The sequence below is a fragment of the Lutimonas saemankumensis genome (assembly GCF_020171465.1).
Lineage (GTDB): Bacteria > Bacteroidota > Bacteroidia > Flavobacteriales > Flavobacteriaceae > Lutimonas > Lutimonas saemankumensis.
This window is the reverse complement of sequence record NZ_JAIUZR010000004.1, coordinates 692058-807400: the sequence shown is the minus strand read 5'-3', so window position 1 is coordinate 807400 and position 115343 is coordinate 692058. Positions and strand designations below refer to the sequence as shown.

111 protein-coding genes (1 of these 111 only partly in view) are annotated in these 115343 nt (G+C 37.2%); 62 read left to right on the top strand and 49 right to left on the bottom strand.

The window, feature by feature from the left end:
* The 4 genes from mutS to LCM02_RS11370 form a co-directional block, all read left to right on the top strand.
* Positions 1 to 497, top strand: the end of a protein-coding gene (gene mutS, locus LCM02_RS11385) for a DNA mismatch repair protein MutS (RefSeq protein ID WP_224930229.1). 2077 nt of this gene lie to the left of the window's left edge; the window shows 497 of its 2574 coding nt (coding positions 2078-2574); its start codon lies off the left edge, out of view; it ends in the stop codon at positions 495 to 497.
* Positions 498 to 550: 53 nt separating this feature from the next.
* Complete coding sequence (locus tag LCM02_RS11380; protein ID WP_224929778.1) at positions 551 to 2287, top strand: alpha/beta hydrolase-fold protein; 1737 nt, start codon at positions 551 to 553, stop codon at positions 2285 to 2287.
* Between the two features lie 89 nt (positions 2288 to 2376).
* Positions 2377 to 2661, top strand: a complete 285-nt coding sequence (locus LCM02_RS11375) for a Sec-independent protein translocase subunit TatA/TatB (protein WP_224929774.1) — start codon at positions 2377 to 2379, stop codon at positions 2659 to 2661.
* A gap of 6 nt (positions 2662 to 2667) precedes the next feature.
* Entirely contained in the window at positions 2668 to 3249 is a 582-nt protein-coding gene (locus LCM02_RS11370) for a phosphatase PAP2 family protein (protein ID WP_224929771.1), read from the top strand.
* Here the strand turns inward: LCM02_RS11370 and LCM02_RS11365 are convergent.
* The gene (locus LCM02_RS11365) at positions 3236 to 4204 is read right to left on the bottom strand and encodes a LuxE/PaaK family acyltransferase (protein ID WP_224929768.1); all 969 of its coding nucleotides are present in this window, start codon (positions 4202 to 4204) and stop codon (positions 3236 to 3238) included. The two genes, LCM02_RS11370 and LCM02_RS11365, sit on opposite strands and share 14 nt — an antisense overlap.
* Before the next feature lie 102 nt (positions 4205 to 4306).
* On the opposite strand from LCM02_RS11365, the gene LCM02_RS11360 reads away from it, so the two are divergent.
* The 5 genes from LCM02_RS11360 (at position 4307) to LCM02_RS11340 (ending at position 9373) form a co-directional block, all read left to right on the top strand.
* Complete coding sequence (locus LCM02_RS11360) at positions 4307 to 4765, top strand: hypothetical protein (protein WP_224929765.1); 459 nt, start codon at positions 4307 to 4309, stop codon at positions 4763 to 4765.
* Positions 4734 to 5276, top strand: coding sequence for an RNA polymerase sigma factor (locus tag LCM02_RS11355; protein WP_224929762.1), 543 nt, complete (start codon positions 4734 to 4736; stop codon positions 5274 to 5276). Before LCM02_RS11360 ends, LCM02_RS11355 begins: the two co-directional genes overlap by 32 nt.
* 16 nt (positions 5277 to 5292) lie before the next feature.
* Positions 5293 to 6540, top strand: coding sequence for an outer membrane beta-barrel protein (locus tag LCM02_RS11350; protein ID WP_224929759.1), 1248 nt, complete (start codon positions 5293 to 5295; stop codon positions 6538 to 6540).
* A gap of 180 nt (positions 6541 to 6720) precedes the next feature.
* Positions 6721 to 8274, top strand: coding sequence for an L-piperidine-6-carboxylate dehydrogenase (amaB, locus tag LCM02_RS11345; RefSeq protein WP_224929756.1), 1554 nt, complete (start codon positions 6721 to 6723; stop codon positions 8272 to 8274).
* A 670-nt stretch (positions 8275 to 8944) separates the two neighbouring features.
* Complete coding sequence (locus tag LCM02_RS11340; protein WP_224929753.1) at positions 8945 to 9373, top strand: DUF6646 family protein; 429 nt, start codon at positions 8945 to 8947, stop codon at positions 9371 to 9373.
* Positions 9374 to 9439: 66 nt separating this feature from the next.
* On the opposite strand, the gene LCM02_RS11335 is transcribed toward LCM02_RS11340, so the two are convergent.
* From LCM02_RS11335 to LCM02_RS11325, 3 genes are read right to left on the bottom strand one after another with little or no spacing between them, the layout of a single operon-like run.
* Positions 9440 to 9913, bottom strand: coding sequence for a hypothetical protein (locus LCM02_RS11335; protein ID WP_224929750.1), 474 nt, complete (start codon positions 9911 to 9913; stop codon positions 9440 to 9442).
* Positions 9914 to 9934: 21 nt separating this feature from the next.
* On the bottom strand, positions 9935 to 11827 hold the full coding sequence (locus LCM02_RS11330; protein ID WP_224929746.1) for an amidophosphoribosyltransferase: 1893 nt from the start codon (positions 11825 to 11827) through the stop codon (positions 9935 to 9937).
* A gap of 9 nt (positions 11828 to 11836) precedes the next feature.
* Entirely contained in the window at positions 11837 to 12766 is a 930-nt protein-coding gene (locus LCM02_RS11325) for a PfkB family carbohydrate kinase (protein ID WP_224929743.1), read from the bottom strand.
* Between the two features lie 42 nt (positions 12767 to 12808).
* Between LCM02_RS11325 and LCM02_RS11320 the strand changes: the two genes are divergently transcribed.
* From LCM02_RS11320 to LCM02_RS11300, 5 genes are all read left to right on the top strand, one after another.
* Positions 12809 to 13228 (top strand): SufE family protein, encoded by a 420-nt coding sequence (locus LCM02_RS11320; RefSeq protein ID WP_224929740.1) that lies wholly within the window; start codon positions 12809 to 12811, stop codon positions 13226 to 13228.
* 75 nt (positions 13229 to 13303) lie between these two features.
* Positions 13304 to 13624, top strand: a complete 321-nt coding sequence (locus LCM02_RS11315; RefSeq protein ID WP_224929736.1) for a DUF59 domain-containing protein — start codon at positions 13304 to 13306, stop codon at positions 13622 to 13624.
* A 34-nt stretch (positions 13625 to 13658) separates the two neighbouring features.
* On the top strand, positions 13659 to 14168 hold the full coding sequence (locus LCM02_RS11310) for a DUF2480 family protein (RefSeq protein ID WP_224929732.1): 510 nt from the start codon (positions 13659 to 13661) through the stop codon (positions 14166 to 14168).
* Positions 14169 to 14229: 61 nt separating this feature from the next.
* Complete coding sequence (locus LCM02_RS11305) at positions 14230 to 15153, top strand: DUF3078 domain-containing protein (RefSeq protein ID WP_224929729.1); 924 nt, start codon at positions 14230 to 14232, stop codon at positions 15151 to 15153.
* 100 nt (positions 15154 to 15253) lie between these two features.
* Positions 15254 to 16336 carry a CNNM domain-containing protein gene (locus LCM02_RS11300; RefSeq protein WP_224929726.1) on the top strand — a complete coding sequence of 361 codons (1083 nt, stop codon included), beginning with the start codon at positions 15254 to 15256 and terminating at the stop codon, positions 16334 to 16336.
* On the opposite strand, the gene hflX is transcribed toward LCM02_RS11300, so the two are convergent.
* Complete coding sequence (hflX, locus tag LCM02_RS11295) at positions 16333 to 17556, bottom strand: GTPase HflX (protein ID WP_224929722.1); 1224 nt, start codon at positions 17554 to 17556, stop codon at positions 16333 to 16335. The genes LCM02_RS11300 and hflX overlap by 4 nt on opposite strands.
* A gap of 74 nt (positions 17557 to 17630) precedes the next feature.
* On the opposite strand from hflX, the gene LCM02_RS11290 reads away from it, so the two are divergent.
* Complete coding sequence (locus LCM02_RS11290) at positions 17631 to 18557, top strand: endonuclease/exonuclease/phosphatase family protein (protein ID WP_224929720.1); 927 nt, start codon at positions 17631 to 17633, stop codon at positions 18555 to 18557.
* 27 nt (positions 18558 to 18584) lie between these two features.
* Here the strand turns inward: LCM02_RS11290 and LCM02_RS11285 are convergent, their stop codons facing one another.
* Both LCM02_RS11285 and LCM02_RS11280 read right to left on the bottom strand, forming a co-directional pair.
* Positions 18585 to 19967 (bottom strand): DUF5689 domain-containing protein, encoded by a 1383-nt coding sequence (locus LCM02_RS11285; RefSeq protein WP_224929717.1) that lies wholly within the window; start codon positions 19965 to 19967, stop codon positions 18585 to 18587.
* Positions 19964 to 22516: a TonB-dependent receptor gene (locus LCM02_RS11280; protein WP_224929714.1), complete on the bottom strand. Its 2553-nt coding sequence runs from the start codon at positions 22514 to 22516 to the stop codon at positions 19964 to 19966. Before LCM02_RS11280 ends, LCM02_RS11285 begins: the two co-directional genes overlap by 4 nt.
* Before the next feature lie 148 nt (positions 22517 to 22664).
* Between LCM02_RS11280 and LCM02_RS11275 the strand changes: the two genes are divergently transcribed.
* Positions 22665 to 23687 (top strand): endonuclease/exonuclease/phosphatase family protein, encoded by a 1023-nt coding sequence (locus LCM02_RS11275; protein ID WP_224929710.1) that lies wholly within the window; start codon positions 22665 to 22667, stop codon positions 23685 to 23687.
* A gap of 18 nt (positions 23688 to 23705) precedes the next feature.
* On the opposite strand, the gene LCM02_RS11270 is transcribed toward LCM02_RS11275, so the two are convergent.
* The gene (locus tag LCM02_RS11270; protein ID WP_224929706.1) at positions 23706 to 24041 is read right to left on the bottom strand and encodes a toxin-antitoxin system YwqK family antitoxin; all 336 of its coding nucleotides are present in this window, start codon (positions 24039 to 24041) and stop codon (positions 23706 to 23708) included.
* 125 nt (positions 24042 to 24166) lie between these two features.
* Between LCM02_RS11270 and LCM02_RS11265 the strand changes: the two genes are divergently transcribed.
* From LCM02_RS11265 to LCM02_RS11255, 3 genes are all read left to right on the top strand, one after another.
* Positions 24167 to 24958: a DUF695 domain-containing protein gene (locus tag LCM02_RS11265; RefSeq protein ID WP_224929703.1), complete on the top strand. Its 792-nt coding sequence runs from the start codon at positions 24167 to 24169 to the stop codon at positions 24956 to 24958.
* Positions 24955 to 25863, top strand: coding sequence for a homocysteine S-methyltransferase (gene mmuM / locus LCM02_RS11260; protein ID WP_224929699.1), 909 nt, complete (start codon positions 24955 to 24957; stop codon positions 25861 to 25863). The genes LCM02_RS11265 and mmuM overlap by 4 nt, the downstream gene beginning before the upstream one ends.
* 189 nt (positions 25864 to 26052) lie before the next feature.
* Complete coding sequence (locus LCM02_RS11255) at positions 26053 to 27249, top strand: porin family protein (protein WP_224929696.1); 1197 nt, start codon at positions 26053 to 26055, stop codon at positions 27247 to 27249.
* Positions 27250 to 27275: 26 nt separating this feature from the next.
* On the opposite strand, the gene radA is transcribed toward LCM02_RS11255, so the two are convergent.
* From radA to kbl, 4 genes are read right to left on the bottom strand one after another with little or no spacing between them, the layout of a single operon-like run.
* Positions 27276 to 28631 (bottom strand): DNA repair protein RadA, encoded by a 1356-nt coding sequence (radA, locus tag LCM02_RS11250; RefSeq protein WP_224929693.1) that lies wholly within the window; start codon positions 28629 to 28631, stop codon positions 27276 to 27278.
* 17 nt (positions 28632 to 28648) lie between these two features.
* Complete coding sequence (locus LCM02_RS11245; RefSeq protein ID WP_224929690.1) at positions 28649 to 29401, bottom strand: UDP-2,3-diacylglucosamine diphosphatase; 753 nt, start codon at positions 29399 to 29401, stop codon at positions 28649 to 28651.
* A 32-nt stretch (positions 29402 to 29433) separates the two neighbouring features.
* The gene (locus LCM02_RS11240; RefSeq protein WP_224929688.1) at positions 29434 to 29886 is read right to left on the bottom strand and encodes a 6-pyruvoyl trahydropterin synthase family protein; all 453 of its coding nucleotides are present in this window, start codon (positions 29884 to 29886) and stop codon (positions 29434 to 29436) included.
* Between the two features lie 31 nt (positions 29887 to 29917).
* Positions 29918 to 31111: a glycine C-acetyltransferase gene (gene kbl / locus LCM02_RS11235; RefSeq protein ID WP_224929685.1), complete on the bottom strand. Its 1194-nt coding sequence runs from the start codon at positions 31109 to 31111 to the stop codon at positions 29918 to 29920.
* Between the two features lie 145 nt (positions 31112 to 31256).
* Between kbl and LCM02_RS11230 the strand changes: the two genes are divergently transcribed.
* Entirely contained in the window at positions 31257 to 31613 is a 357-nt protein-coding gene (locus tag LCM02_RS11230) for a hypothetical protein (RefSeq protein ID WP_224929682.1), read from the top strand.
* On the opposite strand, the gene dprA is transcribed toward LCM02_RS11230, so the two are convergent.
* Positions 31610 to 32722 carry a DNA-processing protein DprA gene (dprA, locus tag LCM02_RS11225; protein WP_224929678.1) on the bottom strand — a complete coding sequence of 371 codons (1113 nt, stop codon included), beginning with the start codon at positions 32720 to 32722 and terminating at the stop codon, positions 31610 to 31612. The two genes, LCM02_RS11230 and dprA, sit on opposite strands and share 4 nt — an antisense overlap.
* A 114-nt stretch (positions 32723 to 32836) precedes the next feature.
* On the opposite strand from dprA, the gene LCM02_RS11220 reads away from it, so the two are divergent.
* Positions 32837 to 33760, top strand: coding sequence for an HU domain-containing protein (locus LCM02_RS11220; protein ID WP_224929675.1), 924 nt, complete (start codon positions 32837 to 32839; stop codon positions 33758 to 33760).
* Between the two features lie 52 nt (positions 33761 to 33812).
* On the top strand, positions 33813 to 34322 hold the full coding sequence (locus tag LCM02_RS11215) for an acyl-CoA thioesterase (RefSeq protein WP_224929672.1): 510 nt from the start codon (positions 33813 to 33815) through the stop codon (positions 34320 to 34322).
* Between the two features lie 55 nt (positions 34323 to 34377).
* Here the strand turns inward: LCM02_RS11215 and LCM02_RS11210 are convergent, their stop codons facing one another.
* Genes LCM02_RS11210 through LCM02_RS11185 form a run of 6 tightly spaced genes read right to left on the bottom strand, consistent with a single transcriptional unit; the run spans position 34378 to position 41260 of the window.
* The gene (locus LCM02_RS11210) at positions 34378 to 35229 is read right to left on the bottom strand and encodes a fructosamine kinase family protein (protein WP_224929669.1); all 852 of its coding nucleotides are present in this window, start codon (positions 35227 to 35229) and stop codon (positions 34378 to 34380) included.
* Positions 35230 to 35244: 15 nt separating this feature from the next.
* Entirely contained in the window at positions 35245 to 36513 is a 1269-nt protein-coding gene (locus LCM02_RS11205; protein WP_224929666.1) for a murein hydrolase activator EnvC family protein, read from the bottom strand.
* Positions 36510 to 37277, bottom strand: a complete 768-nt coding sequence (locus tag LCM02_RS11200; RefSeq protein WP_224929663.1) for a DUF4292 domain-containing protein — start codon at positions 37275 to 37277, stop codon at positions 36510 to 36512. The genes LCM02_RS11205 and LCM02_RS11200 overlap by 4 nt, the downstream gene beginning before the upstream one ends.
* 7 nt (positions 37278 to 37284) lie before the next feature.
* Positions 37285 to 38262 (bottom strand): tetratricopeptide repeat protein, encoded by a 978-nt coding sequence (locus LCM02_RS11195; RefSeq protein ID WP_224929660.1) that lies wholly within the window; start codon positions 38260 to 38262, stop codon positions 37285 to 37287.
* Positions 38263 to 38265: 3 nt separating this feature from the next.
* Positions 38266 to 39273, bottom strand: coding sequence for a sugar phosphate nucleotidyltransferase (locus LCM02_RS11190; protein ID WP_224929657.1), 1008 nt, complete (start codon positions 39271 to 39273; stop codon positions 38266 to 38268).
* A 55-nt stretch (positions 39274 to 39328) separates the two neighbouring features.
* Complete coding sequence (locus LCM02_RS11185; protein WP_317197458.1) at positions 39329 to 41260, bottom strand: ComEC/Rec2 family competence protein; 1932 nt, start codon at positions 41258 to 41260, stop codon at positions 39329 to 39331.
* 164 nt (positions 41261 to 41424) lie between these two features.
* On the opposite strand from LCM02_RS11185, the gene LCM02_RS11180 reads away from it, so the two are divergent.
* Together LCM02_RS11180 and LCM02_RS11175 are read left to right on the top strand one after the other, a co-directional pair.
* A complete protein-coding gene (locus tag LCM02_RS11180) occupies positions 41425 to 42762 on the top strand; it encodes an MATE family efflux transporter (RefSeq protein WP_224929654.1) in 1338 nt (445 codons plus the stop codon).
* 63 nt (positions 42763 to 42825) lie between these two features.
* Complete coding sequence (locus tag LCM02_RS11175; protein WP_224929651.1) at positions 42826 to 43719, top strand: hypothetical protein; 894 nt, start codon at positions 42826 to 42828, stop codon at positions 43717 to 43719.
* A 67-nt stretch (positions 43720 to 43786) separates the two neighbouring features.
* On the opposite strand, the gene lpxB is transcribed toward LCM02_RS11175, so the two are convergent.
* The 3 genes from lpxB to surE are packed head-to-tail and all read right to left on the bottom strand — an operon-like array spanning position 43787 to position 45970.
* A complete protein-coding gene (gene lpxB / locus LCM02_RS11170) occupies positions 43787 to 44896 on the bottom strand; it encodes a lipid-A-disaccharide synthase (RefSeq protein WP_224929648.1) in 1110 nt (369 codons plus the stop codon).
* A 25-nt stretch (positions 44897 to 44921) separates the two neighbouring features.
* Entirely contained in the window at positions 44922 to 45200 is a 279-nt protein-coding gene (locus LCM02_RS11165) for a hypothetical protein (protein WP_224929645.1), read from the bottom strand.
* Complete coding sequence (surE, locus tag LCM02_RS11160; protein WP_224929641.1) at positions 45200 to 45970, bottom strand: 5'/3'-nucleotidase SurE; 771 nt, start codon at positions 45968 to 45970, stop codon at positions 45200 to 45202. The genes LCM02_RS11165 and surE overlap by 1 nt, the downstream gene beginning before the upstream one ends.
* A 237-nt stretch (positions 45971 to 46207) precedes the next feature.
* Here surE and LCM02_RS11155 point away from each other — a divergent pair, with 237 nt between their 5' ends.
* The 9 genes from LCM02_RS11155 to LCM02_RS11115 all read left to right on the top strand — a co-directional run bounded on the left by LCM02_RS11155 (position 46208) and on the right by LCM02_RS11115 (position 59835).
* Positions 46208 to 48385 carry a carboxy terminal-processing peptidase gene (locus LCM02_RS11155; RefSeq protein WP_224929639.1) on the top strand — a complete coding sequence of 726 codons (2178 nt, stop codon included), beginning with the start codon at positions 46208 to 46210 and terminating at the stop codon, positions 48383 to 48385.
* 111 nt (positions 48386 to 48496) lie between these two features.
* Entirely contained in the window at positions 48497 to 49837 is a 1341-nt protein-coding gene (tilS, locus tag LCM02_RS11150) for a tRNA lysidine(34) synthetase TilS (RefSeq protein ID WP_224929636.1), read from the top strand.
* Positions 49834 to 51882 carry a protein-disulfide reductase DsbD family protein gene (locus LCM02_RS11145; RefSeq protein ID WP_262902508.1) on the top strand — a complete coding sequence of 683 codons (2049 nt, stop codon included), beginning with the start codon at positions 49834 to 49836 and terminating at the stop codon, positions 51880 to 51882. The genes tilS and LCM02_RS11145 overlap by 4 nt, the downstream gene beginning before the upstream one ends.
* Positions 51883 to 51977: 95 nt before the next feature.
* On the top strand, positions 51978 to 52736 hold the full coding sequence (locus tag LCM02_RS11140; RefSeq protein WP_224929633.1) for a DUF3108 domain-containing protein: 759 nt from the start codon (positions 51978 to 51980) through the stop codon (positions 52734 to 52736).
* A gap of 117 nt (positions 52737 to 52853) precedes the next feature.
* A complete protein-coding gene (locus LCM02_RS11135) occupies positions 52854 to 54080 on the top strand; it encodes a M23 family metallopeptidase (RefSeq protein WP_224930221.1) in 1227 nt (408 codons plus the stop codon).
* A 22-nt stretch (positions 54081 to 54102) separates the two neighbouring features.
* Positions 54103 to 55671 carry a glucose-6-phosphate isomerase gene (gene pgi / locus LCM02_RS11130; RefSeq protein ID WP_224929630.1) on the top strand — a complete coding sequence of 523 codons (1569 nt, stop codon included), beginning with the start codon at positions 54103 to 54105 and terminating at the stop codon, positions 55669 to 55671.
* A 97-nt stretch (positions 55672 to 55768) separates the two neighbouring features.
* Entirely contained in the window at positions 55769 to 58501 is a 2733-nt protein-coding gene (locus LCM02_RS11125) for a TonB-dependent receptor (protein WP_224929627.1), read from the top strand.
* Positions 58502 to 58600: 99 nt separating this feature from the next.
* On the top strand, positions 58601 to 59035 hold the full coding sequence (locus tag LCM02_RS11120; RefSeq protein ID WP_224929625.1) for a hypothetical protein: 435 nt from the start codon (positions 58601 to 58603) through the stop codon (positions 59033 to 59035).
* A gap of 38 nt (positions 59036 to 59073) precedes the next feature.
* Complete coding sequence (locus tag LCM02_RS11115) at positions 59074 to 59835, top strand: lysophospholipid acyltransferase family protein (RefSeq protein WP_224929621.1); 762 nt, start codon at positions 59074 to 59076, stop codon at positions 59833 to 59835.
* A gap of 6 nt (positions 59836 to 59841) precedes the next feature.
* Here the strand turns inward: LCM02_RS11115 and LCM02_RS11110 are convergent, their stop codons facing one another.
* From LCM02_RS11110 to LCM02_RS11090, 5 genes are all read right to left on the bottom strand, one after another.
* Complete coding sequence (locus LCM02_RS11110) at positions 59842 to 60654, bottom strand: amidohydrolase (protein WP_224929618.1); 813 nt, start codon at positions 60652 to 60654, stop codon at positions 59842 to 59844.
* A gap of 29 nt (positions 60655 to 60683) precedes the next feature.
* On the bottom strand, positions 60684 to 61841 hold the full coding sequence (locus LCM02_RS11105; protein ID WP_224929615.1) for a methionine aminotransferase: 1158 nt from the start codon (positions 61839 to 61841) through the stop codon (positions 60684 to 60686).
* A gap of 126 nt (positions 61842 to 61967) precedes the next feature.
* The gene (locus LCM02_RS11100; protein WP_224930218.1) at positions 61968 to 62717 is read right to left on the bottom strand and encodes a succinate dehydrogenase/fumarate reductase iron-sulfur subunit; all 750 of its coding nucleotides are present in this window, start codon (positions 62715 to 62717) and stop codon (positions 61968 to 61970) included.
* Positions 62718 to 64721, bottom strand: a complete 2004-nt coding sequence (locus LCM02_RS11095; RefSeq protein ID WP_224929612.1) for a fumarate reductase/succinate dehydrogenase flavoprotein subunit — start codon at positions 64719 to 64721, stop codon at positions 62718 to 62720.
* Between the two features lie 11 nt (positions 64722 to 64732).
* On the bottom strand, positions 64733 to 65392 hold the full coding sequence (locus LCM02_RS11090) for a succinate dehydrogenase cytochrome b subunit (protein ID WP_224929609.1): 660 nt from the start codon (positions 65390 to 65392) through the stop codon (positions 64733 to 64735).
* 124 nt (positions 65393 to 65516) lie between these two features.
* Between LCM02_RS11090 and LCM02_RS11085 the strand changes: the two genes are divergently transcribed.
* The 4 genes from LCM02_RS11085 (at position 65517) to LCM02_RS11070 (ending at position 68563) form a co-directional block, all read left to right on the top strand.
* Positions 65517 to 66086 (top strand): sigma-70 family RNA polymerase sigma factor, encoded by a 570-nt coding sequence (locus tag LCM02_RS11085; RefSeq protein WP_224929606.1) that lies wholly within the window; start codon positions 65517 to 65519, stop codon positions 66084 to 66086.
* Between the two features lie 10 nt (positions 66087 to 66096).
* Complete coding sequence (locus tag LCM02_RS11080; RefSeq protein ID WP_224929603.1) at positions 66097 to 66357, top strand: anti-sigma factor family protein; 261 nt, start codon at positions 66097 to 66099, stop codon at positions 66355 to 66357.
* A 118-nt stretch (positions 66358 to 66475) separates the two neighbouring features.
* Complete coding sequence (gene cls, locus LCM02_RS11075; protein ID WP_224929600.1) at positions 66476 to 67912, top strand: cardiolipin synthase; 1437 nt, start codon at positions 66476 to 66478, stop codon at positions 67910 to 67912.
* A gap of 9 nt (positions 67913 to 67921) precedes the next feature.
* A complete protein-coding gene (locus tag LCM02_RS11070) occupies positions 67922 to 68563 on the top strand; it encodes an O-methyltransferase (protein WP_224929597.1) in 642 nt (213 codons plus the stop codon).
* Position 68564: 1 nt separating this feature from the next.
* Here LCM02_RS11070 and LCM02_RS11065 read toward each other — a convergent pair whose 3' ends face one another.
* The 4 genes from LCM02_RS11065 to LCM02_RS11050 form a co-directional block, all read right to left on the bottom strand.
* Positions 68565 to 69020 carry a hypothetical protein gene (locus LCM02_RS11065; protein WP_224929594.1) on the bottom strand — a complete coding sequence of 152 codons (456 nt, stop codon included), beginning with the start codon at positions 69018 to 69020 and terminating at the stop codon, positions 68565 to 68567.
* Between the two features lie 118 nt (positions 69021 to 69138).
* Positions 69139 to 70284, bottom strand: coding sequence for an NAD-dependent epimerase/dehydratase family protein (locus tag LCM02_RS11060; protein WP_224929591.1), 1146 nt, complete (start codon positions 70282 to 70284; stop codon positions 69139 to 69141).
* A 3-nt stretch (positions 70285 to 70287) separates the two neighbouring features.
* Complete coding sequence (locus LCM02_RS11055; RefSeq protein ID WP_224929586.1) at positions 70288 to 71964, bottom strand: glycoside hydrolase family 43 protein; 1677 nt, start codon at positions 71962 to 71964, stop codon at positions 70288 to 70290.
* A 13-nt stretch (positions 71965 to 71977) separates the two neighbouring features.
* Complete coding sequence (locus LCM02_RS11050; RefSeq protein WP_224929583.1) at positions 71978 to 72445, bottom strand: DUF6265 family protein; 468 nt, start codon at positions 72443 to 72445, stop codon at positions 71978 to 71980.
* A gap of 134 nt (positions 72446 to 72579) precedes the next feature.
* On the opposite strand from LCM02_RS11050, the gene LCM02_RS11045 reads away from it, so the two are divergent.
* From LCM02_RS11045 to LCM02_RS11015, 7 genes are all read left to right on the top strand, one after another.
* On the top strand, positions 72580 to 73218 hold the full coding sequence (locus LCM02_RS11045; protein WP_224929580.1) for an HlyD family efflux transporter periplasmic adaptor subunit: 639 nt from the start codon (positions 72580 to 72582) through the stop codon (positions 73216 to 73218).
* Positions 73215 to 75368 (top strand): peptidase domain-containing ABC transporter, encoded by a 2154-nt coding sequence (locus tag LCM02_RS11040; protein ID WP_224929577.1) that lies wholly within the window; start codon positions 73215 to 73217, stop codon positions 75366 to 75368. Before LCM02_RS11045 ends, LCM02_RS11040 begins: the two co-directional genes overlap by 4 nt.
* 41 nt (positions 75369 to 75409) lie before the next feature.
* Positions 75410 to 75775, top strand: coding sequence for a DNA-binding protein (locus LCM02_RS11035; protein ID WP_224929574.1), 366 nt, complete (start codon positions 75410 to 75412; stop codon positions 75773 to 75775).
* Positions 75776 to 75846: 71 nt separating this feature from the next.
* On the top strand, positions 75847 to 76023 hold the full coding sequence (locus LCM02_RS11030) for a hypothetical protein (RefSeq protein WP_224929571.1): 177 nt from the start codon (positions 75847 to 75849) through the stop codon (positions 76021 to 76023).
* A 5-nt stretch (positions 76024 to 76028) separates the two neighbouring features.
* Complete coding sequence (locus LCM02_RS11025) at positions 76029 to 76196, top strand: hypothetical protein (protein ID WP_224929569.1); 168 nt, start codon at positions 76029 to 76031, stop codon at positions 76194 to 76196.
* Positions 76193 to 76426 (top strand): hypothetical protein, encoded by a 234-nt coding sequence (locus tag LCM02_RS11020; RefSeq protein ID WP_224929565.1) that lies wholly within the window; start codon positions 76193 to 76195, stop codon positions 76424 to 76426. Before LCM02_RS11025 ends, LCM02_RS11020 begins: the two co-directional genes overlap by 4 nt.
* Positions 76427 to 76429: 3 nt before the next feature.
* Positions 76430 to 76606: a hypothetical protein gene (locus LCM02_RS11015; RefSeq protein WP_224929562.1), complete on the top strand. Its 177-nt coding sequence runs from the start codon at positions 76430 to 76432 to the stop codon at positions 76604 to 76606.
* A 90-nt stretch (positions 76607 to 76696) separates the two neighbouring features.
* Here LCM02_RS11015 and LCM02_RS11010 read toward each other — a convergent pair whose 3' ends face one another.
* The 3 genes from LCM02_RS11010 to tyrS form a co-directional block, all read right to left on the bottom strand.
* On the bottom strand, positions 76697 to 77611 hold the full coding sequence (locus LCM02_RS11010; RefSeq protein ID WP_224929559.1) for a hypothetical protein: 915 nt from the start codon (positions 77609 to 77611) through the stop codon (positions 76697 to 76699).
* Positions 77612 to 77620: 9 nt separating this feature from the next.
* A complete protein-coding gene (locus tag LCM02_RS11005; RefSeq protein WP_224929556.1) occupies positions 77621 to 79069 on the bottom strand; it encodes an MBOAT family O-acyltransferase in 1449 nt (482 codons plus the stop codon).
* Between the two features lie 80 nt (positions 79070 to 79149).
* Positions 79150 to 80445 carry a tyrosine--tRNA ligase gene (gene tyrS, locus LCM02_RS11000; protein ID WP_224929552.1) on the bottom strand — a complete coding sequence of 432 codons (1296 nt, stop codon included), beginning with the start codon at positions 80443 to 80445 and terminating at the stop codon, positions 79150 to 79152.
* A 123-nt stretch (positions 80446 to 80568) separates the two neighbouring features.
* Between tyrS and LCM02_RS10995 the strand changes: the two genes are divergently transcribed.
* Positions 80569 to 81582 carry an NAD-dependent epimerase/dehydratase family protein gene (locus LCM02_RS10995; RefSeq protein WP_224929549.1) on the top strand — a complete coding sequence of 338 codons (1014 nt, stop codon included), beginning with the start codon at positions 80569 to 80571 and terminating at the stop codon, positions 81580 to 81582.
* Positions 81583 to 81588: 6 nt separating this feature from the next.
* Here the strand turns inward: LCM02_RS10995 and LCM02_RS10990 are convergent, their stop codons facing one another.
* The 3 genes from LCM02_RS10990 to LCM02_RS10980 are packed head-to-tail and all read right to left on the bottom strand — an operon-like array spanning position 81589 to position 84089.
* Positions 81589 to 82011 carry a DUF4296 domain-containing protein gene (locus tag LCM02_RS10990; RefSeq protein ID WP_224929546.1) on the bottom strand — a complete coding sequence of 141 codons (423 nt, stop codon included), beginning with the start codon at positions 82009 to 82011 and terminating at the stop codon, positions 81589 to 81591.
* Positions 82008 to 83354, bottom strand: coding sequence for a dihydroorotase (locus tag LCM02_RS10985; protein WP_224929541.1), 1347 nt, complete (start codon positions 83352 to 83354; stop codon positions 82008 to 82010). Before LCM02_RS10985 ends, LCM02_RS10990 begins: the two co-directional genes overlap by 4 nt.
* Positions 83355 to 84089 (bottom strand): polyprenol monophosphomannose synthase, encoded by a 735-nt coding sequence (locus LCM02_RS10980; protein ID WP_224929538.1) that lies wholly within the window; start codon positions 84087 to 84089, stop codon positions 83355 to 83357. It lies immediately after the preceding gene.
* A gap of 66 nt (positions 84090 to 84155) precedes the next feature.
* On the opposite strand from LCM02_RS10980, the gene LCM02_RS10975 reads away from it, so the two are divergent.
* From LCM02_RS10975 to LCM02_RS10965, 3 genes are read left to right on the top strand one after another with little or no spacing between them, the layout of a single operon-like run.
* Entirely contained in the window at positions 84156 to 85832 is a 1677-nt protein-coding gene (locus LCM02_RS10975) for an ArnT family glycosyltransferase (protein WP_224929535.1), read from the top strand.
* A 9-nt stretch (positions 85833 to 85841) separates the two neighbouring features.
* Positions 85842 to 86504 carry a DUF4271 domain-containing protein gene (locus LCM02_RS10970; RefSeq protein ID WP_224929531.1) on the top strand — a complete coding sequence of 221 codons (663 nt, stop codon included), beginning with the start codon at positions 85842 to 85844 and terminating at the stop codon, positions 86502 to 86504.
* A gap of 11 nt (positions 86505 to 86515) precedes the next feature.
* Positions 86516 to 87259 (top strand): uroporphyrinogen-III synthase, encoded by a 744-nt coding sequence (locus LCM02_RS10965; protein WP_224929528.1) that lies wholly within the window; start codon positions 86516 to 86518, stop codon positions 87257 to 87259.
* Between the two features lie 65 nt (positions 87260 to 87324).
* Here LCM02_RS10965 and recA read toward each other — a convergent pair whose 3' ends face one another.
* Complete coding sequence (recA, locus tag LCM02_RS10960) at positions 87325 to 88329, bottom strand: recombinase RecA (protein WP_224929525.1); 1005 nt, start codon at positions 88327 to 88329, stop codon at positions 87325 to 87327.
* A 304-nt stretch (positions 88330 to 88633) separates the two neighbouring features.
* Here recA and LCM02_RS10955 point away from each other — a divergent pair, with 304 nt between their 5' ends.
* Positions 88634 to 89470: a hypothetical protein gene (locus LCM02_RS10955; RefSeq protein WP_224929522.1), complete on the top strand. Its 837-nt coding sequence runs from the start codon at positions 88634 to 88636 to the stop codon at positions 89468 to 89470.
* A 13-nt stretch (positions 89471 to 89483) separates the two neighbouring features.
* Here the strand turns inward: LCM02_RS10955 and LCM02_RS10950 are convergent, their stop codons facing one another.
* A complete protein-coding gene (locus tag LCM02_RS10950) occupies positions 89484 to 90425 on the bottom strand; it encodes a helix-turn-helix domain-containing protein (RefSeq protein WP_224929519.1) in 942 nt (313 codons plus the stop codon).
* Between the two features lie 175 nt (positions 90426 to 90600).
* Here LCM02_RS10950 and gntH point away from each other — a divergent pair, with 175 nt between their 5' ends.
* A complete protein-coding gene (gntH, locus tag LCM02_RS10945; RefSeq protein WP_224929516.1) occupies positions 90601 to 92058 on the top strand; it encodes a guanitoxin biosynthesis MBL fold metallo-hydrolase GntH in 1458 nt (485 codons plus the stop codon).
* Between the two features lie 6 nt (positions 92059 to 92064).
* Here gntH and LCM02_RS10940 read toward each other — a convergent pair whose 3' ends face one another.
* The 4 genes from LCM02_RS10940 to LCM02_RS10925 all read right to left on the bottom strand — a co-directional run bounded on the left by LCM02_RS10940 (position 92065) and on the right by LCM02_RS10925 (position 95548).
* Positions 92065 to 92508 carry a GNAT family N-acetyltransferase gene (locus LCM02_RS10940; RefSeq protein WP_224929513.1) on the bottom strand — a complete coding sequence of 148 codons (444 nt, stop codon included), beginning with the start codon at positions 92506 to 92508 and terminating at the stop codon, positions 92065 to 92067.
* Between the two features lie 9 nt (positions 92509 to 92517).
* A complete protein-coding gene (locus tag LCM02_RS10935; RefSeq protein WP_224929510.1) occupies positions 92518 to 93426 on the bottom strand; it encodes a cation diffusion facilitator family transporter in 909 nt (302 codons plus the stop codon).
* A gap of 6 nt (positions 93427 to 93432) precedes the next feature.
* A complete protein-coding gene (gene rpiB, locus LCM02_RS10930) occupies positions 93433 to 93870 on the bottom strand; it encodes a ribose 5-phosphate isomerase B (protein ID WP_224929507.1) in 438 nt (145 codons plus the stop codon).
* A 754-nt stretch (positions 93871 to 94624) separates the two neighbouring features.
* A complete protein-coding gene (locus LCM02_RS10925; RefSeq protein ID WP_224929503.1) occupies positions 94625 to 95548 on the bottom strand; it encodes a diacylglycerol/lipid kinase family protein in 924 nt (307 codons plus the stop codon).
* Positions 95549 to 95640: 92 nt separating this feature from the next.
* Between LCM02_RS10925 and rnr the strand changes: the two genes are divergently transcribed.
* The 3 genes from rnr (at position 95641) to tatA (ending at position 98795) form a co-directional block, all read left to right on the top strand.
* The gene (gene rnr, locus LCM02_RS10920; protein WP_224929500.1) at positions 95641 to 97785 is read left to right on the top strand and encodes a ribonuclease R; all 2145 of its coding nucleotides are present in this window, start codon (positions 95641 to 95643) and stop codon (positions 97783 to 97785) included.
* A 97-nt stretch (positions 97786 to 97882) separates the two neighbouring features.
* Positions 97883 to 98551, top strand: coding sequence for a head GIN domain-containing protein (locus LCM02_RS10915; RefSeq protein ID WP_224929497.1), 669 nt, complete (start codon positions 97883 to 97885; stop codon positions 98549 to 98551).
* A 52-nt stretch (positions 98552 to 98603) separates the two neighbouring features.
* Entirely contained in the window at positions 98604 to 98795 is a 192-nt protein-coding gene (gene tatA / locus LCM02_RS10910; protein ID WP_224929494.1) for a twin-arginine translocase TatA/TatE family subunit, read from the top strand.
* 62 nt (positions 98796 to 98857) lie between these two features.
* On the opposite strand, the gene LCM02_RS10905 is transcribed toward tatA, so the two are convergent.
* A complete protein-coding gene (locus tag LCM02_RS10905; RefSeq protein WP_394369939.1) occupies positions 98858 to 99760 on the bottom strand; it encodes an SPFH domain-containing protein in 903 nt (300 codons plus the stop codon).
* A gap of 116 nt (positions 99761 to 99876) precedes the next feature.
* Here LCM02_RS10905 and LCM02_RS10900 point away from each other — a divergent pair, with 116 nt between their 5' ends.
* On the top strand, positions 99877 to 100251 hold the full coding sequence (locus LCM02_RS10900; protein ID WP_224929488.1) for a 6-phosphogluconate dehydrogenase: 375 nt from the start codon (positions 99877 to 99879) through the stop codon (positions 100249 to 100251).
* 4 nt (positions 100252 to 100255) lie between these two features.
* The gene (locus LCM02_RS10895) at positions 100256 to 100804 is read left to right on the top strand and encodes an acyl-CoA thioesterase (protein WP_224929485.1); all 549 of its coding nucleotides are present in this window, start codon (positions 100256 to 100258) and stop codon (positions 100802 to 100804) included.
* Positions 100805 to 100807: 3 nt separating this feature from the next.
* On the opposite strand, the gene gltX is transcribed toward LCM02_RS10895, so the two are convergent.
* Complete coding sequence (gltX, locus tag LCM02_RS10890) at positions 100808 to 102340, bottom strand: glutamate--tRNA ligase (protein ID WP_224929482.1); 1533 nt, start codon at positions 102338 to 102340, stop codon at positions 100808 to 100810.
* Between the two features lie 142 nt (positions 102341 to 102482).
* Between gltX and LCM02_RS10885 the strand changes: the two genes are divergently transcribed.
* Complete coding sequence (locus LCM02_RS10885) at positions 102483 to 103181, top strand: SGNH/GDSL hydrolase family protein (protein WP_224929478.1); 699 nt, start codon at positions 102483 to 102485, stop codon at positions 103179 to 103181.
* Between the two features lie 44 nt (positions 103182 to 103225).
* Here the strand turns inward: LCM02_RS10885 and LCM02_RS10880 are convergent, their stop codons facing one another.
* The 3 genes from LCM02_RS10880 to LCM02_RS10870 all read right to left on the bottom strand — a co-directional run bounded on the left by LCM02_RS10880 (position 103226) and on the right by LCM02_RS10870 (position 104855).
* Positions 103226 to 103948: a hypothetical protein gene (locus tag LCM02_RS10880; RefSeq protein WP_224929475.1), complete on the bottom strand. Its 723-nt coding sequence runs from the start codon at positions 103946 to 103948 to the stop codon at positions 103226 to 103228.
* A gap of 65 nt (positions 103949 to 104013) precedes the next feature.
* Entirely contained in the window at positions 104014 to 104223 is a 210-nt protein-coding gene (locus LCM02_RS10875) for a helix-turn-helix domain-containing protein (RefSeq protein ID WP_224929472.1), read from the bottom strand.
* Positions 104224 to 104225: 2 nt separating this feature from the next.
* Positions 104226 to 104855: a DUF2975 domain-containing protein gene (locus LCM02_RS10870; RefSeq protein ID WP_224929470.1), complete on the bottom strand. Its 630-nt coding sequence runs from the start codon at positions 104853 to 104855 to the stop codon at positions 104226 to 104228.
* 158 nt (positions 104856 to 105013) lie between these two features.
* Here LCM02_RS10870 and LCM02_RS10865 point away from each other — a divergent pair, with 158 nt between their 5' ends.
* Together LCM02_RS10865 and LCM02_RS10860 are read left to right on the top strand one after the other, a co-directional pair.
* Positions 105014 to 106162, top strand: a complete 1149-nt coding sequence (locus LCM02_RS10865) for a BamA/TamA family outer membrane protein (protein ID WP_224929467.1) — start codon at positions 105014 to 105016, stop codon at positions 106160 to 106162.
* A gap of 11 nt (positions 106163 to 106173) precedes the next feature.
* Positions 106174 to 107622: an outer membrane protein transport protein gene (locus tag LCM02_RS10860; RefSeq protein WP_224929464.1), complete on the top strand. Its 1449-nt coding sequence runs from the start codon at positions 106174 to 106176 to the stop codon at positions 107620 to 107622.
* On the opposite strand, the gene LCM02_RS10855 is transcribed toward LCM02_RS10860, so the two are convergent.
* Entirely contained in the window at positions 107619 to 108533 is a 915-nt protein-coding gene (locus tag LCM02_RS10855; protein WP_224929461.1) for a cation transporter, read from the bottom strand. The two genes, LCM02_RS10860 and LCM02_RS10855, sit on opposite strands and share 4 nt — an antisense overlap.
* A 63-nt stretch (positions 108534 to 108596) precedes the next feature.
* Here LCM02_RS10855 and LCM02_RS10850 point away from each other — a divergent pair, with 63 nt between their 5' ends.
* The 4 genes from LCM02_RS10850 to LCM02_RS10835 are packed head-to-tail and all read left to right on the top strand — an operon-like array spanning position 108597 to position 115127.
* Positions 108597 to 111878 (top strand): DUF4175 family protein, encoded by a 3282-nt coding sequence (locus tag LCM02_RS10850; protein ID WP_224929456.1) that lies wholly within the window; start codon positions 108597 to 108599, stop codon positions 111876 to 111878.
* Positions 111878 to 112291: an rRNA maturation RNase YbeY gene (ybeY, locus tag LCM02_RS10845; protein ID WP_224929453.1), complete on the top strand. Its 414-nt coding sequence runs from the start codon at positions 111878 to 111880 to the stop codon at positions 112289 to 112291. Before LCM02_RS10850 ends, ybeY begins: the two co-directional genes overlap by 1 nt.
* A 35-nt stretch (positions 112292 to 112326) precedes the next feature.
* Positions 112327 to 114201 carry a tRNA uridine-5-carboxymethylaminomethyl(34) synthesis enzyme MnmG gene (gene mnmG, locus LCM02_RS10840; RefSeq protein ID WP_224929450.1) on the top strand — a complete coding sequence of 625 codons (1875 nt, stop codon included), beginning with the start codon at positions 112327 to 112329 and terminating at the stop codon, positions 114199 to 114201.
* 26 nt (positions 114202 to 114227) lie between these two features.
* Positions 114228 to 115127, top strand: a complete 900-nt coding sequence (locus tag LCM02_RS10835; RefSeq protein ID WP_224929447.1) for a class I SAM-dependent methyltransferase — start codon at positions 114228 to 114230, stop codon at positions 115125 to 115127.
* The last annotated feature ends 216 nt before the right edge of the window (positions 115128 to 115343 follow it).

Genomic DNA, 115343 nt, shown 5'->3' with positions numbered 1-115343 from the left:
GTACTTATGACGGAATTTCAATTGCATGGGCCATAGCAGAATATCTGCATGAGCACCCAACAAGGGCCAAAACCCTGTTTGCGACCCATTACCATGAACTCAATGATATGAGTGAGACTTTTGTCAGAATCAAAAATTACAACGTATCTGTTAAAGAGTTAAAAGATAAGGTTATATTTATTCGTAAACTGATTCCGGGAGGCAGTAAACACAGCTTCGGGATTCATGTGGCTAAATTGGCAGGAATGCCAAGCCCCGTGCTTCACCGTGCGAACAAAATGCTCGCACATCTGGAAAAAAGCCACGCCTCGGAAGAAATACAGGAAAAGCTGAAGAGTGCCTCTGAAAAAGAGGTTCAGTTAAGTTTTATCAATCTTGACGACCCTTTACTCGAGGAAATTAAAGATGAAATCTTAAGCACCAATATAGACACCCTGACCCCAATAGAAGCGTTGATGAAGCTCAATGAGATCAAAAGAATGCTCACTAAAAAATAAGTACCATCCGGGGGTAAAAAATAATACTTAACTTCATGTCAAAATTAATGTACATGAAACCTTACCTTTTCCTCTTTTCCCTTTTTTTATTTATCGCGTCCTCATGCAAGCAGAAATCAAAAGAAAATAAAGCAGAAATAAGCATTGAAATTAGTACCTCAAAAGATCAGACTCCGAAAGATGGTCGTTTGCTTTTGATTTTTGCAAAGAACAATGATAAAGAACCGAGATTCCAAATCAATGGAGGACTTAACACGCAAGTGATTTTTGGAATGAATATTGAAAATCACAATCCTGGCGATAAGATCTATTTTGACACCGAATCTATGGGTTTTCCGGTTGAATCCATAAGCGATCTCCAGGAAGGTGAATACTATGTTCAGGCCCTTTTTCATGTATACGAAACTTTTGACCTTTCAACGGGACATACAGTAAAACTGCCCATGGATAACGGGGAAGGACAGCAATGGAATCGTTCACCCGGAAACCTCTACAGTAAACCGGTAAAGCTTTTGGTTGGGCAAAATGGTTTAGCTGATTTTGAACTGAAACTCGATCAGGTCATCCCCGAAATTGAGGAGCCCAAGGATACAGAGTGGGTAAAACACATTAAAATCAAATCTGAAAAGCTGTCCGCATTTTGGGGTCGGGATATATATCTCGGTGCTCACATCCTACTCCCAAAAAATTTTGATAAACACCCGGAGGCCCGCTATCCTTTGATGATATTTCATGGTCACTTCCCTTCGGATTTTGGAGGATTCAGAACCACCCCGCCGGATAAGGACCTTGAGCCGGATTATTCCGAACGGTTTAATGTTAAAGGGTACAACCGCATTCAACAACAAGAAGCCTATGAATTTTATCAACGCTGGAACGGCCCTGATTTTCCAAGATTTCTTATCATCGAGATTCAACACCCTACTCCCTATTACGATGATTCCTATGCGGTAAATTCTGCCAGTCAAGGCCCATATGGAGATGCTATCACTTATGAGCTCATTCCGTATATTGAAAAAGAATTCAGAGGCATCGGCAAGGGATGGTCAAGGTTTTTATACGGAGGTTCCACCGGTGGATGGGAAGCGCTTGCGGTACAGGTTAAATATCCAGATGAATACAATGGTTGTTTTGCCGCATGCCCCGACCCGATTGATTTTACAAGCTATTGTCTCACCAATATCTATGAGGATCAAAACGCCTACTATTACGAAAGTGATTTTAAGAAACTTGAAGTCCCCTCAAGGAGAGATTTTCTTGGCCAGATCTCTTCAACAGTAAAACAAGACAATCATCTGGAACTGGTTCTCGGTGATAAATCCAGGTCGGGCCAGCAATTTGATATTTGGGAGGCAACCTATTCACCTCAAGGTCAAGACGGATATCCCCAAAGGATCTGGGATAAATATACCGGAGAAATCGATCACGAAGTAGCCAATTATTGGAAGGAAAACTATGACCTCAGATATATTTTAGAAAGAGACTGGGACAAGCTTGGAGAAAAGTTGAGAGGAAAAATCCATATCTATTGCGGAGACATGGATAATTACTACCTGAATAATGCGGTCTATTCCATGGAGGCATTTTTAGAAAATACTACAGATCCTTATTATGAAGGTGAGGTTGATTACGGCGACAGGGCAGAACATTGCTGGAACGGGGATCAGGAAAACCCTAATCATATCTCGAGACTGCGATACAACTCGATGTACGTCCCTAAGATCATGAAGCGTATAGCAGAATCGGCTCCTGCGGGTGCGGACCTGTCAAGCTGGAGGTATAAGGAATGATGTCCTTGAGAAATAAAAAAGACACCTGCCTTCGAAAGGATGAAATGCATTGACTAATTATATTATCTTTGTAGGGTAATTTTACGAATATGTTTTTATTTATTAGCGGAGCTGAGATTTTTATTATCCTGGTCATAGTGGTGATGCTTTTTGGAGCGGACAAGTTGCCAGAGCTTGCAAGAGGTCTGGGGAAAGGAATGCAGCAACTCAAAAATGCCACTAATGAGGTAAAAAAAGAAATCTCTGAAGGAGCAAAAAAGCAGGGAATAGACACGGATCTTACCAAAGATATTCAAAAAGACATTAAGAATATTAAGAATAAGGTTCAGGACAATATAGATGACCTTACCGGTCCGATAAAACGAAACTTTTAAGTTAATTTGAGTCTTCTAGATAAAATTATTCATTACGATAAAGAACTCTTAATCTTTATCAATACGATGGGTTCTGAAAACTGGGATGGTTTCTGGTTGCTTATTACCAATCAACTAAGCTGGATTCCCCTTTACCTGTTGTTTTTTTATTTGATTTTCAAATCCTTGGGTTGGAAGAAAGGGGTCGCCATGATTCTGCTCACGGCTTTAATGGTTACCTTTTCGGATCAATTTACAGTGTTTCTGAAAAATTATTTTGAGCGTCTCAGACCTAACAGAGACCCTTCAATAAATGAAATTATAAGAATTGTTAAAAATAATTCCAGTTATAGTTTTGTGTCGGGTCACGCCACAACTTCAACTGCGGTAACGCTTTTGATGCATTTGACCCTGAAGAAATATTACAAATACACCATCTTCTTCTTCATTTGGCCTCTGTTATTCAGTTACAGCAGAATGTATCTTGGGGTTCACTTTCCGGCAGACGTTTTAACTGGAGCAATTTTAGGTATTTTCATTGGTTACTCCTTCTATAAAATGAGCCTGTATCTATTCAACAGAATGGATAAAAGGCTCAAACAACCATAAGGTTACAGCCTCGAATATCAGAGTGATCAAATCGACCTAAAATTTCAAACTGATCAGGACCGATTTTACGACCCAGATCCTGGGTGGCAATAAAAGAAATGGAGTTTATATTTGCCAGGTCCACAATATTTATCCCCCCTGTGCTTCCCTCACCGAGTAAGGTCATCGGATCCTCTGTATCTCTTATTAAAATTTTCATCCAGGGAGGCGTTTTAAAAAGTCCGTTCCCTTTTGAATAGGCTTGGGAAAGCAATTCAGTCATTCCGTATTCCGAGTGAATTTTATCTACTCCAAATCCCCTGCAAAGGATTTGATGAAGTTCATTTCTTACAATTTCTTTGCGTCTGCCCTTCATCCCCCCTGTTTCCATAATAATCGTATTTTTCAATTTAAACTGACGGATCTCGATTAAATCAAGTAAGGCATGGGTCACACCAATCAATATGACTTTCTCTCCTCTCTTGTCCAAATTGATCAACAGTTGACTTAACTCTTCCATTTGATCCAGGTAGAAGCCGCTGTAGCTGGATTTACTGCTATTGATAAGTTGATTCACCATATAGATCAAAGAGGAGCCCTTTCTTTCCAGATAACCTGGTAAAAGAGCAAGAATTGTATACTTTTCAGGTTTACCATAGAAAAGGCCGAAGCCTTTCAAAAAACTTTGCTCATAAAGACCCAGATCGGTAATCAGGTGCCTGCTCGTAACTGACCCGGTAGTTCCGCTGCTTGTAAATACTTCCTGCACCGTTTCCTTTGCACTCAAAAGATCGTACAATTTGAAGAATTCTACTGGTAAAAAAGGTATATCCTCAACTTTTGACACGGAAAATGGGTCAATCCTGAGGAGTTCGATAAACTTTTTATATACAATATTGTTTTGAGCCTGATATCGAAAAATGCTCAGGGCTTTCTTTCTAAAATCCTGTTCATCGTGAATATCAAAAATGTCCATTATGGGATGTATTGTTTTTTGACAAAAGTACCCCTTTTTTACGCAACCATATATCAATTGGGTATCTTTAAAAAGACAAACTATTGCTTTTTTTGTTAAAATATGGACCTAAAAAAGATTTTTTTTGTAATTTTTGCCGTTATAACCATGGCATCCTGTTCCGATGATGACAGTTATGAATATCATTATGAATTGCTTCCGGTTGAGGATGCGCAGGTGCCTGAGGTATTTGAATACGGAAAGATCTATGACCTAACGGTTACGTATCTTCTTCCTGATGATTGTTATGTCAACAATGACATACTTTACGAGTATGAAAATACTTCTCGAAACATAGCAGTGGTTTCGCTGGTTATAGAAAGTAATGACTGTGAAGACCTTGAATTGGAACAAGAGTTGACCTTTAGGGTACATGCCCTTCAGAAAAACCCTTATATTTTCAATTTTTGGCAAGGCGACGATGAAAATGGAGAGCCCATTTATCTGACGGTAGAAGTACCAGTAATTAATATAAGCAATGTAAGTGCCAATGAGTTTGAAGAGACTCATACAGAAATGTAAAAATGGAGATATAATCTCCCAGTCAGAGATTTATCACCTCTTTGCTGGGAAGCTTTTTGTAATATGTCTGAAATATTCAAAGACACAACAGGAAGCTGAGGACAATTTGCAGGAAGCGTTCATTACGATATTTAAAAAAATTGACCAGTTCAAATTTAAAGGTTCATTTGAAGGCTGGATGAAAAGGATCGTTATCAACACGGCCCTTCAGACCTACCGTCAAAAAAACATTATGAACCTGGTTGAAGAAAATTATCCTGAGGAGGTTGAAGTTGAAATTGACGAAAACAATATTTCTCTGGATTTTTTATTAAAAATAATTCAGGAATTGCCAGAGCGATACAGAATGGTTTTTAACCTTTATGTTCTCGACGGTTTTTCCCACAAGGAAATCGCCTCCATGCTGAATATTGCTGTGGGCACGTCGAAATCAAACTTGTCTAGGGCAAGGCTGATCCTGAAGGAAAAAATTGAATTGAGCCAACAGCAAAAAAATGCAGGTCTGATTTGATTGACCAAACTTGAAAATGTTAGAAAGAAAAAACATAGACAGAGTTTTTCAAGAGAACTTGAAGGATTTGGAAATTTATCCAAATAAGAGGGTTTGGTCTGGTATTGAGGGTCGTCTGAATAATCGCAAGAGACGTTCTGTTGCTTTGTGGAAAAAACTAAGTGCCGCAGCGATTTTATCGGGTATAATTCTTACTGCGGGTTTATTCTATCAAAATAATTCGATATCAGTTGACAACCAGGTTGTAGAAGTTGATGGTACAAGTGTTGATAATTCAGCAACTCCTGAACTGAATCCCGCAATAATCATTAATGACGATACTGAATTGGCGGCAGAAATGAGGCCAAAAGAGAATAAAATCAAGGTTACGGAGAAACCAATTTTTGTTAAACAACCAAATAATAAGGTCATTGTAACTGATAATGAAATCGCGACAATCTATTCGAGTATTGAGGATAAATACATTGTTGACAAAGAGGATTTCCTTCAGGAACTGAAGGGTGGCGAATCGATTACGGCTCGTATGGAGGCAATTCCGGAGAAGAAACAAAAGGAAAAAATTGATAAAAAATGGTCGGTCGGACCTACGGTAGCACCTGTTTTTTATAATTCACTTCAGGATGGATCTCCGCTTAATGAAGCCCTTTCAAATAACTCAAGGTCTTCTGACAATGCGCTTTCTGTTGGTGTAAAAATCAATTATCAGTTAACGAACAAATTTTTTATTCAATCCGGGGTAAACAAAGTTGAGCTTGCTTACAATACAAAGGATGTAAACGCTTTAATTTCTTCTTCTAAAAATGCCGTTAACAATATTAATACAGATAAATACGGAGTCATTCTAACCCCTTCTAGAAATGGTCAGGTCCCGAATTCAGGCAACGAGCTTTTCAAATCAAGTTTGAACGGGGATGTTAATCAGTCCATTGAATATTATGAATTGCCTATTGAAATGAAGTATAACCTCTATGATAAAAGGCTTGGCTTAAATCTGGTAGGTGGTTTTAGTACGCTTATTTTATCTAACAATTCTGTCTCAATTGTGAATCAGAACAGTGTTGTTGATCTTGGCAATGCAAATAATTTGAATGACCTTAATTTTAGCGGAAATGTTGGTGTAGACCTCGATTACAAATTAAGTAAGAGTTGGTTTTTAAATGTGGCTCCGATGTTTAAATACCAGTTTAATACCTACTCAGGAAATTCAGGTAATTTCAGACCCTATTACTTTGGTCTTTATTCGGGCTTGAATTACAAATTCTAATAATCAGAACTTCCTGATCTGACACCTTTTTTATCAATTTTGAGAATATCTCAATTTTGATTGGCAAATTTTCAAAGTTTTTTCATTATTCCGTAATTCTTACACTAAATCCTATTAATTTTACAATCCCGCTCCTATTTTGAGCATGAAGTAAGAACTAACAATAAAAAAATTAAATATATGGGCTTAGTCGCAACCGATTTCGGAATTAAAGAAGCTTTGGATAAACTTGGTATTAAAGAGGTAAATGCCGGAAGTTCAACAGGATCAGATTTCTTTGCATCAGGAGAAATGCTGGATTCTTATTCTCCGGTTGATGGTAAACTCATCGCTTCCGTTCAATCGAGCACACAGAAAGATTATGAAAAGGTAATCCAAACAGCCTCTGAGGCTTTCAAATCATGGAGAAAAATTCCTGCTCCTCAACGAGGAGAGATCGTAAGACAATTTGGAGAAAAATTAAGAGAGCTCAAAGAACCTTTGGGTAAGCTTGTCTCATATGAAATGGGAAAAAGCTTTCAGGAAGGGCTTGGAGAGGTGCAGGAAATGATAGATATCTGTGATTTTGCTGTGGGCCTCTCAAGACAATTGCACGGCCTTACTATGCATAGCGAGAGACCCGGACACAGAATGTATGAGCAATATCACTCTCTCGGGATTGTTGGCATTATTTCAGCATTTAACTTTCCTGTAGCAGTTTGGGCCTGGAATACTGCACTGGCATGGATCTGTGGAGATGTCTGTGTTTGGAAACCATCAGAAAAAACGCCCCTTTGCGGAATTGCTTGTCAGCAGATAGCAGCAAGCGTCTTCCGGGAAAATAACCTGCCAGAAGGAATATCCTGTTTAATCAATGGAGACTACACGGTTGGTGAAATGATGACTACGGATGGAAGAGTACCATTGGTATCGGCAACAGGTTCAATCAGGATGGGTAAGATTGTCGCGCAAAAAGTAGCCGCCAGGCTCGGTAAATCGTTGTTGGAACTGGGTGGAAATAATGCAATTATTGTGACTCCCGACGCGGATATTAAAATGACAGTTATTGGCGCTGTTTTTGGCGCTGTCGGGACCGCGGGGCAGCGATGTACCTCTACAAGAAGACTTATTATACACGAAAGTATTTATGATAAAGTAAAAGACGCTTTAGTCTCGGCATATAGCCAGCTTAGAATAGGAAATCCCCTGGATCAAAACAACCATGTGGGCCCATTAATCGATAAAGACGCTGTAAGGATGTACGAAGAGGCATTGGACAAAGTGGTTCAGGAAGGTGGTAAACTGCTGCTTGAAGGCGGAAAATTATCCGGAGAAGGATTTGAAAGCGGATGCTACGTTAAACCAGCTATCGCCGAAGCTAGCAACAATTTTGAAATCGTACAGCACGAAACTTTTGCTCCTATTTTGTACTTATTAAAATATTCAGGTGATATTCAAAATGCCATCGATCTTCAGAATGGAGTGGTTCAGGGCCTTAGTTCTGCCATAATGACCAATAATTTAAGAGAAGCAGAGCAATTTTTGTCGGTTTCAGGTTCTGACTGTGGAATCGCCAATGTCAACATTGGTACATCAGGAGCCGAGATCGGAGGAGCTTTTGGAGGTGAAAAGGAAACCGGAGGAGGAAGAGAATCCGGATCGGATGCCTGGAAGATATATATGAGGCGTCAAACGAACACGATTAATTACACTACTGAACTGCCCCTGGCACAGGGAATCAAATTTGATCTGTAATATTTATAAAAAAAAATCGCCCCGATCTCTCGGGGCGACATTTGGTTGAAATAAATCAACCAAAATCAACTAACCAAACCTTATTTTAAATATTTTTATACGTTTTGCCTCTTTTAAACTTAAACGTCAACTTTTCTTTATTGTTGTTCCCATTCAAAACATTAACATTTTTAACAAGAACGAGGGGATTTTTTCATTCTAACTTCATCCTCAACTTTGAACCTGCAAAATAAACGTATCTTTTGTAAATTTTTCATAATCTATTGTTAAAGTTTCCTTTCATCATTACATAGATTACTTTGTTCATATCCCTTTAACGATAAATCAATTTCCGTGCCAACTTATATCTTATAACACTTTTAGGTGTTAAGAAATTCCTAAATTATTAGAGTTGGACAAGACTCCGTAAATACTCATAATTAATTGTTTTTCATATATTTAACTAAATAAATTTAACGTTCTCATCCCCTTTCACTGGAATTTAGCAACAATTTTGATCGATACTGGTTCTTTTTATTAGCAGAATTCAACCTGAAAAAATGGCATGCTTTTAAGAGGGTTTCACGTTCTTCAAAATAAGCGTAAAACGCGAAATTTTAAATGCTTAATTGCATACTAAAACTATGATCTTATACGTTATAATTGAAGTATTATATTTTTAAAATTTGCTATGAAAAATATATTCTTCACCTTGGGTTTCGTTTTGTTTTCATTTACAGGATTTTCACAGTCGTATGAAGGTAAATCGGACAGTAAAATAAGTATTGGTTATGAGGCTTATGGCTTCGGAAATGGTATAAAAGCTGCCTACGACTATGGACTGAGTGATATGTTCTCCATAGGTGGTGGTGGAACCGTCTATTTTAGCGGAGATGAAAATGATTATCTTTTATTTGTAAGAAGTCAATTGCACCTTGGTATTGCTTTGGATCTTCCACGAAAATTTGATCTGTATCCCGGGCTTCAAATTGGGTATCTGTCCAGTGAAAAAATTGGGGTTGCCGGTTATCTGGGATTGAGGTATTTTGTTTCTAAGAAAGTAGGTATTTATGCTGAAATTGGAAATACAGGCTCAATTGGACTGAGCATTAATGTATAACAACATTCAACAGGTATAGACCACCTTTTTTAATTATATCTGTTTCAACAATTTGATATTTGGGTCCTAAGGTTTATACACCTGATCGAGTTTTACAATGTCCGAAATTTTATAAAAGCCTTCAAGCCCGTTTACGGTGTAGAGCAGTATGGCCTCATCATCTTTCAAATCAAAGGGAATTTTCTTCTTTGGAATACTGGGTTGATTGCCATATTCATCAGCCGGATCCTTAGAAAGAATCAATTCTCTATTTCTGAATTCAGAGGAAGTTCCCTCTACCACAAAAATATTGTCTCTAAATTGAGGAACAACATCATATTCATTATTCTGAAAATAAAGTTTTGAAAAAGATACATTTAAAGATTTTACACGACCTTCAACACGTATAGTGGTCCCTTTAGTACCCTGTTTCCCACTGATCCATTGAAAATAGGATTTTTCGTTGATCTCAAAAGGTGCTGAGGTTTCCACACTTTGTGATTTACATCCCAGCAGGCCAGCTGAAATCACAATAGTTATCAAAAAAGTCAGTTTCTTCATCTCTCTAATTTCTTCAGATTTCTAATATGCCCTCTCTTTTTTTCCTTCGTAGAAGTTCATAAAGGCCTTGTTAACTACCTTCATACCTCCGGGAGTCGGAAAATCGCCGGTAAAATACCAATCACCCTTGTCATTTGGGCACGCCCTGTGAAGATTTTCAATCGACTGAAATATGATTTTCACTTCAGCATTAATATTTTCTGTTTTTAAGAGGTCAGCAATTTTATCTGAAATTTGTTCCGGAGTAAATAATGAATAGATCTCCTTAACATGATTCTTGGGATATTCCTCGGTTAAACTGGCTTTACATTTTTCATAGACCTCATCAATCAAATGATATTTTCCATGTTCCTTAAGGAGTTCCAACGTAGCCCTAAATGCTATAAATTCGTCAATCCTGGCCATATCGATACCGTAACAATCCGGGTACCTGATCTGAGGAGCGGATGAGACAACGATGATCTTTTTCGGATTTAACCGATCGAGGATTTTGATAATACTTTTCTTCAGGGTAGTACCCCTGACTATACTATCGTCTATAATCACAAGATTATCTGATTCCCTGACCACGCCATAAGTGACATCGTACACGTGTGCAACCAGGTCATCTCTGCTATTGTCATCCGTTATGAAAGTTCTGAGTTTCGCGTCTTTTATCGCTATTTTTTCAATTCTTGGCCTTTCGGATAAGATTTCGGTCAGCTTTTGGGCCGAAATGTTCTTATTCCCTTTCAGGATCGTCTGCAATTTATGCTCATTCAGATATTCTTCAGCAGCTTCAGTCATTCCATAGAAAGAGGTTTCAGCTGTATTAGGTATATATGAAAATACAGTATTCGATATATCTTTATTAACGGACTCCAGCACTTTTGGAAAGATATATTTACCCAGCATTTTTCTCTCCTGATAAATAGCCGCATCACTTCCCCTTGAAAAATAGATCCTCTCGAATGAACAAGACTTTTTAGGAAGTTGTTCCATGATCTGTTTTGTACTGACATCACCATCCTTTTTAATGATCAGGGCATGAGCTCTTTCAATCTCCTTTACATCTTCAAAGTCTACGTTGAATACAGTTTGTATAACAGGCCTTTCCGAGGCTACTACCACAACTTCATCATCCTTGTAATAATAAGCCGGACGAATACCTGCCGGATCTCTTAAAACGAAGGCGTCACCATGGCCAATCATCCCAGCCATAGCATAGCCCCCATCCCAATTCTTTGATGCTCTTCTAAGTATCTTCTGAATATTTAACTCCTTAGCAATCAAAGGAGAGGCTTCCTTTTTACTGATACCCTGTTGCTTAAACTTATAATAAAGGTCAAGGACTTCATCATCCAGAAAATGTCCAATTTTCTCCATAACAGTCACAGTATCCGTATTTTCCTTAGGATGCTGTCCCAATTCGATCAATTCCTTTAAAAGATCACCCGAGTTGGTCATATTAAAATTTCCCGCAACGATAAGGTTCTTGTGTTTCCAGTTATTTTGTCTTAAAAAAGGGTGCACACTTTCAATACTGTTCTTTCCAAAGGTTCCATACCTTACATGTCCTAAATAAACGTTTCCCAGATAGGGCATGTTAGAAAGTTGCCATTCCAGATCATCGGTTTTTTCCGGATGTTCCTTCATGACTCCGTTGAGACGGCTGTTGATTCTCGCAAATACGTCCTGAATTGGCTGTTGTTCGTTTGACCTAACTCTGCTGATATATCTCGTCCCGGGATCAACATCAAACTTTATACTCGCAAAACCGGCTCCGTCCTGTCCTCTGTTGTGCTGTTTTTCCATCAACAGGTACATTTTGTTGATTCCATAAAAAGCCGTACCGTACTTTTCCTTGTAATATTGAAGTGGCTTAAGAAGCCTGACCATTGCAATTCCACACTCATGTTTGATCGCGTCGCTCATTACCTAAAGTTAATGCGTTAATTCTATTTCAAATTGTGTCAGCTGCTTAAACTGCCCAAGTCTTTTTTGTATTTCCTCCTGATCAAGGTCTATCATCCGTTCCGTTCCAAATCGCTCTACGCAGAAAGAGGCAAAATTTGATCCATAGATCACGGCTCTTTTCATGTTTTCAAAGGAAACGTCATGGGTGCTGGCCAAATAGCCTATAAATCCTCCTGCAAAAGTATCTCCGGCACCTGTCGGGTCAAAAATTTCTTCCAATGGGAGTGCCGGGGCAAAAAACACGTCTCCGTTGTTAAACAAGAGGGCTCCGTTTTCACCTTTTTTAATCACCACGTACTGTGGCCCCATTTTATGAATCTTCTGCGCTGCTTTTACTAAGGAATATTCTCCGCTTAGTTGCCTTGCTTCTTCATCATTGATAGTGATCACGTCAATTTTTGGCAAAACTTCCATCAATTCATCCATTGTATTATCCATCCAGAAATTCATCGTATCAAGTACAACAAGCTTAGGCCTTTTGGGAATCTGATTAATAACCGACATTTGGACGGAAGGATGAAGGTTTCCTAACATCAGGAAATCGCAATCTATATAGTTCTCAGGAACAATGGGATTAAAGTCTGCCAGAACATTAAGATCCGTAGCCAAAGTCTCCCTGGTGTTCAGGTTATAATCGTACTTTCCGCTCCAGAAAAATGTTTTGCCCTCCTTGATGACCTCCACACCTGAAATATCAATGTTCCTTTCGGACAGCATTTGAAGATACTCCTGAGGAAAATCTCCTCCCACCACAGAGATCAAACCTGAATCAAGTTTGAACTGAGAGGCCGCAAGACCAATAAAAGTAGCTGCACCACCTAATATTTTATCCGTCTTTCCAAACGGGGTTTCAATGGCGTCAAATGCTACTGTACCAACTATTAAAAGTTTTCCCATGTCAATCCAAATTAGTTATTTTTGCAAAAATAAGTTTAAAAAATGACTATTAAAGAAATACAGGAAGAAATTATTGATGACTTCGATCTGTTTGATGACTGGATGCAGCGTTATGAGTTTATCATTGAAAGTGGAAAATCACTTCCAAAAATTGAAGAAATGAACAAGTCGGAAGATAATTTGATCAAAGGTTGTCAGTCAAAAGTGTGGTTACATGCCGATTACGAAAACGGAAAACTTCTGTTTTCCGCAGATAGCGATGCCATTCTCACAAAAGGGATTATCTCATTGTTGCTCAAGGTCTACAATGAACAAACCCCGGATGATATTCTGAATTCGGACCCCTATTTTATCGATGAAATAGGCTTAAAGGAACACCTTTCTCCAACGCGCGCGAACGGATTGCTTTCTATGGTCAAACAGATTAAGCTTCTTGCCCTTGCCTTTAAGTCAAAAAACTGATGCTAATTCTTGATTTTGTCGAAACAGGGCATTAATGTATCTTTGCCTTATTTAGAATGATTTTAAAGAACTGTAATGAACGATAAAACAAAGGTAGATCTGGGTGAAAAGATCGTTGAAGTTGTCAAAACCATTTATGATCCCGAGATTCCCGTAGACATCTATGAATTAGGCCTGATTTATGACGTATTTGTCAATGAAGATATGGATGTTAAAGTATTGATGACGCTTACTTCCCCAAACTGTCCAGTGGCCGAAACTCTTCCTATGGAGGTTGAGGAGAAAATCCGTTCCATTGAAGAGGTACGTAACGCGGAGGTCGAAATAACTTTTGATCCGGCCTGGACTCAGGATATGATGAGTGAAGAGGCCAAATTAGAACTTGGGTTTTTATAAAACCTATCTGCCTGCTAAATTTCAAATACTAAATATGTCTGGAGAAATAGTCAATAGGGTAGCCAAGAGTAACCTGATCACCATTGATCTCGAAGATCTTTACCCCAAGGGTAAACGTGTTCGACTCGATATAAGTGAATGGTTATATGAGGGATTGATACTGCGTGAAAAAGATTTCAGAGAAGCTGTAAAGGAGCATCAATGGGAACAGTATCAAAACTGTTATGTGGCGCTTTATTGCTCTACAGATGCCATCATACCTTCATGGGCCTATTTATTGATCAGTGCAAGCCTCAGTAATATTGCAGAAAAATGTGTGGTGGGAGACCTGGAACTTCTTGAAAATTTGATATTCAATGATATTATTCAAAACTTTTCCGTGGAAGAATTTAAAGATCGCCCGGTCATTGTCAAGGGGTGCTCTGATAAGCGAATCCCTGAATCGGCATATGTAGAGCTTTGTCAAAAACTTGTACCTGTGGTACGCTCCCTGATGTTTGGAGAAGCCTGCTCCAGTGTTCCTCTTTTCAAAAAGAAAAAGTAAGTCTCTTTTGATTTGTGCTTTTTCCTTATTTTTGTAAAACATTAACCTAATTACTTTCCCCATGAAAAAAGTCATTTTGGCTTTATTGCTATTTGCCACAATTAGCAGTATTCAGGCTCAAACAAAAGAAGAGCTCAAAGCACTAAAAAAAGAGAAAACAGATTCAATAGCTGCCCTTAAAGCAAAAGAGGATGCCATTCAGGCAGAGATCGATGCATTACCAGGCTGGCGACTAAAGGCCACAGGAACAATTGGAGGAAGTGTCTCAGGATTCAATAACTGGTATGCCAAATCTTCTCCAAATTCCTCGGTAGGAAATTTCGGAATTAATGTGAATGCCTTTGCGGACTTAATTGAGGAGAAGTATTTTTGGAAAAATGCAATGAATGTAAACATTGGGTGGGTCAAGTTCGATGACAAGGATGATCCGGACGACAGCGATGATTATGAAGTAGCCACTGATGTCTTCAACATAAGTTCATTGTATGGCTATAAAGTTTCAAAAAAATTCGCTGTTTCGGCCCTGATGGAATACAGATCAACACTGGTCGAAAATTTTAACAACCCTGGATTTCTGGATCTTGGTGTTGGTGGTACCTGGATCCCTTTGCCCGAATTAACGGTGGTGATTCATCCGGCAAACTATAATTTTGTGTTCAGCAGTGGTGATGCGACTTATGATTCTACCTTTGGTGCCAAAGTAGTAGCAGATTATACGAATAGTTTTGGCGGATTAAATGTAAAATCGAATTTGTCAATATTTTTGAGTTACGAAGGATCTAATTTCTCAAATTATACCTGGACAAATTCATTCAGTTACACCGTATGGAAATCACTGGGTGTAGGATTTGATTTCGGATTGAGAAAAAACCACCAGGAAGCCCTTAATTATGCCCTTATCGATGATCCTGATGCAACATTTGACACCGTGGATAACGATTTGCAATCCTTTTGGCTGATCGGTCTTAATATAACACTTGATTAACGAGCTTATAATCTGTATTGATAAATACATCGAAGACAAAGATTTGATTAAAATTTTAGTTGTAAATGTAAATTTTATACATTAGCCTAAACTAAGATTCATGACCCTATTAATAGTTTACGGAGCTCTTTCGATATGTTTTTCATTTCTCTGTTCTATTCTTGAAGCTGTATTGCTCAGTGTCACACCGACGTTTATTACAGTAAAGATCAATGAAAAGAAGGGCTATGCCAAAACTCTTAAGAAATTAAAGGATAATATCGATCAGCCTTTAATAACAATATTAACCATCAACACAATTGCGCATACTGTTGGTGCTATCTTGGTTGGGGTCCAGGCAGAAAAAACTTTTGGATCCGGAAATAATGCAGTGGGAATTGTCTCCGCAGTCATGACCTTTCTTATTTTGGTATTGTCAGAAATCATCCCTAAATCAATTGGAGCGAACTATTGGAAAAGCCTGGCTAATTTTTCTACAAAAGCAATTGTTTTAATGATGTTCCCTTTAAAGTATACAGGGATTTTATGGCTCCTTGAATTTACAACAAAATTAGTTGGTAAAAATGCCCACAGCATGAATGTGAGTCGCGAAGATTTTCACGCAATGGCCGATATCGCAAAAGAAGAGGGTGTTTTCCAGGAGTCTGAAAGCGAAGTTATCAAAAATCTGATCGATTTTAGCAATATACTTGTCAAGGATATTATGACCCCGAGAATTGTTTTAAAAACAGCTCCGGAAAATATGAAGATCAGAGAATTCTACGATGATAACCCAAAATTGAAGTTTTCAAGAATTCCAATGTACAAGGATTCGTCTGATGATATTTCAGGTTATTTTCTTAAAGACGAACTGTTTGAATCAATTATTGATGGCAAAGGTGAGGAGGAACTAAAGACAATTTCACGTGAAATTTTTATCACAAAGAGGGATACGCCTATCAAGACACTTTTCGATCAGTTGATAGAAAAACAGGAACATATTGCCCTAGTTGTTGATGAGTATGGTGCCGTCAGTGGTATCGTTTCTCAGGAAGACATCATTGAAACCCTGCTTGGTTTTGAAATTGTAGATGAAAGTGACAGTGATGAGGATCTTCAGGTGCTAGCCAGAAAACTTTGGCAGATTAGGGCAAAAAGGCATGGGATCATCGAAGACGAAGACGATCTTAAAGAACAGTCTTAACCCTGTTGTTCATATTCCTGATACAGAAAATCATTGTATGGGAATCTTGTGACATGTATCTTTTTTACCTCCTCAAAAACAAGCTTTTTAAATTCCTCCAGGTTTTCTTTATTAAGGGCTGAAATAAAAACACATTTGTTATTCATCTTAGCGTACCAGGACTTTTTCCAGTCTTCCAGCGTATAATGCTCTTTGGTCCTTTCAGTTGTCAGGTCGTCTTCATCAATTGTTTCGTGTTTATAGGCATCGATCTTATTAAAAACCATAATCGTAGGTTTGTTCCCATTGTCCGATTCAGGAGAGATTTCACTAATTATCTTATTCACTGAATCAATATGATCCTCAAAGTTTGAATGTGATATGTCAACCACATGGAGCAAAAGATCTGCTTCCCTGACCTCATCCAATGTTGATTTAAATGACTCTACCAGCTGTGTTGGCAACTTTCTTATGAACCCAACAGTATCAGTAAGCAAGAAAGGAATGTTTCTGATCACAACCTTCCTCACGGTCGTGTCCAGGGTGGCGAACAACTTGTTCTCTGCAAACACATCGCTTTTGCTAATCACATTCATAAGAGTGGACTTACCCACATTGGTGTAACCTACCAGTGCCACCCTTACCATCTTGCCACGGTTTTTTCGCTGAACGGCCATCTGGCGGTCAATTTTTTTAAGCTTTGTTTTCAGTAAGGAAATTTTATCCCTGATAATACGTCTGTCCGTTTCTATTTCAGTCTCTCCGGGACCTCTCATACCAATTCCTCCTTTTTGTCTTTCCAGGTGAGTCCACATTCTGGTCAGCCTTGGAAGCAAATACTGACATTGAGCCAATTCAACCTGAGTCCTCGCATAGGAAGTTTGAGCTCTTTGGGCAAAAATATCAAGAATTAAATTTGTTCTGTCCAATACCTTTGTGTCCAGATACTTCTCAATATTCCTTAACTGAGCCGGATTAAGCTCATCGTCAAAAATTACGGTTTTTACATCGTGTTCCTTTAAAAAACCCTTTACCTCTTCCAGCTTCCCTGAGCCAATAAAAGTCTTTGGGTTAGGAAATTCAAGTTTTTGAACAAATCTTTTTATCACCTCTCCTCCAGCCGTAAATGTCAGAAATTCCAGTTCGTCCAGATATTCTTTACTTTTTTCCTCGTCCTGTTCCTTAGTAATGACCCCAATCAATACAACACTTTCAATATTTGAATCCCGTTTTTCTATCATAACGCAAATTTACAACCCTTTTTACATTAATTTAATTGAATTTTCCTATTTTGGGAAATACTTGCAAATATTCCATGTCTGAATACTATTCCATCGCCTTTTACAATCTGGAAAACCTAATTGATCCCGGAGAAAGCCATAAAATATTTGATCCGGATTATTCAGCGAATGGAAAACTAAACTGGTCAAAGGAAAAATACCTCCAAAAAATTGAAAATATTTCCAAAGTAATTTCAAGAATTGGTAAAAATCATTCTAAACTACCTCCTGTATTGGCAGGAGTATGTGAAATTGGACATGAATCCTGTTTGAAAGACCTTATTGCATCAGATCATTTAAAACCATATGATTACGATTATGTATTTCATCAGTCTCAAGACTCAAGAGGAATGAATGTGGCTCTTCTTTTTCAAAAATCCTTTTTTAAACTGAGTAAAAAAAGGGCATTCCCCCTACCTGATCCGGGATTAGAAAATGATAAGTCCAGAGACATCCTGATGATAAGCGGGGATCTGTATGGAAACAAAATTCATATTCTGATCAATCATTGGCCTTCAAGAACGGAAGGCACAAGAAAAACAAATCCAAAAAGACTTCTGGCCAATGCAGTGGTAAAAACCATTCTAAATCAGATTTCGAAAAATGAATCATCTCAGAACATCATAATTATGGGTGATTTTAATGATGGGCCTGATTCTCAAAGTGTAAGAAATCTTGTTGAAAATGATTTTATAAATCCAATATCTCAGTGGCAGAGACCAAAATCAGGGACGGTTCGATTTAAGGGGAAATGGATGATTTTTGATCAGATTCTGATTAGCCGATCCTTTAAAAATGAAAACTGGATCCAGTTTGAAAGCGCTCATATATTTATAGAACCCTATTTAATTCAAAAATCGGGAAGGTATAAAGGTTACCCAAAAAGAACTTTTAACGGCAGTTACCATCAAAACGGTTATAGTGATCATTTTCCCGTGTTTTTATTTTTCAGAAGGACTTAAAGCCAGTACTTCATTGGTTTCGAACCTTCAAATGTTTCTTTTCCCCAGGATGCGAATATTATCAATATCATACGTTGTAGATGCCCCCGGATCATATCCAATATAGCGAAAACCCAAATGTATTGACCCTTCTATACAATTCAATAGAATTTTTCCTGAACCGGTAAATATTTTGTTACTGCCATCTAACGATCCCTCTGAAATTTTTGCATTTAGAAGTTTCCAATCTGAATATTTCAAATTTTCCTCAAGTTTCTCAGTATACCAAACTGACAGAAGGGTTCCTTCCTCGAAAGTTGCACGGGAATCGAAAAATAGAAACTCTTTACTGGAGTTGTCAAGATCAATCTTTGGGCTCACAAGCCAAACCTCACTGACCGGCTCCAAAGAATTATATGATGATATTTGAACATAGGTGTTTTCATTGGAACTTCTTTTTTTAAATCTATTACTCAGAAAGTTTACGTTCGTGTTCTTCCATCCCTGCAGTTCTATATCCTTAGAGCTTTTTAATTGATTAAAATCCGCGAAAAAGATAATGTCGTTCTCAGATACTTCATTGAGAGGGCATTTAAATGCCTCTATGTCACAACGACCTTTATTTGTTTCCGAGAGATCATCCGGATTATTCAAAATGTATACAAACTCTCCTGAATATGAATCTATAGTTAAAACAGCTTTCATTGAAAAGGTTCCGGCAGGAGTGGCATACCCGCTAAAATCCGCATACTCACTCGTTACTAATTTCCCTGAAACTCCATTGTTGCATTGCTGAATAATTCTTTCTCCATTGTATTGATCATACACTTCCGATGCAAAGGATTTTCCTAAATCTTCCTTCGAGATCTGAATGTCTTCCAAAAATACATAGGTATTTGTTCTTTCGATTGTTACATCTTCAAATCGAATTGATTCTGGTTGGAGCTCCATTGTTTCATCCGTTCGAATAAGGTGCCTTTTGATCAAACTTTCTGGAATCTCCTTTACACGATTTCCGGATAAATACCCAACTATAAATTTTCCCTTAATCTTGTTCATGCTCAAACCCTTCAAGTTAAGATGTATTTTTCTTCCCAGATTGTACCTTGAGAAATAGGCCCTTAAATCGATTTTTACTTCTAATGCTACTTCCGGACTTACTGCTTTGTCCTGAAGGATCAGGGTCTTGTAAAAGTTCCCAGACTCATCACTAGATACTACAAACCCGGTAACTGAATAATCTGCATCAAACGAAAGTATCTCTGATTCTTCTTGATTAAAATTGGTTAAGATGGTTTTCATATCTATGTTCTCACCTAAGTGACGAGAAGGGATTTCCTCATCAAAACTGATGTTTTGTTTCTCCGGATAGCATTGAGCTAAAAGCACAATACAAATGACCGCCAGGATAAGAGTTAGAGATATTTTCATATACGTATGTATAATGAGGTGAAAAATGTGGCTCCATAGGAATACCAGTATTTTGGGCCGAAAAGTGGTATTGATCTTTTAAGTTCCTCCTCCATTTGTTTGTAGTTAGAGATTCTGGATTGTTCAAAACCTCCTGTTCTGTAAAAAGAGTTCAATATGTTGTTTAGGGATACGAAAAATCCCAGATACCATTTGTCAATTTTCCATGATTTTCCGCCGACAATATTTAAATTAAAATAGGGGTCGAGACGCTCCTGTATCAAAGACTTATTAACTTTATTCATGTCCAGGTTATTCAAGGGAAGTCCATCATTATCAATGACAAAATTTTTGGACCTTTTTATCGGGGCAACGTTCACAAATGATTTGTCAAAATGATTTAAACTTCCGCTGATCCACCAGTAATCAGGACTCGAATATTCAAACCCTATTGAATAAACATTTTGTGGACTTCCGCTGGATATATATCCTTTTAAAAAGGACTTTCCAAGGTCAACGGGTTCGTTAAAAGTTGTTGAAGTCAGGTAAATATCGGGATTTGAACTGTAATTTGACCTTCCAAAAGATGCTGCCCCCTTAAAATGTAACCCTCCTCCAAGTGGCACCTCAAGACTGGCTTCGAGCCCCACATTATTGATATCAATCCCAGTTAGCACTTCCTGAACGAAAGCTCCTTCATTGGTTCTATCGCTGTTTGAAATTCCCTCTGTAAAATAATAGGAGATCTTTGTATGATCCTTTAAAAAAAGTTGATAGAGCGCTATAGTGAAATTAAAATAACGGCTTCGCCAGAAATAATTCAGGTCAAATCCATAATTGATATCAGGCAGAAGATTTTTGACATAGGCATTACTTACCCTTGGGTTAGAAAAGACCTTGTTCAAAACAGGTGGCCTTTCCAGATAATTGACGTTTAAGGATAATAAATGCCGGCCATTGAATTTATACAGGCCTCCCGATTTAAAGCCTTTGGTTACAAATGACTTTTCCCCGCTTTTCCCCATGGATAATGAACCTCTATAGTTCCCGTTTTCATATAATCCATTTCTCTCGTATGACATGAATTCCAATTGAAACGATGAATAAAGATCCAATTTTTTCATACTGTATTCCGCTCTCAAAAAAGTTCTGATGCTTTTGTGATCCAATTCATAGTTATACTTGAACCTCTCTCCTTGTTTTACAATTCTGTTGTAATTTCTGAGATCATTTTGAGAACGATTGATATCTTTTTCAAAACTGTCAACATCCAAAAAACCCTTACCGCCCAAAAGGTCCTTTAACTGAGCAAAATTCTGAGACTTTCCACCCTTGACGCTGATCGCCCCTTCCAATAGAATATTCTTAGCTTTTGTAAACGAAATTGCGTTTTGAAAAGACCATCTGTAACTTTTTGCTACGTCATCATAAAGAGCGTAAATGGAATACTTATCTATTGTATTCGCATTTTCCAAAAAAATTTCATCCCACCTGATCTGTCCATTTTCCATAAAACTTTTTTCAGCGAGATAAGCCCTTTGAAGGTCAGGTTGATCATTTAGCCTCAAATGAAAACTTGGAAGTTTTTGATAATATACGGGATCAGGGTTTCTTCCTCCTCCCACTACTACGTCAGAAGTTTTAATATACCTTCCTCCGGTGTAATCCAGCCGGCTGGAGGCAACACTTCCAAATTGATAAGTAAAATGACTTTCTATTCTAAAATTTTTACTCGGATAAAACCAATAATTCATTTGTAGAATGGGCTCACAAATGAATTTTTCCCTTGAGTTTACCTTGATATCTCCAATAAATCCCCAATACGAATTATATCTGGGATTCTTAAGTTCGTAAACTTCTTTGGTCATGGGGGAAGATTTACCCCTCTTATTCCAAGCATAGATCAAGGTTGTGTTAAACAAGTGTTTCTTTCCAATCTGTTTATCCACAGAAGCAAAAATTGAATGAGCCGAATAATTGGTCCCCTCTTTAAAACCCTCCGTACCTTCTCTAAACGAGGCTGAAACCGTATAAGCCCATCCTTTTTTCGAAATCTGACTTGAAAAGGTGGCCATAAGCCTGTTCAGATAGTTTTTATTTGCCCTTGCCAAATATATTTTAAACCCTTTTGTTTGTTTATTCGCTTCAGTGATGATATTTGTTGAAGCTGCCAAACCTCCAATATTAAAAGGTGTATCCTGCATCATCGGATAATTTACCTGATGCCTTAAAGCGTCATTCAAGCCCCCTAGGTTAGTCCATAAAGGACTTCCTGTATCTTCTTTATTCAGCGAAACTCCGTTTAGCATCAGATTGAAATGGTCGTTCTCTAAAAATCTTCGCTTGAAAAAATTGGAACTCCACTCATATGCCAGGGTTCGATCAAATAAATTCTTTCTTGAGGATAATATTCCTGAGATGTTCTGAACTTCAAATTGATAATGATCCCCAGCCCTATCTTCATTACTTTGGGGAATGGAATCATCCTGGGTCATACCTGCCGATTGAGCATTCAGGCCAAAAAACGAAGCAATACAAACTCCCATAATAAATTTAGATCTTGAATCCATTTTTCAGGATGTTGTTTCTTCTTTATTATTCCAGGTCAGCCAAAGTTAACAGGATAAAATTATTCTCCTGGCCTTGTTAACCCAATCAGGATTCAATCATAAATAGAATAAAAAGGAAAGGATCGTGAGAAAGCAAAATATTCATAACTTGATTTGGTTTTGCATATTGATTTCTTTCTGTAATTACGGGCAGATCAAAAATTCCAGCAGCGAAATAATCGCTTTTTACAATGTTGAAAATCTATTTGACACCATCGACGATCCTGATACATTTGACGAAAATTACACCTTAAAGGGCCTATATAATTATTCAAGTGAAAACTACAAGGAAAAAATAGAAAAAACAGCTCAGGTAATTTCTGAAATAGGAGCTTCATTATCAAATAAAGAACCGGTTCTTGTTGGCCTTGCGGAAATCGAAAACAATTCTGTTCTTCAGGACCTGATTCTTTCCAAGAAATTGGAAAATGTAAAGTATGAGGTCATACATAAGGATTCTCCTGATCACAGGGGTATTGATGTCGCTTTGTTATACAGGCCGAATATCTTTTTCCCAGTTAATTATGAATTTTTAGAACTAAAATTATGGAACGAACTGGGGGAAAGGTTATATACCAGAGACGTATTATATGTCCAGGGGGTTCTTGATGGAGATGAAATTCACCTATTTGTTAATCACTGGCCGTCCCGAAGAGGAGGAAAAACGAAAAGTCAGCCCAAAAGAATTAAAGCTGCATACCTTGTCAATCAAAAGGTCCATGAGATCCTTGCCCAAGAATCAGAAGCAAAAATTCTGGTTCTTGGAGATTTTAATGACGATCCTTTCGACCAAAGCATCAAAGCCATTCTTTCAGGGAACAAGGATCATAGAAAGAATTCAGAACCATTGTTCTTTAATCCCATGCAGAGTATGTTTAAAAAGGGGATGAACACCCTGGCCTATCGCGATGGAATTAATCTTTTCGATCAAATATTAATATCAAAAAGTTTACTTAAAAGCTCCTGTTCATCCGATGGTTATCACTACGTGAGATCTGGAATATACAACCCCTTATACCTGATCAATATGACAGGGCGCTTTTCAGGATATCCAAAAAGAAGTTTTAGCGGGCAGAAATATGATGGTGGTTACAGCGATCACTTTCCTGTTTATATTGAGCTGGCAAAATAAAACGCTAAATGTTCCCGGCTACTCTATACTCATTTCCTCAACCTCGACAATTTTATTGTCTTTATAGACTACCTTGGTTTTTTTGTCCATAAACCAATAATACCAGGTCCCTACCTTTTTTCCATTATCATAAATTGCAACACATTTTCTGTTGCCATTCTGATAGTAACTCTCCCAGGAAGCATGAAGCTTTTTGTCTTTGGTCATAAATCCGTGTTGCATAATACTGCCATCATCATAGTATATAGTTACCTCGTACAAATCCCCTATCGGTTCAATTTTCTGATTACTTTTTTCCTGTGAAAAAGATAGAGTAGCACTTAATACAAATAATAAAATCATTATCTTTCTCATATATATCATCTTTGAAAACGTACATTAAAGTAACCAAAAATATGGTATTTTCCTTATGACAAATATCATTGTAAAAAAATTTAATATTGAAGTATTTCTTTGACAATAAAGCATTAATAAAAAAAATGACTTTTTTAATCCTGTTGTTTTTTTATGCAAGTGTCTACAGTCAGAATGATTGGGTTGAGTATGTAAGTATAAAGAACGACGGTGTTATGTCCGTTTCGATAGACTTAAGCCTTGACCTGTATAAACCTAACTACAAAAATCTTCTGGTGGTAGGGTCGAAGTTCAGTAACTGCATGAAAAATGGATTTCCAGAGGAAAACGGATTGGATGAAATTTTTACATTTTCAGATTCCATTGCCCTATCCATAGAAAAATTAACACCAAATCGATTAGCAGGGTTCCTGACATACCAGTGTATGGCTTTTGATGTGTTCTATGTCAAGGATACCACAGGCCTGAGAGAGAACCTGAATAAAATGATAAAAGGAAACTTTAAAGGCAATCAAATATATCTGGATATAAAAAGAGATAAGAGCTGGAAATACTATTCTGATTATCTCTATCCCAGGAATTTTTCATCGGAAAATCTGATTGATCATGGCTATTTAAATGATCTTGTCCTTCAGGGGGATGACCTTCAAGGCTTAAGAAAGGTTGAGCACTGGATGTACTTTAAGAATCTGGAAAAGAGAAAACAATTTGGTGAAAAAATTAAAAAATTGAAATTTTCTCTGGAATCTATTTCCTATGACAGAGATGATCAGTTTCCGTATCATCTCAAGGCATCAAGAAAAGATTCAATAACCCCGGAATCAATTTATAAACTGACCACTATGCTAAGAGCCTTGTCCGGATCTATGGGAGGGGTATATGACGGATGGGCCACTGAAGTCAGAAAAAAGGAATGAAAGCTGAGGAAGAAATAAAATATCCACTGATTTTGGATGGGGGTATGTCTAATGTTTTGGAAAGTTTAGGCTGTAACCTTGACCATCCACTCTGGTCTGCTTATCTAATTGTTAAGAAACCAGAAATGATCGTAAAGGCTCATTTAGCCTATTTGAATGCTGGATCAAAATGCATAACTACTTCAAGTTATCAGGCCACAATAAAGGGCTTTGAAAGAATTGGATTGACAAGGTCTGAGTCAAAAGCCATGTTGTTAAGATCGGTGGAACTTGCCGAGGAGGCCAGAAGAATTTTTTTAAAGGAAAATTCTGAAGGTAACAGGATATATTTAGCGGCAAGTATTGGTCCCTATGGAGCGTTCCTTGCAGATGGATCAGAATATAAAGGAAAATACGATATTTCAGATCAAAGACTTAAGGAGTTCCATACTGAAAAGGTTAGCATCCTGGAAGAAACAACTGTAGATTTTTTGGCGTTTGAAACCATTCCCAGTTTCAGAGAATTTAAAATTCTTAATGAGATCATTTCCGATTGTAAAAAACCCTGTTGGCTCTCTTTCTCATGCAGGAACCAGCATTCTCTAAATGACGGAAATTCGATTATTGATGCCGTTAAATCAATATCATCTAATAAAAATTTATTTGCTCTTGGCATTAATTGTACCGCCCCGCGTTATATAAGTGATATCATTAAGAATATTCTTCCTTTTATTCAGGACAAAAAACTGATTATCTATCCGAATTCAGGAGAGATTTATCTTCCAGAAACAAAATCCTGGAAAGGTATTTCAGATCCTGTTACTTTTCAGAAAATGGCCTCAGAATGGCTCAGTTCCGGAGTTGATATCATTGGTGGATGCTGCAGAATCGGTCCTGATCATATCAAACAACTCGCTACGCTTTAAATTCAGTTCACTAGCACCTCTATTAATTGGGTCTATCTAGAATCGATTTAAATTGCTGTTTTCACCAAAAATACCTGATTTCACTATTGTCCACAATGTTTCTTACCCCTTCATTTGTGCTGGTTTTTTAATTACTCTTTCGGATAATTAAATTCATCATTATTATATATACAACTCTCAAATCTCACTATGAAAAAGCTTTTTATCACCTTTATTTTGTGTCATTTAGGGCTAATTTCAACCGCACAAATTGAATTTGAACCAGGACATTATCTAGATGAAAATGGAAATCAGATCAGCGGTTATATCAAAAACATTGACTGGAAGAATAATCCATCCCGATTCGAATTCAAATCATCAACTGATTCACCTTCTAAAACTATTACGGCCAATGAGGCTACTGAATTCTATGTTTCGGGAAACACCTTTAAAAAGTATTCCGTCCAAATTGACAGATCCAGCAGCGATATTGATAAATTAAGCTGGAATAAACAACCTCAGTTCAAGGAAGAACTGCTCTTCCTAAGGCTGGAAGTTCAGGGCAGCCTGGATCTATATTCTTATTATGATAAAAATACCTTCAGGTATTTCATGGGTGAAAAGGAAAAGGCCCCTGAACAGCTTGTCTATAAAAAATATCGAAGAAGTTCCTCGGAAATTGGAAGTAACAACCTTTACAAACAGCAATTAATACAGGTAATGAAATGCGACGGGATTAAAAAGAATCGATTTGAACAACTGGAGTACACAAAAAAGAGTATGATCAAAATTTTTGAGGACTATAATCAATGCGTTGATCCATCATTAAACTATCAAAAAGAAACAAGAAAGGGGGTTTACAGGTTGTCCATAAGGCCAGGTGTCAGTTTTAATTCGTACAATCTCAGTAGCAGCTATGGTTATATTAAGGAAGATGTTGTTACTTTCGATAATATGGTAGGCTTCAGACTGGGTGTGGAAATAGAGCATATTTTCCCTTTTAATAAAAACAAATGGTCATTGCTCACTGAACCAAGTTTCAACTTCGTTAAAGGAGATGCCATCGACAAAGATGAGCTTCCGTCCTCGTTGAGTTACACTTCCTTTGAATTACCGGTGGGCCTTCGGCATTACTTTTTTTTAAATGATAAAAACAAACTCTATCTAAATGCAAATCTGATCCTTGTCTTTCCTATTAATTCGAGTGTTTCTCTAGAGAACCAAAAAGATTTCGAATTCGAAAAAGGAACAAACTACAGTGTTTCTCTGGGCCTAAAAATGTCTGATAAATTCAGTATAGAATATCAATATAAGGGAAAAGAAAATTGGGCATTTGACAGGGGCTTGATTAGAAGAACCTCATCATTTGGATCAATGGCCTTGATCTTAGGCTATAACATTTTTTAAGAAAGTTGTGCTGTCAAAATTAAATTTTAAAATAATACCTTCAGGACTTCTTCTATTTTACTTACTTTGATGATCTCAATGCCTGACGGATTTTTCATCAATTTATTAAATTTTGACAGTACGATTCTTTCAAAACCCAGTTTCTCCGCTTCCTGAATTCTTTGTTCAACCCTGCTGATTGCCCTTATCTCTCCGGCCAGGCCGACCTCGGCAGCAAAACAAATGTTCTGTGGAATTGAGATCTCGGCATTCGATGAAAGAACTGCACAAACTACGGCCAAATCAATCGATGGGTCTTCAACCCGTAATCCCCCGGCAATATTCAGGAAAACATCCTTGGCTCCTAATCTAAAGCCCGCCCTTTTTTCCAAAACGGCCAGGAGCATATTCAATCGTTTTATATTAAAACCCGTACAGGATCTTTGAGGTGTTCCGTATACTGCTGAACTCACAAGGGCTTGTACCTCTATCATTAAGGGCCTCATTCCTTCCAAGGTAGCTGCTATAGAGGTTCCCGTTAGTTCCTCATCCTTTTCCGAGATCAAAATTTCCGATGGATTTTCAACTTCTCTTAAGCCAGTGTGAAGCATTTCATAAATTCCCAGTTCAGCGGTGGAACCAAATCGGTTCTTCTGTGCCCTTAAGATTCTATAGGTATGATTTCGGTCCCCCTCGAACTGAAGCACCACATCTACCATGTGTTCCAGGATCTTGGGCCCCGCAATATTTCCTTCCTTGGTTATATGACCAATCAAAATGACCGGTGTATTCGTCTCTTTAGCATATTTGATCAATTCTGACGTTGTTTCCCGAATTTGTGAAATACTTCCCGGAGATGCTTCGATCATTTCTGTATGCAAAGTTTGAATGGAATCAATAACAATGACTTCAGGAAGGTTTTCCTCCGCAGACTTGAAAATTGAGTAGGTCTTGGTTTCAGTAAGGATCAGGCAATTATCATTGGCCTTTTTCAATCGATCCGCACGCAACTTGATCTGGGTCATGCTCTCTTCACCCGAAACATACAGTACTTTGTTGTCCATCATAAGAGCTATCTGCAGCAATAAAGTTGACTTGCCAATTCCCGGTTCTCCTCCCAGTAAAACCACGGACCCTTTCACAAGACCACCCCCCAGAACCCTGTTTAATTCATGGTTGCAAGTATTTATTCTTTCTTCATTTACAGCGGTTATTTCTTTCAGTTTAATCGCTTTCGAACCTCTTTTAACCGTTGACTCTGACTTCCAGCTGACCTTCTCTTCGCGCTGTATCACCTCCTCCACTATGGTATTCCATTCGTTACAGGAATTACATTTTCCAACCCATTTAGGAAACTGGGCTCCGCAATTCTGGCAGAAAAAAGTGGTTTTGGTTTTGGCCATTGACCCTTGTATTGGATTTATCTGTATTTCTTTAAAATTAATTCTGAACCGTCAAAAACGGCATAGGTATAATGCGAGATCCAGTCACCTGTATTGATATAAATACTGTTCTGACCAACCTCTATTTCCATGGGCAAATGTCTGTGTCCAAAAAGAAAATAGTCATAATGCTTTTTTTCCAGTTTTCTCTTGGCGTATTGAGCGAGCCATTCGTTTTCTTCTCCCAAAAATTTAATGTCCTCCTGGCCTGAAATGAGTTTGTTCTTTGTTGAAAGGTACTGTGCAATTTTTACCCCAATGTCAGGATGCAACCAGCGATAGAACCATTTAGACAAAGGGTGAGAAAACACTTTTTTCATCCTTTTATATCCTTTATCCCCAGGCCCGAGCCCGTCTCCATGGCCAATCAAAAACTTCTTGCCCCCAAGTTCAAATTCTTTGGGTTGATGATAAACGGGAATATCAAGTTCTTTTTCAAAATAGTCCATCATCCATAGATCGTGATTCCCGACAAAAAAATAAATTGGAATTCCACTGTCTCTAATTTCTGCTATCTTACCCAAAACCCTGACATACCCTCTCGGGACAACGGTCTTGTATTCAAACCAAAAATCAAACAGGTCACCCAGTAAGAAAATAACCTCCGCGTCAACCTTAATTTCATCCAACCATGAAATAAACTTCTTTTCCCTTAACTTACTACGTTCTGCATCTGGAATCCCAAAATGCTGGTCGGAGGCAAAATATATTTTCTTTTGGGCATTATTCATTCTCAGGAAATTTATTCCAATCCAGGCTTTAATTAGCTTTGGTCACTAGCGAACCACTCTGCATAAGAATTCGCTGTTTCGTATAATTTTAACGAATGTAGTAAAACATTTTGAGGTAATTGTATTTGAATTCTTTCAGCAAAATCAATAAGCATATTTTCGCTCGTAGGCTGATAAGGAACAAGTACTACTTTATGAGAATGATCCGAAATCGTATTGGCCAATTCTTTGTGAGGTGAATTGCTGTTCAATACCACAGCATGATCAAATTTCGTAACGATCTCTTTCTTAACAATAGATTTTAAATCACCAAAATCCATGACCATTCCGTTTTTAGTGTGGGAGCTATCTTCTATTGGACTCCCGATTACGGTGACATACAAATGGTAGCTGTGTCCGTGTATATTCTTACATTTTCCGTCGTATCCATACAAAGCATGAGCCGATTCAAAATCGAAATGCTTTGTTATTCTAATTTTCTTCATATCCTACTTGATCAAGCCTTGTTCACAAGGTTTAAATTACTTTCATCGCTTTTCCCACTTTGATAAATGCGGCAATCGCTTTGTCAATATGCTCCTTTGTATGTGCAGCACTTAACTGCACTCTTATCCTGGCCTTTCCCCTGGGTACTACAGGAAAAAAGAATCCTATCACATAAATTCCCTCTTCAAGTAAGGCGTTAGCCATATCCTGAGATAACTTAGCATCGTAAAGCATCACCGGGACGATAGCGGCATCGGCTCCAACTAGATCGAAACCTGCTTTTTCCATTTCTGACCTAAAGTAATTGGTGTTCTCCTCCAGTTTATCCCTTAGACTCGTATCTGATTCAATCATATCGAACACTTTTAGTGAAGCTCCCACAATCGAGGGGGCCAGTGAATTCGAAAACAGATACGGTCTTGAACGCTGTCTCAGTATTTCTATAATTTCCTTTGGGCCCGTTGTATATCCTCCCATTGCACCCCCAAGAGCTTTCCCTAAAGTTCCTGTTATGATATCCACTCTGCCCATAACATTCTTGAGCTCAACTGTACCTCTTCCGGTCTTTCCTATAAACCCTGCAGCGTGACATTCGTCAACCATCACCAAAGCGTCATATTTTTCTGCAAGATCACAGATAAGATCCAATTGTGCTACAATTCCATCCATTGAAAATACACCATCCGTAACTATAATTTTAAATCTGTGGTTTTGCTCATTCGCTTCGATCAGCTGCTTTTCAAGATCCTCCATGTTATTGTTCTCATAGCGATAGCGAGCTGCTTTACACAGCCTCACACCGTCAATAATAGAAGCATGATTGAGAGAGTCAGAAATTATCGCATCCTCTTTTTGCAACAAAGGCTCAAAAACACCTCCGTTGGCATCAAATGCAGCCGCATACAGAATAGTATCTTCTGTTTGATAGAAACCGGCAATTCTCTTTTCCAACTGTTTGTGAATATCCTGAGTTCCGCAAATGAATCTTACAGATGACATACCATAACCATGCTGTTCCAGGGTATCCTTTGCAGCCTTAATAACTTCAGGATTATTGGAAAGCCCTAAATAGTTGTTCGCACAAAAATTGATTACTTCTTCTCCTGTGGAGATCTTAATAACAGCATCCTGGGAACTCGTTATGATTCTTTCTTTTTTATACAAACCTGCTTCCTCAATGGATTTCAGTTCCTCAGTTAAATGATCCTTTATTTTGCCGTACATGGAAAAGTAATTTTAAATGGGTATGTTCTTTTTCAAAAGTTCAAACAGAAACCTTTGTAAGCTATTTACAGATAAGGCAAAAGTAAGAAATTATAAGGTATTTGTATTTCCTAATTAGTATTTTTGGCTCCTAAATTAATGTTGCATGGCCAGGGACGAAAAGATCAAAATACAATGGGAAGCGATTCAAAAAGATATCTCTGAAAAATTTGGAGGAGGCGAAAAAATGGATCTGGATGCTATTGTTTTCCTGATTGGAATTCAGGAACTGGGTAAAGGGTATCAAAAATTCAGCAAGGATGAAAAACTCAATATCATGCATATTGCCATTTGTAAATTACTCGAACCCTTTGGATACTATGAGTTTGATTATTTTGATGAGGAAGGATGGCCCCACTACAAGGCTATTGAAGAGCTGCCAAATCTTAAAGGCGGTGAGCAAACTATTCTGATGAAAGAGGCTGTTGTTCTGTATTTTGAACAAACCAAGCCTCTTCTTTAATTCAACTTCCTAATAGCTTCGAATACTTTTCCCGGATAACAAAGGACAAGCCCTTTCAACTCCATTTCCAGTAATTTGGATAGTAGATCTTTTATTTCAAGTCCGCTTTTATGTGACAGGTCTTCCGTGTCCATTCTATCTGTTTCAAGTAAAATTGAATGTATACGCCTCTCATCGTTATCCATCGATTCGAACTCTACATTGTACAGGTGTTCAAGTTTACCTGCCTCCTCTTCCCAGCCCAGACAAACGGCCAGGTCTTTTTCGTTACTGCACAAAGATGCTTTATTCTCTTTAATGAGCTTATTGCATCCTGCACTTTGAATATCATTGGGCCTGCCAGGAACCGCGAACACTTCACGATCATAGGAAAATGCCATATCCGCAGTAATGAGAGACCCTCCCTTTTGGGCGGATTCGACTACGAGAGTGGCTTCAGATAACCCGGCAATAATTCGGTTTCTTTTGATAAAATTTGACTTTTCAGGTTTAGTTCCCGAGGTGAACTCCGTGTATAAATTTCCATTTTCCAGCATCTCTAATGCCGTATTATAGTGGGGTTTTGGATATATCGTGTCAAATCCATGTGCCAAGACACCAATAGTAGATAGTCCGTTTTTAACCGCCTCTCTGTGGGCGCATATATCGGCCCCATACGCCAGTCCGCTGATGATTACCGGATCGTATTTTTTAAGCTTATGCATCAGGTTGGTCAAAAAATGTTTTCCCAAAAGTGTCATGTTTCTGGTTCCAACTATACTTAGAATCCTTTTTTTATTGATATTCAACTTCCTTTTACTAAAAAGCAGGAAAGGAGCGTCATGACAATGCTTAAGCCTTTTTGGATATTCCTTATCCGAATATCTGATTGCAAAAATTTTATGGGACTCCATAAATTTTAGTTCCTTTTCAGCCTTTCTCAAATTGTCTGGAAGTCTTATAGCATCGATTAACTTTGTGTTGACCCCTGAGCGAAGTAATTTTTTTCTTTGGGCACAAAATAATTCTTTTGAAGATCCAAAATGGTTAAGAAGCCTGTGGGTATTTACCGGACCTATTCCCTTAGCAAAACTGAGGGCCAGATCATAAAATAAAGCATCATTATACATACTAAAATATTGATTTTCAATTGTGCATGTTTTTGTTAATAAAAATGATGCGTCATTGGTAAACCCTGATTGTTTTTTTTTAGATTTGTTTAAGTCAAATCAAACTCCCTGTCATTGAATTTAGCGAATTACATCAGTGATTTATTATATCGGTATGAATGCGTAATAGTTCCAAAATTCGGAGGTTTTATTACGAATAACAAATCTGCAAGAATTGATAAGGCCAGCAATACCCTGTATCCTCCATACAAGCAAATTACTTTTAATTCTCATCTAACAAATAATGATGGTTTACTCGCCAACTATATTGCTTCGGTGGATAACATTTCCTATGAATGTGCTGTAAATTATATTAAGTTCGAAATCGATGCCTGGAGGGAAAAATTAAAAGATCAGGAACTAATTTTAAATGGTTTAGGTTCCTTTACCGTGGCCGAGGGAAAATTGCACTTTGAACCTCAGCTGAAAACGAATTACCTTACTTCATCTTTTGGATTGACCAGTGTAATACGCCCTGAGATTGAACGAGAAACAGTTAAAAAGACATTGTCTTCGGCAGGACCTGCTCCTAAAGTTATTCCAATAAAAGAAAAAAAGGCTCCGAATTACATCAAATACGCGGCTATTTTCGTTCTTGGCTTGTCTGCAATTGGATTTGCAGGCAAGTATTATCAGAATCGTCTCTATGAAAAACAGCTGGTCGAAGCTCAGAAAAAGCAGCTTTTAATTGAAGAGAAAATTGAGAATGCCACTTTCGTTATTTCCAAGCCTCTGCCAACGCTCAACCTGGAAGTGGAGAGCAGAAAAAAAAGTTTTCATGTGATTGCCGGGGCTTTCCGATTTCCTGAAAATGCCGAGAGAAAAGTAAATCAGCTCCTTTCAGAAGGTTATGAAGCTCGTATTTTAGGTGTCAATAAATGGAATTTGACCGTGGTTTCTTATGGTAGTTTCCTGACGCGCGATGAAGCTCTTGAAAATTTATCTGAAATCAGAGAGAATGTTGCAAAAGACTCTTGGTTGCTGATTCAGGATTTCTAAAAACTGCTTCTGCTCATACATTTTCTTATATAATTTTATAATCCGTTTTAACATGCAAAGCAAAATCCCCAATGATTCTCTTACTGTAATGACAGATCTTGTTTTACCCGGAGAAACAAACCCTTTGGACAATCTTTTCGGAGGTGAATTACTTGCAAGAATGGATCGTGCCTCAAGTATTGCTGCCCGTAGGCATTGCAACAGGATTACGGTAACAGCTTCAGTCAACCATGTTGTTTTTTCCAAGGCTGTTCCCGTGGGAAGTGTTCTTACCATTGAAGCAAAAGTTTCAAGAGCGTTTAATTCCTCTATGGAGATTTTTGTAGATGTTTGGATGGAAGACAGAGAGTCCGGGGAAAGAACAAAGGTCAACGAAGGGATCTACACTTTTGTCGCAGTAGACAGGACCGGATCACCTGTTAAAGTCCCGGAGATAGTTCCTCAAACCAAACTTGAGAAAGAAAGGTTTGACGGAGCATTAAGAAGAAAGCAATTGAGTCTGGTGCTTTCGAAAAAAATGGACCCCAAAGACGCCACAGAATTAAGAGCTCTCTTTATTTAGAGTTTGATTTTTTAGCAAGATTGTCTGGCAGCTGATCCAGTGGTAAGAAAGAGATTTATGCAAATTTCTTCAATACAATTTGAATTCCGGAAAGATATGATGATCCAAATAAATTTAGGTGAACCAGACTGGGATACAAATTATGAATCTGAATTCTTTCCTCCCACCCGTTTAGCAGCTCAAAGTTCTCCCTGTAAACGGAAATGAACGATTTATCAAAACCACCAAACATCTGAGTCATTGATAAATCCATTTCATGATGGCCGTAATAAACAGCAGGGTCAATATAAACGGGAACCTGCCCTTTTGTGCACATCAGATTTCCCGACCAAAGATCTCCATGTAACAGGGACGGTTTAACCTCTGGCACAAGGGTCGAAAACTTTTTACAGAATCTTTCAAACAATAGCAAGTCCCTTTTCTCAATGAATCCGCTGTCAAATGCCATCTTGATCTGCGGGTTTAAACGCGTTTGTATAAAAAAGGCTTCCCAGGAATCATAAGGATCATTTTTTTGTTTTAAAGAGCCTATATAGTTGTCTTCATCCAAACCAAAATAATCAGAAGTTCGTTTATGAAGTGAGGACAAAGAAATGGCAAAATCGGACCAGAAAGCCTGAGTCGGCCTATCGGACTCAAAATATTCCAGAATCAAAAACTGATTACCTTCTTCTGCGTAAAGATCTATGACCTTCGGGGTCCTTACGGTAGTTCCAGACAAAAGCTCCAAACCTCTGGCCTCTTTTTCAAACATTTCCGGAAACTTCTGACTTAGATTGCTTTTAAGAATAAAGTTGCTTTCAGCGCCTTGGAGAAAATATACCTTATTAATATCACCCCCGGCAACAGGTTTAATTGATATCAGTTCGCAATCAAGCCTGTTTTCTATACTTTTCTTAAAAAACATGATTTAAAAAAGAATCTAGTTTTTATAGACCCATTCCTCGGGATTCTGCCTGTGAATTTCTTTAAACAATACGAAGGCCAGAATTGTTTTTCCTGTGGTTGAATCTGTATGGATCTTACCGATTTCCTGTTTTGTAGTGACCAGATCTCCCTTTTGAACGGTAACGTTATCCAGGTTCTTATAGACAGAAATATAATTTCCGTGCTGAACCAAAACCGCTTTCTTTTTCCCTGGAAGGACCTGAATTGCCAGGACTTTACCATCAAAAATTACCCTGGCATTTGCATTTTTTTCTGTAGCATAGAACACTCCGTTACTTTCGATGGTGATCCCTTTTAAAGTAGGATGTGACTGTTTCCCGTATCGCCTTACAATAACTCCTCGTTCTACCGGAGAGGGTAGTTTTCCCTTATTTGAGATAAAATCCTTCTCAAGGGCAACAGCCTCAGGCGTCAAGGCGAAACCCGAACTTTTAAGGTTTGATTCTTTTTTGGATTTAGCAATAGCTTCTGCGATAAGAGCCTCTATCTTGGCATCTATCATTTTTTCCTGCTTTTGCTTTTTATTGATTTGAGCGATGTATTTTTTCTCTTTCTTTTTGATCGATCTAACAAGGCTCTCCTGAGTAGACTTTTCTTTGGTAATACTGTCTTTTTCCTTTTTATTTAAAGCCAAAAGTTCCTCTTTTTCATTTCGCCTTTCAACCAAATAATCGTTTAGGTTCTTAAGTTTTATTGATTCAGCCAGAATTTCTTCTCCCTGCCGCTCTCTGTAAGCAGCGTACTGTTTAATATATTCCAGTCTTTTAAAGGCCTGAAGAAAGCTTTCGGAAGACAAGAGGAACATTAACCGGCTGTTTTTTGTTTTGCTTTTATAGGATTGTACTACCATATTGGCATAATCTTTTTTAAGCAGCTCTAACCGGTCTTCCAGCATTTTTACCTGTCTTTCATTCTCTTTGATTTCAAAATTCAACTGTTCCGTTTCTTCGCTGATGGTATTGATAAGCTTGGTTCTTACGCCTATCCTTTGCACGATATCAGATAAATCAGAAAGCAAAGTCTTCTCCTTTTTTTGAGATTTGAATAACAGGGTATTTATTTCCTTGATCTCTTTTTGAAGCTGAAGACGCTGTTTCTCCAACTCCTCACGGGTCTGAGAAAAGGCAGCCACCGGTATCAACAAGAAAAATAGAACTACAATAACATTTAAGCCAAAAAACTCTCGGAATTGGTAGCTTTTTCCCTTTCTATTTTCCTTTATGTCAACCCTTTTTAAGATCATTCAAGTTCAATATTTCTATATCCGTCCGGAATTTTAAAGGGGAATTTTAAAGGAACATCAAACTGCACATTTTTATAGTTCACATCTATAATGGTAGACGAACTACCTGTTTTAGCAGAAATTAAGAACCCTTTTGGAAACAAAGATTCACTTATTTTACGATAATCCTTGTATAATATGGTAAAATTTTGATTTTTTCCTCGATAGTTGATTTCCTCCTTCACAATTTTAAAATCCACAGGTTCTATCCCATAGGTAATGTCAAAAATAGGATTTCTTTTTTTTTGAACCAATTCATATCTCCCCTCTTTTATATTTACCTGAAATTTTCTAGATTCAAGATCAATTAGCGCTTCACCCAGAAATAAGTTCTGAACCTTTGTAAAATCAAAGTCCGTTCCCAGCCATGAGCTAATCAATTTAAAATCGCCTTCAAAAGAAGTATTACCGATTTTTTCATAAAACTTTACTTCTCTTGGTGTGATTAGAAGCTTTGCTACGGGAAAACCCAATTTGGAAAAATTCAACCAAATTATGGAGTCTTTAACCATTCGAAGAGAGGCATTTATATTAGGCAATTCATCTTTTCCTCTATATTTGACCTGCATGCTGGCCTTTATTGAAGATTTCGCAAATTGTACTTTGTTGTTGTTTTTTATGATAGTCTTAACGGGGACATAGTCAACACTTTTATCTGAAACTTTGGCCGTCTTGCAAGAAGTGAAAATGGCAGCAAAAATAAAAATAGTAACTATTTTCTTCATTTAGGTTTTATTCTGATTTTAAAGTGTTCGCTTTATTGTAAAATTCAGTAGCTTTTTTATTGTCTCCAATAGCCTTGTACGATAACCCTAATTCCCTGTAAAATTCAGACTTTAAATTATCATTCTCAATTATATAATCAAAGCCTTCCTCTAAGATCTCTTTTGCCTCTCTGTGTTTTCTTAAACTGTTCAGTGCCTTTGCGTTCATGAGGTATAAAATGGGTTGACTGGGGAACAAAGAGAGGCCTTCTTTACTATGTTCCAATAGATCCAGATATCTTTTACTCTTCCATTCTTCTTCCAGTAAAATCTTTAGGCTGTGAAAATCTTTTTTCAGATCATACTCTTCCTTGATCATATCGACCTTATTCTTTGGAATTTCCTCATATATCTTCTCGGGTATTTCTTTTGAATCCTCATTTCCTTCCTGCAAAAGTGACTCCTTCAGAGCCATAAGGCCTTCTGGCAATTTGTTTGCTGCATCCAGTTTCTTCAACAGTATTGTTGCATTTTCTATATCTCCCGATTTGATGTAAAGGATTACCAGATCAGCCTCCTCCTCCGGGTTATTCTTGACAATTTTCTGTTGAACTTTGATGGCTCCTGAATAATCATTCTGTTTGGTTTTTATCTCCTTAAGGTGCCTAAGCATATGAATATTTTCAGGTTCTATTTCCAGTCCTTTTAAAATAAAGTATTCTGCTTCTGTATATTTAATGAGAAAATAGTAGTTTTTTGAAAGTTCGAACAATACGGCAACATTTTCCTTTTCAATGTCTTTACATGCCTCCAGGGCATAAACCGCTTTATCATAATTACCAATAGCCTTTTGCTGAAGAGCCTCAAAGAAAAAGGTTTGAAAATTAATCTGTTGCTGTTCAACCAGCATTTCCTCTCTTGAAACCAAATCTTCCTGTCCAATAAGGACATCAGAACAAAAAAATGTTCCAATAATTAGACTTATATATAAACGTGCTTTAAGCATATGCTATTCCAAACTTGAATAATCTCCCAGGCTAACAGACTTAAACTCTCCATCGAAAAAAGCATGATTGCCTATCATTGCTTCGCTTAATTTTGCGTTTTTAATGGTCGTATGGGTCTGAATTAGTGAGTTCACTATACGAGAATTTTCAACAACACTATTATCTCCCAAAGAAACATTTGGCCCCACTGTTGCATCCTTTAAAACCACATTTTCACCAATATAACAGGGTTCAATAATTCTTGAATTTGACAATTTAACAGTTTTTGATATCAGGTCTTCATTATCTCTTTGAGCAAATTCCAATATTTTTCCATTGGTATCTACAGTAATATCCTTGTTGCCGCAATCCATCCATTCACTCACCTGACCAGGAACAAATTTAGCTCCTTTTCGTTTCATAAACTCCAAAGCATTTGTCAGTTGGAATTCTCCTTTATCTTTTATGTTGTTATCGAGAATATACTGGATTTCTCCGCGCAGTGCTTCTCCGTTTTTGATGTAATAAATCCCTATTATTGCAAGGTCCGAAATAAATTCATCCGGTTTCTCAACAAAATCAGTGATAATTCCGTCTTTAAGTTTAACCACTCCGTATGAACTCGGTTCCTCAACTTTCTTGACCCATATTGCTCCGTCTATTCCATTTTGAAGTGTGAAGTCCGCTTTGAATAATGTATCTGCAAAGGCTATAACACAAGGCCCTTTCAAAGATTCTTTTGCACAATATATGGCATGAGCGGTACCCAACGCTTCATCCTGTACAAACACCTTTCCTTCAGCATTCAAAGACCTTGCAATTCTCATGAGTTTTTCCTCCGTATCGGGGGGGAAAGAAGGTCCTATAATAAAGGCAACCTCTTCTACGCTTTGATCTACCACTTTTACAATATCCTCTACCAGTCTCTGTACTATTGACTTTCCGGCTATTAAAGTAAGTGGTTTGGGAATTGTCAGGGTATGAGGCCTCAGCCTGGATCCGATTCCCGCCATGGGTACAATAATCTTCATCTTAATTCTATATTTCCCCTTAAAACGCTCAAATATACATAAAATTGTCAGAGGCTCAGGTTCCCAAATTTATTTCAAAGGCCCCTTTTATGGCTGTATCGTAAAAAGGTATTTGCTTTTCCTCAGCCGATTTTAACCATCTTTTTTTCAGGAAATTATAATTAGATCCGTCAGCAACGATTAACCTAGGATCAACTTCTTGTAAAAATCTTTCAAGATTAATTTTTGGTGAATTGAGAAGAATTATAATATCCGGGTCAAATCCAAAATCTGTCAAAAAAACATTACTGTCGACTATCATAATACGTTGGCCTGAGAGTTCAATCAAATTTTGATCACATTCTTCTTTCTCAATCTTTAATCCAATAAACCCCCTTTGATAATTTTCCATCAACCTATCCAAGCCTGGTTCCTGCTCAGCTTTTCTAATAAGTGAAACCCATTTGCCAGACCTTTTAATTATCAGGCTTTTATTAAACTCCTGGAATACAATGAAAGATGATCCACTCTCCTTTATAACTGATTCAATTAAAACGGTTGTCGCAAAAAGGGTTACATTTACCAGCAGGGCAATGACCACCTTTGAAGCCTCCTTGGTTCTGTAAAAAAATAATACAATAATTGAAATTATACTTATTGTCAAAAGGGCTTTGGAAAAAAATACCTTTTCCACAATGAATACCTCAAATCTGGATAGAAAAAATACAATCCGATTCATAAGTCCAATTATAAAAGAAAAGATTTGAATGTAGAATTCAGGAACAAAATCAAACTGAAGCATAACCAGAAGCAAATATCCAAATCCAAGAATTATCCCCAATAGCGGGATAAGTAAAAGGCTGCTAAAGAGAAACAGCCCCGAAAACTCGTGGAAATAATATAAAATTAAGGGTAAAACTCCTATTTGAGCCGCTATTGAAACAACGGTCAGGTTCCAGAGATACAAAATGATCTTATTTTTTGGCCTCCATAGATTTCTTATCCTGGGACCCAGATTAACAATGGATAGAACTGCCAGGTAACTCAATTGGAATCCAGGATCAAACAAATACGACGGTTTCCACAACAGGCTAATAAAAAACGCGATAAACAGTATCGGATTCAAATGATGAAAGCGATTAAAGTTAAGGGCTATTGAAATAAAACTAAACATGATCACAGCTCTTAAAACCGAAGGGGATAATCCTGTAATGAAAGCAAATACCCACAGGCTAAAAAAGGGTACTATTTTCATCAATCCTTTTCCTACTTGCCATCGCCTTAAAGGCATGAAAAGGGTTCTTATAAAAAAAAGTAAAATTCCAACATGCAGTCCGGAAATTGCAAGTAAGTGCATTGCGCCTGCTTTCCTGTATACAGAGGCCATCTCTTTTTTCAAATCGGTTTTTCTTCCTAACAGCAAGGCTTCTAATAAGGAGGTTTCCATAGCGTCAAATTTCAGCTTATTTAATAGTAAACTGAGGTAATCCCTGTAATTCAGAGCTTTGGCAACCAAGCCTATTCTATCCGGCTGAGAACTGAAGAACTTATTGTTTTCAAGGGTAAGCTGATACCCAATGTTCTTTTTCTTTGAATAATCCTGATAATCGAACTCGCCCGGATTTCTTTTAGCTTTAATTTCATTGAGTTCCAAACAGGTAACAATTCGTGTTCCCGGTTTAAGAATGGCTGAATTCTTATTCTTATCGATTCTTAGCCAAACAAATCCGGAAGATTTCATTCTGTTTACGGATGTAACCTTAACCAGATATTTTGAGTAGAATTTACCGCTATTCAGTTTCCTCAAAACAAGGAGCCCGTAAACTGGTTTTTTGGACAAACTGTGCTGAAAATGATTGGAATTCATTTTAGGCCCTGATATCGAAATCAGATATATTCCGATAAAAACGGTAAGAACCCATGAGGAAATTACAAAAGTGTAAGGAGGCTTAAACCATTCTTTCGCGTGAAAAACAGCAGAACGAATACTTATAAAAATGAGACTGATAATCCCGCAAAAAACTCCTGCTTTTGAGAACTCAAAAAAAAACCAAGAAGAATTCCAAACGATAAAAATATACAGAAATGAAAGGGTACAAACTTTAAATCCAGCAAACCAGCTAATCTTTCAAAATTAATTGTATTATTTTCGCCTGGTAAACATTCAGATCATTGAATCATATTCCTAAAATTTCTTTTCGGCAAATAAATAAACTGGCCATTCCGGCCATCATATCCGGAATTGCAGAGCCGCTGTTATCAATAACTGATACGGCCATTGTTGGAAATATAAGGATAAATCCAACCGAAGCGCTTGCTGCAGTGGGTATTGCCGGATCTTTCATTTCGGCAATTGTCTGGATTCTAGCCCAGACACGATCCGCGATTTCAGCCATAATTGCTCAATATCTGGGTGCAAATAAGCTGAAGGATATAAATCACCTACCTGCTCAGATCATCGGAATCAATGTTTGTCTCAGTCTGGTCATCTATCTGGTAACCGTGTTCTTCGCTGAAAATATTTTTGTTTTGTACAATGCGGAAGGAATGATTTTAGAAAAATCGGTTTCCTATTATAAAATCAGGGCCCTGGGCCTGCCACTTACGCTGTTTGTTTTTTCCGTTTTCGGAGTCTTTAGAGGGTTGCAGAATACTTTTTGGCCCATGGTTGTCAGCATAACCGGAGCCAGTCTGAACATTTTACTCGACTTTATTCTCGTATTTGGAATAGAAGACCTCTTTCCGGCACTAGGTGTGGAGGGAGCAGCCTGGGCCAGTGTGATCTCTCAATTGACCATGGCTCTTTTCTCACTTGTTCTGTTACTGAGAAAAACTCCTTTTTCCCTGAAATTTCAATTGCCCTTTCATCCTGAAATCAAAAGACTACTCTCATTGAGCTTAAACCTTATAATTAGGGCAATTTCATTGAATATTGCCTTGTATCTCGCCAATGCTTATGCAACAAAATATGGCGCTCATCACATAGCGGCTCAAACCATTGCTTTCCAGATCTGGTTGTTTTTTGCATTTTTCATAGATGGTTATTCCAGTGTGGGAAACATTATGTCAGGAAAATTCCTGGGACAAAAAAATTATCAAAAGATCTGGAAACTGAGCAGTCAACTGAATACATACACCGTATTGATTGCTTTACTTCTTGGTGCGTCTTGTTTTGCCTTTTATTCAGAAATTGGACAAATGTTCAGTAAGGATGAAAAGGTTCTTGGGCTTTTTAAAAGTATTTTCTGGATCGTCATTTTGATGCAGCCCATAAACGCAATAGCTTTTGTGTTCGATGGAATTTTTAAAGGCCTGGCCGAAGCCGTTTTACTTCGCAATACACTTTTAGCCTCAACATTTCTTGGATTTATCCCTGTCTTGCTGCTGGGTGATTATTTTGATCTTGGCCTATACGCCATTTGGATCGCTTTTTTTGTTTGGATGATGATGCGTGCCGGAATTCTACTTTTTGTTTTTAAGAAAAAGTTTTCTCTTAAGCCCTTAACATGACATAAGTTAGGGTTTACGATGTCTTGATTTGCTAATTTTATCCGAAATTTAAATTCATTTCCGATGAAAAATTCAACTGCTTTTCAATTCCTTTTCCTCATGCTGATTTCTGTAGCTTTAAGAGCTCAGGAAATCAGTCCATATATTTTCGTGGGTGAAGTGGAAGGTTCTCAGGAAATCGCTGAAGAAAAAGTCACGAAGGCTTTACAGAATGCCGGATTCGAGATTCTTGGTGATTACCGGCCTGAAAATAATCAAACCTTAAAGGTCATTGTTTACTCCAGAAAAGATTTACAGGATATAACGCTCAAGGTAACAGATCGAGGAGCATTGGCTGCAGCACTTAAAATTGGGCTCAAATCTGATGGTCCGTCAACAAAGGTATCCTATTTGAATCCGGAATACCTGTTCCAGGCCTATCTGAGGGATTCTTATGATTCCCATAAACAGGGCTTGCAAAGAATAGAATCTGATGTAAAAAATGCCTTGAGCCAATTAGGAGACCTTAATGAAGGATTTGGAGGGGCGATGACTGCTGAAGATCTTAGAGAATACCATTATAAGATCATGATGCCTTATTTCACCGATCCTGTAGAATTGAAAGATTTTGATAGTTTCGAACAAGGTGTTGCTACCATAGAGAAGAATCTGAAATCTGGCAAGGGTTCCACAAAACTGGTTTACAAGCTAATATTTGAAGATAAGAATGTCGCTGTTTTTGGTATTGGTTATTTAGATGAAGAAAAAGGAGAAAAACAATTTCTTCCAATTATTGGAGAAGAGCATTTGTCGGCGCTTCCCTATGAAATAATTCTAAGCGGAAAAAGAGCTACGATGCTACACGGAAGGTACAGGATAGCGCTTCACTGGCCAGAACTCACAATGGGCACGTTCATGAAAATAAGAAGTACGCCGGGTGACTTTAAAGAAACTTTCAAAGCTCTTTGTGAACTATAAACTATGTTTTGTTCAGAAGTGCCGGGAACAAACAGAATCACAAATCCTGATCCTTGAAAACTGGGGGTCAGGTATTTTTTATGATTAACTTTGCCGTTTTCTCACTAGCTCCTTTTCCTCCAAGAGCCTGTTCAAGTTGATAGTAATGATCAAAAATTGATTCTCTTCCCTTAAAATCAAGAATTTTGAACAATTCATTCTCCAAACTGGTTTCATTGAAATCATCCTGAATAAGTTCAGTTACGGCTTCTGTATCAAGAATCAGGTTAACCAAGGAAATATACTTTACATTGACAAGCCTTTTCCCTATTTGATAGGAAATTTCATTTCCCTTGTAGCAAACTACTTCCGGGACCTTGAACAATGCCGTTTCCAGCGTGGCCGTACCCGAGGTTACAACCGCGGCACTTGCAACTGATAACAGATCATAGGTTTTATTTTCGACAATTGAGACGTTTTCTTCTTTCAGGAAATGATTGTAAAATGATAATTCCTGCCCCGGAGCACCTGCTATAACGAACTGATGGTCAGGAAACTTTGCTGCCATTTTTAGCATCACAGAAAGCATTTTGGTTATCTCCTGTTTTCGACTTCCGGGCAAAAGTGCAACAATAGGTTTCTCGTTCAATCCGTTTTCCCTGGCAAAATCTTCAGGGATGATAGGTTTTCTTTCTGCTATGGCATCCAAAAGGGGATGCCCAACAAAATGTACAGGAAAACCGTGTTTGCCTTCGTAAAATTCCTTTTCAAAAGGAAGTATAACGTACATCTGATCGATATCCCTTTTGATTCGTTTTATCCTGTTCTCTTTCCAGGCCCAGATCTGTGGTGAAATATAATAATGCACAGTAATCCCGTTTTTCTTTGCAAATTCTGCAATTCTCAAATTAAAACCCGGATAATCAACTAAGATCAAGGCGTCAGGAGCATATTCCAAAAGATCGTTTTTGCAGAACTTGATATTGTTCAAAATAGTTCTCAGATTCATTATGACCTCTGCAAATCCCATAAAAGCCAGATCCTTGTAATGCTTTACCAGGGTACCTCCCTGTGCCAACATTAAATCTCCTCCCCAAAACCTGAAATCGGCATGATCGTCCTCCTTTTTTAAGGCCTTCATTAAATTTGAAGCATGCAGGTCACCCGATGCCTCTCCTGAAATTATGTAGTATTTCAATTTCGTTTCTGTTTAAATCGATGATCTATAAAAATTTACTGATCAAAATCAAGAAGGCAATGAAAAAACATGCCAGAAGAACTCCTCTGGCTCGTAATTCCTGTTTCTTTTTGAGAAAGATAAAAAAAACAAAAAGATTGGGAACCGCTGCCAGTCCCAGAATTTTACCGTACAAATTACCTTCATTGATTATTTTCAAAGTCTCTTCAAAACTATAGGCCGATACAAACTCAACATATATATAGAACCCAAAGGCCGTAGCAATTATACCGACAACAAAACCTATTAAAATTTCCTTCTTCATTACAATTTCCAATTATTTAAAGCCGGCAAAAAATGATGAGCAGTAAGATCAAATCCCACAGGAACAACTGAAATAAACTCGTTTTTCAGTGCCCAGATATCCGTATCCTCCCCATGGTCCATATCAACAAATTTTCCCGTCAGCCAATAGTATTCCTTTCCCTGAGGGTTGACCCGTTTATCAAACTCCTCTACCCAATTTGCTCTTGCCTGCCGGCAGATTTTGACTCCCTTGAATTCAAGGCCTTCAATTTTTGGAAAATTCACGTTCAAAACAACACCGTCGGGAAGTCCCTTGTCTAAAACATGTAATGCAAGGTTTTTCATGTGTTTCTTTAAATGATCAAACCTTGCATTCCAGGAATAATCAAGCAATGAAAACCCGATAGCCGGAATACCTTCAATTCCAGCTTCAATGGCAGCGCTCATTGTTCCGGAATAGATAACATTTACAGAACTGTTAGATCCGTGATTTACACCGGAAACGCACAGGTCCGGCTTCTTGTTCAGTATTTCACTTATCGCCATTTTTACGCAATCAGCAGGAGTTCCGGAGCATCTGTATTCCAATTGCGGGCCCTCATCAATCGTTACTGCATCACAATAAATAGTAGAATCCAAAGTTATAGCATGACCCATTCCACTTTGTGGACTGTCAGGTGCAATTACAATTACATCTCCGATTTCGTTCATTACGGAGATCAAAGTACGTATCCCTGGAGCTGTGATACCATCATCATTAGTAACAAGAATTAGGGGGCGATTTTGCATCTGGGATTAATTTTAAAGCAAAAATAAAACATTTGTCAATACCGTTAGAAAATTATGTTTAACATTTAATTGTGAGCGATTTCGCCAATAATTTAGTACTATTGTCTCCCATTTTGTAGAAAATTGCGGACATTTGTCATATTAAGCGTTATTTTTCGTTGTATAAATAAGATTTGATTATATTGTCATCAATTGAAACATGTATGAAGCGAGTTTATGAGTAAAATTTCCCTCTTTATGAAAAATAAGATCAAGTTCATTTTTCCGCTTATCATTCTATCCGGAATGCTGTTTGGCTTTAATATAGCCAAGGATCCGGACCCGGAAAAAGACAAAATATTAATTGGAATCGTCAGGTATGCTTTGAAACAGGGGCACTATTCCCCTCATGCAATTGATGACGCCTTTTCTGAGAAAGTATTTACAGATTTTATCGATGCCCTGGACCCTTACAAAAGGTTCTTTCTTCAAAGCGATATCGATGAATTTTCAAAAAACAGGTACCTCATTGATGATCAGATCAAAAGTGAAGACCTGAGTTTTTACAATCAGGTAATGGATCGATTTGATCAGCGGGTACTTGAATCTCAGCAGTACTACAGAGAGATTCTTCAAAGCCCTTTTGATTTTGACAAAGAGGCCAGTTTTGATGTGGACTACGATAAAAAATCCTTTTCAAAAAATCAGGCCGAGTTGATCAAGAACTGGCAATTACAGCTAAAGGTCAGCACCTTATCCAGGCTGCATGAAAAGATCCAGTTACAGGAATCAATGCTGGAAAGTAGTAACAGTGAAGATAAGGAAGATGCATTAGATGATGATGAAGAGGAGGAGGGCTCAAGTTCAGAAGTTGAAATTGAGGTTGAAAATAAATCATTTGAAGAACTAGAAAAAGAATCACGTGAGGCGACCTTAAAAAGTCTCGATGATTTGTACACGGTAATGTTTGAATTGGATGACACTGACTGGTTTGCCATTTTTATAAACACCATGACGATTCAGTTTGATCCTCATACCAATTATTTCGCACCCAAAGACAAAAAACGATTTGATCAAACCATGTCCGGAAAACTTGAAGGTATTGGCGCAAGGCTACAAAAGAGAGATGATTATACCCGAGTTGCTGAGCTTATTTCAGGAGGTCCTGCATGGAGAGGTGGTGAACTGGAAGTGGGTGATTTGATCTTAAAAGTGGGTCAGGGAGATGAATTTCCTGTTGACATTGTGGGTATGAGACTTGACGATGCCATTGAATATATCAAGGGTAAAAAAGGAACTGAAGTTAAATTAACTGTTAAGAAAATTGATGGATCCATCAAGGTCATTTCTATTATAAGAGATATTGTTGAATTGGAAGAAACTTTTGTAAAATCAAGTGTTGTAGATGTTAATGACAGGAAATTTGGTATTATCAACCTTCCGAAATTCTACATTGATTTTAATGAAAGAAATTTCAGAAATTCTGCGACCGACATGGAGCAGGAGATCAAAAGGCTCAAGGAAGAAAATGTGGAAGGCCTTCTTATTGACCTTCGAAACAATGGAGGGGGATCTCTGAAAACAGCCATAGAAATAGCAGGCTTATTCATTAGTGATGGCCCGGTGGTACAAGTGAAATATCGCGGAGAAAAACCAAATATCAGATCGGATAAAGACAAAAGGATTCAATGGGACGGCCCGTTGGTGGTGCTTGTTAATGAGTTGAGTGCTTCGGCCTCCGAAATTTTCGCTGCTGCCATGCAGGACTATAACAGAGCGGTAATAATCGGAAGCAAACAGTCATTTGGGAAAGGCACGGTTCAACAGGTTTTGCCCCTTAACAATGTCTTTAAATACGACAAAGATCTTGGAGCCATGAAAATGACAATCCAGAAATTTTACAGAATCAATGGAGGCTCAACACAGCTTAAAGGAGTTTCAAGCGATATTGTAATGCCTGATAAATATACCTATTTTGAAATCGGTGAACGGGATGAAAAAAACCCATTGAGCTGGGACAAAATTGAACCCGCCGAATACACACCGGTAAATGCTTATGAGAACTTCCACCAGGTGGTGAACGACAGTAAAAGACGAATTGCGGATAATCCTCATTTTATTATCATAGATGATAATGCCAAATGGTTAAAAGAAGGCCGTGACAATACACTCGTAAATTTAAACTACGAAAAGTTTAAAGAAGAGCTGGAGCAAAGAGAAGAAGAAAGTAAGGCTTTCGATGACATCGCATTGTACGAAAGCCGTTTGGAATTTATCTCTCCAAAATATGAACTTCCTATTCTGGAGAAAGATTCAATCTTGGCACAAAAGAGAGACCTCTGGCATAAAAATCTGAAGAAAGACATCTATGTGGAAGAAGCTCTGACCGTTCTTTCTGAACTGGAAATGAATAAAAATCTCCTGGTAAAAAACTAGGTCAAAATATTTAATTTACAAGCCCTTAACAACAGAAATGATATTGTTAGGGGCTTTTTTTATAGGTTGCCTGAATAAGCTAAATTTGCCTTACTGATTACTCTTAGTACATTGATCGAAAAATTTCACATACATCTGAAACAGAAATTTCCTGAAATTGAAAACAGTAAAATCCTTCTTGCTGTTTCGGGTGGAATTGACAGTATGGTATTACTCCATTTAATGAAATCTGTTCAGGCTGATTTTTCAGTGGCTCATTGCAATTTTGGATTGAGAAACCAGGAATCAGATCTTGATGAGAGACTGGTTCAGCAACAGACAGAAAGTAGCGGTATTAGATTTTTTGCAAAGAAATTTGACACCCTGGGGTATGCCACAAAGAATAAGCTTTCTATCCAGGTAGCTGCAAGAGAATTACGATATAACTGGTTTCGCAAACTGATGGATCAAAAAGGGTATCAATTTCTGTTGACGGCACATCATGCCGATGATAACCTGGAAACTTTTTTGATCAATCTGTCTCGAGGAACGGGCATTGCGGGTCTGAGCGGAATTCCGGAAAAACGCAATAATATTCTTCGTCCTTTATTGGTTTTCAGCAAAGAGGAAATAAGTCAATATGCCAGAAAAAACAATATTAGCTGGAGAGAGGATCATACGAATGAAGAAACAAAATACCTCAGAAACAAAATCAGAAAAGAAATTGTTCCTTTGCTCAAAGAACTGAACCCTTCATTCCTCAATAATTTTGCGAAGACCCAAGCTAATTTACAAGGCAGCGGATCAATTCTTGAAAAGCATTTAAATAGCATTAGGGAAAAAGTCATTGTTCGAGAAGAGGATTCAGGACGTATTCTTTATTTCTCCTTGGAGGTCTTAAAGGAATTATCCCGAAATACCGTGTATCTTTTTGAGTTGTTCTATCCATTTGGGTTTAACAATTATAAAGATTTGATCTCGCTGCTTTCCGCCCAGCCCGGAAAACAAATTTTTTCGGATTCACATAGACTTCTTAGAGATCGTACAACTTTGATTCTTGCACCCAAATCATCGACTGAAAATTCAATCTGTATAAGGGTGGCAGAAGATCAAACTAAATTAGATTCAGATGATCTTCACCTGACTTTTACAACCTTAGATTCTGAAGAGTTCAGTTTGTCAGACACAGGCAGCAAAAAATTGAAGGGTTTTTTTGATAAAGATCTGTTAACTTTTCCATTACATGTAAGAAAATGGGAAAAAGGCGACTACTTTTACCCATTGGGAATGAAGGGGAAAAAAAAACTTAGTAAGTTTTTTAAAGATGAAAAATACTCTCTTTTAGAAAAAGAAAATATTTGGTTACTTTGCTCCGGATCTGATATTGTCTGGATCATTGGAAAAAGAATGGATGATCGTTTCAGAGTAACGGACCGGACAAAAAAAATCTTAAAAGTAGCAATTCAATCATGAATCATATTTCAAAAATATTTCTGTTCCTTGCCCTCATTGGAAACATTGCTTATGCTCAGCTTCATGACCCCGTAAGCTGGGAAACTTCTGCGAAGAAAATCAATGCTTCTGAATTTGAACTCCTGATATCAGCGGAAATTGAAGAGGGCTGGCACCTATATTCTCAAAATGTACCTGATGGAGGGCCTATACCCACTACCATTACTATTAAAGAGGAAAAAGGTCAGTTTGAGCTTATTGGTAAACCAACTGAAGGAGAGGGTCATGAAGAGTTTGACAATGTGTTTGAAATGAACATCAAATATTTTGAAAATAAAACTCAATTCGTCCAAAAAATAAAGGTTCTTACAGATGAAAAAATAACCATTACCGGGGTATTGGAATTTATGGTATGCGATGATACTAATTGCCTGCCTCCCACTGAGATCGATTTAAATTTTGAACTTCAGGGAGAGGCTGGAAAGCCTGAGATTGAATCCGTTGTAAGCGATGACAATAAGGGTTTCCTTCAAAATACAACTGAAGATGTGACAGGAATCCAGGAATCGGCCTCTTCAAATATCAAAGCTGAAACCGATACACAAAAGATAACCGGTAAACCCAAAAAAGAGAAAACAAAAGGACTCTGGACTCTGTTCATTTTGAGCTTTTTTGCCGGTTTTGCAGCGCTTCTTACGCCATGTGTATTTCCGATGATCCCGATGACGGTAAGTTTTTTTACCAAACAAAGTAAAAATAAATCGGTAGGTATAAGAAACGCTATCCTTTTTGGTGTATCCATAGTGTTTCTATATGTATTGCTGGGAACAGTGGTGACTTCAATATTTGGTGCGGATTCTCTAAATGCATTATCGACCAATGTCTGGTTCAATATTATATTCTTTTTGCTTCTGATCATCTTTGCGGTTTCCTTTTTAGGCGCATTTGAAATTACACTTCCGAGTTCATGGGGAACTAAAGTGGATTCACAAGCCGATAAGGGTGGCTTAATCGGTATATTTTTTATGGCTCTGGCACTAGCCATAGTGTCTTTTTCCTGTACAGGCCCTATTGTTGGTACAGCCTTGGTTGCAGCAGCGGCACAGGGAGGTATTGCACCGGTTATCAGTATGCTTGGTTTCTCCCTGGCGATAGCCTTACCTTTCTCTATTTTTGCGGCTTTTCCAGGATGGATGAATTCACTTCCAAAATCTGGTGGCTGGCTCAATACTGTAAAAGTATTTTTAGGTTTTCTGGAACTTGCCCTTGCATTTAAGTTCCTATCGAATGCTGATCTGGTATTACAGACTCATTTTCTGGAAAGAGAAGTGTTCATTGCAATCTGGATCACTATTTTCGGAGCCTTGGCCCTATACCTTTTTGGAAAGATCAAATTACCTCATGATTCTGATCTTCCTCATATTTCGGTAGGAAGATTAAGTATGGGACTTATTGTTGCTGCATTCACAATATACATGATTCCCGGATTGTGGGGTGCCCCTCTGAAACTGATCAGTGGTTTCCCACCGCCAATGCATTACAGTGAATCTTCCTATGGGGTAGGATACACAAAATTAGGTGATGCTGGATCAGGAACGTCAAAAGAAATCCCTGATGGTGCTCATTTGGGGCCACATGATATTCTTGCTTTTCTAGATTACGAAACTGGTCTTGCCTATGCAAAGAAAGTAAACAAACCCATAATGATTGATTTTACCGGGCATGCCTGCGTTAATTGTCGGAAAATGGAGGAACGCGTCTGGTCTGACCCCAGGGTTCTAAAGGTTTTAAAAAATGACATTGTACTGATTTCGCTTTATGTCGATGATAAACGAGAATTACCTGAGGAAGAAAAATATACCTCATCTATAAATGGTAAGGAAGTAACTACGATTGGCAAGAAATGGAGTGAATTCCAGATCAATAAATACAAAGCAAATGCCCAGCCCTATTATGTTCTTATTGATCATGATGAAGAAAATTTGAATGAATATTCCGCTTATAATCCTGATGCTGATGATTATTTGGCCTGGCTGAATGAGGGTATTGCAAACTTTAAACCTTAGTTTAGATTTTATGTTGGTATAAATTTTGATATTACTCGTTGCGTGGAAGTAAATGATGATTGCTTTCACCTGATGTGATTAGAATTTATAATATTATGATAAGGTTATTAATTTTCTTTTTCTTCTTTCCGCTTACCTTTTATGCTCAGCAAGACACCTTATCTTTTCAGCGTGGTGAATTTCTGAAATACAAAATCCAATACGGTTTGTTAAATGCGGGTTTTGCCACTGTTGAACTCAAAACTGAAAATGCAATAAGCGACACCTTGATTCATGCTGTAGGGAAAGGTTGGACCACCGGAATGGTTGGTTTTTTATTCCCCGTGGAAGATCGATACGAAAGTTATTTTACAGAAAATGAACTTAAGCCTAAATACTTTGTACGAAAAGTCAGTGAAGGTGGATACACCCAGGATAAAGAAATCTCTTTTGATTATATAAAACATCAGGCCCAGGAAATAAACCATAAAAAAGGTACTGAAAAATCTTATTTTATTCAGAATAACATTCAGGATATGCTTTCCTCATTTTATTATATGAGACGCTTTAATTTTGATCTAATGAAGGCAAACGATTCAATTGATGTGAATATGTTTTTCGATGGCAAAATGAATCCCATTAAACTTATTGTCTTGGGGAGAGAAAAAGTGAAGACCCGATATGGTAAACTGGATGCGATAAAAGTCAGGCCCCTGGTGCTCAAGGGAAGAGTTTTTAAGGATGAAGAAAATGTCACCATTTGGATCAGTGATGACCATAATAAAATCCCTTTAAAAATAAAGGCTTCCCTGATTGTTGGGTCGGCCAAGGCCGAATTAGTTGAATTTAATGGATTAGTTCATCCCTTTCCGTGAATTTTTAACGGTTCTTAGGCATATTTATTTATCAAATTCGATAAATTTGCAGCGTTGTTAGAAAATAATTCAAAGGTGAAAAGAGGTATTGTTTTTATTCTGGGCTTATTCCTGCTCATGTCTTGTCAGAACGAATCAAAAGACGGGATTGCTGAAGAGGCCCCTGAAGAAGTAAAACCGGTTATAATTGAGGAGTTTGGCTATGTTCTCAACGATTATAAAGTAATCAAAGACACCATACAAAGAGGAGAAAGTTTTGGCGAGATCCTTGACAGGCACCATATTGAATACCCCGAAATTTACAAAATTGCTGCTGCTGCAAAAGATACATTTGACATTCGCAAACTAAGAGCAGGCAAACCCTATACTGTACTTGCAAAAAACGATTCCACTGAAAGGGCCCAGGTTTTTATTTATCAGCCTAACAAAGTTGAATACCTCATCGTGGATTTTACGGATTCCATTCAAACGAAATTTGGCAGGAAAGAGGTTAAAATTGTCGAGAAAACGGCTTCTGGAATTATAGAATCCTCCTTATCGGAAGCCATTGAAAGTCAAAACTTGAATTATATCCTTGCGCATGAAATGAGCGATATTTATGCATGGACCATTGATTTCTTTCACTTGCAGAAAGGAGATAAATTCAAGCTCATCTATGAGGAAAAGTTCATAAATGACACAATCCCTGTCGGTATAGGAAATATCAAGGCCGCCTATTTTGTTCACAAGGATAACCCTATTTATGCTTTTAACTTTATCACGGATTCGACCAAAAATGTGAATGATTATTACGATGAAAAAGCGAAAACCCTTAGAAGGCAATTTTTAAAATCTCCAATTAAATTTAGCAGAATTTCTTCAAGGTACAACTTAAAGCGAAGGATCAAATACTACGGAAACAGAGTCAGGGCACACAGAGGAACCGATTTTGCGGCCAGCGTGGGAACCCCGATCATGAGCACTGCAAACGGTACGGTCACCGAATCCAGATACAAGGGTGGAAACGGAAACTACGTAAAGATAAAACACAATTCTACCTATAGTACGCAGTATCTGCATATGAAAAAAAGGGCTGTTAAAAAAGGAGACTATGTTAAGCAGGGTGATGTTATTGGCTATGTGGGAATGACGGGAAACACTTCCGGGCCACATGTGTGTTATCGATTCTGGAAAAACGGTAAGCAGGTTGATCCGTTCAGACAGAAACTTCCTTCGGCAGAACCAATCAAAGAACACTTAAAGGACGATTATTTTGTCTATATCGGTCCTTTAAAAGAGCAGCTTGATGAGGTACCAGAACGCTATCTGGAAACAGAGGTGGCTGCCAACCTATCTACAGATTAAAAATACTTAAAAAATACAGATCATGTCATTAATCAATATCAATCCAACGAAGACCGCTTCTTGGAAAGAACTCATAAAACATCATGAAGAAATTAAAGATGTTCATATGAAATCTTTGTTTCTCGAAGACGGCGCCAGAAAAGACATAATGTCATTGCAGTTTGAAGGTCTCAGTCTTGATTTTTCAAAAAACAGAATCACGGAAAAGACCCTGGAATTACTGGTTGGGCTGGCAAATGAAAGTAAGCTTGAAGATGCCATTGAAAAATACTTTAGTGGGGACAAGATAAATGAAACAGAAAACAGGGCTGTTTTGCATACGGCTTTGAGAAATATTGACAATAACCCCGTCCTGGTTGATGGCAACGATGTGATGCCCGAAGTCAATGAAACCCTTAACAAGATTGAAGCCTTTACAGAACAGGTCGTCAACGGCAGTTTTAAAGGTTTCACAGGAAAGGCGATAACTGATGTTGTGAACATTGGTATTGGAGGCTCGGATCTTGGCCCTAACATGGTGGTTGAGGGGTTACACTTTTATAAGAATCATCTGAATACGCATTTCGTTTCGAATATTGACGGGGATCATGTAGCGGAAGTGATCAAAGATCTCAATCCTGAAACCACTTTATTTGTCATCGTTTCTAAAACTTTTACCACACAGGAAACACTTACGAATGCTGAAACGATTAAAAAATGGTTTTTAAAGTCGGCTACAGAAGATGATATTCAATATAATTTTGTTGCCGTTTCGACGAATCTTGAAAAAGTGAAAAATTTTGGAATCGACGAAAACAACATTTTCACAATGTGGAACTGGGTGGGAGGACGTTATTCCCTTTGGAGCGCCGTCGGTTTATCAATAAGCCTTGCTATTGGGTTCCAAAATTTCAGAAAGTTTCTGGACGGGGCATATGCCATGGATCAGCATTTTAAAAATACTGATTTCAGAAAGAATATTCCTGTAATTATGGCATTGATCAGTATCTGGTATAATAATTTCTTCGGTTCAGAATCAGAAGTTGTAATACCTTACACACAATATCTTCAAAAACTAGCTCCTTTTTTACAGCAACTTTCAATGGAAAGCAACGGTAAATCTGTTGATCGAAACGGAGAAAAAGTTACCTACCAAACGGGAAATATCATCTGGGGGAATACCGGAACCAATGTTCAACACGCATTTATGCAGCTCGTCCATCAGGGAACCAAATTGATACCGGTTGATTTTATCGGTTTCAAAGAGTCCTTGCACGGCAACGAAGATCACCATTCAAAATTAATGGCAAACTTTTATGCCCAGGCTGAGGCCCTATACGCCGGTAAATCAGCCAAAGAAGTGCATCTGGATATGAAAATTTCAGGTGATGAAAAGAAAATAAATAACTTACTTCCTTTCAAGGTTTTCGAAGGAAACAGGCCTTCAAACTCCTTTTTGATTGAAAAACTGGACCCGAGAAGCCTGGGATCTTTGATATCCAGTTATGAACATAAAACTTTTGTTCAGGGAATTATTTGGAATATTTATAGTTTTGACCAGTTTGGAGTAGAATTGGGCAAAGAATTGGCAAATAAGTTATTAATTAAGTAATTGTTAAATTGTGTTAAAAAAATTATTCATTAATTAACAATTGACATCACTTTTTTAAGTAGTTTTGCGGCAGTTATTAACTCAAATTAAACTACTTATGAATACTTTTCAAAAGTTTTTTACTATTGCTTTATTTTTAATGACGGCAATGGTTTACTCTCAAACAACGGTTAGTGGAACTGTTGTGGATGCAAGCGGGCCAGTTCCGGGAGCGAACGTATTGGAAAAAGGAACTTCCAATGGAACTTCTACGGATTTTGATGGTAATTTCTCTATCCAGGTTGAAGAAGGTAAAGGTGTATTGGAAATTTCTTTTGTTGGAATGGTAACAACTGAATTTGCTTTTACAGCTACCAGTGGTCAGAATATTGACGCAGGAACAATTACCTTATCTAATGAAGATAATGTTTTGGAAGAGGTAATTCTTACAGGAACCATTGATATTGCTAAAAACAGGGAAACTCCTGTTGCTGTTTCAACAATCAGGGCAATAGACATTCAAGAAAATTTGGGAACTCAGGAATTACCTGAAATCTTAAACGTTACGCCTTCTGTCTATGCGACGAAACAAGGAGGGGGATTTGGAGATTCAAGGATCAACATTCGTGGATTTGACCAGAGAAATACCGCGGTTATGATCAACGGACAGCCTGTGAATGATATGGAAAATGGCTGGGTTTACTGGTCAAACTGGGCTGGTTTGTCTGATGTAACAACCGCCATGCAGGTTCAAAGGGGACTTGGTTCTTCAAAGTTGGCCATCTCATCTGTTGGTGGTACAATTAATGTGATCACAAGAACTTCCACTGCAAGAGAAGGAGGTACTGTTGCTACCACCTTTGGAAATGACAATTATACCAAGGTTCAAGGTTCGTATAGTACAGGCCTTTTGGAAAGTGGTTTTTCTGCAAGTATCTTGATTAGCCATACTCAGGGAGATGGATACGTGGATGGAACAAAGTTTGAAGGAAACAACTATTTCATAGGACTTGGATATAAAATTAATGACGCGCACGACCTGCAATTTATCTTTACAGGAGCTCCTCAATGGCACCACCAAAAGAGCTTTGCTCCGTCAATTGCTGATCATCAATTATATCAGAAAAACGGACCAGATCCCGACGCGACAACGCCAAATAGAAAATACAATGGTGACTGGGGATATTTTGATGGGAAAGAATATAGTTTCAGAAGAAACTTCTATCATAAGCCTGTAATGTCATTGAATTGGGAGTGGGTTATCAACGATAAAATGAGATTGTCAACTGTTGTTTACGGCTCCTGGGGCCGTGGAGGAGGAACAGGTGAAATTGGTAGAATCAACGGAAGAAGACAATACCAGCTGAAAACTCCTTCAGGATTGATCCCGGTTGATGACATTTTCAACTGGAACTCTGGAGGCTCTGTTCCAAGTTTTGGAGATGACAGGACCAAATTTAATAATGCGTATTCAAACACAGGAAATAACGGACACCCTGACGGAGGTGGAAGAAACGGATCAGACAATGGTATTTCACGAAGAGCTTCTATGAACAGCCATAACTGGTATGGAGGTATCATCAATTTCCACGATGATATCAATGAAAACTGGAGTTTTGATGTTGGTGCCGACCTTCGTACGTATAAAGGAATCCATTACAGAGTAGTAAACGATGTATTAGGAGCTGATAATTACATTGACTACGACAACCAGAACAACAGGCCGAATATTATCGAACCTGATCAGTTTGTAAAAGCTTCTCCGAGCTGGAACCCTTGGGATAACATTACAGAGCAGGAAAAAATTGACTACTATAACGATGGTCTTGTAAACTGGCAGGGATTATTTGGACAGCTTGAATATAAAAATGACAGAATTTCGGCATTCGTTCAGGCTTCTTTCTCAAATCAAGGATTCCAGAGAGTTGAGTATTTCAATGAACCGCCAGAATCACAAAAGTCTGAAAAGAAAAATATGGCAGGTGGAAATATTAAAGGTGGTCTGAACTTTAACATTAACGAAAACCATAATATTTTTGGTAATGCGGGTTATTACTCAAAGCAACCTTTATTCGACGCTGTATTCATCAATTTCAGTAATACCATTAATCCTGACCTGGTTAATGAAAAAATTATTGGATTGGAATTCGGTTATGGTTATACAAGTCCAAAATTCTCGCTTAACGCAAACTTGTACAGAACTGAGTGGGCTGACAGATTTGAGTCGAGTTCAGTTCAAATTGGTGATTTCAGAGGTGTTGCCAATTATCAGGGTATCAAGCAGGTTCACATGGGAATGGAGGTTGATTTCCTTTGGAGAGTGCTAGATAACCTAAGAATAAATGGTATGGCTTCTTTCGGAAACTGGGAGTACCAGGGTGATGCTGAGGCCGATATCTTTGATGAGAGCCAAAATTATGTTGGAACTTCTACTTTATATCTTGATGGTGTAAAAGTTGGTGATGCAGCGCAGGTAACTGCTGCCTTGGGTGCCAATTATACTTTCTTTAGAAATTTCAGAGCTGGATTAAACTGGAGGCTTGCAAGCAGCCTTTATGCTGATATCGATGTTACTGATTTTGTGGATGAAGACAATGATGGTTCCCTTGAATTACCTTCTTTCAATCTTATGGATGCAAGATTGTCATACAACTGGCAATTAAAAGGAAAGAACTCGCTTGAGTTCAGTGTAAATGTGAATAACCTATTTGACACATTATACATTTCTGAATCCGAAACCAACAGATTTGCTGAAGATGGAGATGATACATGGAAAGGAATCAATACGAGAAACAGAGTCTTTTTTGGATGGGGTAGAACCTGGAATACTGCTGTCAGATTCAGATTCTAATTTTTTCAAATCAAAAGAATTCAAACCTACACTTCGAAATGAAGTGTAGGTTTTTTTTTTTGATTACTTTTGAGCAACTAATTAAAAAAACAGGTTATCATGATTAAAATGTTACATTCAGGCTGGGCATACATCACTTTGATTGTTTTGGTTTTTGCAGTTGTCAATGCAGTTATCGGGTTAAGTTCAAAGAAAGATTTTAAAGAAAAAGACTTGAGAATCCCTTTGTTTACCCTGATCGTTTCTCATATTCAGTTAATTATAGGAATCATTGCCTTCTTTGTTTCTGCTCAGTTTCAGTTTCTGCGTGAAAATGGAATGGGTGCCGCAATGAAAGAACCGGAAATCAGATTAGCGATTGTTGAACACCCTTTGATGATGATTCTTGCCATTGTTGCTATCACAGTAGGTTTTTCCAAACACAAGAAACAACCCACAGATAAAGGAAAGTTTAAAACCATCGCCTTATACTATGGGGTTGCCTTACTGTTTGTGCTTAGCAGAATTCCATGGAGTAAATGGCTTTCATTTTAATTTAAATACTATCCTTAGATTTCATAAAGTGTAAGATTATGGCGCAGTTCTTAAAACTAATTTCTTACCCTTTATCCGTGATCCATTATTTTTTCTTTGGATTGCTTTTATTGGTATTTCATCCCGTTCAATGGTTTGCCTTTAATGTATTTGGTAAAAAAGCGCACCGAGAAACTGTAATCATTTTAAATAAGTGCCTTACTTTTAGCCTGTATTTTTTATTCTCCAGGGTCAAGTTTGTTAACAACCACAAAATTCCTGAAAACGTACCTTTGATCATCGTGTCAAACCATCAAAGCACCTATGACATTCCTCCGATGTATGCTTTTCTTGGAAAGTACTATCCAAATTTCGTTTCCAAAATTGAATTAGGTAAGGGAATTCCAAGTGTTTCTTACAACTTAAGACATGGAAATAATGTTTTGATAAACAGAAAAGATCGCCGGCAGTCAATAAATGCATTAATGAAATTTGGAGAAAAGATCGAAAAAGAAAAGCTTACTGCAGTTATTTTTCCGGAGGGAACAAGAAGCAAAACTGCTGTTCCCAAACCATTTCGCGAAAACGGACTTAAAATGATGGTAAAGAAAGCTCCTTCCTGTTATGTAATTCCGCTTTCGATCAATAATTCCTGGCGTTTGGTGAGAAAAGGAGCCTTCCCGTTAGGTGTTGGAATAAAAGTGACCATGGAAGTACATGAACCCATAAAAGCTGATTCTATGGAATTTTCAGAATTATTGGAAAAAACCGAAAATACTATAAAACAGGCGCTGTTAAAATTGAATCCGATAGAAGCGTAAGTCTGATTAACTTGTATGACCTGATCTATTTCCTTGGATCTCAAAATCATCTCTGTCTTCTAAAAAACGAAACTGATCCCTGGTTTTTCTGATGTGCTCCAAATCCAGAATAACGCTACCGATTGCCTGTTGTCCCTCTTCAAAAGAAAAAATCTGATTTCCCATAGCGTCAAATACGGCTGAGTGGCCGATATATTCTAAATCATTACCATCCTTTCCAATCCTGTTTAATCCTGCTGTATAGCAAAGGTTTTCAATAGCCCTGGCTCTGAGCAAAGAATCCCATGCCAATATCCTTGCCTTGGGCCAGTTGGCAACATAAACCAGTAGATCAAAGTCTTTTGTATTCCTGGCCCAGACCGGAAATCGTAGATCATAGCAGATCATCGGGCAAATTCTAAAACCTTTATACTCGAAAACCAGCCTATGCGTTCCCGCAGTAAAAAATTTATCTTCCCCGGCAAATGAAAATAAATGCCTTTTATCATAAGTTAACAGATCATTGTCCGGAAAAACGGTGATCAGTCGATTGTAATAGTTTCCATCCTCCTCAATCAATAAACTGCCAATAAGTACCGAATCAAGTTTAGCAGCCATTTTTCTCATCCAGCTTACTCCTTTGCCGTTCATCCCTTCAGAAACCGTTTTTACATCCATTGTAAATCCAGTAGTAAAAAGTTCAGGGAGAAGTATCAGATCTGATTTTTCAGTCAAAGCATGAAGTTTTGACTCAAAATGATCCAAATTGGCATCAATATCCTGCCATACATTATCTGCCTGTATCAATGAAAGCTTTAAATTCTTTTTCGTATTGTCCATATGAATAATGGTATTAAGCGGGATACTCGTCAAAGTCTATTGAGGATTTCGGCCCCCTTCAAAAGGGTTTCGTCACTTTTAGCAAAACAAAAACGAAGTACTTTGTTGTCTGTTTTATCCAGGTAAAAAGAAGAGACAGGAATCGAAGCCACCTTGTTTTTTGAAGTCCATTTTTGAGCCAGTACAAAATCATTTTCAGCCGATATAGAACTGTAGTCGAGTAACTGAAAATAAGTACCCCTGGAGGGCTTAAATTTGAATTTTGAATCCTTTATTGCATTGAGGAAAAGATCTCTTTTTGCTTGAAAAAACCCTGGTAAACCCAAATAATTATTCTCGTTTCTGAGATATTGAGCCAAGGCTTTCTGGACAGGATGATTCACGCTGAACACATTAAACTGATGTACTTTTCTAAATTCAGCCATTAGAACTGCCGGCCCTGCACAATAGCCCATTTTCCAACCCGTATTATGAAAGGTTTTACCAAAAGATGCAACTAAAAAGCTTCTTTGGGCCAATACTGGAAAACGTGCAATACTCTGATGTTCCTGATTATCGTAAATCAAGTGTTCGTAAACCTCATCGCTGAGTATAATTATCTCCGTGTCTTTAACCAGCGCCTCAAGTTTTATCATGTCTTTTCTGCTTAATACGGTTCCTGTTGGGTTATGAGGAGTGTTGATAATGATCATTTTGGTCCTTGGAGAAATACAGGACTCAACTTCATTCCAATCCACTCCAAAATCCGGTGCCTTCAGTTTTATTTCAACTGTTTTACCTCCGTTGAGGCGAACTGTAGGTTCATAGGAATCATAAGCGGGAGCAAAAATGATCACCTCATCGTCTTTTTCAACCAAGGCCGACACGATGGTATAAATTGCCTGGGTCGCACCAGCCGTTACCGTAATCTCGGTATCAGGATCATAAGACGTCCCGTAAAGTGTCTTTATCTTATCCGCAATCGCTTGTCGAAGGCTGAATATTCCGGGCATGGGAGCATATTGATTATAACCCTCGCGCATAGCTTTATAAACCAAATCAATCAATTCAGGAGAAGAAGGAAAATCAGGGTATCCCTGTGATAAATTAATGGCATTTTCTTCTGTGGCAAGTTTGCTCATCACGGCAAAAATGCTTGTTTCTGCGTTTACTAACTTAGATGAAGGTCTAAAAGGATACGTTGGCATTATAATAGGGTTTTTAACCTGATAACTAATTTAAGCTTTTAATTGCAGCGCACAAAAAAACCCTTCTGTAAAAGAAAGGTTTAATTTATTATCCTAAAAGGTTTTCAGAATTAATTCAGGCTATCATTAAATGCTTGCCTTTAAGTATTCCCTGTTCATCCTGGCTATGTTCTCCAATGAAATTCCTTTTGGACACTCTACCTCACAGGCTCCTGTATTTGTACAATTTCCAAAACCTTCTTCATCCATTTGTTTCACCATGTTCATCACACGTTCTTTCGCTTCCACCCTACCCTGAGGCAATAATGCAAATTGAGAAACCTTGGCTCCTACAAATAACATGGCTGATGAATTCTTACATGAAGCTACACAGGCTCCACATCCAATACAGGCAGCAGCATCCATAGAAAGGTCAGCATCCTTTTTAGGAATGGGGATGGAGTTAGCATCCTGGGTATTTCCTGAAGTATTCACTGAAATATATGCCCCTGCTTGTTGAATTCTCTCAAAAGCGGTTCTGTCTACCACCAAATCCTTGATTACAGGAAAAGCCTTGGCTCTCCAGGGTTCAATATGAATCGTATCTCCGTCATTAAACATTCTCATGTGCAACTGACAGGTTGTAATTCCTCTGTCCGGCCCATGTGGTTCACCATTGATATGCAATGAACATGCCCCGCAAATTCCTTCTCTGCAATCATGATCAAAAGCGACAGGCTCCTCATTTTTTGCTACCAATCCTTCATTGAGAACATCCATCATTTCCAAAAATGACATGTGCTCAGAAATATCGGTTACTTTGTAATCAACCATACGCCCCTTATCCTGTGGCCCTTTTTGTCTCCAAATTTTTAACGTTAAATTCATAATGTCTATCTATTTATAGGAACGTGTTTTCAATTCTATATCTTTAAACTCAAGCTGTTCTTTGTGTAAGATCGCTTCACTGGGCTTACCTGTATACTCCCAGGCCGCCACATATGCGTAATTCTTATCATCTCTTTTAGCTTCACCATCTTCGGTAACATGCTCTTCTCTAAAGTGACCTCCGCAGGACTCTTCTCTTTCCAGGGCATCTTTGGCAAACAACTCTCCCAATTCAAGAAAATCTGCTACCCTTCCTGCTTTTTCCAGTTCAGGGTTTAACTCATCCATTTCACCGGGTACTTTCACATTCTTCCAGAAATCCTCTCTTATTTCCTGAATCTCCTTAATGGCTTCTTTCAATCCTTTAGAGTTTCTGGCCATTCCAACCTTATCCCACATCACTTTACCCAGCTTTTTATGATAATAGTCTACTGAGTTAGTCCCCTCGTTGCTCACAAAGAATTCAAGCCTGTCTTTTACTTCTTTTTCAACAGCATCAAATTCCGGACTATCCGTAGGGATCTTTCCTGTCTGGATATCGTCTGATAGATAATCTCCTATAGTGTAGGGTAACACAAAATATCCATCTGCCAGGCCTTGCATCAAGGCTGATGCTCCCAGTCTGTTTGCTCCGTGATCAGAGAAATTTGCCTCTCCAATACAGTATAATCCGGGAACTGTGGTCATCAAATTATAATCAACCCAAACGCCTCCCATTGTATAATGAGTGGCCGGATAAATCATCATCGGAGTTTTATACGGATTTTCATCTATGATCTTTTCATACATCTGGAATAAGTTACCATACTTGGCTTCTATAATGGCCTCTCCTAACTCCGTTACTTTTTCTTTGGAAGGATTTTCAATGTGCTTTAATTTTGCCTGCTCACTTCCATATCTTTCAATGGCAGAAGCGAAATCAAGATAAACTGCTTCTCCGGTTGCATTCACACCAAAACCTGCATCACACCGCTCCTTAGCCGCTCTTGAAGCCACATCTCTTGGAACCAGGTTACCAAATGCAGGATACCTTCTTTCCAGGAAGTAATCTCTGTCTTCTTCGGCAATTGCAGTTGGTTTTAATTTACCCTCCTGAATGGCCTTTGCATCTTCAATTTTAGCCGGAACCCAAATTCTACCATCATTTCTTAATGATTCTGACATCAGGGTCAGTTTTGACTGATAATCACCTGATCTTGGAATACAAGTAGGATGAATTTGAGTAAAACAAGGGTTTGCAAAATAAGCTCCTTTTTTATGTATTTTCCAGGCGGCTGTTGCATTGGATCCCATGGCATTCGTTGAAAGGAAATACACATTTCCATATCCACCTGTTCCAATGACAACGGCATGAGCGCTATGTCTTTCTATTTCGCCTGTTATCAGGTTTCTGGTAATGATTCCTCTTGCTTTTCCATCAACAATAACCACATCAAGCATTTCATGACGGTTAAACATTTCTATCTTACCTCTTGCTATTTGCCTGTTCATGGCAGAATACGCACCTAATAACAATTGCTGACCCGTCTGGCCTTTCGCATAAAAGGTTCTGGATACCAGTACGCCCCCAAAAGACCTGTTGTCAAGCAGGCCGCCATAATCACGTGCGAAAGGAACTCCCTGTGCCACACATTGATCTATAATATTACCTGAAACTTCCGCAAGCCTGTGAACATTTGCTTCACGCGAACGATAATCACCACCTTTTACGGTATCGTAAAATAGTCTGTAATTCGAATCTCCATCCCCCATATAGTTCTTGGCGGCATTGATCCCTCCCTGAGCAGCAATAGAATGTGCTCGTCTTGGGGAATCCTGATAGGCAAATGCCTTGACGTTATAGCCCAGTTCAGCCAAAGTAGCTGCAGCTGATCCGCCGGCAAGACCTGTTCCTACCACAATAATGTCAATATTTCTTTTGTTTGCCGGGTTTACCAGATTTATATTGTCCTTATATGTTGTCCATTTATCTTTTATTGGACCCTTTGGTACTTTAGAGTTTAACTTAGTCATAAATGAATAGATTAATGGTTAAAATGATGATATAAAGCAATGATGATGAAACCGAATGGTATGGCAAATGAATAAAACTTACCAAAAGATTTCACCGCACCGGTATATTTATTGTTGAATCCGACAGACTGAAATGCCGATTGAAAACCGTGTAGTAAATGAAGTGCCAAAAGAACAAAGGCAATTACATAGGCACCTACTCTCAAGGGACTTACGAATTTGTGCTGAAGTTCCTCAAAGTACCTGTTGGGATCTTCAGGTAATACCTCAACATATTTATAGTTCATTTCAGGAAACCAGAAATCGATAAAATGCAATACAAGAAAAGCAAGTATGACAAAACCTGAGACAACCATGTTTCGCGATACCCAACTGGCACTTGCCGCTCCATTGAATTTAACATATTTGACATCCCGGGCCCTTTTGTTTCTTAACTCAAGAATAAATCCCATCACAAAATGAAAAACCACACCAAAAATAAGTACGGGTTGAAGTGCAAATTGAATCAGTGGGTTGGTACCCATAAAGTGGGATAACTCGTTAAAAAGTTTCTCGCTGAAAAGAGAGGTGATATTGACCGCTAAATGTATAACCAGAAACATTATTAGAAAAAGTGCTGAAAGTGCCATGGCGACCTTTCTTGCAATTGATGAAGATAAAAATCCGCTCATTTTATTTGGTTTATAAAATCGACCACAAATATACCAAATACTTAAAATTTTCGGGTGTAAATTAGCTTATTATTTTAAATTGATTAACATTCTTATATTTACAATCGAATAAAGTTGAACAATAATGGCTGAAGCCCCTAAAAACAAGTTAAACCCTGATAAATGGATTGAATTGTACGCTGATTATTTGTACAATTATGCCATCACAAGAGTAGAGAATCAGGACCTGGCAAAAGACCTTGTACAGGAGACTTTTTTTTCTGGGGTAAAAGGGAAAGATAATTTCAGGGGACAGGCGGCTGAACGAACCTGGCTTGTCTCTATCTTAAAACGAAAGATTATTGATTATTATCGAAAGATCAACTCTGCAAAAGGACAAAAGGAAGTCCGAATGAACTTCTATGATGACGGCGACAAAAAAGGTAGCTGGATCGAAGAAAGAGTTCCTCAAAACTGGGGTAATGAAGCTGAAAAAAATATTGAAAATGAAGAGCTCAAGGATGCTCTTGATGCCTGTATCTCCAATCTGCCTGAAAAGTACAGAATGGTCTTTTTATTAAAAACCGTGCAGAATTACGAAACCGAAGAAATTTGTAATGAACTCGGAATTACAGCGTCAAACTTGTGGGTGATAATCCACAGAGCCAGAATGCAGCTAAGAAATTGTATGGAAGCCAAGTGGTTTATAAATTAAAAAGCAACCTATGAAATTAATGTTAACCTGTGACGAAGCAACTGCCATTTGCGATAAGAATCAATATGGAGAGGCTAGTATTACGGAAAAGATCAGTTTGACCTTTCACCTTCTGATATGTAAATACTGTAAAAAATATACGAAGCAGAACAATCTGATGACGAGATTATTTGGACAGTTTCTTACGCATTGTGATGAAACGCATGCATTAAGTGAGGAGGATAAAACTGAGATTGAAAAAAATTTAAAGAAAGAGCTGAAAAAGAATTAGAATTTAGAGAAAAAGGCAAGTAGGGGTATTGAGAAATCAATACCTTTTTTTTTATCTTTGATTAGCACCCTGCGGAACACTTCTCTGGTGTTTATTCTGGTGCATTTAAAAGAAGGCTATGGATTACATTGAAACTATAAGGCCCTTCGCGCTGATCGTTTATTATGTTTTTATCAGTTTTGTTATTATCCTCATTATTCTCGATAATAAAAAGCCCGAAAAAGCCTTTGCCTTTATTTTCCTGATCCTTCTGGTTCCCGTGGCTGGTGTGATCATTTATCTGTTGTTTGGGGCTCAGTATCAAAAAAGAAAATTGTTTACCAAAAAACGGTATTTTGATAAGGTATATCTTCAAAAGATCAATCAGGCCAGCAAAGAGATTGTCAAAACGAATCCATCCTTTGACTACAAAAAACTGCCCGTACTCTTTTATAATATCGAGCAAGTAAGTTTTACGTACAACAACGAAATCAGTGTACTCAACAATGGGGAAGAAAAATTCCCTGTTCTTAAGGAAGAGCTCCTAAAAGCAAAACAAAGCATTCATTTGGATTATTATATCATCAAAGATGACGATATCGGCAACGAAGTCTTTAATATCTTATGCTCCAAGGCCCGTCAAGGGGTTCAGGTGAAACTAATTTATGACGATGTCGGAAGTTCTATCAGTAAAAACGGGTTGAATCGTTTAAAACTATCCGGAGTCAGGGTATATCCGTATATGCCTGTGCTTTTTTCGAGACTTGCGCACAAGGCAAATTACAGGAATCACAGAAAGATTGTCGTAATTGACAATGAAACAGGATTTTTAGGGGGTATCAATATAAAAGATAAGTACATCAACCCGAATAATTATGACCTGTTTTGGCGCGACACCCATTTAATGATCAAAGGAGAAGCTGTTATAGACCTGCAATACTTGTTCATCAGCGACTGGTTTTTCGTGAGTGGGGAAAAAATTGACCTGAAAGAAGTTGAATTTAAAAACAGGCATAAAATATCAAATGAAATTCCAACCAGTATTCTGGGGAGTGACTACGGCAAGAACAATCAGACCATTAAAGAGGCCTTTTTTGGCATGATCACAAGTGCGAGAGAGGAAATCCTGATAACAACTCCCTATTTTATCCCCGATGATTCCATATTCAATGCCCTTAAAATAACCGCAAAAAGTGGTGTTTCGATCAAATTGATTATCCCTGAAAAACCCGATATCAGAACGGCCTTTTTTGCTTCCCAGACTTATTTAAAGGACCTGCTCTTAAGTGGGGTTGAAGTTTATTTTTACACCAAGGGAATGATGCATTCTAAAACAATGATCGTTGACTCCAAAATATCCACGGTTGGCAGTACCAATATGGACCAGAGGAGCTTTAGCCTGAACGCCGAAGTAAACGCGTTTATCTACAACGAGGTGCTGGCGAAAAAACTCAGGTTCCATTTTGGGGAAGATTTAAAGGATTGTTATAAATTGCAAATGAAAGATTTAAGAAACAGGCCCTGGTATATCAAGGTACTTTGTTCCATTGCCCGATTAATTGCTCCGATTTTATAAATAAATACAATGAATTTTTTACCCGAACATATCGATAAGTATGCGGCTGATCATTCTCAGCCCGAACCGAAACTGCTTGCTGAACTCTTTAAAGAGACCTGGCAAAAGGCACTTGTTCCCAGAATGATCAGCGGTCATTTTCAAGGAAGGGTCTTGTCCATGATCTCCAAACTGGTTGGGCCTAAAACCATACTTGAAATTGGTACATATACCGGATATTCGGCATTGTGTCTCGCGGAAGGTATGATTGAGGGTGGAACCCTTCATACCATTGACCACAACGAAGAACTATATGATTTTCAGAGGAAATATTTTGACCGATCTGAATTTGGGAAGCATATAATTCAACATATTGGGGAGGCTCTGGATATTCTTCCTGAAATACAGGGCCCCTTTGACCTTGTTTTTATTGATGCTGATAAGGCAAATTACTCGAATTATTTCAATGCTATTATTGAAAAAATGAATCCAGGAGGTGTAATACTATCTGATAACGTCCTGTGGAGTGGAAAGGTAACTGAGCCACCAAAATTAAAGGATGAAGACACAAAGGCACTCATTGAGTACAACAGATTGATCAATCAGGATAAAAGAGTTGAAACCGTATTATTGCCGATTCGTGACGGCCTGACAATTTCGAGGGTCAAATAAGCTATTGCTCCAAAAATATTCTGTAGAGTTCTCTTTGCTGATCGTATTCGTATTCTGCATTTTCAATTCTTGTCTCATTGTAGTTTGAAAAACTGCAACAATTTTCAGTGAGCCTTTCAACATCTACAAAAAGCGTAAATGCTTCTTCTCCATCCAATTTCACAACCACCTCAGCAATTTCAGTTTCCCAGCCTATAGATGGAATTCTTAAAAAATTGATGTCCCCGGCAACGAATTGATACTCCCTTTCCGAACCATCTGATTTGTTCAATACTTCGATCTGATCTTCCGTGTATGTTCCATTTTCAAAAAGGTTTTCGCCTGTTTCCTTGTCCTGAATATCAAATGTAAAAATGAATGGGGGCGTAAAACATGATATATCATCGCAATCCTTGTCACTACATGACTGAACCACCAGTAATATCAATAAAGCAAATGGTTTCAACAATTTCTTCATCTAAGATCAATTTTTAGTTTAAAAGCCGCAAATATAACAAATCGTAACTTTAACAAAATGATTTAAATCATTCCCTGGTAACCATGATTGATCCGTGCTAAACTTTTGTCTTAATAACTTACTTCTTTAGGGACTTCCATTTGGATAGAATCTTCTCTTCTCTTTTCAGCAATCCCTTCGGGTCATTTTCATATTGATCCCGTCTTTCCTGAGTCAGCGCTTCTGAGTTCCACCAGTCTAAGGTGTCTTTAATGCTCTGTTTTAAATCTCTGCATTTAAGCCCGTTTTCAAAAGCCCTCTTATTCAGGATCCTCGCGGTGCCATAATTATTACCAGTAGGCATGATCCATGGAATTAGATAAGGAAGTTCATTTTTCTGCAAAAACGAATAATCCTCAATATTTACATAAGAAATATCATTGTTAAAAGTGAGCTTGATCTCTTCTGCAAAACCGTGCATACCCTGCACTTTTTCCGGCCCTGCTGTGTTAAATGTTCCTGTAATGTTTTTTTCAGCAAGATTGATCATGAATTCTGCAACGTCTCTAACATCGATGTACTGAACAGGGTCCTCAGCTTTACCCGGTATAAGCATTTCTCCTCCTCTGTACAACCTGATCGGCCAATAAATAAATCGGTCCGTTTTATCGCCTGGCCCCATCATATATGTGGGTCTTACAATGATAGACCTGTTTTTACCAAATGCTCTGATGGTTTCCTCTTCAGAAGTCGCCTTCATGACTCCATACCAATATTCAAGTCTTGTTTCATCATCCATTTTATCTTTTGGTTCGGTCAATAAAACAGGGTCATTCTCGTCCAATGCTGCTTTAAGATAAGGGTAATAAACCCCTGTTGATGAGGTATACATATAGATTGACGCCCTGTCTTTAAGCAATTGGGCCGTTTTTCTGGTCCACTCGGTCTTTCTTCCTGAATTGTCAATGACCAGGTCCCACTCACCTTTTTCGATTGCTGAAAGGTCGTTTTCCCTGTCTCCAATAAGCTGCTCTACTTGGTTAAATTTATCAAGATGAACCGTCGGTTTAGACTTCCCTCGGGTAAAGGTACTTACCATGTGGCCCCTTGAAAGCGCATACGCAATCTGATGCGGCCCGAGAAAGCTTGTTCCTCCTAATATCAGTATTTTAAGCCGTCTCGTCTTTTGAGGAAAATTAAACGATAAAAGGCTGCTTCCAAGTATAGGCCCAGCCAACAATACCTGTCCACTTTTTTTTACAAATTTTCTTCTTGTTAGTTTCATATTTTAAAATTTTTGAAAACCTTTATACATTACCCAGTCGAAAACTGCTTTATCCATGTTCTGATTTCCATTACCCGTTGCATAGATGCCCAAATTGGCACCCGTGTATTTTTTACTTAAAACCAAATCGGCCCCCGAGTTGTGGAAGAACTCAAAATTTCTTCCATCCAAACTGTACGTATACTCGTATTGATGATTCGTGGATTCAATTTTAAAAATAATATTCTCAAATTTTCTATCAACCCTCATCTCTTTCAGAATCGAAGTTCCTTCTTCAGGTGTTATAAGTTTTAATTGAATCCATTGCACCTTGTCTCTTTTAATGAGGGTGAAACTGATATAATTATTATCCTTTTGGATGAGCAGGGCTCCTGCCTCAGATCCATCTTTAGCAGGATCAAATTGCATTTTTACCTGATATTCAAAGTCGCTTTCGCTTTGCCTGAAACCCATTGCTGCAGCCCTTCCCCTGTCACGGATTGTTTCTTTCATTGCGTAAAGTGTCAATTTACCCTTCTCCGGGTCGAGTGAATACATTCCTTCAATGGGAACCCTTCTGAAATTCCAAGCCAGATTTAGGCCTGGTTTGTCGAAGAAATCTATAAATGTGCTATTTCTTTTTTGTGAGGTCCCTTGAAATACCAGAGGATTAAAGCGCTCCACTCTACCCGTTAGGGGAGCGATGACTGGCCATTCATATTTAATTTCCTTCCAATCAAAGGGTTCACGCTCCCACTGCATAGGAAGCAAAAAGGTTTCTCTTCCCATGTTCGAACCTCTTCTCTCATCTCCCCGTATTCCCAGAGCCACCATGTACCAGCGTCCATCCTCAAGTTCTACAAGATCGGCATGTCCCGTACTATGCACCCAGTTGTCATAAGAAAGGTGACGAGAGGTCATAATCGGGTTTCTGTCATTTGGAACATAAGGCCCTCTGATGTCATCACTGACAGCAATCATCATGGCATGGTTATAACTGGTTCCTCCCTCAGCAATCATCAAATAATAACGGCCATCTTTTCTGTACATATGGGGCCCTTCAGCCCATACGCCTCCACAAGCTCCTCTCCATAAAAAAGATCTTTCACCTGTGAGTTTCCAATTGTCAAGGTCAATTTCCTGAAGCCAAATCTCTCCTTCCCCAGGAAAATTGGGTTTGTCCGGAGAATGTGTTCCAACATACCAGGCCCTTCCGTCCTCGTCAAAAAATATGTCCGGATCAATGCCCGGGGCCCCTTCCAGAACATGGGGTTCAGACCATGGACCCGCAGGGTCCTTTGCAGTAATAATGAAATTAATAAAATCAGTTGTTTTAGTGTCTTTATGGTAGTAAACGTTGGTTGTGATTATATAAAACGTACCCTGGTTATATCGAATTGTCGGAGCATGAATTCCTCCATCCGATTGCACGTCCACTAAGTTGACCTCATCAGTGCACTGCTCTTTTTTGTGCAAACCGTAGCCAATCAACTCCCAGTTAACGAGATCTTTACTTTTGTGAATAGGAAGTCCAGGAAAATATTCAAAAGAAGAATTGACAATATAAAAGTTGTCTTCTACGCGGCAAATGGAAGGGTCCGGATAGCCACCCGGAAGAATCGGGTTGATAAAGGAGGCTTTTTGAGAATAACCTTGAACTGACACACTTACAAGAAATAAAAATAGAATTCGTTTCATCATTCCGCTAAGATTTTTAATGCATTTTTTTAAAATTAAAATCAACCTGATCACCTCCACCAGAAATACTGGCTTTCAATCCGGAATCGACTAACGTATATTCTATTTTCTTTGGAAAATCATTCTCCGAATTTTCACAGCTAAAATTAAATTTCCCGATTTTTGTTACTTTAAAAACCGTTCCACTCAATTCGTTTTTTATTTTCACCTCAAAATGCCAGTCGTCGCCTTTACGAAATAAACTGATCCTTTCTTTCCAAATGGTATCTCCATTTTTAAGGGTACAGGCCATAGCCTTGTAAACCGCATCGGTTGACTTCTCCCAATACTCGAAGGTCCGTTTTCCGGGAGGATCATTGACCCTTTCCCAGGAACCCAATAACCAGTCGAAACTATCCGGTTGATTATCAATATCATATGATACTTGAAGACCCGTAAAGGAGGATAAAAAAAGAACAACAATTATAAGTACTGTTTTTTTCATTTGAGCTGTTTGGTTGGTTCCCTCTAATTTAATAAAAAGGCAACACCTTACAAATACCATGGTTTTAAACGAGAAATTGACTCGTGATTTTTTGAGCTTTGCTATCGATTAATAACCTTCAATCATCAATCACCATGGGATCCGTAAACTCAAAAATTTTTTTAAAATATCATTCCGAAGTTTTTCGGTATAAGTTCTTAAGGCGCAGTAACAAGATTTACCTGATTCTTCTTTTATTCCTTATATGCTTTTCGATTTCACTTCCCCTCGTCAGGATTGATATTTACAAATCCGCTCCGGGAATAATTAAAAGCAAAAAAAACAGCCTTGTTTCAGCAAAAATTAAAGATGGTCATGTTTCCAAATTTAAGAATCTCGATATTCACAACTCTATATATTCAGGCAGCTCCATCGCCGAAATGTCTCCTCAGACGGATCTTTTTGTTGAATGTTTTTTATCACCTCGAGAAATCGGCTCTGTGAAAAATAATCAATGGGTACAGTTTCAAATTGATGTCTTTAACCACAAGGAATGGGGAATGGCTTCAGGAATAATTAATACGATTTCCAGCGAAATTAGTTTGAATCAAGGTTTACCGGTATTTAAGGTCGTTTGCTCATTGAATGAATCGGAACTATACCTCAATGAATTTACAAGAGGTAAACTGAAAAGCGGAATGACCCTTAGGGCTTGTTTTTTTGATAGAAAAGCCACTCTTCTAACGCTTTTGTTCGACCAGGCTGATGAGTGGTTTTACACAGATTTAGGATGAAGAATAAAATTAAACCAATAAAACAGCAGGATATTTCAGATTGTGGAGCCGCCTGTCTAGTTTGCATTGCGGCATTCTATAAACTGTATTTACCAATAGCTAAAATCCGCCAGTTGACTGGTACTTCAAAAGAGGGAACCAATATTCTTGGCCTTGTTGAGGGGGCTGAAAAATTAGGTTTTGATGCTAAAGGGGTCAAAGGAGATCGAAACAGCCTGTTTGAAATTCCCAAACCTGCAATAGCTCATGTCATTGTTAATAACAAACTCCAACATTTTGTTGTTATCTCAAAGGTGCTCAGTAAACATATATACCTCATGGACCCAGGTGAAGGAAGGTTAAAAAAATTTTTACTGGAGGAATTTGAAAAACAGTGGACCGGAGTTCTGGTCATATTGCTTCCCGGTGAAAACTTTAAAACCGGTAATGAAAGAAAGTCCAGAACTGGCCGGTTCTGGAACCTGTTGAAGCCTCATAAATTTATTTTATTTCAAGCTCTTTTAGGCTCTGTGTTCTATACCCTACTGGGTTTTTCAACTTCAATTTACATTCAAAAAATTACGGATCATGTGCTGGTTTCCAACAACTCTAAATTACTTCATTTAATGAGCATTTACATGATTATTATTCTATTGGTTCAAATTTTTTTGAGCATGTATAAAGATATTTTTCTTTTAAGATCGGGACAGGAAATTGATGCCAGGCTCATTCTGGGCTATTATAAACACCTGCTGAAATTGCCCCAGCGCTTTTTTGACACTATGAGAGTAGGCGAATTAATATCAAGAATTAATGACGCGGTGAAAATACGGGTCTTTATCAACAACACGGCGCTTTCCTTATTGGTAAATTTCTTTATCGTCTTTTTCTCATTCGTATTCATGTTCCTTTATAAATGGGAGCTGGGATTCATCATGCTTCTCATAATTCCTATTTATCTCTTCATTTATTGGATTACAAATAATTTAAACAAAAGAACAGAACGCACTATAATGGAGAAATCTGCAGATCTGGAAAGCCAATTGGTAGAGTCTATAGGAGCCATAAGCACAATCAAATTATTTACACTGGAAAAACTTATGCAGTCAAAAACTGAGAGCAGATTTATAAAATTATTAAGTTTTGGGTACAAGTCCTCTGTAAATCAAGTGATTGGTCAATCCGCCACTCAAGGAATTTCAGGACTATTTACTATTGTATTGTTGTGGATAGGCTCAACCCTTGTGCTGAGAAAGGAGCTGTCTGCGGGTGAAATGTTCTCTTTTTATGCAATTATCGGATATTTTACAGGGCCGGCTGCCGCATTGATATCTTCAAATAGAACAATTCAAAATGCTTTGATTGCTTCTGACAGGTTATTTGAGATTCTGGACCTCGAAAATGAAAACCAAAACAATGGGCTGTCATTTGAAATCGAAAAGATTAAAAAAATAACCTTCACGGATGTATCTTTTCACTATAATAACAGCGGGCCTGCTTTAGAGCATGTAAGTTTGAGTTTCAAGGCAGGTGAAATTACCGCGCTTGTTGGTGAAAGCGGGTCTGGAAAGTCTACGATTGCCAAACTTATTCAGGCATTGTATCCGTTGAACAGTGGAAAAATCGAATTCAATGGCTATAATCACTCTGACATATCCGTCGATACCCTGAGAAAGATCATTTCTGTTGTACCTCAAAATATTCACCTTTTTGAGGGGAGCATTATCGACAATGTCACAATTGGGTCAAAAGATCCTGACCTAAACAAATTGCAAAAAATATGTACTGATCTTCAAATTAATCATTTTATTGAATCTCTGCCCGATCGCTATCAAACCAATATTGGGGAAAATGGAATCTCCCTATCGGGAGGACAAAAACAAATTTTGGGAATTGCAAGGGCATTGTATAAAGGAACTGATATTCTTATTCTGGACGAAGCGAGTTCTTCTTTGGATAGCAGAGCTGAATCAGTACTTCAGGATGTCTTACAACGTCTAAAAATTCAAAATAAAATCATAATTCTGATTTCTCACAGGCTATTTTGCCTGTCACGAGTCGATAAGATAATTGTTTTGGAAAAAGGAACCTTATCTCAACAAGGAACTCATGAGCAACTTATTAAACGAAAGGGAATTTATCAAAATCTCTGGCATAAACAATCTTATTGAATCTAAAAAATACTGATCTAATATTTAATACCTAATCATTAATGAACAACTTAAAGCAGCTTGAACGAATAAAAAAAATTCATAACCTTATACGATTAGAATCTACAGGAACGCCAGAAGAATTGTCAAAAAAACTGCGTATCAGTATACGCCAGACATTTTCATTGCTGGAACAAATGAGAGAACTTGAAGCCCCGGTAAAATTCAACCGGAAAGCTAAAACATATTATTATGAAAGAGATTTTGATATTAATATCACTATTTCAGTCCATGTAATTTCTCGTGGTAATCTTACAAATATTTATGCTGGGCGATCTACTGCAAATATTATTCATAAAATGCAAGGAAGGTGCAGTGCACCAAATTACCTTCGAATGATGAAACAAAGACTGGACGCAGTCGGTTAGACGTAACCTTATTTTTTGAAAATCAAATGTTAATCGAAACTTCGATAAGGAGTTTAAAAATTTTAATGCTTATGAATGAACAAATCAATACAAAAACGAATCTAATAAGCCGAAATGAACTGGTAAAAACCAAAGGAGGAATTCCAATTCTACCCGTTCTTGGAGCCATAACGGCAGCTGTAAGTTTTGGAAAAATAATGGACAAGGCCGGAGAATGGTTTCTTGAAGGCTGGAATAACCCTAAATAACGGTCATGAAAGAATTATATAATAAAAATTGGACAGACCTGGATTCCGGAGAACTAATGATGGTTCAGGGAGGTGGGCCGATAAAAGATGCTTTTGAGTGGTATTACAAATCCGTTGGAAGTTTTTATCGAGGAATTTATGATGGACTTATGGGAAAGGAACCTGTGGTATGAAGAAATCTGAGTCTGCGGAGGTTGAAAACATCTTGGCATATATCTTTCTCATTGTAGGAATCTTAAATATTATCCTATTTATTGATACAATTTTAACCGATTCCGGAGCTGAATATCAGTTTCTCTCGGTTCGAACCAACAAAACAATCAATTCCGTTTTATATGGATTAATTGCTGCATTTCTTTTGATTGCTGGAAACAAAATGCTTAAAAAAACCTATAAATTATAAAATATGAAAGTATCTAATTGTAACACGCTAGTTTTATTGAACAAAGATGAAATGTACTATTTTAAAGGTGGAGTTGATCCCGCCGAAGGTTCCTATGCCGCCGGCTATGCCATAGGATCCTGGTTTCGGGAAATGTATTCCATCTGGTCATATGGTTTAACCCACTTGACTGATCGATAAAAATAATCGCCCTTTAAAATAAATTAAAGGGCGTTTTTTAATATTTTGAATTCCGTTACTAATTTCTATGAAATAATTTCGATCTCAAACTTAATCGATGTATAAAATCTCAAATTCTTTTGCATTATTGGGCTCAATTAAGCATTTTTTGACAAATAAATTAGACAAATATTCTGAGCCTTCGGCATTGAGGTGGACCAAGTCTCCAAAATATTTTTCTTTAAATTCTATTCTACTAAAATCATAAAATTGAATCTGTGAAAAATTTCTTTCATAGAAATTGTATAGACTTTTCTGTTTATCCCTTAAAGAAGAATGAATCGGCGGATTTACAAGTATTAAATTAATTCCTTTTTGATTACAATATTCTTCTATTTTTTGCAAATATTCTTTCTCAATTAACGATTCATTAAAAGTTCGATATTCCTCTCTTAAACCGTTTTTATTTTGCTTTTCAATTTCAAATTTCAATTTATTTTTGTAGGGAAATTTTTCGTATCCTCCATACATTCTAATTCCATTTCTCCAGAATACTACAGGAAAAGAAATTTGTTGAAACATGGCACCCAACAACTTAGAAAAATTATTCTTTGCTAAAAAAGCATAATCATCTACCTTTAAAAAAGGTAGATATATCTTCAATCGATTGTTTAAATGCTTATCATTAAGCAACCATCTATCTTCGATGCACTCATGAATATTATGCTGAGAAAAAGAAAGAAGAATTGTATTAATCTGATCATTACTTTGAATTATTCTTCTAATTTTCTGAAGACTGTAAAAATATGAATCCGCATCTTGAGACAAATTGATGCTGTTTTCCATAATTTCATCATTGAATGCATATTTAGTATGTGAGTCTCCAACAATTAGAAGAGTTATATTCGAATCTAAAACAAACTTCTTAGAGCTGCATAAAATATATCTGTTAACAATTGTTGATGTAGCTATCAGCAGGACTAGAATGATAGAAAAAAAGCCAAGTTTTCTAAAAAATTTTCTCATAATAGCTTTTTAAAATTGAAAATAAATAAATTCTTGCTGAGATCCTCCAAAAATGAACAAAGAGTATATTATTAGAATGTAAAAGCCATTTCTCAGAATGACTGAATCATTCCTTAAAACTTTGTCTAGAGCGTGCTCCCCTTCCCTTCCTGCCCATTCAATAAAAATAAAAATAATTGTGATCAATATTATAATTAATGACTTATTAAATCCAATATAATTAGGATAACTAAACAAATTGAAAGAAAAAATATCCGTTATATATTGTAAGGCGTGAGAAATATTTTCTGCACGAAAAAATATCCAAGCAAATACAGTAAGTAAAAAGGTGAAAATCATTCTTGTGAGATCCTTGAATGAAGGAACAATTTGCCCTTTAGCGACTATTTGAATGTGATTTCGATTTTTCTTTGATATTAGAAGAGGAAGAAAATAGATCGCATTCAAGATGCCCCAAATAATGAAAGTCCAGTTTGCACCATGCCAAAACCCACTCACGATAAAGATAATAAAAGTATTTCTCAATTTTAACTTCAACCCTCCTCGACTTCCTCCTAAAGGAATGTAGAGATAATCTCTAAACCATGTCGAAAGTGAAATATGCCACCGTCTCCAAAATTCAGCAATATCTCTTGAAAAATATGGAAAAGAAAAGTTTTTCATTAAGTCAAAACCAAACAAACGAGAGATTCCAATGGCTATGTCTGAATATCCAGAAAAATCCCCATAGATTTGAAATGTAAAAAATAATGCTCCAAAAATCAATGAGGTACCATTCATATCAACGGAGTTATTAAAAATCAGATTTGCATATTGCGCACAATTATCAGCAATTACAATTTTTTTAAAAAGTCCCCATAAAATTTGACGAAGACCATCAGAAGCTTCTGAATAAACAAAGTTTCTTTTACGGTAAAACTGTGGTAATAAGTGAGATGCTCTTTCGATTGGTCCTGCAACAAGCTGAGGAAAAAAACTTACAAACGCTGAGAATGCGATATAATCTTGAGTAGGATCTAATTTTTTGTTATATACATCAATTGTATAGCTCAGAGTTTGAAATGTGTAAAAACTAATACCGACAGGTAAGATAATATTAAGTGAAAATGGACTTAGCTTTTGTCCGAATAATGAAAAAAAGGTTACGAAATTATCCACGAAAAAATTAAAGTACTTGAAAAATGCTAAAAACCCTATATTAACTATTATACTAGTATATAGAAGTATTTTTCTTTTTCTCTTTGATTCTTCTTTTTCTAAGGCTATTCCAACATTATAGTCTACAAAAGTGCTAAATACAATTAATGAAAGGAACCTCCAATCCCACCAGCCGTAAAATACATAACTAGCAATTACTACTAGTAAATTTTGAGCTCTTAAATTCTTATTAAAGACAAACCAGTAAAGAATGAACACTATTGGAAGAAATATCGCAAAGTCAATTGAATTAAAAAGCACTAGATTTCAATTTTAAATGAAAGATAGTCAGATTATTCTAAAAATCCATTTATAAGAATAATTAAAACATTCACGCTTTATCAAACTATTCTCAGCAGAAAATAATTTCTTTTACCCCTTTGCAGCAGTACAAACTTGTCCGCAATCAGGTTCTCATTATTCAATGAAAAACCCTCTTTTACCTTTTCTTTATTGACAGAGATCGAGTTTTCTTTTAAGGCTCTTCTTGCTTCTCCATTTGACTTAAGAAATCCTGATTTCTCATTTAGGGCATCCACAATATCTATACCTTCCGAAAGCTCTTCTTTTACGATCTCAGCCTGAGGAACCCCCTCAAAAATATCAAGGAATGTTTGCTCATCCAAATTTTTCAAATCATCAGCTGTTGATCTACCGAATAGTATCTGGGAGGCCTTTACTGCCTTCTCGTAAGCTTCTTTTCCGTGACACATTATTGTCACCTCCTCCCCTACTTTCTTCTGTAAGATTCTAAGGTGAGGAGCTTCTTTGTGTTCGGCAATAAGTTTTTCAATGGCTTCCCTGTCCAAGAAAGTGAAAATCTTGACATAGTTTTCTGCATCAACATCTGAAGCATTCAACCAATACTGGTAAAATTTATAGGGTGAGGTCCTCTTTACATCCAGCCAAATATTACCTCCTTCAGTCTTACCAAATTTGGTTCCATCAGCTTTTGTTACCAAAGGACTGGTTAAGGCATAGGCTTTACCCTGAACTTTTCTTCTGATCAATTCTGTTCCTGTTGTAATATTCCCCCATTGATCACTTCCTCCTATCTGAAGTTTACAATTGTAGTGATTGTATAAATGAAGAAAATCATATCCCTGAACAAGCTGGTAAGTGAATTCGGTGAAGCTCATTCCTTCTTTTGATTCCGAACTGATCCTGTTTTTTACAGAATCCTTGGCCATCATATAATTAACAGTAATATGTTTCCCTATATCCCGGGCAAACTCAAGAAATGATAGTTCCTTCATCCAGTCATAATTGTTCACCATCTGTGCTGAATTTTCGACGTTTCCGGAAAAATCAATAAACCTTTCTAAAGTGGATTTTACTCCTTTGATATTCTTTGCAAGAGTTTCTTCATCCAGAAGATTTCTTTCATTCGATTTTCCAGAAGGATCTCCAATCATTCCTGTGGCACCTCCAACTAATGCAATGGGCCTGTGTCCTGATTTTTGCAAATGCATCAATAAAATGATTTGAACAAGACTGCCAATATGCAAAGAATCAGCTGTAGGGTCAAATCCGATATAAGCTGCCGTTGACTCTTTTAGTAATTGCTCTTCAGTTCCGGGCATTATATTGTGTAACAAGCCTCTCCAGCGAAGCTCTTCAACAAAGTTCTTCTCCATTTCTAAAAATTTGTGGCAAATATAAAAAAGAAAGCTTTCTTAAAATTCAAATCTTGTAATTATTCACATAAATAAAGGGTTTTAGGAAACCTTTCATACGATTCAATTGTTTATTTTCGTAACATGATTTTGGTTACCGGAGGAACTGGCCTGGTGGGATCACACCTTTTATATCATCTCTTACAGGAAAATGATAGTATTCGAGCTATACATCAAAAAAGTAGCGATCTGAATGCTGTGAAAAAGGTATTCAACTATTATACAACTGATTATGAAGACCTTTTTCAAAGAATCAGATGGGTAGAAGCCAGTTTAGATAATATCCCGTCGCTGGAAAGTGCTTTTGAGGACGTCACTCAAGTGTATCATTGTGCAGCCTTGGTTTCATTTGACTCGAAAGATTATCAAAAGATGAGGCGCATCAATATTGACGGAACTACAAATATTGCCAACTTATGTATCTCCAAACCGATTGAAAAATTATGTTTTGTCAGTTCTGTGGCAGCAATTGAAAATTCCAATGGGGGAAACCTGACGGATGAAGTAGACAATTGGAGCAGTACATCAGATAAAAGTGGCTATGCCATTACTAAATATGGTGCTGAAATGGAAGTTTGGCGGGCTTCACAGGAGGGTGTTCCTGTCGTTATTGTCAATCCCGGGGTGATTATTGGGTCCGGTTTTTGGCAGAAGGGGACGGGAAGAATGTTCAGCAATATAAAAAAGGGCTTAAAATTTTATACCGAAGGTGTTACAGGCTTTGTCGGGGTTCAGGATGTTGTAAAGGCCATGATCCTGTTGATGAAATCGAATATTAAGGAGGAACGATATATTCTTGTTTCTGAGAACCTCTCTTTTAAAGGCGTATTCTTTTTAATTGCGAAATATCTTGGTACGGAACCACCAAAATTTAAAATTAGTCGCTTTCTCATGGGGATATTTTGGCGCCTAGAACTTATCAGAAGCCGTATAACTTATGCAACTCCTCGCATAACAAAACGATCTGCAAAATCCGCAATGTCCATCCATCCATATACCTCGGAAAAAATAATAGATCATCTGAATTTCAAGTTTGAGCCTCTTGAATCCTGTATAGAGAAAGTTTCAAAAGATTTTTATCAAGATTATCCAGTCTAAACTCCATTACTTTTTTAAATTGAGAGCTTTTTCTATGCTGTCTTTCTTTCTTGTAGCTTCTCTGGCGTTTTTATTCACACCCAGAATTGAATCCGTTACAGCTTCCGTTTCATCCTCAAGGATCTTCAATCGTCTCTGAACTTCTTCAAAAATTTCTTCATAATCATCGATCTTGGCGGTGTAATATATGTTGGAATTTGCAAATCGAACACTATCAATCCTGTATTTATTATAAACCAAGGCCATATAGTTCCTGTTCTTTTCCAAATGAACATTTTGAAGGTTAGAAGTACCTGCGGCAAGATGCATATCATAGAGCATCAGGATCATTGTGTCTTTGCCAATCAAATCATCAGGTTTCTCAAACTCAATTTTGCTGTTGCACGAAAACAAAACCATGGTAATAAATACAAAACCCAATTTTTTCATGTCCTGTTAAATGTTAAGCGCTTTCCTTTTACCTGGTCATTAAAGGAACCATTATTATATATAAGTTTACCGTTCACAAAAGTTTTAAGAACCTCAGAGTGAAAGGTAACTCCTTCAAATGGTGACCAGCCACATTTATAAAGTATGTTTGATTTATTAACCTGATACTCACAGTCCAGGTCAACCAGCACTAAATCAGCATAGTAGCCTTCTCTAATAAAGCCTCTTTTTTCGATTTCGAAAAGTATCGCAGGATTATGGCACATCTTCTCAATCAATTTCTCAAGGCTTATTTTATTGCTTCTCACAGCCTCGAGCATGGCCTGAAGTGCGTGCTGTACAAGAGGCCCTCCGCTCGGGGCCTTGGTATAGACCTGGTCTTTCTCTTCCAGGGTGTGAGGGGCATGGTCAGTTGCCAAGACATCAATTCTATCATCAAGCAAGGCCTCCCACAAACCGATTTTATCATTTTCACTTTTAACCGCCGGATTCCATTTTATCAGGGTTCCTTTTTCTTTGTAATCTCGATCATCAAACCACAAATGGTGGGTACAAACTTCTGAAGTAATACGTTTTTCTTTTAGCGTTATTTTGTTGGTAAACAATTCCGTTTCCTTTGCTGTGGAAAGATGAAAAACGTGCAGCCTGGCGCCAGTCTTTTTTGCAAGTTCAATGGCTTTTGACGATGATTTGTAACAGGCTTCCTCACTTCTGATCACAGGGTGCAATTCTATAGGAATATCATCACCATATATCTTTTTTTGCTTGTCTAAATTATTTTTTATGGTTGTCTCGTCCTCACAGTGGACTGCGATTAGAAGATTTGTTGATGAAAATATTTTTTCAAGAACTTCTTCGTCATCAACCAGCATATTTCCGGTAGAAGAGCCTAAAAAGAGTTTTATAGCTGCTACTTTTTTTGGATCTGTTTTTAAAAGTTCCTCTAAGTTGTCATTTGTTCCTCCTATCATAAACGAGAAGTTTGCATAGGAAACTTTTGCCGCTATTTTGAATTTATCTTCGAGTAATTCCTGAGTCGTAGCCTGAGGAATTGTATTTGGCATTTCAATAAAAGAAGTTATCCCCCCGGCAACAGCTGCCCGTGACTCCGTTTCTATATTTGCCTTGTGGGTAAGTCCAGGTTCTCTAAAATGAACCTGATCATCTATAATTCCAGGTATTAATACCTTTCCTGATGAGTCTATAACTGAGCTATCTTCAGGAAATACCTCAATAGTCGGGGCAATTTTTTTTATGAATTCCCCTTCAATCAAAATATCCTGAACTGAAGATATACCTTCATTAACTATAGTTGCTCCTTTAATTAAAGTATTCATTGACATTTACTTTTTCTTTGAAGGTTTTGGCAAACCAGAAAACCTCATTTTTATTATTCCGAATATAGCTTCGGTTATTATTGTTTTGCTCATTTTTGATTCTCCCAAGGTGCGATCTGTAAAAATCACCGAAACCTCCTGGATATTAAAACCATGTTTCCAAGCTTTGAACTTCATTTCAATCTGAAATGCGTAACCAACAAACTGAATTTTATCCAACTGTATGGTTTCAAGAACTTTTCTATTATAACACACAAATCCCGCCGTGGTATCATTATAGGGCATACCCGTTACAAATCGAACGTATTTTGAAGCAAAATAAGACAACAATACTCTTTTCATTGGCCAGTTGACAACATTAACACCTTTAGAATACCTTGAACCAATAGAAACATCGGCTCCTTTTTCAACACATCTGTTATAAAGTCTTACCAGGTCTTTTGGATTATGCGAAAAATCCGCATCCATCTCAATGATGTAGTCATATTTTCTTTCAATTGCCCATTTAAAACCGTGTATATAAGCTCTTCCCAAACCATCTTTTTTGTCTCTAACCTCAAGATATAGGCTTTTAGGATGATCTATCTGTAATTTTCTTACGATATCTGCGGTACCATCGGGGGAATTGTCGTCAACAATTAAAATGTCGAAAGATTTTTCCTGAGAAAATGTTGCTGTAATAATATTCTCAATATTTTCTTTTTCATTATAGGTTGGGATAATGACCAGCGTATCTTGCATAATACTTGTTTAATAGGCACAAAGGTAAAATAAATAATTGCTAATTTTGTGTTAAGATCAAGCTTAATGAAAATATTCAAAGACCCCAAGTTTCAGTTTTTCTCATTACTCCTTATTTTTTTTATTCTCAACTTCTTACAAAGCTATATTACTTTGTTGTTTGAAGATGAGGCCTATTATTATGTCTGGTCCAAAGATCTCGCTTTAGGTTATTTTGATCATCCGCCAATGGTAGCCCTTTGGGCTGCATTTGGACAATTGTTTTTTGAAGGTGAATTAGGTGTCAGGTTACTTAGTTCCCTGAGTTTTTCGATGATGATTTGGTTGATTTGGGAAATGATTGACTTTAAAGAAAAATGGAACCATATTTTTCTTTTCTTTATTTTGATCATTTCTCTGGCTTTCTGGCAGGTTTTTGGTTTTATAATGACTCCAGACACTCCCCTGCTTCTGTTTACAGCAGTATTTATGCTGGCCTATAAACGCTTTCTCAACAATGATTCTCTTTTCAATTCCCTTTTTCTTGGATTTGCCATGGCAGGAATGCTTTACAGTAAATATCACGGTATACTAGTCATCATTTTTGTTGTTCTTTCTAACCTTAAACTATTTAAAAACCCGCGGTTTTGGCTGGCAAGTGTTTTTGGATTTGTTTTGTTCGTACCTCATTTGTTTTGGCAGTTTGAAAATGGTTTTCCGTCTTTTCTTTATCATTTAAAAGAAAGAAACAAAAAACCTTATCATATAGGTAAAACACTTCTTCATTTTGTAAATATGATTGCTATAGTCGGGATTACCTTTCCTGTGATATATTCTGCTTTTTTCAAACATAAGGCATCAAACCTCTTTGAAAGGTCCCTGAAATACATTGTCTATGGTTTTTTTGTCTTTTTTCTGATCAGTACGTTTAGTTCAGAACCCCAGGCCCAATGGGTCATTGTTGTTTCCATCCCTTTGGTCATAATCAGTTTTCCTTATTTGGTCATACAACTTAAAGCTCGTCGCTGGTTATTTGTATTGGGTTCCATTCAATTGGTGATTCTTCTTTCAGCAAGGGCTTTGTTCGCATTTCCTTCAATATCGCCTATACCGTTGGAGCCTCATCTGTCAACTCAATGGGTTCCGGAATTGTATAAAAACACAGAGGGGAGGCCCTTAATCTTTGTCAATAATTACAGCGAAGCCTCGCTTTATAATTTTTACACCGGGGTTCAAACGCATTCTTACAGTATTTTAAAAGGGCGCAAAAGTCAATACGATCTTCTTGATTTTGAGGAGAACATGCAAGGAATGAACGTCTATTCAGTAAGTAAATATGAATCTGATCTTCCCGAAATAGCATCAAGGACCGGACGTATTTATTATGGCAAAGCTATCGACAATTATTATACTTTTGAAAAAGTAAAATGTGAGATCAGCGGAGATGAGATCCATATCGTGAATGGACTGAATACTATTGAATTTACATTGACCAACAATTATAAAAGAACCATTTTCTTTGATAATGTTGATTTGGTTGGAGTTTTTCAAGGTTCCAAGAATAAAATTTTATTGAAAGTTCCATTAAATACAGAAAAGTTAAACCCTCTTGAAGCCAATGAAAAAAAGACGATAAGGGCTGATTTCTATATTTCAGAGATGCCTTCATCAGAAAAAATGACATTTAGGGCCGGGCTTGATTTTTATCAACTCATGGAAGGTTTTCAGGGTAACAAGGTAAAGGTGGTGATCAAAAAAAATTAAATTCAAAAAATGTTTGAAGGAATTGAAAGAATATCTGTTTCTAGTGACTGGATCACATTGATATTTTTAGCTGTATTGATACTTGTTGCCGTTCTTCAACTTAATTTTACGGAAAGGTTTTCCAAACTATTCTCTTTGATTTATTCTGAAAAATATTACACTGATTTTTACAAAACCAGGCCATTAATTTTTAATTGGTTTCATGTTATTTTCTTTTTCATCATTATTTTTAACATTTCACTGGCGCTATTTTTTGCCTTAAATACCTTTAAAGAGTCAGTTGAAATTAGCCCATTTTACCTTTATTCAAAAATATTCGTCATGACCATTACTTACTTCGGCATCCGATATGTTTTGGGATATTTTCTCGCTTTTATTTTTGAATTAGAAGAAAGTCAAAACTATTTTACATTCCTAAAAATCAGTAATTTAGCTCTTATTTCAATTTTAATCCTTCCTCTTCTTGTACTGGCCAATTACAGCGCCGGGGTTTTTCATAAGTTCTTGATAACTTTTGGATTAATCGTCTCTGTTGCAATAGCATTATTTCGTTACTTTGTATTGATCAAAAATGAAAAGTTGAGTTTTAACAATATTTTCTATTTATTTTTGTACCTTTGCGCCCTTGAATTAGCCCCCTTTATAGTTATTTATAAACTGTTTGTTGATTAAAACAAGATTATATGAAAGTAAAAACTATACTCGTTTCACAACCAGCACCCAAGGCAGCACAATCTCCTTACTTTGATTTAATGAATAAGCAAAAAGTGAAAATTGATTTTCGCTCATTTATTCATGTTGAAGGAGAAACATCTCGGGAAGTACGAAATCAAAAAATTGATTTTTTAAGCTTTTCTGCTGTTATCTTTACAAGTAGAAATGCTGTGGATCACTATTTTAGACTCGCTGAAGAGATGAGGGTTTCCATTCCGGATGACATGAAATACTTTTGTTTGTCAGAGGCTGTTGCCTTTTATCTGCAAAAATATGTCGTTTACAGAAAGCGTAAGATTTATGTAGGTACAAGAACCTTTGATGACCTGATGCCTTTAATCAAAAAGCACAAAACGGAGAAATTTCTTTTGCCCAGTTCTGACAAAGTAAAGCAGACTATGATAGATAAGATGAATAGCCTGAATGTTGAATGGAAAAGAGCTGTTTTGTTTAAAACTGTTATCAGTGATCTCTCGGATCTTGAAAATGTATTCTATGACATATTGGTATTCTTCAGCCCAAGCGGAATAAAATCGCTTTTCGAGAATTTCCCATCGTTTAAACAAAATAATACAAGAATTGCAGTTTTTGGTAATTCAACCGTAAAGGCAGCTGAAGAAGCTGGTTTAAAAATTGATATAGCGGCTCCTTCAAAGGAAACACCCTCTATGACAATGGCTTTAGAAAAGTACATCAAAGAGGTGAATAAATAATCCTTGATCATTATATCAGATGATATTAAATAAAAAAAGCGACTTCATGAAGTCGCTTTTTTATTTTAGTCTGCCTTGATGGCCTCAGTAATCTTGATTTCTAACTCTTCAGCAAGCTCCGGATTATCTCCAATTAACGATTTAACCGCGTCTCTTCCCTGACCTAATTTAGTATCTCCATAACTAAACCAGGATCCACTCTTTTTAATAATTTCCAAATCGACCCCGAGATCGAGAATTTCACCAACCTTTGAAACTCCTTCACCGTACATAATGTCGAACTCTGTGGTCTGAAATGGCGGAGCTACTTTGTTTTTGACCACTTTAACTTTAGCTCTGTTTCCAAGGATTCTGTCACCATCTTTTATTTGAGTTCTTCTTCTGATATCCAACCGAACGGATGCATAAAACTTTAAGGCATTACCACCTGTTGTAGTTTCAGGGTTACCGAACATCACACCTATTTTTTCCCTTAATTGATTTATAAAAATCACCGTACAATTGGTCTTGTTAATCGTTGCTGTAAGCTTCCTAAGGGCCTGTGACATTAAACGGGCATGAAGGCCCATTTTTGAATCACCCATTTCTCCTTCAATTTCACTCTTCGGTGTTAAGGCAGCCACCGAGTCAATGATTACAATATCAACAGCACCGGAACTGATCAAATTATCTGCAATTTCAAGAGCTTGCTCTCCATAGTCAGGTTGGGAAATGATCAGGTTATCAATATCTACACCTAAATTCGCAGCATAAAACCTGTCAAAAGCATGTTCCGCATCTATAAAAGCAGCAATTCCACCAGCCTTTTGAGCTTCTGCCATTGCATGTAAGGCGAGAGTTGTTTTTCCAGAAGATTCTGGTCCGAAAATCTCAATGATTCTGCCTTTTGGATATCCTCCGACTCCCAGCGCAAGATCCAGTCCTAGTGATCCAGAAGGAATTACTTCTATATTCTCATTCGCCACATCACCCATTTTCATCACGGAACCCTTACCATAGGTTTTATCAAGTTTATCAAGGGTAAGCTGCAAAGCTTTTAATTTTGCTGTTTTTTCTTTGTCTTCTGCCATAATCGATCGTAAAATTTGTCTTTATTCTTTTTTATTCAACGGTAGCTAAAATAGGAATTTTTAAGGGTAATGATTCCCATAAACATCAACTTAATTATTAACAATTCTATATCAGAATCTACTAAATTTTCCTACTCTTAATTATTTATTGAAAAATTAAATCAAAGTAAACCAAAGTCAAAGATTTATGTGCCATGCTTTTATTAGAAGAATTTCGATCATATGATTAATGGTTTATAATTATATTTGTTAGAGGAAAAAAAGATGAAAAAAATCCATTTTGTATCCTCCTTATTAATCCATCATGGTAAAACTTAATCATTATAATTTATTATTTGTTACCGCACTCTTATTCTCAACTCTTGTTGCTGCCCAGGAAACAGAAAAAAGTACGAATTCAACTTTTGAATCTGAAGAAGCAAAACTGGCAAAAGCCACTCAAAATCCTGTCGCTGCCATGTACAGTATACCGTTTCAAAACAATAGCACATTCAATGTTGGCCCGAAAGATAGGACTCAGAATATTTTAAATATTCAACCCGTTATTCCAATTAGCTTAAGTGAAGGCCTAAACCTCATTAACAGGGTTATTTTGCCTGTAATTACACAGCCTTATGGAGATAATGGAATGAATTCATCCACCGGAATAGGAGATATCAGCTACACAGCTTTTGTATCTCCAAAAAAAGCAGAAAAAATAATCTGGGGTGCCGGACCCGTAATTCAAATACCAACCGCTTCTTCAGCAGATGAATTCGGATCAAGAGAATTTGGTCTGGGGCCTTCCTTGGTGGCACTTAAAACCATTGATAAATGGGTGGCCGGGTTTATAATCAATAATATCTGGACTTTTGGAAACCTGAAAGAAAATAAGTTCCTTTTTCAATATTTCATCAATTATAATTTACCCAAGGCTGTTTACCTGGTATCTGCACCAATATTGACAGCGAATTGGAACGCTGAAAGCGGTCAGCAATGGATTGTTCCCTTTGGAGGAGGAATCGGTAAGGTTTTTAAATTGGGTAAGCAGCCTATTAATGTAAATGCCCAAGGATATTATAATGCGGTTAAACCGGATGGATGGGGTGACTGGCAGGTGAGAATTCAGTTACAATTATTGTTTCCAAAAAAATCAAAGTAAACTGGACTTAAATTTATCTGATTTTAGAGGGGCTGTAGCCGAACTGCTTTTTAAAATCAATAGAAAATTGGCCCAAATGATGAAAACCAAATTTAACAGCAACATCAGAAACCCTAACCTTTCTACCCTTGAATTTGACCAACTCGTTTTTAACTAGATTTAACTGATGTGCTTTTATGTAAGAATTTGGACCCACTTTATACTTTTCTAAAAATGCATATTCAAGAGTTCTTTCACTTATCTTGGATTCCTTACATAGCTCTTTGACAGAAACCAATCTGCTTTTGTTATTTCTTATATATTCGATCGATTTAGCTAAGGCTATATCTCTTCTTCTGGGTTTTTTAAAACTTAGGATTTCATTGAAGGAGTCGAGATATTTAAGAACTTTATAAATCACATGATCTAACATTTTGGCCTCAAACTGCTTAGATTGAAAAGACTGATCATAAACGGTCATCTTGGCGTAATTCAAAAACATTTCAACATCTTTCCAAAATCCATATAAAAATGAAGCCTCCAAATTCAAGTATTTTTCATTTTTTACAAAAACCCTTTCAGCATTTCTAAAGCCGTAACACTCGATAAGTTCAAACAATTTTGCCTCGTGGATAGATATAACGTAGACATCAAAATTATCAAAAGACACAGATTCTAAAGTACCATTACGGGGAAAAACAAGTAGTTGACCACTATGTACATCTTTATTCAGCCAATTATACTTAACTCCCTTGTTTCCCGGTAAAACAATAGATCTGAAACCTTTAGGTACCAAACCCTTTTGATGAATTGTTCCTCTTAATTTTGTTCTCGCTAATTGAAAAGTATCATTCGAATATATGTTCAAATATGCATTAAAGTTGTTCTTACTCAACAATTTAAAATCAAGGTCCCAACCCACGGCAAACTCTTTAAAATGATCAAAATCGTCAAATTTAGTTTCTATTAAGTGCATTCTTCAGGAATTTAATTATTCCTAATATAAGGCATTAATCCAAAACCACGGGTTAGTTTTGCGGTTTTTTGATAAGTACGAATCCTCTGTTTTATTATTTTTGGTTTTTAGTTCTAATGAAGTCTATCGTAAGAATGACAAGCTTAGATATAGAAAATTATAAGACCCCAATGATATGTTTAAAAACTTACTTTGTCTATTTTTAATATTACTCATAAGTCAAACAACTTCAATTTCTCAAGAAGTCCAGGAACCATCCTCACAAGAAGAAATTCAAGCGGGATTAACCGGAGGAGTTCCAATGGGTAGATGGAAAGAAGGTCTAATGTTCGAAGGCGTCAGGCCTATGCCATGGTTAAAGAGTGCAGCTAATTGGTTTCCCGGTACGGAAGAAATTCAACCTGATGAAATCCGGGTAACTTTTATGGGATCAGCTCCTATGATACGTCCTGGCCAAATGAATACATCTATTTTCGTAGAATTAGGAAACGGAGATAATTTTGTTTTTGATATAGGTGAGGGATCAGTTGCAAATTATGTTGCCTCCAGAGTTGCATTAAATCAAATTAAACATGTTTTTATTACTCATCTACATGTAGATCATTTCGGTGCTTTACCTTATTTATGGATGTTTGGAACATGGGCCGGAGGGTGGCATGAACCACTTACAATACATGGACCGTCTGGAAGGACACCTGAGTACGGAACCAAAACCATGGTAGAAGGGATGAAAATGATGCTGGGATGGCACCGGGACGCTTTTAGTGTGTTTCCGGTAGGCAAGGGACATGATATAAAAGTTAATGAATTTGATTTCAGAGATAATGGAGGAGTTGTATATGAAAAAAATGGTGTTAAAATCATTCACTGGCAGCGTTCTCATGCAAAAGACGGTGCTTCTGGCTACAAATTAGAATGGAATGGAATGAGCGTGGTTTGGACCGGAGATGGAAGACCCAATGAATTGGATTTGAAATATGCCAAGGGCGCGGATTTATATATTACCGAACTTCAACCTGAATTGTTAGAAATAAATTCAGGAGTTCAAGGAGTTCCTCCTTTTTTAGGCAGGTATACCGTTGACACTCACCATACTCCAGGCTATGCTGCTGGATATCTGGCAAACCAAATTCAACCCCGAATGTTTATGACCACTCACATGAACTTTGATCCTTTTTTGAATGAAGAAGTTGTGGCCGAAGTAAGACACCATTGGAAAGGTCCATATCATTTTGGAGCCCCAGACGGCATTGTTGTCAACATGACGAAAGACCTGGTTTGGGTCCGAGAAGGAATATTGCCCGATTATCCCAATAGTCGAGCTCCACAGTTTAACTTTGATAATGGCCAATTGGTGGTGCCACATCCACCTACCAGTCGTGAAGAAATTCAAGAAGCATTTGTAAGAGATCATGAAATTGATCCAGCCAAATATTATCCAAAAGAATATTATCCCGAATTGCTTGAAAGCTGGCCCGTTAATAAAGATCTGGTGGTTCCTGTAGAGGCATTACCTGAAAACTTAAGACAAAGTATGGGAGCTGATTGGAGATTGAAACAAAAAAATCAGGCTCTGATTGAAGAAAACGAAAAGTTGAAAAAAGAGAATGAGAAATTAAAAAATGGAAAATAATAAAATCTAGCTTTTAATCATATACATATGGGGAATACCATCTTCCATATAAAATTCGTCAGTAGATTTAAATCCTAAGGACTCATAGAACTTTCTTAAATATCTTTGGGCTCCGATTTTAATTGTTCGGGTACGATAAAGTGATTCAATCTGTTCTATGGATCTTTTCATTAACTCAAAACCTATTCCATATTTTCTGTGGTCTTTATGTACGACTACCCTTCCAATAGCTGCTTCCTTATAATATTCACCTGGGCCAAATAATCTGGTGTAGGCAATGATTTTACCTTCCTCAGTGCTACCAAAAAAGTGATATGCTATTTTATCTTTTCCATCAAGATCCATATAAGGACAATCTTGTTCGACGACAAAAATATCCAGACGAAGCTGAATGATGTCATGAAATTCAGAAAGGCTCAATTCATTAAAACTCTTAAGTATCCATTTCATACTCTTTCCTTAATCCTGTATAATAAAATCTTTATGATCATCTCTTTCGTATTCCGGTTGTAAATTAGAATGATTGATATGAAATTTTTCAAAAAGTATCATCTCTACCTTCGAACAAATCCTATCAAATTCCGAAAGTTTAATATCTTTTTTGAATTCTATATGTGCCTCAAAATGGATATCATGATCATTGAGCTGCCAAATATGGACATGATGAATATTTTGAATTTCTTCAAGGGTAAGTATTTCTTTTTCAATACTTTCTATTTCAAGGTGCTTGGGTGCAAAAAGCATTAATATCTTGAGCGAGTCTATAAAAATATTCCAGCTCATATAAAAAAGATATATTGAAATAACAATGGTTAGAATTGCATCCAGCCAGTAAATCTGATAATATTTCATTAATAAACCACCTGCAAATACAGCTACTGAAGTCAACATGTCTGTAATTAAATGTAAATAGGCAGATCTCATGTTAAGGTTATGATCTGCATCTTTTTTTAATAACAATACACTTAAACCATTGGCCAGGATTGCAATTAATGCCAGCCATATAACCAGGTTACTTTGGATTTCTGTGGGATGATTTAACCTTTTAACAGCCTCAATAGCCAGAAAAAAAGCAATAACAATCAAGGTAGACGAATTAATAAAGGCAGCTATAATTTCAGCCCTTTTAAAACCAAAAGTCTGGTGAAGGGTCTGTTTCTTTTTGTTCACCAATAAATTAGCAGAATAACTAATTATCAAAGAGATAACATCTGATAAATTATGAACTGCATCTGAGATTAAAGCTAAACTGCCTGAAATAAGACCACCAATAATCTGAGACGCAGTAATAACGATATTAAGTACTATGGAGAATAGTAATCTGTTACCCGATAGTTGGCCATGTGAATGTGAATGATGATGACCCATTTGAAATTAGCAGTTATCTGCAGGAATTTTGTCTATTCTTTTTTGATGTCTTCCCCCTTCGAAATCAGTACTTATAAATGTCTTAACAAATTCAATACTGTCATCAACAGAAACAAATCGTGCCGGAATACTTAAAATATTAGCATCGTTGTGCTGCCTCGCTAAAGCTGCCAGTTCATTATTCCAGCAAAGGGCTGCTCTTATTTTTTTGTGATGATTAGCCGTCATGGCAGCACCATTTCCGCTACCGCAAATAATGATACCTAAATCCGCTTTTCCAGTCTCAACAGCCTCTGCCACCGGATGGATAGTATCCGGATAATCCATACTTTCTTCGTTATCCGTTCCAAAATTAAGGACCTCATTACCATTATTTTTCAGATAATTTACGATTTCAAACTTGTAAGAAGTTCCGGCGTGATCATTTCCAATTGCTATAGTCATGTTCTAATTTTTAAACAAAATTACATTTATTAGAGTAATAAACATAAAATTATTGAAATGTTAAAGTATGTACATATTATACTGATTGCAAATACCTTATAATTTGTGCGAATTGTTAATTAATTTTTATAGAAAAATGATAAATAAATTTTGAAAGTAAGAAACTAATTTTTATTCCAAATAAAATCCAAAACCGACAAATTTATTTATAAGTTTTTAAAATTCATTTATTAACATATTTCAACATAATTATTAGCAGTGGATAATTTTATTTTTTTTTCAATTTTTGCTGAATACAAATATTTTACTCTGTGAATAAGTGTAAAATGAAATTGATTTTTAACTATTTAGGTTTTTATTAATTGTTAATAGTTTTTTAAAAGTCAAAAATCATAATAAAATCAGTTTTTTTTATTGCGGATATTAACACACTATCATTAACATTAATATTTTTTTAAAATTTTAAACAGAACATTTAATATTATTATAAATGTTAATAAAATCTGATTATTTCAGACAAACAAAAAATTAAATGTAATGGATGTTAAATTTGATCAGAAGCTAATGTAAAATCTAAAGCCGTAGTCTCTGTAGTCTGGGAACACTCAACTTGCTTAAAAGTATAATCTATACTTTTTTTTGCTGCAAACAGGCTTAATCCGAAGATAATTATGCAAAGAATAATTATTTTAACAATGGGCTTCATATAACTATAGACGAACAACTTTTTAAAATGTTACAAAAATGTTAAAATTTATAAAACAATAAATTGAATGGATGAGGGAATTATTTCAAATAATGCGGATCCTTTACCTAATAATTCCCCGTCAGCCTGTATATAATGGTCCTTGTTTTTGAGTATTTGAACTCTCTTTGCTTTACGACAATGGACTTCCTTGATTTCAGCGATTTTACCATTGTACAAGTTGTTCAGATTTCGAATTATTCTTGAGAAAAGAATTGATTTTATTACAGTTAGATCAAAAATACCTTGTTGATGATTTGAATAATCGGTTAATTGCATTCCTCCTCCAGAATATTTACAGAGTCCTACATTTATCATAAATATCTCATTTTTCTGTGCAAGGGAATCTAAAGTATATTCAAGTTCGCAATTTTTAAAAGATGCAAAACTGGTCAATCCACCAAACAGGTATGCGAGTTTTTTCCATTTTCTGTATTTCTCAATGTTTTTGACCACATGGGCATCAAACCCTATTCCCGCTGCATTATTGAAAAAGAAAACTTTATTGGATTTAAGCAGTGTTATTTTACCAATATCCTGAGTAATCCTTTTGTTTGTAAAAATAAGTTCAACTGCCTTTTCTTCAGATTTCGGAATATTATAATTTTTAACCCAATCATTACCGGTCCCTTTGGGAATAGCAGCCAGGGTTATTTTTTTTGGCTCGACCAAGGTTTGTTTCATTATCCCGTTGATCATGTGATGAATGGTGCCATCTCCACCAATACATACAAAATTCAAATGACCTTTTTCAATAGCCTCATGTACTAATATTTCTTCATGATGAGCATATTGTGTTATAACAATTTCATAGGAGAGATTGAATTTTTTAAAATAATTAAGGATTCTTTTCAGACTTCTGTTGCTTATTCCACCTCCCGAGGTTGGATTACAGACAATATACCAATGGGATCTTAATTTTTTGGACTCCATTTCTGCAAATTACAATTTGTTTTTTATTCATGATTTTATAAATCATAATATGATTTTAATATGTACTTTTAAAAAGTAGAAAAAAAGAATTTATGTCAAGAAGGAAAAGAAGAATATTGAAGTCTAAACGGAATAAAATCAACAATTTAGATACAAAAATATTAGATATTTTTAATAAGAATTCAAACAGAGCTCTCAATTATAAACAAATTGCATCCAAACTTGAGATTTCAGATACCAACGGCAGAAACCAGATTATAAAGGAATTACAGTGGCTTAAAGGACAGAACAGACTTGATGAGGTAGATAGGGGAAAATTCATTTTGGTTCCTATGAGTCACTATCATGAAGGAATTGTAGAGGTTACCTCAAGAGGAAATGCATATGTGGTTTGTGAGGATCTGGAACATGATATTTATATTCCTTCCCGAAATTTAAATAAGGCACTTCACAATGATTACGTAAAGGTTTATGTTTATAAACGCAAGAAAAACAAAAAGCAGGAAGGTGATATTGTTGAGATCATTGAAAGGGAAAAATCAGAGTTTGTTGGAGTTCTTCAGAAGAACAAAAATTTTGGATTTGTAATTCCGGATGACCCTAAGATGTACGTTGACATCTTTATTTCTCCGGAAGAAATGAATGATGCCAAGGATGGAGACAAGGTTTTAGCCACTATTACGGACTGGCCAAAGAATTCAAAAAATCCATTTGGTAGAATTACTAAAGTCCTGGGACGGCCCGGGGATCATGATACTGAAATCCATTCTATTCTTCTTGAATACGGTTTACCCTACTCTTTTCCTGAAGAAGTGGAAGCATATGCCTCAAAGATTCCAATAGAAATTACACAGAAAGAGATAGCTAAAAGAAGGGATATGCGTAAAGATCTGACCTTTACCATAGATCCTAAGGATGCTAAAGACTTTGATGATGCCTTGTCGTTTCGAATTCTTGAAAACGGCAATTTTGAAATAGGAGTTCATATAGCTGATGTGTCCCATTATGTAAAGGAAAATACGATACTAGAGGAGGAAGCTTATGAAAGAGCCACCTCTGTCTATTTGGTGGACCGGGTAGTACCTATGCTACCGGAAATATTGTCGAATAACGTATGTTCTCTTCGACCCAACGAAGAGAAATTAACCTTTTCGGTAGTGTTTGAGATGAATGAAAAAGGACACGTTGTCAAACCCTGGTTTGGAAGAACCGTAACGTATTCTGATCAAAGGTTTACCTATGAACAGGCCCAGGAAATCATAGAAGGTAATACGGATGGAGTTAAGTCCTCACTGGTAGAGGCAATTACGACTTTAGATGGTCTTGCCAAAAAGATTAGAAAAAGAAGAATGCAGAATGGTGCGATTTCATTTGATAAAACAGAGGTAAAGTTCAATCTGGATGACAAAGCGAATCCAATAGGGGTGTATATCAAAGAATCCAGGGATGCTAATAAGCTCATTGAGGAATTTATGCTTTTAGCCAATAAGAAAGTAGCTGAATTTATTTCTAAAAAGAAGAAAACTTTCGTTTACAGGGTGCATGATGAGCCCAATATAGATAAACTTGCATTGTTACAGGGCATCATTACGAAATTTGGATATTCGATTAATACGAACACAAGAGAATCAACCTCTGATTCTCTAAATAAATTACTGGAAGATGTGCATGGAAAGGCAGAATCAAATATGATTGAAACCCTTACGATCAGATCGATGAGTAAGGCTATTTATACGACTGATAATATTGGGCATTACGGGCTGGCATTTGACCATTACACCCATTTTACATCTCCTATTAGACGTTATCCGGATGTTATGGCACATCGTTTGCTTCAGTTATATTTGGATGGGAATCCTTCTGTAAAGGCTGAAAAATACGAGGAGAAATGCAGTCATTCCTCGGAAAAAGAATTTTTAGCAAGCAAGGCCGAGAGAGACTCTATTAAGTATATGCAGATTAAGTACATGCAGGATCATGAAGATCAGGAATTTGAGGGGGTTATATCCGGAGTTACCGAATGGGGTATTTATGTTGAAATCATTGAGAATAAATGCGAAGGAATGGTTAGAATAAAGGATATCCAGAGTGATTACTTTATTTTTGATGAAAAACAATATGCCTTAGTGGGACAGGCTGATAAAAGAATGTATCAGTTAGGAGATCCGGTCACGGTCACTGTTAAAAATACAGATCTTGAACGAAAACATTTAGATTTTAATCTCATTGAAGATTAGAAGTGTAACATTAAAAATTTATGAATGTCTAATAATCGGATTGAATACCTTAAAGGTATTTTTTCGAAATCATAGTATAAAACAAAAATTTAAAATGATGAAAAAATTAGTATTTGCGTTAATGTTGATCGCTGCAGTTGGAATGGCTCAGGAAAAAGTAACTATGAATGTGGGAGATTTTCACAGCCTAAAGACCTATAGAGGTTTACAGGTCGAGATGATCAAGTCAAATGAATCTAAGGTTGTTATTGAAGGAAACAGATCTTCAGAAGTAACCGTAAAGAACTCAAATGGTATATTGAGAATTTCTATGAGTATATCACATACTTTTTCAGCAGATGAGGTTATGGTTTATCTTCATTACAACAATGATGTTAATTTGATTGATGCTAATGAAGGATCATATATTTTCTCAGATGAAGTCATCAAGCAGGATAATGTGACCCTGAAAGCTCAGGAAGCAGGTCGTATCAAACTGGAAGTTGAGGCTAAAGAAGTTGAGTCAAGTGCTGTTACCGGTGGAGAGGTTAAGGTGAAGGGAAGCACGACAGAACTGGATGTAAAGGCCAATACTGGAGGAATGTTTAAAGGAGAACTTTTAAAATCGGAAAATGTCGAAGTTTCTGCCGGTACAGGTGGAGTTGCTGATATTTATGCCTCAAAAATGTTAGATGCAAAAGCAAGTACGGGTGGAGTTATAAGTATAAACGGAGATCCTAAGGAAGTCAAGAAAAGTGAATCCCTTGGAGGATATGTTCGTCAATAGTCAGTGATTTCTAAATTTAATTGTTAACTTTGTGATCTAAATGTAAAGAACTATGATGTTACAAGCAATTTTTTTAGGTTTTGTTGGTCCATGGCAATGGATTATCATCGGTTTAGCCATTTTATTGCTGTTTGGAGGTAAGAAATTACCAGAGTTGATGAAAGGTCTTGGAACCGGTATTAAAGAATTCAAGAATGCCACCAATGAAGAAGAAGAAGCCAAAAAGGCAGAAGAAAAAAAATGATCCTTTTAGACGGATATAGATTAAAAAACCTCAACTTAACAAGTTGAGGTTTTTTAATATACTTATTTCTTAGTGTTCATTTCTTTGATCTTATTTGCAGCCAATAGAGAAGCTGTCATATCATTGAGCATTGAACTTGCCGCATTTGGATTGTTTGGAAGCAGGATAAGGTTAGAACTGCTGTCGGCCCCAATGGATTGAAGGGTGTCATAATGCTGCGTAATAACAATCAAAGCAGAGGCTTCCTGAGGATTAATACCTGCCTTGTTGAGCGTATCAACACTTTCTTCCAAACCTTTTGCAATTTCTCTTCTCTGATCAGCAATACCCTTACCCTGAAGCCTTTTGCTCTCCGCTTCCGCTTTTGCTCTTTCAACAATAAGTATACGCTGGGCATCTCCTTCATGTTGAGCGGCTACTTTTTCCCTTTCAGCAGCATTAATTCGGTTCATAGCCTCTTTCACGGAGGCATCAGGATCAATATCAGTAACCAGGGCTTTTACAATATCATATCCGTAGTCAAGCATTGCTTCTTTTAAATCCCTTTTCACGGCAAAGGCCACGTCATCTTTCTTTTCAAACACGTCATCAAGAATCATTTTTGGAATTTCCGCTCTTACCAAGTCAAAAATATAGGCTGTTAACTGTTCATGCGGATTTTGAAGCCTGTAGTAAGCATCGTATACTTTGTCCCTTAAGATCTGATATTGAACAGAAATCTTTAACTGAACGAATACATCGTCATTTGTCTTTGTTTCAACTACAACATCGAGTTGTTGAATTCGTAAACTCAACCTAGCTGCGATCCGATCAATAAATGGAATTTTGAATTGAAGTCCGGCAAATCGTATACTGTTGAATTTTCCAAACCGTTCGACGATAAAGGCAGTCTGCTGCTTTACCATAAACAATCCAAGGAAAAGAATTAAGAGTGTTATAACAATGATTGGTATATAAGTGGTCATTTCCATATGGTTTTGAATTTTATTTGAAAGTTACAAATAATAATTTCAACAGACTGCCTGTAACAGATTAGAAAATATATTTATTACTTTTGACTTTCACATTCTAAAAATAAGTCATGAATCGTTTTTTTAAATACGCCGGAATTTCAGTTTTATTAGTGTTTCTGGTTTATATCCTGTTTATTTATTTCGTTACTTTTAGCGAGGGATACCGGGCCGGTGAACTTATTAAAATATCAAAGCGCGGTCTGATATTCAAAACCTGGGAAGGACGTTTGAGCCAGGGGGTTTCTGAAGAACAGCAATTTAATTTTTCGGTGCAGAAAAGCGACAAGGAAGTACTGGAGAAACTTAAGGAATTTCAAGGAAAAAGGGTTAAACTTACCTATATCGAAAGATTTGGAACTTTCTTCTGGCTGGGAGATACGAAATACTATGTGAAAGAGGTTGAAATTCTGAAAAAAGATTCGGAATTGATAGAAAGCCAGTAAAAGAATGAACGTCAAAAAATTTAAAACCACTAAAGAATCTGAGATTGTACTGACTGAGCTCATGCTGCCTTCATATACGAATTTCAGTGGAAAAATACATGGTGGTTTTATTTTATCTCTTATGGATAAGACGGCCTTTTCGGCGGCCTCAAAATTTAGTGGGAAATATTGTGTCACTGCATCTGTTAACCGTGTGGATTTTTTGAACCCCATTGAAGTAGGGGAGTTGGTCACCCTGAAAGCAAAGGTAAATTACGTTGGCAGATCTTCCATGGTTGTTGGAATGCGGGTGGTTTCCCAGAATATACAGACCGGAGAGGAAAAGCATTGTAACTCTTCTTATTTTTCCATGGTAGCTAAGGATGAATCGGGAAAAAGTATTCAGGTTCCGGGTTTGATCCTATCGGATCAGGATGATCTCAGAAGGTTTATGAGATCTATTGAACACATCAACAACCGAAAGATTCGCAAATCTGAATTTAGCAAAGAGAATTTTATACCAAAAAATTACAGGAAACAACTGGAAAATTACAATGTCAAAATCGATTTTTAATACCTAGCTTAATTTTTCTACTGCATTTCTAATTCTTCTTACAGTTTCTTCCTGGCCTATTAAATTGGCAATATCTGCTAATTGAGGCCCTTTTAAAGCCCCTACAAGGCTTAATCTCAAGGGTTGCATAACTTTACCAAACCCAATTTCTTTTGCACTTATCCAGGCTTTTAATTCGGTTTCTACATGATTCGAACTGAAATCAGTTAATTTTTCAAACATGTTACTAAGTTCGGTCATTAGATCGGAAGTTCCTTCTTTCCAGTTCTTTTTGACCGCTTTCTCATCATAAGATTCAGGTGTAACAAAAAAGAAACTTCCCAGATCCCAAAGGTCATCTGCAAAGGTTGCCCTTTCTTTGATCAGGCTTACAACCTTCGTGATATATTCCAGATCCAGTTCTTTATCAAAAGAGGTCCCCAGATGTTTTTCCAGCGTTGGAATAAAAAGTTTTGCAATTTCAAGATCGCTTTTTCGGATGAGGTATTGGTGCTGAAACCATTTGGTTTTTTCAGCATCAAATTTTGAACCGGATTTTCCCACTTTTTCAATATCAAAAGCCTTAATCAATTCATCAAGGCTAAATAATTCTTGCTCCGTACCCGGGTTCCAGCCTAAAAAAGCCAGCATATTGATAAAGGCATCTGAAAAATAACCATCTTCCCGATAACCTCGTGACACCTCTCCGCTTTCTTCATTTGTATAAGCCAGTGGAAACACAGGAAAACCAAGTTTATCCCCGTCACGCTTACTTAATTTGCCCTTTCCGGTTGGTTTTAAAATAAGTGGCAGATGAGCAAATTCAGGAGCTTTCCAGTCAAAGGCCCTGTAAAGAAGAACGTGCAGGGCCAGTGAGGGCAACCATTCTTCACCTCGGATCACATGAGTTATTTCCATCAAATGATCGTCAACGATATTAGCCAGATGATAGGTAGGCATTCCGTCAGATTTGAATAAGATCTTGTCATCAAGTATATTGGTATCGATCTTCATTTCTCCTCTAATCATATCATTGAGAACAAGTGTTTCATTTACCGGGGATTTGAAGCGAACCACGTATTTTTCGCCATCTTCAATCTTCTTTTGGACTTCATCGCTGGAAAGAGTCAGGGAATTGCATAGTTTTTCCCTGTTGTGCCAGTTGTAAATAAATGTCTTCCCTTTTTCCTGATGATCGTTCCGGTGAAATTCAAGCTCTTCGGCTGTATCGAAGGCCAGATAAGCATTTCCAGAGGCAATAAGCTGATCGGCATATTTCCTGTAAAGATCTTTTCTTTCGGACTGTCTGTAAGGGCCATATCCCCCATCTTTTCCAGGCCCCTCATCAAATGGGATATTGGACCAGTTCAAGGCATCGATAATGTATTGTTCAGCATTGGCAACGTATCTATTCTGATCAGTATCCTCAATTCTTAAAACGAAAGTGCCCTGATGTTTTTTTGCGAAAAGATAATTAAACAATGCAGTTCTTACACCACCAATGTGTAAAGGTCCTGTTGGACTTGGAGCAAACCTTACTCTGACTTTATGATCCATCTGATTCGAATTTTGCCGCAAAGATAATGGGTTATTATCTTTTTAGAAATTAAAGGCTCTAATTTTATAATCGTATTTTTGGCCAAAGTTATGTGTCTTGGAACCTCCTTAAAGGAATTAATTAAACTTAAACCTATTCAAAATGATTTTTAAGTCAAAATATTCAATAATTTTTTCTGCATTTTTATTCTTTTCTTTACAAGTGTTAAATGCACAAGACTGGGCCAATTTGAACCGATTTAAAAAACAGAATGAAGCTTTAGGTATTCCTGTAAAAGGGGAGAACAGAGTGGTCTTTATGGGTAATTCTATTACTGAAGGCTGGAAAGTTTCTGATCCTGAGCTATTTAGTAATAATAGTTTTATTAACCGTGGAATAGGGGGTCAGACAACCCCGCAAATGCTTGTGCGTTTTAGACAGGATGTTATCAATCTCAAGCCGGAAGTTGTTGTGATCTTAGCCGGAACCAATGATATTGCCGGAAATACGGGTCCAATGACCTTAGAGGAAATAAGAGATAATATAGCGTCAATGGCCGAGCTGGCAAGGTCAAATGGGATATCTGTTGTAATCTCTTCTGTTCTACCCGCCTATGATTATCCCTGGAGGCCGGGTTTAGAGCCTAATATCAAAATTCCTAAATTGAATAAAATGCTAAAGTACTATGCCGGGGCCAAGGGAATGGTATATCTTGATTATTTTTCGGTTATGGCTGACGATAGGAACGGATTACCTAAAGTTTTAGCAGAGGACGGGGTTCATCCTACAAAGAAAGGTTATGACATTATGAAACCCTTGGTATTAGATGCCATTAAAACGTCACTGAAGACTAAATTTTGATAATGTAACTGAGGCAATGTGAACTTAATAGATTAAACAATCTTTTAAAAATATCTTGAAATACTAAATTCAAGATTAAAGATATCAGGAGACATTCGGGCAAAAAAGTTTTCGGAGGAGCCGTTAGGAAGCCCATCTAAAGAATACGACTCCCATTGGTATCCCACACCCACCGGACCCACCGACATTTGAGCTGACATTTTTTCTGAAAGAAAAACTTGTATACCAACATTTAAACCCAGTGAAATTGCGAATGTTGTGGATTCACTTAATTCGTTAATATCATCTAATTCTCGGGTTGATTCCCCGTTTCCGAAAGTCAGAAATAGACTCGGATCGCTAATAAAAAAAACTTTTTTGGAACCAAACAGAGGCTTTGAAATACCATAATAAAGATTTGTGGTTAATCTTTTATCCAGCGAACTACTCATAATTGTATCACCTACTACATTTTCATATTCTACATCGTATTTATCGTAGTAATATCGAAACCCAACTCCGATAGTTTTCATGTCCTGAACATTATATCCGAATCCCAGCTTAACATTATACTTTATATTTTGATCATCAAGAATATAATAAATGTAAGCATCTTCATTTTTGCTGATAAACTGACCGAAATTAAAACCTACAGAAAATGAATATTTTCCTTGTTCAAGGCCCTCGACTGGAGCCACTGAACCTTGAGTCTTATGTTCCTGCGTGTAAACAGAAAGAGTTCCTGAAAAAGTAAAGAAGAGGATAATAAATATACATCTGAAGTCCATTTACGAGCTTTTATTTTTGAAAACAAGAAGATGAATATAGAAATACTTTTCTAAAATCTAAAAAGTCAAGGATTATTTTCATATTCGAGAATATCTCCAGGCTGACATTCAAGCACTGCACAAATGGCTTCAAGCGTTGAAAATCGGATTGCCTTTGCTTTTCCTTTTTTTAAGATGGACAAATTTGACATTGTTATACCCACATTTTCAGAAAGTTCTGTAAGGCTCATTTTTCTTTTAGCCAGCATTACATCAAGATTAACGATAATAGCCATTATTATATAGTTAGTTCTTGTTCTTCTTTGATTTTTAATCCACTCATCATTATATGGGCAAGAACCCATACAAACAAGGCAACAAAAAGAAGGCCTTCGTAGTTAGGTACTTCATCAGTGATTACGACCTGTTCAAAATGTATATTTTCGTTCAAATAATAATAGGCAAGACGCATGTACACTGCCGTAAAAACCCAGATTCCAACCAGAATATAGGATATTTTTTGCAAAGAATGAATATTACTTTTTGTGAACACATCCCCATTTTTGACATTAAGGACAAATTTTCTGAATTCCCAGACGAGCAACAGAATCGTTAAGAGAATTATCAGCAATGCGATACCCGCTTTTTTTGTGATATAATCGGGCGTGTTGATAAAATGAATTCTCGTGTTAGCATCTACCAGCTGAACCTTAAGGTGATCACCATTTAAATAGAGGTCTCCTTTTTCCATAAAATCGACTTTGGCTGGAAAACTGGTACGAAGCTGCATATCATCGCCGAAGAAATCCGTGTAAAGCAAAATATTGAACACAATTGCGCCCAAGGTCACGATTGATAACAATCCCAATACGATATTATTGAACCAATGGATTAATCTTAAACTTAAAGGTGGTCTTATAATTTTCATGATCGTTTATTTGGAATATCAAAGATAATAAAAAATATTATAAAACAATATAAAATTATTGTTTATCAATAAATATTTAATTTAGATCAATATTTTTGTTAACTTAGATTATCAATCTGTTTTTTGGTATATTTGTTAAACTCAACTAATTCTGATACATGTTACCACAGTCTGTTACAACATCCATGCTAAGGCTGTTTTTTCTAGTTTTCTTGTTTTTAAACCTTAAGGTTGCATCTCAGGGCTTCAGAGATATGTTCATTAGCAAGGAGGACGGAGCTATTGACATGAGTGAGTTTCTAAATTCAAATACGGGTTTTCTACCGGTACCGATAATAATTACGGAGCCCGCGGTAGGCTTTGGAGGCGGATTGGCTTTAGCTTATTTTCATAAAGGCGAAGCATTTGATAATGAAGGAGCAAAAGGTTTAAGCCCAACTGTTAGCTTTGCGGCAGGGGCATATACCAGTAACGGAACCTGGTTTGTAGGAGGTGGTCATCAGGGTTCCTATTTAGAGGATAGAATCCGGTATTTGGGTATTCTTGCTTATGTGGCGCCTAACCTTACTTTTTACGGTGCCGGATTTGATAATCTGAATGAGGAATATAAGTTTAGTATGAAGGGTTTTTTCACCCTTCAGGAACTACTATACAGAATTAAGAAGGAGATTCCTTTGTTTGTTGGTCTGAACTATCTTTATTTTAATAATGATATTAACTTTAAAACCGGTATTGATATACCTGAACTGGAGGAACTTGAAATAAATACGAGTACCGCGGGCATGAATGCAGTTTTTTTATATGACGGAAGAGATAATTCCCTAACTCCTAATAAGGGAGTTAAAACCGCTCTTGAAATTGGTTTTTATTCCGAAGCTTTGGGAGGAGACAGCGATTATGGAAACCTGGATTCAAGGACCTATTATTACCATCCGGTGAGTGAAAAAGTGTTTTCAGGATACCGGCTTCATATTGCGTCTAAATGGGGAGATGTGCCTTTTTATGAGCTTCCCTTTATATCCTTAAGAGGGATTCCTGCTCTGCGTTATCAGAATGATAACGTATATACGTTGGAAACGGAGTGGCGCTGGAATTTTATAAAAAGATGGAGTATTGTTGGATTTATTGGCGCAGGCGAAGCGTTAAAAGATTATGGAGATATATTTCAGGATATTAAAGTAGCCGGTGGAACGGGGTTTCGATATTTTTTGGCCAAACAATACGGTTTGCATGCCGGAATTGACATTGCGAGAGGCCCGGAGATATGGGCGTGGAACATTACCATTGGAAGTAATTGGGCGCGATAAAAAAAGAAGAAATGAAGAAACAAAAGATTTTATTATTGCTGGGATTGTTTATATCCCTCCAGGTTCAAGGTCAGGAAAACCATTATTGGTTTCATAATTTTGGAGCTACATCCTCTTTAAAAGGGGGTATCGAAGTGGCCGGAATAAGGAATGTGGCAGCAGCCTATTATAATCCGGGAGCGATGGCCTTTATTGACGGAGAATACTTTGAAGGTCAGGCTGATGTGGTTTCATTTGATGCCCTAAATATTAAGAATGCAGGGGGTGAAATGATCAATCTTGATTATTTTTCTGCTGACATTGCTCCCTCCCTGATCGCTTATTTAAAAAGATCCAAAAAGAATCCTAATTTCACTTATGTTTTTGGGGCAATGACAAGATACAACTCAAACCTTTCATTTTTAATCGAGCACGAACAGGAAGGAAACTATTTAAAGCCGGATAACCAGGAAGATATTTTTCAGGGCCAGTTGCGATACGACAACAGAGTCCGAGAAAGCTGGGTGATGGGAGCCATGGCATATAAGATTTCGGAAAAGATTGGAGTAGGCCTTGGAACGTATATTTTTGTCAGGTCACAGGATTATTTTAGCGGGTATTTTGCCAGCGCTTTCCCAAAGTCAGACCTGGAAAGCAGTTTTCCGGAATTTTCCGCACTTACATCAAACACTGAGGAACAAAAATTCAACGCTCGTGTAATGGGCCTTATATTCCGACCTGCCGTAGATTTGGATCTGGATCAATTAAAACTGGGACTGAGTTTATCAACCCCTGCTATAAGCCTGGGATTGCTTAATAATTATGCGTATCGATCACAGGTTACTTATTTGCCTGATGAAGATATTCGAATAAACAGTTCTGATTCTCATAACAAGTTCAGTGGAGTATACAAAACACCTTTTTCTGCCAATTTTGGTGCTGAGTATGATTTTGGAAAATTGCTACTGGCCTTTTCTTTGGAGTGGTTTGCCAAGGTAGACCCCTATAAAATGATTGTGGAGAATGACAGGAGTATTTCTCCGGAGTTCCCAACCGCACCGGATTCAGATTATGCCATCCCGGTAATGGCGCATAAAAGCGTTACGAATTTTGGTTTTTCCCTGCGGTATCAGATTAAGGATTGGATCAGTTATATCGGTAGTTTTCGAACGGATAAGAATTTCTTTGATGACAAGGCGATAGACAGGTTTGAGGAATTTGTTCCGAGTTTTACATACTGGGACCTGTTTCACATTACCTCGGGAATAAAAATGTCAAGCAAAAGACTGAATTTAACCGTTGGAATAGACTATGCAAACGGAAGTTCTGAAGGCGACAGGCAGTTTGCGGACATGACCTCCGCATCACAGGCAAATTTTCTTAAAGGAGATTTAAAAAACAATACCTCTACACAGTATCATAATTTCAGTTTTACCCTTGGTGTAAATCTGAATATTGAAAGAGATCAAGGCAAGAATTAAGGCCTGAGTACAATTTCTATTTCGGGGTTGGGCATTTGATTTACCAAATTTTCAAAAAGATCCAATCGAAAACGCTCAATAAGCTCTACATTGACCTCAGGGCCCCTTGGTTTTGCATAAATAAGCAATAAATGACTGCTTCCGGTTTTAGAAGCATGGAATTTTATGATTTTGATAGAATCAGGAATATAGGTTTGAATTGTATTATCTACTAATTTGAGGAGTTTGTCGTCCTGAAGGCTCCCACCACCCAATTCAATAAACCCTTCTTTTATGACCCCAAAGGGAATTCTCAAAAGGAAGAAGCACATCAGGATTACGATTATGGCGTCTCCGATATAAAGTAAAAATGAAAATTCAGATGATTCCGGAACAATGGTCGTAAGAACCAGGGCTATCCCTATGGCTATTGTCATATATCCATCGATCATGCTTGCTTTTGTTTCTACCCCTAAAATAGTGCTTTGATTATTGATTTTTTTGTTTTTAAAGCGATAAAAAAAAGCGGTTCCGAAACAAAGAACAAGCATGAGCGTCATATAAATTAATATTGGCCCTGTTTTTAATTTTTCCAGAGATTTTCCTTCGATAAAATCCAGTATTTTGATAACGTTTTGAAAAAGCGCGGCGACAGTAAGGCCGAGAATTAAGACCCCTTTTGACAAGGTGAAGAAAGATTCATAGAAATAACGCCCATAAGGAAAAACAACAGTTCTTTTATGCTTACTTTTTATGATAAGAATGGCGCCAACGGTCGTTAAAGAAGATATAAATGAAAAATTTCCATCTAAAAGCAATGCTTCAGAGCCTGTGAGAGAGTAAGCTACCCAGCCTGCAACGGCCATCAGCAAATTTACCAGGACCCCGATTTTAAGAGCAGATACTTCTACGCTATCCGTATTTACGTTCATACTTTATTTTAACACTTTACTAAAATACAATTTAAAGATTAATTGTAATTTTAGAAATTAGATTTGGAACATTTTCAGAACATACACGATAAGCTAAAAGCTTTTATTCGTAAGTATTACACGAATGAAATCATTAAAGGAGGAATTTTTTTTCTCTCGTTCGGTTTATTGTATTTGCTTTTGACTCTTGCGGTGGAACATTATTTCTGGCTCGAACCCCTTGCCAGAACGATTTTGTTCTGGTTGTTTATAGGAATTGAATTTTATTTCCTGTTTCGATTTATCCTTATTCCGGTAATGAAACTGATAGGAATCAGAAAAGGGATAACGAACTATGAAGCATCTCGGATAATTGGTGAGCATTTCCCTGAGGTTGAGGATAAGCTGCTGAACCTTATTCAACTTGATTCTTCAGATGCAAAAAACGAGCTGCTTCTGGCAGGCATAGAACAAAAATCAAAAGAGTTAAGGCCGATCAAATTTAGGAGGGCGGTTGTGTTCAAAAACAATATAGCATATCTAAAGTATTTATTGATTCCCGTAGTGATCTGGTTTATCGTATGGATTACAGGAAATAATTCGGTTTTTACCAAAAGCTTGAACAGGGTAGTACATCATCAGACTGCTTTTGAACCTCCGGCACCTTTTCGCTTTGTCATCCTGAATGACTCATTACAAACGGTTCAGGATCAGTCTTATGAGTTAAAATTTACAACTGAAGGCGAAGTATTTCCTGAGAATTCGAGAGTAATCATTGGAGACAATTCTTTTTATGCATCAACAGATGAGGATGGAAATATAACGTATACATTTGAATCACCACAGAACGATATTGAGTTTCGCCTTCAAGGAGGTACTGTAAGGTCCGGAAAATACAGATTGGAAGTTTTATCAGCCCCCAAGATTACCGAATTTATTATGGTACTTGATTACCCCGACTATTTGAGTAAGGCAAACGATACGATCAGAAATACGGGTAACGGATCAGTTCCGAAGGGTACCGTGGTTAACTGGATTATTGGATCTCAGAATGCAGAGACCATCGATCTTGAGGTTAAAGGGCTGAAGAAAGTATTGTTGCTCGACGGATCGAAGGATGACAATACTTTTTCTTTCACCAGGGAGGTATTACATAGTTTAACCTATGAAGTTAGATCCTCCAATGAGGAATTGAAGGATTTTGAAGTTTTGAGCTATGAGCTGGATGTGGTGAATGATGAATTTCCGAATATAAATGTACAATCGGATATTGATTCTGTCAGCAGGGGCCCGATACAGTTTAGAGGTCAATTAACCGATGATTACGGAATATCAAGGGTACAAATTGTGGCTAAGGATTTACAAAATGGAAAATTAAGTCAGGGTCAGATTGATTCCGGAAACACTGACTTTGAGGAATTCTTTTATGTATTTCCACAAGGAATACTCTTGGAAGAGGGGCATTCTTATGAATTGTATTTTGAAGTTTTTGATAATGATGCAATCAGTGGGCCTAAAAAAACGAAATCCAGAAGCTTCACTTATCGATATATGACGCAAGAGGAGGAGGAGGAAGAAATACTTCAGGAGCAAATGGATGGAATTCATAAAATGGAGGATTCTAAAGATTCAGGTGAGGAGTTAGAAAAATCCCTCGAAGAGTTTTCAAAGAAATTAAAAAACAAAGAGGAAACGGACTGGAACGATAAGAAAGAGTTAGAAAATTTTCTGGAGAGACAGAAGTCATATGATCAAATGATTGAGAAAAATGCCGAGAAAATGATGGATAATCTTGATGAAGTAAATCCTGATGATCAAGAATCTTTAAAGGATAGGCAAGAAGAGCTGAAAAAGCGATGGGATGAGCTTTCGGATTATAAAGAGAAGGAAGAACTTATCAAAGAGTTAGAAGAGTTGGCTGAAAAGCTTCAAAAAGAAGATCTCTTGGAGAAAATTGACAAGCTAAAAGAGCAAAGCAAGCAGGAAAAGAGATCACTGGAAAGGATTTTGGAACTTACCAAACAGTTTTATGTTGAAAAAAAATCGGCTCAGATCATCAGTAAACTAAAGGAACTTTCTGAAGAGCAGCTGGATCTGAGTACGGAAAATATGAATTCAACAAATGAACAGGAAAAGTTGAACCAAAAGTTTGATTCGTTACAGAAAGATTTTGAAGCGTTAAGGAAACAGAACGAAGACCTGAAACAACCGATGGATTTGTTTGAGAGTAAACCTGATGAGAAGTTGATAGAAATGGATATGGAAAAGGCTAAAGAGCTATTGGAGAAAAGTGAAGCGGGTGAAGATCTGAAGAAAGAGGACAACATGAACAAGGCCAAAGAAAAACAAAGGCAGGCATCGAACAGGATGAAGGAGCTGAGTAAGAAGATGGAATCTGGGTTAATGGAGATGGAGATGCAGGGCGTTCAGGAGAATATAGAAGATTTACAGCAAATTCTAAAAAACTTATTGCTTTTTTCAATGGATCAGGAAGAACTGATGCTTTCATTTGATCAGGTGGATTCCAGGAGTGCTGATTTTCCAAAAAAACTAAAAGAGCAGATCAAACTAAAAGAGCATTTTGAACATATCGATGACAGTCTTTATGCATTATCACTTAGAATGTTTGAATTGAGTTCTACGATTCAGGAAGATCTGAGTAATGCACATTATAATTTGGATAAGTCATTAGAGAATATAGCTGAAAACAGGATTCAGCAGGGCATGAGTAATCAGCAATATACCATGACATCAGCGAATAATCTGGCTGATTTACTAAGTGACATGCTTCAGAATTTGCAAAACCAAAAACCTGGTTCTGGCCAGGGAAAGGGCAAGGAAGGGGAAATGAATTTACCCGATATAATAAAACAGCAACAAGAGATTATGCAGAAGATGGAAAAGGGAATGCAAGGTAAAGAAGGAAAGGGCAAAAAAGGAAAAGAGGCCTTGAGTGGAGAACAATTTCAATTATTTCAGGAGCAAAGAATGCTAAGAGAGGAGTTACAGGAACTTATGAATGAAGAAGGTTCAGGTAGCAAAGAAGGGAAAAAGGCTCTTGATCAAATGGAAGAACTTGAAAAGTTATTATTGGAGAAGGGCATAACAAATGAAACACTAAGACGAATGCAGGAACTTGAGCATGAGTTGCTGGAGCTTGAAAATGCGGATTTAACGAGAAATAAGGACAAAAAAAGGAAATCTGAAACGAACAGGCTGGAAGAATCAAATCGCGAGATTAAGGCTCTGGAAGAATTGTATAGGAGGGAAGCAGAGGATGAACAGTTAAAAAGAAAAAGACTTGATTTGTCACCCGATTACAAGGCCAAGGTTAAAGAATATTTTGATCAGGAAATAAATAGATAATGATAACATATAATTTTGTTGGAGAATTTCAGCTTGAAGAAGAAGATCATGTTACGAGCTGGATTGAATTTGTTTTAGATGAAGAGCACAAAGAATTAGGAGAGCTGAATTACATTTTTTGTGATGATGATTATCTTTTGGATATTAATATTAAAGATTTGAAACACAATACATTAACAGATATTATTAGTTTTGATTACACCTTAGGATCAGTGGTTTCAGGAGACATTTATATTTCTTTTGAAAGGGTAATTGATAACGCTCAAGAATTGGGTGTTGTATTTAGAGATGAGTTGCACCGGGTTATGGTTCACGGCGTTCTTCATTATTGCGGATACCGCGATAAGAGCATTGAAGAGAAGGTGGAAATGAGGAAGAAAGAGGATTATTACTTATCTTTGCGCACTTTTTGAAATGGATAGATGATGTTCCACGTGAAACAATTGAAATGAACTTATTTGAATCAACATATGATGTTATAGTAGTAGGAGGAGGCCACGCAGGAAGCGAGGCGGCAGCCGCTGCTGCGAATCTTGGAAGCAGGACCCTATTGATTACGATGAGTCTTCAGAATATAGCTCAAATGAGTTGTAACCCTGCAATGGGTGGAATTGCTAAGGGGCAGATTGTAAGGGAGATTGATGCGCTTGGGGGTTTTAGCGGAATAGTTACGGATAAAACAGCTATACAGTTCAAGATGCTCAATAAGTCTAAAGGACCGGCAATGTGGAGTCCAAGAGCACAAAGTGACAGAATGAGGTTTGCAGAAGAGTGGAGGTTACACTTGGAACAGACTGATAATCTGGACATGTTTCAGGATTCCGTTAATGGATTGATTTTTGAAGGAGATAGAGTAACCGGAGTACGAACCCAATTAGGGTTGGATATTTATGCCAGAACTGTAATTGTTACGGCGGGGACTTTTTTAAACGGCAGAATACATATAGGAGAAAAGACTTTTGGGGGTGGCAGAGCGGGAGAAGGTGCTTCAAAAGGTATTACAGAAGATTTGGTTGCCAAAGGTTTTGAGTCTGGCAGGATGAAAACAGGAACTCCTCCAAGAGTGGATGCAAGATCCCTGGATTTTTCAAAGATGATCGAGCAACCTGGTGATGAAGTTACTTCAAAATTTTCTTATCTGGACACTGATAAACTAAGTGACCAAAGATCATGCTATATGTCATACACTTCTCCTGAGGTACATGAGTTGCTTAAAGAAGGTTTTGAAAATTCTCCTATGTATACGGGAAGAATTAAAGGTATTGGGCCACGTTATTGCCCATCCATAGAAGATAAGATTGACCGTTTTGCAAGCAAGGACAGGCATCAGATTTTTGTTGAGCCAGAGGGTTGGAATACCACTGAGATTTACGTTAATGGGTTTTCGACATCACTTCCCCATGAGGTACAGTATAAAGCTTTAAAAAAGGTTGCCGGGTTTGAAAATGTCAAGTTTTTAAGATTTGGTTATGCCATTGAATATGATTATTTCCCGCCAACACAGCTGAAGAGAACCCTTGAGACTAAGCTCGTGGAAAATTTGTATTTCGCTGGGCAGATAAACGGAACGACCGGGTATGAAGAAGCAGCAGCGCAAGGTTTGATGGCTGGTATAAATGCAACTTTGAAACTTAAGGGTGAATCGCCTTTTATTCTCCAGAGAGATGAAGCATATATTGGTGTTTTAATTGATGATCTTATTACGAAGGGAACTGAGGAGCCGTACAGAATGTTTACATCAAGGGCGGAATACAGGACATTGTTGCGACAGGATAATGCTGATTTAAGACTGACTCCTCGAGCATTCAAAATTGGTTTGGCATCTAAAGAAAGAATGGATCGTGTGCTGGAGAAGCAGAGAAAAACAGATCTGTTTGTTCAGTTTTTAAAACAAACGAGTATACTTCCTGAGGAGGTGAATCCTATTTTGGAAGAAAAGGAAACTGCTCCGATTAGGCAGTCAATGAAAATGTTTAAAATAGCCTCAAGGCCTCAACTTAATTTTGATGATGTAAAAAGGTTTCCGAAGGTAAATGAATTTATGTTAGAGAATGATATTGATGAAGAGGTTCTCGAGCAGACGGAAATACATGTTAAATATTCAGGGTATATTGAAAAAGAAAAGAATTCTGCTGATAAATTACAGCGATTAGAGAATATTAAGATTCCGGAAAATTTCGACTATCAAAAGATTCAGTCGATTTCTTATGAAGCTCGTGAAAAACTTTCAAAGATACAGCCCTCAACAATCTCTCAGGCAAGTAGAATTTCGGGGGTTTCCCCAAGCGATGTTTCTGTACTCCTGGTCTACATGGGCCGCTAACTATTATACCAAATAGCAATTTGATAATGAGCAACGAGAACTCAGGTCTTGAACCTTACGTAAGTAAAGAGAATTTAAAACCGTTTTTGAAGTGTTTGGATTACACTGTTTCACGTGAAACGTTTGAGCTTTTAATCGATCCTGAAACAGAATTGCTGGTAACTTTTCCGAGGCCGTCTGAAAAGGATCTCCCTGCTTATTACGAAAGTGAGGAATACATTTCGCATACGGATTCAACGAAGTCACTGATGGATAAGGTTTACCAAATGGTCAAATCTTATTCAATAAAACGAAAGCTTAAACTGGTTAATTCAAACACAAGTCAGAAGGGGAAAATACTTGATGTTGGATGTGGAACCGGAGATTTTTTAGAAGGATGTCTTAGAGATCAATGGAAAGTTACAGGAATAGAACCGAACCCAAAGGCTACAGTTTTTGCTGAAAAAAAAGTTGGGCCAGAAGGAAGGCTGTTTAGAGATATCAAGGAAATAAAAGAGGATGAATACGGATCTTATGATGTCATAACAATGTGGCACGTATTGGAGCACGTACCGAACCTGTTGGAATATATCGACTTGTTGAAGAATTTACTTAAGAAGGATGGCTGTTTAATTATCGCTGTTCCAAATTATCAAAGTTATGACGCAAAATATTACAATGAGTTTTGGGCGGCTTATGACGTTCCTCGACATTTATGGCACTTTAGCCAAAAATCTATTCATAAGTTATTTTCTGCGAAAAACTTTGAGGTTGTAAAAACATTACCTTTGATATTTGATTCGTTTTATGTCAGCTTGCTCTCAGAAAAATATAAATACGGAAGCTCGAATTTGATCAGGGCTTTTAAGACGGGCCTGATGTCAAATCTGAAAGCAAGAAGTAGCGGAAACTACTCTTCACTTATCTATTTGTTGAAAAACAGCTAATAATTCATTTTAAGCCGTTTTAAGAGACTTTAAATGGTAAGGACTACAATTTACCCTAAAACTCTCGCAACGCTCTTAGATTGCATATAGCAAACCCTCTTTCTATAAACGTTACTTATTCATTTCAAAAACGCAATAAGAATCATTTATTCTTTCAATTATTAATTACTTGTACTTTTTGATCATTAATCAAATCATTATTTTACATTTGCCTCA

Bases quoted from the DNA above. Each gene is read 5' to 3' on its own strand.
- LCM02_RS11380 (WP_224929778.1), top strand. From the start codon at position 551: ATGAAACCTTACCTTTTCCTCTTTTCCCTTTTTTTATTTATCGCGTCC.
- LCM02_RS11375 (WP_224929774.1), top strand. From the start codon at position 2,377: ATGTTTTTATTTATTAGCGGAGCTGAGATTTTTATTATCCTGGTCATA.
- LCM02_RS11365 (WP_224929768.1), bottom strand. From the start codon at position 4,204: ATGGACATTTTTGATATTCACGATGAACAGGATTTTAGAAAGAAAGCC.
- LCM02_RS11360 (WP_224929765.1), top strand. From the start codon at position 4,307: ATGGACCTAAAAAAGATTTTTTTTGTAATTTTTGCCGTTATAACCATG.
- LCM02_RS11355 (WP_224929762.1), top strand. From the start codon at position 4,734: ATGAGTTTGAAGAGACTCATACAGAAATGTAAAAATGGAGATATAATC.
- LCM02_RS11350 (WP_224929759.1), top strand. From the start codon at position 5,293: ATGTTAGAAAGAAAAAACATAGACAGAGTTTTTCAAGAGAACTTGAAG.
- amaB (WP_224929756.1), top strand. From the start codon at position 6,721: ATGGGCTTAGTCGCAACCGATTTCGGAATTAAAGAAGCTTTGGATAAA.
- LCM02_RS11340 (WP_224929753.1), top strand. From the start codon at position 8,945: ATGAAAAATATATTCTTCACCTTGGGTTTCGTTTTGTTTTCATTTACA.
- LCM02_RS11335 (WP_224929750.1), bottom strand. From the start codon at position 9,913: ATGAAGAAACTGACTTTTTTGATAACTATTGTGATTTCAGCTGGCCTG.
- LCM02_RS11330 (WP_224929746.1), bottom strand. From the start codon at position 11,827: ATGAGCGACGCGATCAAACATGAGTGTGGAATTGCAATGGTCAGGCTT.
- LCM02_RS11325 (WP_224929743.1), bottom strand. From the start codon at position 12,766: ATGGGAAAACTTTTAATAGTTGGTACAGTAGCATTTGACGCCATTGAA.
- LCM02_RS11320 (WP_224929740.1), top strand. From the start codon at position 12,809: ATGACTATTAAAGAAATACAGGAAGAAATTATTGATGACTTCGATCTG.
- LCM02_RS11315 (WP_224929736.1), top strand. From the start codon at position 13,304: ATGAACGATAAAACAAAGGTAGATCTGGGTGAAAAGATCGTTGAAGTT.
- LCM02_RS11310 (WP_224929732.1), top strand. From the start codon at position 13,659: ATGTCTGGAGAAATAGTCAATAGGGTAGCCAAGAGTAACCTGATCACC.
- LCM02_RS11305 (WP_224929729.1), top strand. From the start codon at position 14,230: ATGAAAAAAGTCATTTTGGCTTTATTGCTATTTGCCACAATTAGCAGT.
- LCM02_RS11300 (WP_224929726.1), top strand. From the start codon at position 15,254: ATGACCCTATTAATAGTTTACGGAGCTCTTTCGATATGTTTTTCATTT.
- hflX (WP_224929722.1), bottom strand. From the start codon at position 17,556: ATGATAGAAAAACGGGATTCAAATATTGAAAGTGTTGTATTGATTGGG.
- LCM02_RS11290 (WP_224929720.1), top strand. From the start codon at position 17,631: ATGTCTGAATACTATTCCATCGCCTTTTACAATCTGGAAAACCTAATT.
- LCM02_RS11285 (WP_224929717.1), bottom strand. From the start codon at position 19,967: ATGAAAATATCTCTAACTCTTATCCTGGCGGTCATTTGTATTGTGCTT.
- LCM02_RS11280 (WP_224929714.1), bottom strand. From the start codon at position 22,516: ATGGATTCAAGATCTAAATTTATTATGGGAGTTTGTATTGCTTCGTTT.
- LCM02_RS11270 (WP_224929706.1), bottom strand. From the start codon at position 24,041: ATGAGAAAGATAATGATTTTATTATTTGTATTAAGTGCTACTCTATCT.
- LCM02_RS11265 (WP_224929703.1), top strand. From the start codon at position 24,167: ATGACTTTTTTAATCCTGTTGTTTTTTTATGCAAGTGTCTACAGTCAG.
- mmuM (WP_224929699.1), top strand. From the start codon at position 24,955: ATGAAAGCTGAGGAAGAAATAAAATATCCACTGATTTTGGATGGGGGT.
- LCM02_RS11255 (WP_224929696.1), top strand. From the start codon at position 26,053: ATGAAAAAGCTTTTTATCACCTTTATTTTGTGTCATTTAGGGCTAATT.
- radA (WP_224929693.1), bottom strand. From the start codon at position 28,631: ATGGCCAAAACCAAAACCACTTTTTTCTGCCAGAATTGCGGAGCCCAG.
- LCM02_RS11245 (WP_224929690.1), bottom strand. From the start codon at position 29,401: ATGAATAATGCCCAAAAGAAAATATATTTTGCCTCCGACCAGCATTTT.
- LCM02_RS11240 (WP_224929688.1), bottom strand. From the start codon at position 29,886: ATGAAGAAAATTAGAATAACAAAGCATTTCGATTTTGAATCGGCTCAT.
- kbl (WP_224929685.1), bottom strand. From the start codon at position 31,111: ATGTACGGCAAAATAAAGGATCATTTAACTGAGGAACTGAAATCCATT.
- LCM02_RS11230 (WP_224929682.1), top strand. From the start codon at position 31,257: ATGGCCAGGGACGAAAAGATCAAAATACAATGGGAAGCGATTCAAAAA.
- dprA (WP_224929678.1), bottom strand. From the start codon at position 32,722: ATGTATAATGATGCTTTATTTTATGATCTGGCCCTCAGTTTTGCTAAG.
- LCM02_RS11215 (WP_224929672.1), top strand. From the start codon at position 33,813: ATGCAAAGCAAAATCCCCAATGATTCTCTTACTGTAATGACAGATCTT.
- LCM02_RS11210 (WP_224929669.1), bottom strand. From the start codon at position 35,229: ATGTTTTTTAAGAAAAGTATAGAAAACAGGCTTGATTGCGAACTGATA.
- LCM02_RS11205 (WP_224929666.1), bottom strand. From the start codon at position 36,513: ATGATCTTAAAAAGGGTTGACATAAAGGAAAATAGAAAGGGAAAAAGC.
- LCM02_RS11200 (WP_224929663.1), bottom strand. From the start codon at position 37,277: ATGAAGAAAATAGTTACTATTTTTATTTTTGCTGCCATTTTCACTTCT.
- LCM02_RS11195 (WP_224929660.1), bottom strand. From the start codon at position 38,262: ATGCTTAAAGCACGTTTATATATAAGTCTAATTATTGGAACATTTTTT.
- LCM02_RS11190 (WP_224929657.1), bottom strand. From the start codon at position 39,273: ATGAAGATTATTGTACCCATGGCGGGAATCGGATCCAGGCTGAGGCCT.
- LCM02_RS11175 (WP_224929651.1), top strand. From the start codon at position 42,826: ATGAAAAATTCAACTGCTTTTCAATTCCTTTTCCTCATGCTGATTTCT.
- LCM02_RS11165 (WP_224929645.1), bottom strand. From the start codon at position 45,200: ATGAAGAAGGAAATTTTAATAGGTTTTGTTGTCGGTATAATTGCTACG.
- surE (WP_224929641.1), bottom strand. From the start codon at position 45,970: ATGCAAAATCGCCCCCTAATTCTTGTTACTAATGATGATGGTATCACA.
- LCM02_RS11155 (WP_224929639.1), top strand. From the start codon at position 46,208: ATGAAAAATAAGATCAAGTTCATTTTTCCGCTTATCATTCTATCCGGA.
- LCM02_RS11145 (WP_262902508.1), top strand. From the start codon at position 49,834: ATGAATCATATTTCAAAAATATTTCTGTTCCTTGCCCTCATTGGAAAC.
- LCM02_RS11140 (WP_224929633.1), top strand. From the start codon at position 51,978: ATGATAAGGTTATTAATTTTCTTTTTCTTCTTTCCGCTTACCTTTTAT.
- LCM02_RS11135 (WP_224930221.1), top strand. From the start codon at position 52,854: ATGTCTTGTCAGAACGAATCAAAAGACGGGATTGCTGAAGAGGCCCCT.
- pgi (WP_224929630.1), top strand. From the start codon at position 54,103: ATGTCATTAATCAATATCAATCCAACGAAGACCGCTTCTTGGAAAGAA.
- LCM02_RS11125 (WP_224929627.1), top strand. From the start codon at position 55,769: ATGAATACTTTTCAAAAGTTTTTTACTATTGCTTTATTTTTAATGACG.
- LCM02_RS11120 (WP_224929625.1), top strand. From the start codon at position 58,601: ATGATTAAAATGTTACATTCAGGCTGGGCATACATCACTTTGATTGTT.
- LCM02_RS11115 (WP_224929621.1), top strand. From the start codon at position 59,074: ATGGCGCAGTTCTTAAAACTAATTTCTTACCCTTTATCCGTGATCCAT.
- LCM02_RS11110 (WP_224929618.1), bottom strand. From the start codon at position 60,654: ATGGACAATACGAAAAAGAATTTAAAGCTTTCATTGATACAGGCAGAT.
- LCM02_RS11105 (WP_224929615.1), bottom strand. From the start codon at position 61,841: ATGCCAACGTATCCTTTTAGACCTTCATCTAAGTTAGTAAACGCAGAA.
- LCM02_RS11095 (WP_224929612.1), bottom strand. From the start codon at position 64,721: ATGACTAAGTTAAACTCTAAAGTACCAAAGGGTCCAATAAAAGATAAA.
- LCM02_RS11090 (WP_224929609.1), bottom strand. From the start codon at position 65,392: ATGAGCGGATTTTTATCTTCATCAATTGCAAGAAAGGTCGCCATGGCA.
- LCM02_RS11085 (WP_224929606.1), top strand. From the start codon at position 65,517: ATGGCTGAAGCCCCTAAAAACAAGTTAAACCCTGATAAATGGATTGAA.
- LCM02_RS11080 (WP_224929603.1), top strand. From the start codon at position 66,097: ATGAAATTAATGTTAACCTGTGACGAAGCAACTGCCATTTGCGATAAG.
- cls (WP_224929600.1), top strand. From the start codon at position 66,476: ATGGATTACATTGAAACTATAAGGCCCTTCGCGCTGATCGTTTATTAT.
- LCM02_RS11070 (WP_224929597.1), top strand. From the start codon at position 67,922: ATGAATTTTTTACCCGAACATATCGATAAGTATGCGGCTGATCATTCT.
- LCM02_RS11065 (WP_224929594.1), bottom strand. From the start codon at position 69,020: ATGAAGAAATTGTTGAAACCATTTGCTTTATTGATATTACTGGTGGTT.
- LCM02_RS11060 (WP_224929591.1), bottom strand. From the start codon at position 70,284: ATGAAACTAACAAGAAGAAAATTTGTAAAAAAAAGTGGACAGGTATTG.
- LCM02_RS11055 (WP_224929586.1), bottom strand. From the start codon at position 71,964: ATGATGAAACGAATTCTATTTTTATTTCTTGTAAGTGTGTCAGTTCAA.
- LCM02_RS11050 (WP_224929583.1), bottom strand. From the start codon at position 72,445: ATGAAAAAAACAGTACTTATAATTGTTGTTCTTTTTTTATCCTCCTTT.
- LCM02_RS11045 (WP_224929580.1), top strand. From the start codon at position 72,580: ATGGGATCCGTAAACTCAAAAATTTTTTTAAAATATCATTCCGAAGTT.
- LCM02_RS11040 (WP_224929577.1), top strand. From the start codon at position 73,215: ATGAAGAATAAAATTAAACCAATAAAACAGCAGGATATTTCAGATTGT.
- LCM02_RS11035 (WP_224929574.1), top strand. From the start codon at position 75,410: ATGAACAACTTAAAGCAGCTTGAACGAATAAAAAAAATTCATAACCTT.
- LCM02_RS11030 (WP_224929571.1), top strand. From the start codon at position 75,847: ATGAATGAACAAATCAATACAAAAACGAATCTAATAAGCCGAAATGAA.
- LCM02_RS11025 (WP_224929569.1), top strand. From the start codon at position 76,029: ATGAAAGAATTATATAATAAAAATTGGACAGACCTGGATTCCGGAGAA.
- LCM02_RS11020 (WP_224929565.1), top strand. From the start codon at position 76,193: ATGAAGAAATCTGAGTCTGCGGAGGTTGAAAACATCTTGGCATATATC.
- LCM02_RS11015 (WP_224929562.1), top strand. From the start codon at position 76,430: ATGAAAGTATCTAATTGTAACACGCTAGTTTTATTGAACAAAGATGAA.
- LCM02_RS11010 (WP_224929559.1), bottom strand. From the start codon at position 77,611: ATGAGAAAATTTTTTAGAAAACTTGGCTTTTTTTCTATCATTCTAGTC.
- tyrS (WP_224929552.1), bottom strand. From the start codon at position 80,445: ATGGAGAAGAACTTTGTTGAAGAGCTTCGCTGGAGAGGCTTGTTACAC.
- LCM02_RS10995 (WP_224929549.1), top strand. From the start codon at position 80,569: ATGATTTTGGTTACCGGAGGAACTGGCCTGGTGGGATCACACCTTTTA.
- LCM02_RS10990 (WP_224929546.1), bottom strand. From the start codon at position 82,011: ATGAAAAAATTGGGTTTTGTATTTATTACCATGGTTTTGTTTTCGTGC.
- LCM02_RS10985 (WP_224929541.1), bottom strand. From the start codon at position 83,354: ATGTCAATGAATACTTTAATTAAAGGAGCAACTATAGTTAATGAAGGT.
- LCM02_RS10980 (WP_224929538.1), bottom strand. From the start codon at position 84,089: ATGCAAGATACGCTGGTCATTATCCCAACCTATAATGAAAAAGAAAAT.
- LCM02_RS10975 (WP_224929535.1), top strand. From the start codon at position 84,156: ATGAAAATATTCAAAGACCCCAAGTTTCAGTTTTTCTCATTACTCCTT.
- LCM02_RS10970 (WP_224929531.1), top strand. From the start codon at position 85,842: ATGTTTGAAGGAATTGAAAGAATATCTGTTTCTAGTGACTGGATCACA.
- LCM02_RS10965 (WP_224929528.1), top strand. From the start codon at position 86,516: ATGAAAGTAAAAACTATACTCGTTTCACAACCAGCACCCAAGGCAGCA.
- recA (WP_224929525.1), bottom strand. From the start codon at position 88,329: ATGGCAGAAGACAAAGAAAAAACAGCAAAATTAAAAGCTTTGCAGCTT.
- LCM02_RS10955 (WP_224929522.1), top strand. From the start codon at position 88,634: ATGGTAAAACTTAATCATTATAATTTATTATTTGTTACCGCACTCTTA.
- LCM02_RS10950 (WP_224929519.1), bottom strand. From the start codon at position 90,425: ATGCACTTAATAGAAACTAAATTTGACGATTTTGATCATTTTAAAGAG.
- gntH (WP_224929516.1), top strand. From the start codon at position 90,601: ATGTTTAAAAACTTACTTTGTCTATTTTTAATATTACTCATAAGTCAA.
- LCM02_RS10940 (WP_224929513.1), bottom strand. From the start codon at position 92,508: ATGAAATGGATACTTAAGAGTTTTAATGAATTGAGCCTTTCTGAATTT.
- LCM02_RS10935 (WP_224929510.1), bottom strand. From the start codon at position 93,426: ATGGGTCATCATCATTCACATTCACATGGCCAACTATCGGGTAACAGA.
- rpiB (WP_224929507.1), bottom strand. From the start codon at position 93,870: ATGACTATAGCAATTGGAAATGATCACGCCGGAACTTCTTACAAGTTT.
- LCM02_RS10925 (WP_224929503.1), bottom strand. From the start codon at position 95,548: ATGGAGTCCAAAAAATTAAGATCCCATTGGTATATTGTCTGTAATCCA.
- rnr (WP_224929500.1), top strand. From the start codon at position 95,641: ATGTCAAGAAGGAAAAGAAGAATATTGAAGTCTAAACGGAATAAAATC.
- LCM02_RS10915 (WP_224929497.1), top strand. From the start codon at position 97,883: ATGAAAAAATTAGTATTTGCGTTAATGTTGATCGCTGCAGTTGGAATG.
- tatA (WP_224929494.1), top strand. From the start codon at position 98,604: ATGATGTTACAAGCAATTTTTTTAGGTTTTGTTGGTCCATGGCAATGG.
- LCM02_RS10905 (WP_394369939.1), bottom strand. From the start codon at position 99,760: ATGACCACTTATATACCAATCATTGTTATAACACTCTTAATTCTTTTC.
- LCM02_RS10900 (WP_224929488.1), top strand. From the start codon at position 99,877: ATGAATCGTTTTTTTAAATACGCCGGAATTTCAGTTTTATTAGTGTTT.
- LCM02_RS10895 (WP_224929485.1), top strand. From the start codon at position 100,256: ATGAACGTCAAAAAATTTAAAACCACTAAAGAATCTGAGATTGTACTG.
- gltX (WP_224929482.1), bottom strand. From the start codon at position 102,340: ATGGATCATAAAGTCAGAGTAAGGTTTGCTCCAAGTCCAACAGGACCT.
- LCM02_RS10885 (WP_224929478.1), top strand. From the start codon at position 102,483: ATGATTTTTAAGTCAAAATATTCAATAATTTTTTCTGCATTTTTATTC.
- LCM02_RS10880 (WP_224929475.1), bottom strand. From the start codon at position 103,948: ATGGACTTCAGATGTATATTTATTATCCTCTTCTTTACTTTTTCAGGA.
- LCM02_RS10875 (WP_224929472.1), bottom strand. From the start codon at position 104,223: ATGGCTATTATCGTTAATCTTGATGTAATGCTGGCTAAAAGAAAAATG.
- LCM02_RS10870 (WP_224929470.1), bottom strand. From the start codon at position 104,855: ATGAAAATTATAAGACCACCTTTAAGTTTAAGATTAATCCATTGGTTC.
- LCM02_RS10865 (WP_224929467.1), top strand. From the start codon at position 105,014: ATGTTACCACAGTCTGTTACAACATCCATGCTAAGGCTGTTTTTTCTA.
- LCM02_RS10860 (WP_224929464.1), top strand. From the start codon at position 106,174: ATGAAGAAACAAAAGATTTTATTATTGCTGGGATTGTTTATATCCCTC.
- LCM02_RS10855 (WP_224929461.1), bottom strand. From the start codon at position 108,533: ATGAACGTAAATACGGATAGCGTAGAAGTATCTGCTCTTAAAATCGGG.
- ybeY (WP_224929453.1), top strand. From the start codon at position 111,878: ATGATAACATATAATTTTGTTGGAGAATTTCAGCTTGAAGAAGAAGAT.
- mnmG (WP_224929450.1), top strand. From the start codon at position 112,327: ATGAACTTATTTGAATCAACATATGATGTTATAGTAGTAGGAGGAGGC.
- LCM02_RS10835 (WP_224929447.1), top strand. From the start codon at position 114,228: ATGAGCAACGAGAACTCAGGTCTTGAACCTTACGTAAGTAAAGAGAAT.